The sequence below is a fragment of the Shewanella sp. BJSY2023SW001 genome, assembly GCF_047314685.1.
Classification (GTDB): Bacteria; Pseudomonadota; Gammaproteobacteria; order Enterobacterales; family Shewanellaceae; genus Shewanella; species Shewanella indica.
This window is the reverse complement of record NZ_JBKORF010000051.1, coordinates 1-91,442: the sequence shown is the minus strand read 5'-3', so window position 1 is coordinate 91,442 and position 91,442 is coordinate 1. Positions and strand designations below refer to the sequence as shown.

The 91,442-nt window shown below is 52.6% G+C and carries 77 protein-coding genes; 49 read left to right on the top strand and 28 right to left on the bottom strand.

Translation table 11 applies throughout. The annotated features are described in order from the left end of the window. Positions 1-494: 494 nt before the first annotated feature. The 4 genes from ACMHXH_RS11845 to ACMHXH_RS11830 form a co-directional block, all read right to left on the bottom strand. The gene (locus ACMHXH_RS11845) at positions 495-656 is read right to left on the bottom strand and encodes a small highly charged protein (RefSeq protein WP_100145030.1); all 162 of its coding nucleotides are present in this window, start codon (positions 654-656) and stop codon (positions 495-497) included. 163 nt (positions 657-819) lie between these two features. After that, positions 820-2,136 (bottom strand): RsmB/NOP family class I SAM-dependent RNA methyltransferase, encoded by a 1,317-nt coding sequence (locus tag ACMHXH_RS11840; protein ID WP_335911935.1) that lies wholly within the window; start codon positions 2,134-2,136, stop codon positions 820-822. 117 nt (positions 2,137-2,253) lie between these two features. Further along, a complete protein-coding gene (locus ACMHXH_RS11835) occupies positions 2,254-2,925 on the bottom strand; it encodes a glutathione S-transferase family protein (RefSeq protein ID WP_039034737.1) in 672 nt (223 codons plus the stop codon). Between the two features lie 28 nt (positions 2,926-2,953). Beyond that, positions 2,954-3,574 (bottom strand): glutathione S-transferase family protein, encoded by a 621-nt coding sequence (locus ACMHXH_RS11830; protein ID WP_093982547.1) that lies wholly within the window; start codon positions 3,572-3,574, stop codon positions 2,954-2,956. A gap of 197 nt (positions 3,575-3,771) precedes the next feature. Here ACMHXH_RS11830 and ACMHXH_RS11825 point away from each other — a divergent pair, with 197 nt between their 5' ends. Next, positions 3,772-4,344: a TetR/AcrR family transcriptional regulator gene (locus ACMHXH_RS11825; protein ID WP_071476619.1), complete on the top strand. Its 573-nt coding sequence runs from the start codon at positions 3,772-3,774 to the stop codon at positions 4,342-4,344. A gap of 61 nt (positions 4,345-4,405) precedes the next feature. On the opposite strand, the gene ACMHXH_RS11820 is transcribed toward ACMHXH_RS11825, so the two are convergent. Then, positions 4,406-5,080 carry a DUF2461 domain-containing protein gene (locus tag ACMHXH_RS11820; RefSeq protein ID WP_039034740.1) on the bottom strand — a complete coding sequence of 225 codons (675 nt, stop codon included), beginning with the start codon at positions 5,078-5,080 and terminating at the stop codon, positions 4,406-4,408. A gap of 180 nt (positions 5,081-5,260) precedes the next feature. On the opposite strand from ACMHXH_RS11820, the gene ACMHXH_RS11815 reads away from it, so the two are divergent. From ACMHXH_RS11815 to ACMHXH_RS11790, 6 genes are all read left to right on the top strand, one after another. Next, positions 5,261-7,504: a TonB-dependent receptor domain-containing protein gene (locus ACMHXH_RS11815; protein ID WP_335911933.1), complete on the top strand. Its 2,244-nt coding sequence runs from the start codon at positions 5,261-5,263 to the stop codon at positions 7,502-7,504. 99 nt (positions 7,505-7,603) lie between these two features. After that, positions 7,604-8,176, top strand: a complete 573-nt coding sequence (locus ACMHXH_RS11810) for a PhnA domain-containing protein (protein ID WP_071476616.1) — start codon at positions 7,604-7,606, stop codon at positions 8,174-8,176. A gap of 144 nt (positions 8,177-8,320) precedes the next feature. After that, entirely contained in the window at positions 8,321-8,875 is a 555-nt protein-coding gene (locus ACMHXH_RS11805) for a MarR family winged helix-turn-helix transcriptional regulator (RefSeq protein WP_071476615.1), read from the top strand. Between the two features lie 387 nt (positions 8,876-9,262). Then, on the top strand, positions 9,263-9,925 hold the full coding sequence (locus ACMHXH_RS11800; protein WP_071476614.1) for a hypothetical protein: 663 nt from the start codon (positions 9,263-9,265) through the stop codon (positions 9,923-9,925). 12 nt (positions 9,926-9,937) lie between these two features. Then, positions 9,938-10,528 carry a Crp/Fnr family transcriptional regulator gene (locus tag ACMHXH_RS11795; RefSeq protein ID WP_101096118.1) on the top strand — a complete coding sequence of 197 codons (591 nt, stop codon included), beginning with the start codon at positions 9,938-9,940 and terminating at the stop codon, positions 10,526-10,528. 60 nt (positions 10,529-10,588) lie between these two features. Next, a complete protein-coding gene (locus ACMHXH_RS11790; protein WP_143078410.1) occupies positions 10,589-11,107 on the top strand; it encodes a YgjV family protein in 519 nt (172 codons plus the stop codon). On the opposite strand, the gene ACMHXH_RS11785 is transcribed toward ACMHXH_RS11790, so the two are convergent. From ACMHXH_RS11785 to ACMHXH_RS11750, 8 genes are all read right to left on the bottom strand, one after another. Then, positions 11,104-11,355, bottom strand: coding sequence for a hypothetical protein (locus tag ACMHXH_RS11785; protein ID WP_028778989.1), 252 nt, complete (start codon positions 11,353-11,355; stop codon positions 11,104-11,106). The two genes, ACMHXH_RS11790 and ACMHXH_RS11785, sit on opposite strands and share 4 nt — an antisense overlap. Beyond that, positions 11,352-11,588, bottom strand: coding sequence for a hypothetical protein (locus ACMHXH_RS11780; protein ID WP_025011415.1), 237 nt, complete (start codon positions 11,586-11,588; stop codon positions 11,352-11,354). The genes ACMHXH_RS11785 and ACMHXH_RS11780 overlap by 4 nt, the downstream gene beginning before the upstream one ends. Positions 11,589-11,689: 101 nt before the next feature. Further along, complete coding sequence (locus tag ACMHXH_RS11775; RefSeq protein ID WP_025889419.1) at positions 11,690-12,991, bottom strand: NAD(P)/FAD-dependent oxidoreductase; 1,302 nt, start codon at positions 12,989-12,991, stop codon at positions 11,690-11,692. 433 nt (positions 12,992-13,424) lie between these two features. Beyond that, on the bottom strand, positions 13,425-13,790 hold the full coding sequence (locus tag ACMHXH_RS11770) for a hypothetical protein (protein ID WP_039034746.1): 366 nt from the start codon (positions 13,788-13,790) through the stop codon (positions 13,425-13,427). A 327-nt stretch (positions 13,791-14,117) separates the two neighbouring features. Continuing rightward, positions 14,118-15,266, bottom strand: coding sequence for an L-threonine dehydrogenase (gene yiaY, locus ACMHXH_RS11765; protein ID WP_039034747.1), 1,149 nt, complete (start codon positions 15,264-15,266; stop codon positions 14,118-14,120). Between the two features lie 350 nt (positions 15,267-15,616). Further along, positions 15,617-16,447: a putative beta-lysine N-acetyltransferase gene (gene ablB, locus ACMHXH_RS11760; RefSeq protein WP_071476612.1), complete on the bottom strand. Its 831-nt coding sequence runs from the start codon at positions 16,445-16,447 to the stop codon at positions 15,617-15,619. Then, complete coding sequence (locus ACMHXH_RS11755; RefSeq protein WP_071476611.1) at positions 16,444-17,898, bottom strand: sodium:solute symporter family protein; 1,455 nt, start codon at positions 17,896-17,898, stop codon at positions 16,444-16,446. Before ACMHXH_RS11755 ends, ablB begins: the two co-directional genes overlap by 4 nt. 3 nt (positions 17,899-17,901) lie before the next feature. Next, positions 17,902-19,089 carry a KamA family radical SAM protein gene (locus ACMHXH_RS11750; protein WP_071476610.1) on the bottom strand — a complete coding sequence of 396 codons (1,188 nt, stop codon included), beginning with the start codon at positions 19,087-19,089 and terminating at the stop codon, positions 17,902-17,904. A gap of 271 nt (positions 19,090-19,360) precedes the next feature. Between ACMHXH_RS11750 and ACMHXH_RS11745 the strand changes: the two genes are divergently transcribed. The 13 genes from ACMHXH_RS11745 to ACMHXH_RS11685 all read left to right on the top strand — a co-directional run bounded on the left by ACMHXH_RS11745 (position 19,361) and on the right by ACMHXH_RS11685 (position 41,633). Continuing rightward, on the top strand, positions 19,361-19,873 hold the full coding sequence (locus tag ACMHXH_RS11745) for a MarR family winged helix-turn-helix transcriptional regulator (RefSeq protein ID WP_039034750.1): 513 nt from the start codon (positions 19,361-19,363) through the stop codon (positions 19,871-19,873). Between the two features lie 340 nt (positions 19,874-20,213). After that, positions 20,214-22,478 carry a 4-alpha-glucanotransferase gene (gene malQ, locus ACMHXH_RS11740; protein WP_335908607.1) on the top strand — a complete coding sequence of 755 codons (2,265 nt, stop codon included), beginning with the start codon at positions 20,214-20,216 and terminating at the stop codon, positions 22,476-22,478. Further along, positions 22,453-24,723, top strand: a complete 2,271-nt coding sequence (glgB, locus tag ACMHXH_RS11735) for a 1,4-alpha-glucan branching protein GlgB (protein ID WP_083399824.1) — start codon at positions 22,453-22,455, stop codon at positions 24,721-24,723. Before malQ ends, glgB begins: the two co-directional genes overlap by 26 nt. Continuing rightward, the gene (glgX, locus tag ACMHXH_RS11730; RefSeq protein WP_335911932.1) at positions 24,723-27,068 is read left to right on the top strand and encodes a glycogen debranching protein GlgX; all 2,346 of its coding nucleotides are present in this window, start codon (positions 24,723-24,725) and stop codon (positions 27,066-27,068) included. The genes glgB and glgX overlap by 1 nt, the downstream gene beginning before the upstream one ends. Continuing rightward, positions 27,061-29,601: a glycogen/starch/alpha-glucan phosphorylase gene (locus ACMHXH_RS11725; RefSeq protein ID WP_233962727.1), complete on the top strand. Its 2,541-nt coding sequence runs from the start codon at positions 27,061-27,063 to the stop codon at positions 29,599-29,601. The genes glgX and ACMHXH_RS11725 overlap by 8 nt, the downstream gene beginning before the upstream one ends. A gap of 33 nt (positions 29,602-29,634) precedes the next feature. Next, entirely contained in the window at positions 29,635-30,903 is a 1,269-nt protein-coding gene (gene glgC, locus ACMHXH_RS11720; RefSeq protein ID WP_025889422.1) for a glucose-1-phosphate adenylyltransferase, read from the top strand. After that, positions 30,903-32,507 carry a glycogen synthase gene (locus ACMHXH_RS11715; protein ID WP_335911928.1) on the top strand — a complete coding sequence of 535 codons (1,605 nt, stop codon included), beginning with the start codon at positions 30,903-30,905 and terminating at the stop codon, positions 32,505-32,507. Before glgC ends, ACMHXH_RS11715 begins: the two co-directional genes overlap by 1 nt. 120 nt (positions 32,508-32,627) lie before the next feature. After that, entirely contained in the window at positions 32,628-35,684 is a 3,057-nt protein-coding gene (locus tag ACMHXH_RS11710) for an EAL domain-containing protein (protein ID WP_039034752.1), read from the top strand. A gap of 53 nt (positions 35,685-35,737) precedes the next feature. Then, entirely contained in the window at positions 35,738-37,006 is a 1,269-nt protein-coding gene (locus tag ACMHXH_RS11705) for a DEAD/DEAH box helicase (protein WP_144361684.1), read from the top strand. Between the two features lie 98 nt (positions 37,007-37,104). Further along, positions 37,105-37,452, top strand: a complete 348-nt coding sequence (locus tag ACMHXH_RS11700; protein WP_144361685.1) for a hypothetical protein — start codon at positions 37,105-37,107, stop codon at positions 37,450-37,452. Positions 37,453-37,571: 119 nt separating this feature from the next. Then, positions 37,572-38,669, top strand: coding sequence for a CobW family GTP-binding protein (locus tag ACMHXH_RS11695; RefSeq protein WP_335911922.1), 1,098 nt, complete (start codon positions 37,572-37,574; stop codon positions 38,667-38,669). Positions 38,670-38,844: 175 nt separating this feature from the next. Beyond that, a complete protein-coding gene (locus ACMHXH_RS11690; protein ID WP_039034754.1) occupies positions 38,845-40,206 on the top strand; it encodes an MATE family efflux transporter in 1,362 nt (453 codons plus the stop codon). A 137-nt stretch (positions 40,207-40,343) separates the two neighbouring features. Further along, on the top strand, positions 40,344-41,633 hold the full coding sequence (locus ACMHXH_RS11685; RefSeq protein WP_039034798.1) for an NAD(P)/FAD-dependent oxidoreductase: 1,290 nt from the start codon (positions 40,344-40,346) through the stop codon (positions 41,631-41,633). A gap of 63 nt (positions 41,634-41,696) precedes the next feature. Here the strand turns inward: ACMHXH_RS11685 and ACMHXH_RS11680 are convergent, their stop codons facing one another. After that, on the bottom strand, positions 41,697-42,713 hold the full coding sequence (locus ACMHXH_RS11680; protein WP_039034755.1) for a LacI family DNA-binding transcriptional regulator: 1,017 nt from the start codon (positions 42,711-42,713) through the stop codon (positions 41,697-41,699). A gap of 396 nt (positions 42,714-43,109) precedes the next feature. On the opposite strand from ACMHXH_RS11680, the gene ACMHXH_RS11675 reads away from it, so the two are divergent. Both ACMHXH_RS11675 and ACMHXH_RS11670 read left to right on the top strand, forming a co-directional pair. After that, positions 43,110-45,743, top strand: coding sequence for a TonB-dependent receptor (locus tag ACMHXH_RS11675; RefSeq protein ID WP_039034756.1), 2,634 nt, complete (start codon positions 43,110-43,112; stop codon positions 45,741-45,743). 404 nt (positions 45,744-46,147) lie between these two features. Beyond that, complete coding sequence (locus ACMHXH_RS11670; RefSeq protein ID WP_039034757.1) at positions 46,148-46,687, top strand: DUF962 domain-containing protein; 540 nt, start codon at positions 46,148-46,150, stop codon at positions 46,685-46,687. A 23-nt stretch (positions 46,688-46,710) separates the two neighbouring features. Here the strand turns inward: ACMHXH_RS11670 and ACMHXH_RS11665 are convergent, their stop codons facing one another. Together ACMHXH_RS11665 and ACMHXH_RS11660 are read right to left on the bottom strand one after the other, a co-directional pair. Further along, positions 46,711-47,979: an HlyC/CorC family transporter gene (locus tag ACMHXH_RS11665; protein WP_039034758.1), complete on the bottom strand. Its 1,269-nt coding sequence runs from the start codon at positions 47,977-47,979 to the stop codon at positions 46,711-46,713. Positions 47,980-48,078: 99 nt separating this feature from the next. Continuing rightward, positions 48,079-48,867 carry an inner membrane protein YpjD gene (locus tag ACMHXH_RS11660; protein WP_039034759.1) on the bottom strand — a complete coding sequence of 263 codons (789 nt, stop codon included), beginning with the start codon at positions 48,865-48,867 and terminating at the stop codon, positions 48,079-48,081. Between the two features lie 296 nt (positions 48,868-49,163). Between ACMHXH_RS11660 and ffh the strand changes: the two genes are divergently transcribed. The 5 genes from ffh to rplS all read left to right on the top strand — a co-directional run bounded on the left by ffh (position 49,164) and on the right by rplS (position 52,693). Continuing rightward, positions 49,164-50,537 (top strand): signal recognition particle protein, encoded by a 1,374-nt coding sequence (ffh, locus tag ACMHXH_RS11655; RefSeq protein WP_039034760.1) that lies wholly within the window; start codon positions 49,164-49,166, stop codon positions 50,535-50,537. A 204-nt stretch (positions 50,538-50,741) separates the two neighbouring features. Next, positions 50,742-50,993: a 30S ribosomal protein S16 gene (gene rpsP / locus ACMHXH_RS11650; protein ID WP_025010564.1), complete on the top strand. Its 252-nt coding sequence runs from the start codon at positions 50,742-50,744 to the stop codon at positions 50,991-50,993. A 21-nt stretch (positions 50,994-51,014) separates the two neighbouring features. After that, positions 51,015-51,545, top strand: a complete 531-nt coding sequence (gene rimM / locus ACMHXH_RS11645; RefSeq protein WP_025010565.1) for a ribosome maturation factor RimM — start codon at positions 51,015-51,017, stop codon at positions 51,543-51,545. Between the two features lie 16 nt (positions 51,546-51,561). After that, entirely contained in the window at positions 51,562-52,305 is a 744-nt protein-coding gene (gene trmD / locus ACMHXH_RS11640) for a tRNA (guanosine(37)-N1)-methyltransferase TrmD (protein WP_039034761.1), read from the top strand. 34 nt (positions 52,306-52,339) lie between these two features. Further along, positions 52,340-52,693 (top strand): 50S ribosomal protein L19, encoded by a 354-nt coding sequence (rplS, locus tag ACMHXH_RS11635; protein ID WP_039034762.1) that lies wholly within the window; start codon positions 52,340-52,342, stop codon positions 52,691-52,693. A 1,040-nt stretch (positions 52,694-53,733) separates the two neighbouring features. On the opposite strand, the gene ACMHXH_RS11630 is transcribed toward rplS, so the two are convergent. Together ACMHXH_RS11630 and ACMHXH_RS11625 are read right to left on the bottom strand one after the other, a co-directional pair. Then, entirely contained in the window at positions 53,734-54,123 is a 390-nt protein-coding gene (locus ACMHXH_RS11630) for a DUF3301 domain-containing protein (RefSeq protein ID WP_039034764.1), read from the bottom strand. Continuing rightward, positions 54,120-55,133: a DUF3549 family protein gene (locus ACMHXH_RS11625; protein ID WP_071477054.1), complete on the bottom strand. Its 1,014-nt coding sequence runs from the start codon at positions 55,131-55,133 to the stop codon at positions 54,120-54,122. The genes ACMHXH_RS11630 and ACMHXH_RS11625 overlap by 4 nt, the downstream gene beginning before the upstream one ends. A 104-nt stretch (positions 55,134-55,237) precedes the next feature. Between ACMHXH_RS11625 and ACMHXH_RS11620 the strand changes: the two genes are divergently transcribed. Both ACMHXH_RS11620 and truC read left to right on the top strand, forming a co-directional pair. Next, positions 55,238-55,561 (top strand): YqcC family protein, encoded by a 324-nt coding sequence (locus ACMHXH_RS11620; protein ID WP_411911915.1) that lies wholly within the window; start codon positions 55,238-55,240, stop codon positions 55,559-55,561. Beyond that, positions 55,533-56,375 carry a tRNA pseudouridine(65) synthase TruC gene (gene truC / locus ACMHXH_RS11615; RefSeq protein WP_162207047.1) on the top strand — a complete coding sequence of 281 codons (843 nt, stop codon included), beginning with the start codon at positions 55,533-55,535 and terminating at the stop codon, positions 56,373-56,375. The genes ACMHXH_RS11620 and truC overlap by 29 nt, the downstream gene beginning before the upstream one ends. Before the next feature lie 264 nt (positions 56,376-56,639). Here truC and ACMHXH_RS11610 read toward each other — a convergent pair whose 3' ends face one another. Then, positions 56,640-56,816: a hypothetical protein gene (locus tag ACMHXH_RS11610; RefSeq protein ID WP_099049524.1), complete on the bottom strand. Its 177-nt coding sequence runs from the start codon at positions 56,814-56,816 to the stop codon at positions 56,640-56,642. A gap of 127 nt (positions 56,817-56,943) precedes the next feature. Here ACMHXH_RS11610 and ACMHXH_RS11605 point away from each other — a divergent pair, with 127 nt between their 5' ends. The 3 genes from ACMHXH_RS11605 (at position 56,944) to purU (ending at position 59,761) form a co-directional block, all read left to right on the top strand. Continuing rightward, on the top strand, positions 56,944-57,408 hold the full coding sequence (locus ACMHXH_RS11605) for a flavodoxin (RefSeq protein ID WP_039034799.1): 465 nt from the start codon (positions 56,944-56,946) through the stop codon (positions 57,406-57,408). Beyond that, positions 57,360-58,841, top strand: a complete 1,482-nt coding sequence (locus tag ACMHXH_RS11600) for a PTS transporter subunit EIIC (protein WP_335911919.1) — start codon at positions 57,360-57,362, stop codon at positions 58,839-58,841. The genes ACMHXH_RS11605 and ACMHXH_RS11600 overlap by 49 nt, the downstream gene beginning before the upstream one ends. 86 nt (positions 58,842-58,927) lie before the next feature. Next, positions 58,928-59,761: a formyltetrahydrofolate deformylase gene (gene purU / locus ACMHXH_RS11595; protein ID WP_335911917.1), complete on the top strand. Its 834-nt coding sequence runs from the start codon at positions 58,928-58,930 to the stop codon at positions 59,759-59,761. Positions 59,762-59,786: 25 nt separating this feature from the next. Here purU and ACMHXH_RS11590 read toward each other — a convergent pair whose 3' ends face one another. The 4 genes from ACMHXH_RS11590 to map form a co-directional block, all read right to left on the bottom strand. Next, a complete protein-coding gene (locus ACMHXH_RS11590) occupies positions 59,787-60,152 on the bottom strand; it encodes a DUF3718 domain-containing protein (RefSeq protein WP_101096139.1) in 366 nt (121 codons plus the stop codon). 257 nt (positions 60,153-60,409) lie between these two features. Continuing rightward, positions 60,410-61,234 carry a 2,3,4,5-tetrahydropyridine-2,6-dicarboxylate N-succinyltransferase gene (dapD, locus tag ACMHXH_RS11585; protein ID WP_028779848.1) on the bottom strand — a complete coding sequence of 275 codons (825 nt, stop codon included), beginning with the start codon at positions 61,232-61,234 and terminating at the stop codon, positions 60,410-60,412. A gap of 17 nt (positions 61,235-61,251) precedes the next feature. After that, positions 61,252-63,831 carry a bifunctional uridylyltransferase/uridylyl-removing protein GlnD gene (gene glnD / locus ACMHXH_RS11580; protein ID WP_039034772.1) on the bottom strand — a complete coding sequence of 860 codons (2,580 nt, stop codon included), beginning with the start codon at positions 63,829-63,831 and terminating at the stop codon, positions 61,252-61,254. A gap of 20 nt (positions 63,832-63,851) precedes the next feature. Beyond that, positions 63,852-64,655, bottom strand: coding sequence for a type I methionyl aminopeptidase (map, locus tag ACMHXH_RS11575; RefSeq protein ID WP_039034773.1), 804 nt, complete (start codon positions 64,653-64,655; stop codon positions 63,852-63,854). A gap of 415 nt (positions 64,656-65,070) precedes the next feature. Between map and rpsB the strand changes: the two genes are divergently transcribed. The 17 genes from rpsB (at position 65,071) to tilS (ending at position 85,014) form a co-directional block, all read left to right on the top strand. Beyond that, positions 65,071-65,799: a 30S ribosomal protein S2 gene (rpsB, locus tag ACMHXH_RS11570; protein WP_025010979.1), complete on the top strand. Its 729-nt coding sequence runs from the start codon at positions 65,071-65,073 to the stop codon at positions 65,797-65,799. A 132-nt stretch (positions 65,800-65,931) separates the two neighbouring features. Continuing rightward, positions 65,932-66,783, top strand: a complete 852-nt coding sequence (gene tsf, locus ACMHXH_RS11565; RefSeq protein WP_028779851.1) for a translation elongation factor Ts — start codon at positions 65,932-65,934, stop codon at positions 66,781-66,783. A 69-nt stretch (positions 66,784-66,852) separates the two neighbouring features. Then, a complete protein-coding gene (gene pyrH / locus ACMHXH_RS11560; RefSeq protein WP_039034774.1) occupies positions 66,853-67,584 on the top strand; it encodes a UMP kinase in 732 nt (243 codons plus the stop codon). Positions 67,585-67,612: 28 nt separating this feature from the next. Beyond that, the gene (gene frr / locus ACMHXH_RS11555) at positions 67,613-68,170 is read left to right on the top strand and encodes a ribosome recycling factor (protein WP_039034775.1); all 558 of its coding nucleotides are present in this window, start codon (positions 67,613-67,615) and stop codon (positions 68,168-68,170) included. An 84-nt stretch (positions 68,171-68,254) separates the two neighbouring features. Then, positions 68,255-69,082 carry a polyprenyl diphosphate synthase gene (uppS, locus tag ACMHXH_RS11550; RefSeq protein ID WP_039034776.1) on the top strand — a complete coding sequence of 276 codons (828 nt, stop codon included), beginning with the start codon at positions 68,255-68,257 and terminating at the stop codon, positions 69,080-69,082. Between the two features lie 20 nt (positions 69,083-69,102). Beyond that, complete coding sequence (locus ACMHXH_RS11545) at positions 69,103-69,960, top strand: phosphatidate cytidylyltransferase (RefSeq protein ID WP_039034777.1); 858 nt, start codon at positions 69,103-69,105, stop codon at positions 69,958-69,960. A 4-nt stretch (positions 69,961-69,964) separates the two neighbouring features. After that, entirely contained in the window at positions 69,965-71,155 is a 1,191-nt protein-coding gene (ispC, locus tag ACMHXH_RS11540; protein ID WP_039034778.1) for a 1-deoxy-D-xylulose-5-phosphate reductoisomerase, read from the top strand. Positions 71,156-71,170: 15 nt separating this feature from the next. Further along, on the top strand, positions 71,171-72,553 hold the full coding sequence (rseP, locus tag ACMHXH_RS11535; RefSeq protein ID WP_233962733.1) for a sigma E protease regulator RseP: 1,383 nt from the start codon (positions 71,171-71,173) through the stop codon (positions 72,551-72,553). A 31-nt stretch (positions 72,554-72,584) separates the two neighbouring features. After that, positions 72,585-75,068: an outer membrane protein assembly factor BamA gene (bamA, locus tag ACMHXH_RS11530; RefSeq protein ID WP_039034780.1), complete on the top strand. Its 2,484-nt coding sequence runs from the start codon at positions 72,585-72,587 to the stop codon at positions 75,066-75,068. Between the two features lie 58 nt (positions 75,069-75,126). Next, complete coding sequence (locus ACMHXH_RS11525; RefSeq protein WP_039034800.1) at positions 75,127-75,624, top strand: OmpH family outer membrane protein; 498 nt, start codon at positions 75,127-75,129, stop codon at positions 75,622-75,624. Between the two features lie 4 nt (positions 75,625-75,628). Further along, the gene (gene lpxD / locus ACMHXH_RS11520; protein WP_071477061.1) at positions 75,629-76,642 is read left to right on the top strand and encodes a UDP-3-O-(3-hydroxymyristoyl)glucosamine N-acyltransferase; all 1,014 of its coding nucleotides are present in this window, start codon (positions 75,629-75,631) and stop codon (positions 76,640-76,642) included. 50 nt (positions 76,643-76,692) lie between these two features. Beyond that, entirely contained in the window at positions 76,693-77,154 is a 462-nt protein-coding gene (gene fabZ / locus ACMHXH_RS11515; RefSeq protein ID WP_025010987.1) for a 3-hydroxyacyl-ACP dehydratase FabZ, read from the top strand. Then, on the top strand, positions 77,151-77,921 hold the full coding sequence (lpxA, locus tag ACMHXH_RS11510) for an acyl-ACP--UDP-N-acetylglucosamine O-acyltransferase (protein ID WP_144361691.1): 771 nt from the start codon (positions 77,151-77,153) through the stop codon (positions 77,919-77,921). The genes fabZ and lpxA overlap by 4 nt, the downstream gene beginning before the upstream one ends. 14 nt (positions 77,922-77,935) lie before the next feature. Next, a complete protein-coding gene (lpxB, locus tag ACMHXH_RS11505; RefSeq protein WP_039034783.1) occupies positions 77,936-79,096 on the top strand; it encodes a lipid-A-disaccharide synthase in 1,161 nt (386 codons plus the stop codon). Next, positions 79,093-79,713 carry a ribonuclease HII gene (gene rnhB, locus ACMHXH_RS11500; RefSeq protein WP_039034784.1) on the top strand — a complete coding sequence of 207 codons (621 nt, stop codon included), beginning with the start codon at positions 79,093-79,095 and terminating at the stop codon, positions 79,711-79,713. Before lpxB ends, rnhB begins: the two co-directional genes overlap by 4 nt. 241 nt (positions 79,714-79,954) lie before the next feature. Continuing rightward, positions 79,955-83,428, top strand: coding sequence for a DNA polymerase III subunit alpha (dnaE, locus tag ACMHXH_RS11495; RefSeq protein ID WP_335911915.1), 3,474 nt, complete (start codon positions 79,955-79,957; stop codon positions 83,426-83,428). Continuing rightward, positions 83,428-85,014 (top strand): tRNA lysidine(34) synthetase TilS, encoded by a 1,587-nt coding sequence (gene tilS / locus ACMHXH_RS11490; protein ID WP_335911914.1) that lies wholly within the window; start codon positions 83,428-83,430, stop codon positions 85,012-85,014. Before dnaE ends, tilS begins: the two co-directional genes overlap by 1 nt. Positions 85,015-85,968: 954 nt before the next feature. Here tilS and ACMHXH_RS11485 read toward each other — a convergent pair. From ACMHXH_RS11485 to ACMHXH_RS11465, 5 genes are all read right to left on the bottom strand, one after another. After that, on the bottom strand, positions 85,969-86,454 hold the full coding sequence (locus tag ACMHXH_RS11485) for a hypothetical protein (protein ID WP_234501705.1): 486 nt from the start codon (positions 86,452-86,454) through the stop codon (positions 85,969-85,971). A 42-nt stretch (positions 86,455-86,496) separates the two neighbouring features. Further along, positions 86,497-86,850 (bottom strand): threonyl-tRNA synthetase, encoded by a 354-nt coding sequence (locus ACMHXH_RS11480; RefSeq protein WP_335911913.1) that lies wholly within the window; start codon positions 86,848-86,850, stop codon positions 86,497-86,499. After that, positions 86,843-87,301, bottom strand: coding sequence for a hypothetical protein (locus ACMHXH_RS11475; RefSeq protein ID WP_335911912.1), 459 nt, complete (start codon positions 87,299-87,301; stop codon positions 86,843-86,845). The genes ACMHXH_RS11480 and ACMHXH_RS11475 overlap by 8 nt, the downstream gene beginning before the upstream one ends. A 91-nt stretch (positions 87,302-87,392) precedes the next feature. Next, positions 87,393-89,075 carry a P-loop NTPase fold protein gene (locus ACMHXH_RS11470; RefSeq protein WP_335911911.1) on the bottom strand — a complete coding sequence of 561 codons (1,683 nt, stop codon included), beginning with the start codon at positions 89,073-89,075 and terminating at the stop codon, positions 87,393-87,395. Positions 89,076-89,219: 144 nt separating this feature from the next. Further along, positions 89,220-89,810: a hypothetical protein gene (locus tag ACMHXH_RS11465; protein ID WP_335911910.1), complete on the bottom strand. Its 591-nt coding sequence runs from the start codon at positions 89,808-89,810 to the stop codon at positions 89,220-89,222. Positions 89,811-91,442 lie beyond the last annotated feature (1,632 nt).

Here is a 91,442-nt window from a genome sequence, read left to right as displayed (position 1 = left end):
GCGACATGCTTACGAGCGAGAGCCAGGGATGGCGAACTGGCCCTTGTGCATGGATGCACTTGCTCCACGACTTTAGGCCGCTGGCACAGCGGCTATCATGGCTTTAAGTCAAAACTCATCAATAAACTAGGTCTTAGCTTCTGGCTAAGCAGCCGCCAATCACCTGCGGTGCGCCTTTCGCACAGGCGATCCTGTGACATGGCGTGAATACGTCCATGTAGCCTCGACGAAAACGTCCCTGTTTTCGACGGTCACAGTTCCGCCTGTGCCTGGAAATGAGGTGTATGTTTGTAGAAATATAAGCAATTTTAAGCAACGTTATTTTTGCAGAATTGCACCAATACCCCCTTCGGAGCCGCCGCTGGCGTTGTTGCAAATTGGCGTAGCCTAGACAGGTGAGTTGACGCAGTGCACAAATGGGGCTTATTCGCAGCTTATTCGCCCTTTCCTAAGCCCCTTTGTTGTTGATTGGTTTTCTTGAGATTAAGCCAAGATTATTTCCATTTATCTCTGAGGAACTCAGGCTCCATATATTCGTCCGGATAACGTCTCTTGCTGTCCCGGCGGCGTTGTTTGACCCGTTTGTTCTTTTGCTTGCCTCTGACATGATCTCCCCATGGAGTATCATCGTCGTCGAAATCATAGTGGTTTGACATGATCCATTTCCAATAACACAGTGCATATAGGTTGCACCGCTCCTTTTTACCTAAAGCGCCGGTCAAGCTAAAGTGAGAAATTTAGCGTCTCAAGGTAAAAATTATTGCATGTCTGTCCACGATTCCCTGTCTCGACTCCCTTCGGGTATTAACCTGACTCTTGCTAGCCTTGTTTACGAAAACGAACAACAAACATCCCATCGGCATTGGCTTCAAAGGGCCAAATCGTCAAATACTGCGTCTGTTCACCGCTGAATGGGTGGCTGAGCGTTTCCAGAGTAAACTCGGGCCGCTTGGCCAGGAAGGCATCGACCACCTGGCGGTTTTCGCTGTCCGCCAGTGAGCAGGTGGCGTAAACCAAAGTACCTCCTGGCTTGACTGCATCGCTGGCGCGGCTGAGTATGTCGAGCTGCAGCGCGGGTTTATCGCTGATGGCCTGGCTGTCATCCAGCCAGCGCATGTCCGGATTTCGGCGCCAGGTGCCGGTGCAGCTGCAGGGGGCATCGACCAGCACGCCGTCGAAGGTTTCTCTGGCAACCGGCAGGGCATCGCTGCGCCAAGGCGCAACCTTGATGTTGAAACCGGCGCGTTTGGCGCGTTTTTCCAGTTCATTGAGAGCAGCCGGGCGGATATCCGAGGCGGTAATAGTGCCCAAAACGCCTTTGGCGGCGCTATCTTGCTGCATCAGCGAGCTGAGTTGCAGGCTCTTGCCACCGGCGCCGGAGCAGGCGTCCCACCAGTTTTCATTGGCTCTAGGGGCGCAAACCTGGCCTATGACTTGGGAGGCCAGATCCTGCACTTCAATAAACCCTTCTTTATAGAGTTTGATTTCATTGAGGTTGATACTCTTGCTGCCAAGGCTGATGGCGTCATTGAAGACGGGGGCGGCGCTTGCATCGACTCCGGCGCTTCTGAGCTCGGCCAGGGCCTTGGACTGCGACATATTTTGCACCCTGGCCCAGATGGGGGGGCGGCTGCAAAGCGCGTCTATCAGCAGCTCTTCCCGGGCCGCTGGCAGCGGCGCCAAGGCATGCCAGAACCAGTCCGGCGCCAGGTCTCTTGCCAAGACATTTCGGCCAGAGACCTTGAATACCAATGCGGCGGCGGCTTTGGGGGCCAGAGCCTGCTCAGGCAGGGCGAATGACTTGTCAGCTTGTTGCTGCCAGGCACTGATAATGTCCGTCCAAGGGTGAGCTTCTATTGCCGCCGCCAATGCCAGGCGCTGGAACCACAGGGTTTGCTCATCGGTAGCTTCAAGTTGTTGTAACCAACCCCACCAACGAAACAGGGCAAACAGGGTTTCCCGAATGACCTTTCTGTCCTTGGAGCCGTGTTTCTTGTTGCTGCGGAAATAGTTCGCCAGCACCCGATCGGCACTCTGGCGACTGTCGAGGATTTCAGTAAACAGAGTGTTGATGGTGTTGGCATAACTGGCGGCACGTTTTTGGGCCGGAGTCAGTGAGGGGCTTGGCGCGGTCAAAGGTTTCTCTGCATCAAGTAGGAATAGCAATGGCGCCAATATTAACAGAAGTGCCGCGGCCTGTCCCCGGCACCTTGTTTTGCTACTGTTTGCTAATGGTTACCACACGACTCAGACTTAACGGGTAACCATTTGCGCTATCTGTTTGGCCCTGTCTTCATCGCTTAACTGGTCCCTGGACTCAGGGGTGACTATGCCTTTTTGACAGGCCGGGCGCTGGGCCAGCGTATCGAGCCAACGTTGCAGATGAGGCAGGCCTTGAATATCTATGCCGCTCCAGTCGTAAATCCGTACCCAGGGCCAGGTGGCCATATCGGCTATGCTGTACTCATCACCGGCCAGATAGGCATGTTTGGCCAACTGATTATCCATCACCTCAAACAGACGCCGGCCCTCTTTTTGATAACGCTCTATCGCGGCCGGGATCTTCTCCGGAAAATAACGGTAGAACACATTGGCTTGTCCCATCATGGGGCCTACGCCGCCCATCTGGAACATCAGCCATTGGATGACCTGGGAGCGCTTCTTGGCATCTACAGGTAAGAATTTCCCTGTTTTTTCAGCCAAGTAAAGCAAGATAGCACCGGATTCAAACACCACGAAATCATCGTTATCCCTGTCTATGATGGCCGGGATCCGGCCGTTTGGGTTAATGGCTAAAAACTCGGGTTGTTTCTGTTCATTGGCACTGAGATCCAGATGGTGTACCCGGTAGGGCAAGCCCATCTCTTCCAGGGCAATACTGATTTTAAAGCCGTTGGGGGTGGCGGCGGTATAGAGTTCAATCATGTGTGTCTCCTAGATTTTATCCTTGCTTTTATCCTTGTTTTGGCTGGCTCATTGCCGGGCGTTGTCCGGTTTGCTCATACCAGCTCTGCAGCACAGGGAATGGTTGCAGTGAAATCTGCAGATTTTTGATGAATCCCAATAAGATATAAGCGGTAATATCGGCAATGGAGTAGTTGTCACCGGCCAGATAGGGGGATTCACTCAGGCGCTGCTCCAGCAGAGGCAGGAAAGATTCCAGGCGCTTGCGGGATTCTTCGCCCCAATCTTGAATGCAGGTTTCCCGGTCGCTGTAGATGCCGCTGATATTGCGAAATGCCTGAAAGGCAGGTAACAACCCCTGCAGTTCAACGATGCGCTGCCACATCTCCACCTTTGCTCGCTCCAGCGGCGTGCTACCAAAGAGTTTAAGCTCGGTAGGGAACAACTCGTCGAGATAACGGCAGATGGCCACAGACTCGCACAGATAACTGCCATCATCCAGCTCCAGCAGCGGAATGCGGCCATTGAGACTCTTGGCCTTGAATTCGGCCGAGAGATTTTCTCCGCCGCGAAGATCGACGTTTATCCGCTCGATATCTATGCCTTTCTCCGCCATGAAAATACTGACTCTGCGGGCACTTGGGGTAGGTCCGAGTTCATACAGCTTCATCTATCTTTCTCCATCTGTCTTGGGCCGTTTTGCCCCTGGATTAGTTATTTTTCCTGGCTTGGCTGTCAGGAAAATGTATTCAAATCTTTTTCGGAACGATCGTTTAGGTTAGACTTTAGGGATATCAGAACGATCAGTCAAGAATTAATTTGGCTAAATATACGGCACGTCATTCTCTGAAAACGCTTGGGAGCAGTATGGCAAGAAGTTGCAATTTTGACCGGCAAGATAAGCTGAAATTGGCAATGGAGCTCTTTTGGCAAAAGGGCTATGCCGCCACCTCAGTGGCGGATCTGGTCGAGCATCTGGGGATCAACAGATTCAGTCTCTATAACACTTATGGCGACAAGCTGAATCTGTACCGGGAGGCGCTGCGTCTGTATCTGCAGCAAAACTCTTTGCCAGCGCTCGACAGCCTGCGCGCTGAAGGCGCAGGGTTACAGCAGGTAATTGATTACCTTGAACAGTTTGTGGCCCTGCAGCGAGAGCAAAAATACGGCTGTTTCCTGCAAAATGCGCTGCTGGAGATGAGCTTGGAGGATGCTGTCGTGCAGCAAGAGAGTCGGCACTTGTTTGACTCCATCAAGGAGGCGTTTGCCAAGGCGTTGACCCACGCCAGAGAACGCGGCGAGCTTAACAGTGACAATACCGAGGCGCTCGCGGCCTGGTTACTGTTGCAACTGCAGGGGATTCGGGTGCTCGGCAAGGCCGGTTTGCATCAGGAGTTGCAGCAGGCGTTGAGTGTGATGCGCGCTCAGCTTGGACGTTGAGCCAGATTCTACCTGGGCAGTTTAAGCTCGGGTACGGCAATCAATAATCCAGGAACAGACATCAATAATCCAAGTCCAGGGCAAAGCACAGATAGCGCATCAACGCCTGGGTGTGTTGGAACTCACTGGCACAGAAGTCGACAAAATCGCTGCGACAAACCTGCTCTTTTGTCAGCATCTTAAGCGCCACAAAGTCTTTGCGTTTCAATTCGTTTATCAATGGGTGGCTTTTATCGAACCCCTTGGGTGGTCGCACCAGGCTGTCACCGTCCATCGTAAACCCATGGCGCTGTAATTCCTCCAACGCCTTACTGTAGGCGCGTGGGTTGTCGTCGATACATTGTCTGATGGCGCCGAGCACCTTGGATTCGGGGCGCCAGATCCCGGCAGCGATAAAGCAGCCATCGTTGGCCAGATGCAGATACAACCCGGGAGCGTGGACATCCTTACCCTGAAAATGGCGAAACTGGATCCCGACATTGAGCTTGTAGGGCGACTTGTCGTGACCAAAGCGAGTGTCCCGCTGTGGCCGCATCAAACTGCCTCCGACCTTCTTGGCGATCGCTGTCAATCTGGGAGACAAGGCCTGAATAGGCTGCTGCATCTGTTCAATAAACGCCAGTGCCGGCCCCCTGAGCAGGGTTTCATACTCATCCTGATGTTGCTTGAACCAGGCCCTGTCGTTGTTGTTTTCCAGCCGGGTCAGAAAGGCAAAACCTTGTTCGCTGAAGCTCATTTTTGTTCTCCATTTTCTTCACGGCGATATCTCAGGTGAAAGCCTGTTGTGAGTCAAGTGGTTTTACATTTTTGAAACAAATATAACCAAATAGGATCCTGTGTAAATATCGGTGAGAATAATTCTCATTTGTCAGCTTGATTCTTATAATGCCGCCTTATTTTTAAGGGGAGATGATAGATGACAAGCGAACAATCCCGGCGAATGGCGCCGAGCGGCAAGCTGCCATTACTGCTGTGTGCCTTGGCGCCCTGGCCCTTGCTGGCCGCCACTTCTCAGCCGTCCAAGAGTGGTACCAGCGTGCTGGGTGAACCTAAGGTGGAAGCGATAGAGATCATAGAGGTGCGTGGCCAGCCTTTTCGTCGGGAACTGACGCTGACCCGTCCGGGCGAAGCCTTGGTGACATTGGAGGACATAGAGGAGCAACAGGCGGGAAACTTTGCCGAAGTGCTGGACACTGTGCCCGGCATCACTCTTGATGGCGGCCCCCGCAGCGGCGGTGAGAAAATCAATGTCTGGGGCTTTGGTGAGACAGAAGATCTCAATGTCTATGTCGACAACGCCCCGGTCGGGTTTGAACAGTATCGCTACGGCTCTTTCTTTATCGACCCGGATATGGTCAAGCGAATTGAGGTGATCAAGGGCGCCCACGATCCCCGCTCCGGCAATGGTGGTTTCGGTGGCTCCATGTATGTGGTGACCAAGAGTGCCGATGATTTTCTGGATTACGGCAAAAGCTTGGGCGCCAGAGTCAAGGCCAGCTATGCCGATAACAACGGCTTGGAGACTTACACTGGTGCGCTTTATGGCCGCTTGAACTCAGGGCTGTCGGCACTTGTTAACTACAGCTATAAAGATGCCGGCGATCTTGAGCTGGGCAACGGCCAGGTGTTTCGTTTCTCAGGTTATCGGCAAAACAACCTACTGGCCAAGCTGGATTATGAGCTGGGGGCGCACAAGTTGTCTTTGAGCTATACCTCCTACGATGATGAAGGCCGTAAACCCTGGGCCAACCGCCGCGGCGAAATGCCCACTGTATCTGAGTTCAATATCAAAAAGTACGGCTCTTTTGAGGCGGCAGAATACGCCAATACCGCCCTCAACAGTTATAAAGACAGCACAGTTTCACTCAACTACCGTTATACACCGGCCAGTCCGCTGTGGGATCTGCAATTGGCGCTGTCCAGCAGCAGTAACGACAGGCACTGGGTAAGGCCCCAGATAGCCTTCGATAAGATGTTTGTTTCTGTAGGTAACTTTGGCCACGAGTCCTGGCTCGAATACGACAGGGACTTTATCGATATCAACAACACCAGCCAGTTGGGTGACCACTTGCTGACTGTGGGGCTGCAGTATCGCTCGCTCGATCGCCGCTCATTGGTATTCAACAAGAGTTATCAGAACAAGGCGGAGAAAAACTTCGGCCTGTACACGCCTTACTACCAGCCTGGAGGTCGCCAGGATACCTACGCCTTTTATATCAGCGACAGCATTGCCCTGACGGATAACCTCATCCTAAAACCATCGTTGCGGTTCGACAGTATTTACAGCATAGGCCATGGCAATCTGGCGCCGGATTACAACGACCCCAGTGTCGGCCATGATTTTTCCTCTACCCGCCACAGCGGTTGGTCGCCAAGGCTTGGGCTGGAATACCGTCTCGGTGATGTCAGCTTCCTAACCCTGGATTATGCCTACAGCCTGCAGGCACCTGTGGTGGATGAGATTTACGCGGTGCAATATGCCAAGGCCAGTAGTGCTCAGGCGACCAGTCGCGGGATAGATGTCGAGCGGCTGCACGCCTATAAGCTTGGGCTGAGCAGCGCCTTTGATGGGGTCTTCGCCGGTGATGACAGGCTCTCGACCCAACTGACTCTGTATTGGAATCAGGGAAAACAGGATATCGCCCAGCGCAAAGGACTCTGGGTCGACAAGAGTCAGCCTTTTGAGAGCGGTTATGTGAATCTCGACGGCTACCATATCTACGGTGGCGATTTCGAGGCTCAATACCGTTGGCACGATTGGTTTGCCGACTATACGGCTTCCTATACCCGCGGCAAGCACAGCGGCAGCCTGCGTGACAGCAGTGGCAGGGATGAAAACCTGGCAGACATTCCTCCGCTCAATATGCGTCTGCACCTGGGGTACTACCTGACTCCCGAGCTGTCGCTCTCCTGGCGTGGCAGTTGGTATGATGCGCAGCAGAAGGTGCCGGAAGAGGGCCTGTTTGTCAGCGATAGACCCAGCCAGGCCTATTTTCTGCAAGACTTGTATCTTGCCTTCCAGCCGGAAGATATGTTGCAGGGGCTTGAGCTGAGGCTGGCGCTGCGTAACCTGACCAACCAGTATTACAGCCCGCATTTGGCTGACGGCATTGCGGCTCAGGGACGGGATATTCGCCTTAGTATGGCGTATCATTTCTGATAAAACCCCAGTTATTTTGTGCTTTTGTGAACTGCAAAACTGATCAAGCTCTGATTTTGCGGCATAATGTGCGTTTTGCCTGACCGAAGAATATTAGTGATGACTTCAGAAACTGAATTGCAAAGCCGCTGTGGCGGGAAATGTGAACTCTGTGGAGCCGAAGGCGCTCTGTCTGTCTATGATCTGCCTCACTCGGGTGATCGCACCGATAGTGACATTATGATCTGCGCTACCTGTGAAGGCCAGATTACCGCTCCGGACACCATGGATGTTAACCACTGGCGTTGCCTGAACGACAGTATGTGGAGTCAGGTTCCTGCCGTGCAGGTCATGGCTTATCGCATGCTCAAGCGCCTCAATGGCGAGAGTTGGGCTCAGGATCTGCTGGATATGCTTTATCTGGAAGACGATCTCAAAGCTTGGGGCGATGCCGAGTCTTTGTCGGCCGAGAGCGATGATTCGGCGCCGACACTGGACAGCAATGGCACTCAGTTGGCCGCTGGTGATAGCGTGGTGATCATTAAAGATCTCAACGTGAAAGGCACCAGCTTTGTGGCCAAGCGCGGTACCGCCGTGCGTAACATAGCTCTGACCAATAACCCTGAGCATATCGAAGGCCGGGTCAATGGCACCCGCATAGTTATCCTGAGCTGTTATGTGAAGAAATCATAAGGGGAGTTATTCGCCTCTTTACTGATTGATTCAGTTAAAAACGCCGCAGAAATCGATTTCTGCGGCGTTTTTGCTTTTCAGGCTTGGGAATAGCCGCTTGCTGGCATAATATTCCTTATAAAGAATCTTGCTATAGAGATAGTTATGTCGCAGGAAGAGCTAAAAACACAAACCCACAAGCCACAAGCCCACAAGCCGCAAGCCGCAGATATCAAGGATGGCGTAGATACCATAGTCAGCCAGTGGTTGGTCGCCGGGGTGACTGACGACCTGCAGCCGATGGAAGTCTTTGGCCGCCTGGCCAGGATCTACAAATATATAGATGCTGAAATCCTCCGTTGCCATAGCGAATTTGGCTTGCGTCAGGGAGAGTTTGATGTGTTGGCAACCTTACGCCGCAGCGGTGAGCCATACACTCTGACCCCGGGGCAATTGCACCAGAGCATGATGCTGACCTCAGGCGCCATGACCAGCCGTTTGGATAAGCTGGAGCAGAAAGGATTCATTTGTCGCAGCCACAGCACCGAAGATCGCCGGGCGGTGAATGTACGATTAACCGCCGAAGGCAAGGCCAAGGTTGAGGCCGCACTGCCTGCTCATATGGCGACTCAGCAGCAGTTACTCAAGGGTGTATCTGCCAAAGACAGGCAGAAACTGGCTGCGCTGCTCAAGGGCTGGCTGGCAGAGCTTGAGTCTTGAGCCATCTATCTTGAGCAAAGGTAACCTTCCGTCATTGGCGGAGCCGCGAGGCTCCATCAGTGCGCTTGTTTTGTTAATTAATGCACTGCGTGGGCCCTCAATAGCTGCATCTCCAGTTGCCGAACTTGAGTTCTCAACGACCAAGCTGTCTGCTACTGTATTTGATAAATTAATGATACTGAATCTGGTTGGCTGAAACTCATTGGCACGTACCTTTGATGGTTACCGCTTCAGTCATAGGTTGGCGTTTCAACGGATATTAAATGTTGCGCTCTTGACTGAACCCGGGCTGACAGGAATTCAGATCCCGGCTGCGGCCATTGGGCTTTGAGGTTAAGGTAGCTCAATGTGCCGATATGGTTGTTTTTGGTGTTAACAGGATGAATTATGAAGCTGTTTATTCGTGTGGCTGTAGTGTTGGGGCTGGTGTTTCTGGCGGTGATTGCGCTTGGGATCTACAGGTTCAACTTCACCCAAGATGACCTCTATGTCAGGGAAAACGATATGGTGCGTCCATTGGCTGAATTTGATGGTGGCGCTCAAGGTGTGATGCAGAGGTTGTTCAGCCTGGATACCCGAGAACAGTTCAGGATCCGTTTGCCGGACAGCAATAAGTTAGTCACTCTCACCGGCTTTAAAGAAGAGCAGCATCTGGCGTTTGGCGAATATCAGGATGAAGTGGTTCGTGGGGAGGTGTTGCTCGATTACCGTAAGTTGACTCCATTAAACTTGCCCGGCAATGCCGAATCGATGCAGTTTGTTGTTCCGTTCGCGGTGACAACCCAGGGCTCAGGTGTGTTCTGGTACCTGGGCATGTTCAGATTCGACTATCAAACCGGCGCCATTGCGCATCTGGCCAGCCAGTTTCTCGGCGACCGAATTGAGATAGAAGCCATTACCCCCAAAGAGCCGTTCGACCCGCCTTACAGCGTGACTTTGGCGCTGAAGACCCGCACCCAGGAGCAATCCATGGCCGAAGCGCCGGGCGAGTATGTGGAACGCACTTTCTTTGTGACCCTTAACTCGATTCTGCCGTCTTCTTCCCAATAGGCGCCCGACTGAATGAGCCATGAATCTATGTCTCATCAGGCCGCTTTCCGGGCGCTGACAGACTTTTTCCTTGAATTGGGGCTTGAACCCAGTGCTTTGGCGCCACTCTTGGATAAGGCTCAGCTGAAAAGTTGTCAGGCAGGTGAGGTGCTGCTGGCACAAGGTGGCAAACAGCAGTCGGGCTTTTTATTGCTCAATGGTCTGCTGCGGGCCAGCCACTATCTGAGTGATGGTCAGCAGCGCTGCAAAGAGTTCTATTTCCCTGGCGAATTTTGTCTGCTTTACAGCAGTTTTCTCAGTGCTGAGCCTGCCCGTTATCAGCTTGAGGCACTGGAAAACAGCACTCTGGTGGTCGTGCCCCTGAGCCTGTTTGAGCTTAGCGGGTTTCAGCGCGCCGAGCTTTCATTGCTGCGTGCCCAGCTGCGTTACAAGGAGCAGAAAGAAGCTTTTCTATTGCTCAAGTCGCCAGAGCAGCGCTACCTGTGGTTAAAAAATCATTGGCCACACTGGATAAGCGCCCTGAGCCAGGTGCAGTTGGCCAACTATATCGGCATCACCCCAGAGAGCCTCAGCCGTATTCGCCGGCGTCTTAACCTAAGTTAATGCCATCGCCTCAATGGCACAGCACAATAGCGGCCGGTTTCAATCTTCCGGGATATAGTGTTGTCCATTTTTGTTATTTCACAGCTGTTGGTCACTCTGGCGCTGTTTAGCGATCTTTTGTCATTCCAATTCAGGCACAGACGCGCCGTGCTCGCTTGTCTGGTGGTGTCGGGCCTGCTGATCGCGGCGCATTTTATCTTGCTTAACCACTGGAGCCCGGCCATTTTAATGTTGGTTGCCAGTGTCAGATTCTTTGTCAGTATCTTCACCGTTGACAGACGTCTGATGTGGCTGTTTATGGCCGCTTCGGTCACGGCCGTGGCCGTGAGTTTCAATCAATGGCTCGATCTTTTGAGTCTGGCCGGCAGTTTGTTGCAGACCAGGGCGGCCTTTTGCCGTGATGACAAAGGATTAAGGGAGCTGATGTTCGTCGGCAGCGGTTGCTGGCTGCTGAATAACATCCTGTTGGGTTCGCCGATGGCGGTATTGATGGAGTCTGTGTTTATCGGCAGCAATCTGTTGGGGTACTACCGTTTCTATCTGCGCCGCAAAGGCTCGGCGCCCGCACAAGGGGGCTAATTCATGCGCGCCTTGCCACCGATAATCTTGAATGCAGGCACGCCGCGGATCAGTGCCTGACGGGCGAAGACCTGGCCGCAGCCGGGGCAGGTACAGGGCGTTTGCGTATGATCTGTGAGGATCCGTTCGACAAAACATTTAACCAAGGCGCCTTTGCCGCCCTTTCGATATTTGAACAGTTTTGCTTTGCAGCCGCAGCAGATGATTTCCACCGTCTGTTGCGGTCCTTTTTTATTGGGCTTACTCACTTGCCCGGCAGTTCGGTTTCCAGCTCAATATCTGTGCAGCCCTTGGGGCAGCGGATGCTGGCAAGCTCTGAGGTGGATTTTGCCGGTGGCAAGGTGGCACTCAAGGCTTGTTGGCATTTAGGGCAGGGCACTTTTTTACCGGCCAGCAGTTGTTTGATCAGATTCTTCTGCGCCTTGAAGGACTGGGCGCTGCTTTGGTTGATATTGGAAAAGTCGGCGGATTGAGCTGTCATAGGCAGTATCTGAATTCGTCTGTTACGGGTAAATAAGTCTGCAGCGATTATAGCCTCGCTGGCGTGACAAATAAAAGAGGGGGCGCCTGGCGCCCCCTCTATCAATGCAGCTTGAGGTGGGGATGGATTATCCGGGTTATCCCCTTGGCAAACATCAGCAGGGTGCCCTTGACCACGCCGTGCAGCTCTATCAAATGGCGGCGATAGAGAGAGGTATAAACAAATCTGGCTATCTTGCCTTCGACCATGACGCCTCCGCCAATGAAAGACATCAGGTTGCCGACCGTGTGGAAGCGTGACAGGTTCACCAGTGAACCGAGATCCTTGTAAAGGTACTCTTTCGAGGGAGTCTTGCCGCTGAGCATGGCTATGATGTTATCCGCAGTCATCAAAGCCATCTGCCTGGCGGCCTGGCCCCTTGGCGGCACCCAGCTGCCGTCCGGCTGCGGACAAGCGGCACAGTCTCCAATGGCAAAGATATGCTCATCCAGCGTGGTTTGGGCATTGGGTTTGACCAGCAGCTGATGGATATGATTGCTTTCCAAGCCGCCAATACCGTGGAGAAACTCAGGCGCCTTGACCCCGGTGGACCAGATCACCATATCGCTCGGGATCTCTTCGCCCTCACTGGTAGTCAACGCCTTGGCTGTCACCTGGGTGATACGGGTATTGGTCATCACCCGGACTCCCAGAGTGCTCAGCTCTCTGGCGACTGCCGCCGAGATCTCTTCCTTTTCCACCTTGGGCAGTATTCGTTTGTCGGCCTCAATCAGGGTGACTTCCAACAGGCTGGTATCTATCTTGTAGCCAAAGCCTTTGAGCTGATCCACCGCGTGATGCATTTCGGCCGACATCTCCACTCCGGTGGCACCGGCGCCGACGACGGCGATTTTGATCTTCTCATCCAACTGTTGATGGCTGGCATAACGCATAAACTTGTTCAACAAACGCTGGCGGATGGCCATGGCTTGCTCTGTGTTGTCGAGGAAGACGCAGTGTTCCCGCACCCCGGGAATATTGAAGTCGTTGGCGATACTGCCGATGGCAACTACTAGATAGTCATAGTCGATGCGCCGTGATGGCAACAGCTCTTCACCTTTGTCATCACAAATGGGCGCCAGTATCACCTGCTTGGCTTTGCGGTCTATGTCCGTCATGGCGCCTTGCTGAAAGTGATAGCCGTGAGCGGCAGCGTGACTGCGGTAACTGATGGCATCAACCCCGACATCCAATGCGCCTGTGGCGACTTCATGGAGCAGGGGTTTCCAGACATGGCTGTCGGCGACATCGATAAGTGTGACTCTGGCTTTGGCTTTGCGGCCCAGTTTATGGCCCAGTTTGGTGGCGATCTCCATACCACCGGCGCCGCCGCCGACGATGACGATATTGGCTAACTCGTGCATTTAATGGCTTTCCTGTTGCAGATTTAAAAACAAATTCTGTTATTCCGGCGGGCGAACTCGGTCGCCCTGATTTGCATCAACCCCGCAAGGCCTGAATGATTGAGATCTTTAGACTTTGGCCCGCGCTGGAAAGTCTAGCAGTGGCAGGGTTTGCCAACAATTGGCCTAAAAATGGTTTATATCTGGGGTAAGTTTGAGTTTTCTTTTATTAGCTTTTGAAAAATAAGGAAATGATTTTCTCAAAAATGATATTGTCTATCGGATTTGTGCCAAAATGAATTGAATATCTGTGATCTATCGCCGTTGTCCGTGGTAAATTTGTGAGCTGGCGCTTGTTTGGCCGTATCTTTACCAGTAATGACAAGAATACGGCCAATTGAGAGTCTGCCTATGGCAGCTTGATTGACTCAGGGGTAATCAGCTCCAGGGCGGTTCAACCTAGGCTTTTCAGGCGAGTCTGGCAGTCCTGGTATATGTGCTCAACTATCTCCTCAACAGAGGTATCTTTGGTGCACTTGTCGATAAACACTTTGAGCGTGATCAGCGCATGGCCGGCGGATTTTAATCTCTCGCTGATCATGGCGAAGTAAGCCTCCTCCTTTTCCGCCTTACGCACCACTATGTTCTGAAAACAAAATACTCTGTTACCTGAGTGAGCATGCCACTTACTGAGTCGGTCGAGGGCGATTTCTGCCGAGTGATTGATTTCGATGTGATTGCGCCATGTGGCTTCGGCGCTCTGATCTTGGTAGTGGGGGCAACGAACTGTGTAATTGATTATCTGGGTAATGGCTGTCATAAGGGATCCTGCCTGGTTGATTCCTGAATTTATCATAGGGGCTGAACTAAAAATCGGCCACTGTGACAAGGGTTACAAACGCGGGGGTGTACTCCTTATTGCTTGCTGCTCTTAATCTCATTTAGCCTGTATTCGACAGAAATAAACCGGGGACAGATCTCAAAATTTAGCTGTTGCCGAATAACCGTCGAAATGCTGAGCTGATGGGCTTGGAAGCTTGAAGAGAGTGTTGACAGAAAGAGAAGAGGCCCGCTCGGTGAGCGGGCCTCTTGTACAGCTTTCTCATTGCAGGGAAAAAGCGGACGCTGAAATTATATTACAAATGTATCAAAGTGCGTTAGTGAAAATTTGGCAAATTTCCTCGTGAGTCGCCTGTTTGGGGTTGGTAAAGCCGCAGGCGTCTTTTAGAGCATTATCTGCAAGCACAGGAATATCTTCGGCTTTTACTCCGATTTTTGTCAGGTTTTCAGGGATTTTTACTGCCGCAGCCAATTCTTTAATCGCCTTGATTGCTGCCGCAGCACCCTGTTCATCACTCATGGCACTGACATCAACACCCATGGCTTTGGCAACATCTTTCAGTCTTGGTGCCGCCACTTGAGCATTGTATTCCTGCACATAAGGCAGCAAGAGTGCGTTACAAACGCCATGGGGCAGATCGTAGAAACCACCTAACTGGTGCGCCATCGCATGTACATAACCCAGGCTGGCGTTGTTGAATGCCATACCGGCGAGGAACTGGGCGTATGCCATCTGCTCACGGGCCTGGATATTGTCACCATGCTCTACCGCATTGACCAGGTTGGCGTGAATAAGCTCAATAGCCTTGATGGCACAGGCATCAGTGATGGGGTTAGCTGCTGTGGAAACATAGGCTTCTACCGCGTGCGTCAGGGCATCCATACCGGTTGCCGCGGTCAGGCTGGCAGGTTTTTTCAGCATCAGCTCTGGGTCGTTGACTGAGATGATGGGGGTAGTGTGCTTGTCGACAATGGCCATCTTAATATGGCGGCTTTCATCTGTGATGATGCAGAAGCGGGTCATTTCACTGGCGGTGCCGGCTGTTGTATTGATAGCCACTAAAGGCAACTGGGGTTTGGCCGACTGATCCAAGCCTTCATAGTCTTTGATGGAACCGCCATTGGCTGCAACCAGGGCAATACCCTTGGCGCAATCATGTGGTGAACCGCCACCCAGGGAGATTACGAAGTCACAGTTGTTGGCGCGCAACAACTCAAGGCCTGCTTCCACGTTGCTAACGGTTGGGTTGGGTTGAACGCCATCGAATACAGTGGCGCTAATGCCTGCCTGACCCAGCTTTTCGGCGATCTGTCCTACCAGACCTATGTTGACCAGAGGCTTGTCTGTCACTATCAGGGCTCGTTTGAATCCCAGAGTTTGGATATCACCGATAGCATCGTCTACAGCGCCCTGACCCAGGACGTTTACTGAAGGGATAAAGAATTTAGCAGCCATAAGTTCACCTGTATATGCTGTTGAAAATGAAATCTGTATCTCTCTTGATGTCAAATTACCAACTCATCTGACCAAAAAGCGTGAGGTAGCGCCAAGAATCGCGCCAAAAAGAAAGAAAATTAAGAGAGAACTGAAACTAAGTGACATAAAAGCTGTTTTTATGACACAGATGCGGATAACGCCTTTCCTTCCATGGTGGCTAGGGTTCCTACGGTCACCATATTATCCCTTAACAAGGGGAGGGCTATTAGTCGAAAGCATGGAATTCTCTCGACAAAGACCCGTATTTATATTGGGTAATCGAACCTTTCCGTGGTAGACCGACTCATTAAGTACCACATAAGTGGTAGCTAAACAAGTAATTTATGCCAGAGGTTCATGCTCTCTATCTGACCACCTATTTGGGTATTGAGGTGCAGACGGCCGCCATAGCGGTAATCTGCTGCGGCAAAGGTACGGTTCATACCAACGGAAACGGCTCTGGCTATGGTATAGGCGGTTCGGTAGCCCTGGTGGAGTATTGCTTGTTCCATATGTGCCAGCAAGGCTCTGGCGCAGCCCTGTCCGCGGGCCTGTGGCAAAGTGGCGAAATCTGTCATCTCTGCACTGAGACTCTTGGGATCTTTTTCGGCAGAAGCCAGGGCTATCAGCCGCCCTTGTTGGCGGATCCCAAAGTAGTCGACATTACTGGCCATGTTCTGCCGTAAAAATTCCGGATCTTCAATGGGGAAGGGGTAGCTGGGAAACACCTCGCTATAGAGCCTGGCCATCTGTGGTAGGTCCTCTGCCCGGCAGCGACTGACCTCGGCCGGTGAATGGAATTCAGGCTTGATATCCGCCCTGGCGCGCTCCAACAGGGTATCCAACTCCGGCATGGTGCGAAACTGCCTGGTTTTGTCCTGGTAACGGGCGAGAAATACGGCATCCCGGCCTTGATAAAATCCTGGGATCCTGGCTTCTTCGCTAAAACCATATGCCAAAAACAAACCGGCCTTGTGCTCAGGTAACTTGGCGATGATCTTGCCGTAACCATGTTGCAGCGCCATAGCATTCAGCGCATCCAGTAAAGGGCCGGGTTCGGCATTACCAAGGGAGATTAAATAAATGCGATCATTGGCCGGGCCATGCTGGATGTGGGCGCCGAGTAAGTTGAGTTGCTGATCAAATTGAACTTGGGTCATGAGTGTGAACTGTCCTGATGCGAGGTGAGCCGGGGCTTGGGAGCTGGTTGGTGAATGATGTTGACCAGCACCAACAAACCGGCGGAGACCAAAATGCCATAGATACTGGGATCTAGACCGAGTTTAGCCAAGCCATCCGGCAGCTTGAGCAGCTCTGTCAGTAGTGCCAGCGCCGTGAGGCCACCCCCTAACATGGCGCAAAGTGCCGCAGTGGAGCTGACTCTGGGCCAAAACAGCGCCGCCAGAGTCGGGACAAACAGTCCGGAAACCATAAAGGCATAAGCATAGAGAATGGCATCCAATACCTGCCTGGCCTGACTGGCGAGGTAGATGGCCGCCAGCCCCAGCAATAGAGTGGCAATCATCGACAGTCTCAGGGTGTTGTTCCCTCTGGGATCCAGCCCGAGCAGATCTTGGGTCAGATTGCCGGATGCCGCCATCAGGCAACTGTCTGCGGTGGACATGATGGCGGAAAAGTATGCCGCGATAATCAGCCCGGTAAAGCCCATTGGCAAGAGATCGCGGATCATCGCCGGCACCGCCATTTCACTGTCCATATGTGGCAACATGACTCTGGCGCACATCCCCAATAAAACACCGGATATCGCCATCAGGGGATATTCAAGCACCCCGGCCAGATACCAGGCGCGCTTGGCGGTGGCGCTATCTTTACAGGCAAACATTCGCTGATAGAGAGTCATGGCAATCAGCCACACAGGTGTGATGGTGAGTAGCCAATTGATGGCCGTGATGGGATCTATGGCGGTCAGTGACATATGGGACGGCGGCAGATTGCGGCTCAACCCCTGCCAGCCACCGACCTCTACCAGAGCGTAGGGCAGGGTAAAGCCAATCAAGCCCAGCAATAAAATGAGCCACTGAACGCTGTCGGTATAGATAACCGCCTTGAGGCCCCCAAATACAGTGTAAAGTATGGTGGTCCCGCCTATAACCCAGAGTGCCAATTGCAGCGGCGGCAAGGCATCGAAGCCCTTGGGCAACAGAGTGGCGGCCGCCAGTTTGGCGCCGGCGAGGATCTGCGCGCCGGTAAACCCCAGATAACCGATACAGGAGATCAAGGCGGCCAACATGGCGACTCTGGCCCCGAATCTGTGCTTGAGCAGATCCGGATAGGTATAAAAGCGCTCGCCCTGCTCCAGACGTTTGACCCTGGGAATAACAAACACAGCAGATAACCAGGCCCCCAACAAACCGGTAAACAGCAGCCAGCTGCCCGCCAGCCCCATACTGAAGCCGAGACCGGCAAGACCTATGGAAAATCCACCGCCCACATCCGTGGCGGCAATGGAAAAGCCCACGTGCCTGGCTTTGATGTTGCGGCCACCGAGATAGTAGTCATCGCCGTCACTGTGGCGTTTGAAATGGAAGTAACCAAACCCCAGTAAACCTACGAGATACGCCAGGAAAATTCCATAGTCCAATGCGTGCATGGATCACTCCTGTAGCAGGAATGATACGTCGGCGCTGCGCCCCTCAAAGTTGGTGGCTATCAGACGCTCGCCTTCCGGGCCTGTTTGCCTGCGGACATATTCCGGCTGCACCGGCATTTTGCCCAGGCCGCCGACGCCATCGACGATAAAGGTGGGGATTGCCGGGCCGGATACCCAGCCGCGGATGCCGTGATAGATTTTCAGCATTCGCTGATAACTGACCTGAAACTTGCTGTTGCCCGGCGCCGGATCCATGGCATAGACGTAATAGGGACGTATGCCTATGGATACCAACTCCATTACCAGTTCCTGCATAGTATCTATGCTGTCGTTGACGCCTTTGATCAGCACACTCTGGTTGCCGAGCATGATGCCGGTTTCCCTGAGCATGGCGATATGTTTGCTGAATAAGGGGGTGATTTCTCTGGGGTGGTTTACTTGGGTGTTGATCAGTGTGACTCGGTTACGCTTCAGTACCCGGCACAACTCGGGGGTGACCCGGGTAGGAAGCTGCGCCAATAAACGGCTGCCGATACGCAGAATTTTCAGATCCGGTCTGGCCTCTCGGATCATCGACAGAATCTCATCCAGCTTGTCATCTGTGAGCAGCAAAGGATCGCCGCCCGACAGGAGCACGTCCTGCACTTCTGTATGTTGGCGCAGATACTCCACCGAACGACGGATCCTGTCCATGGAGATCACGTTGAGCGGATCGGACACCATGCGCTTGCGAGTGCAGTGGCGGCAATAGGAACCACAGATGTTGTGCACCAGAAACAACACCCGGTTGGGATACCTGTGCACTATCGAGGTGCCTTCCGGCATCATGTCATCTTCCGCCAATTGATCGCCCATTTCATGGGGGGCGACCTCCAACTCATCCTGCTCTGGGACGTACTGCAACCGAATCGGGCAGTTGGGATCATCTTTGTCCATCAGCTGGGCTATATAGGGGGTGATCCTGGCGGCAATCACTTCATAAACTTGGTCATCGACCGCGCGAATATTGTTGAATACCTGGGACAGTTGTTTGTCATTCTTAAAGCTCAGCGACAGGGTTTCTCGCCAGGGGCGATTGGCAACATCAAACTGCATCAGCGCCTGATGGCTGGAAAATGGCCGCTTCTCTGTGATGACTTTCAGTGGAATAGGATTTTCTTCGCTCTTGTACTTCAGGCTGGTGGCCGACATGGGGATAGTCCTTTTCTGATAATTAATGCTCGATAATTGATTTGAGCTCTAATTGTTAGCTATCTAATGATTACACTATGAGGTTTTTGTATCAACAAAAGATGAATAATTTGTTGATCCAAAGTTGCATTTGGCGGTGCTGACATTTTGGGAAATTCAGCTATTGAGTCGATGGGCTATGAGTTTGCCGGGCTTTTCTGATAAGCTGGCGCCTTTCGGCTACCTGTGATTTCAGTAGCCCTTTTCGAACCAGTGTGAGTAGGAAGTATTCATGGAAAAGTATGAGCAGTTATTAATCTCGCTGCGCAAAGTGATCCGCGCCATCGACCTGCATTCCAGGCAGCTGAGCAAGCACTCGGGCCTCACCGGACCGCAGCTTATGGTGATGCAGAAAATCGCTTCCATGGGATCGCCGCTCGCTAAACAGGTGGCGACCGAGATCAATCTGAGCCCTGCTACAGTCACCACCATCATCGACCGTCTGGAAGCCAAGGACTTGGTCATACGTCAGCGCAGCCAAACCGATAAGCGCAAGATACACCTGTTGCTGAGTGAGTCCGGTGTTGCCTTGTTGGGACAGGCGCCCAAACCCTTGCAAGAGCACTTTATCAAGCGCTATCAGGCGCTGGAGGCCTGGGAGCAGAGCCAGCTCTTGTCTGCGGTGGAGCGGATTGCCACCATGATGGATGCCGAAGAGTTGGATGCCGCCCCCATGCTGCTGGTGGGACAAATTCAGCCGAGCGATGAGCCGGAAGCTGTGACCCCAAAGCAAACCAAGAGCTGAGTTTTCCTCTTTACAAGCGGGTCGCCGTCAGCGACCCCAAGATTGACTTCTGTTTGAACCCCCGTTTTCCCCCTGGTTGCCAATCCCGGCTTTTGTCGGCGATGTCTTGCACTCAATTGGTGAAAGATTGCACACTCTTGAGTCATTGGTGCAACTCATTTACCTTTGCTGCCTTTTGAGAGACGCTCGCCAAGCATCAGGGTTAATTTCATCAAGTTGCTGAATTGAATCATTAAATACTTGTCACTTGGCTGACACACCTCTGTCTTATTGCTGTTATTTTACCCTGGCATGCTATCTGCTCACAGGGAACTTAAGGTGATTGGCGTGGAGTGCTGAGATGGGACTGGAGAAGTTGCTGTATCTGCAAGGGATAGGGGACGGCTTCAGCGATAGCTATGGGCGTTTTTGCCCTACATCGGCCGACACACGCAAACAGATCCTCTGCGCCATGTGTGGCCCTATACCCGAAGATGCGAGCGAGCTTTGGATTGAGCAGCGGATCCATCAGCTCGATGCCGAACCCTGGCAGCAGCTGTTGCCTTCATTTCAGTGGTGTTATCTCGACAGTCTCAGTCTGAGGTTCAGACTCGAGGCGCAGTCTTTGCTATCCAAGGCGCTGCAGCTGACGCTGACGAGTGAGCTGGGTGAGGAGTTTGTTGTCAGCTTTTCAGCGGCAGACTGTCCGGTGCGTGGCGATTATCGTATCGGTGAGCGCTGCTATTTTGAGCACGAGCTTAAACTGGACGAGGTTTCCGGTAACTGTGGCATTGCCGCCGGACTTGGCTACCACAGGGTGTCTTTATCCATCATTGAACGTGATGGCGATGAGAAGCTACTTGCTGTTGGTACCTTGATGGTAGCGCCAAGGCAGGCTTTCCAAGGCGTATTGCAAAAAAATACGGCGCGGCAAACTGAGCCTCATCGCAGGCCCTGGGGTGTCAGTGTGCAGTTGTTTTCTCTGTGGCAGGAGGATACTCCCGGCCCTGAGGCAATGGGCGACTTTGGAGCCTTGCTGAAGCTGATAACCCAACTGGCCCCCAAGGGGCTGGACTTTATTCTGCTTAATCCCCTGCATGCGCTGGCGCTCACCGAGGATGCCTCCCCAAGTCCCTACAGCCCAATAGACAGACGCCGCCTGCACCCCTTGTATATCTCGCCGCTGCTTTGCGCCGAAGGGACGGCACCAATCCGTGATGCTGAATCTTTTGCCGAGCAAACGGCCTTCAGCCCCTGGCTGGACTATGCCCTTGTCAACCGTGATAAGTGTGCCCGCCTTAAAGCAATGTGGCAGCGTTTCAACGCTTTGCCCAAGGATGCTCCCAGGCGCCTGGGCTACGAAGGTTTTGTGCGTCGGGAGGGACTGGCGCTGCAGCACTATGCCCGGGAGCAGGCGAGTTTCGCCACCGGAGATTGGCCCGCAGATGCCAGCTTTTATCTCTATCTGCAGTTTGTTGCCGAAGAGCAGCTGGCTTTGTGTCAATCCCGCGCCATAGAAGCCGGCATGAGTATCGGCCTTATCCGGGATCTGGCTGTCGGCACTGTTGGCAGCGGCACTGAGGTGAGTCAGCATCAGAGTCAGTTTTGCCAAGGTGCCAGCATAGGGGCGCCGCCGGATGCCTTTGCGCCCCAGGGGCAGAACTGGGGGCTGACGCCTCTGGATCCCGTCGGTCTCAAGCAAGCGGATTTTAGCCATTTTATTGAGTTGCTGCGCACCAATATGCGCCACAGCGGTGCCATTCGGATAGATCACGTGATGTCGCTGTTTCGTCTCTGGTGGTGGCCGGCCGAGGCCGAAAACCAGATTGAAACTGCAGTCGAAACTGAGTCTGGCAAGCCTGAAGGCGCCTATGTCTATTACCCCTTCGATACCCTGCTGGCGATTTTATTGCTGGAGAGCCAGCGTGCCCGCTGCCTGGTGATTGGCGAAGACCTTGGTCTGGTGCCACCGCAAATCTTAGCGCCGCTTAAGCTTGGCGGGCTGTACTCCAATGAGCTGTTCTATTTTTGCCGTGAGCAGCAGGATTTCCCCGAGTTTGGTGGATTTCGGCCGCCAAATGACTACAAGCCAAACGCCATCATGATGCTGAGCAACCATGATGTAGCGCCGCTCAAAGCCTGGCTGGAAGAAGAAGATCTCAGGCTCAGGCGGGAACTTGGTTTGCTGGGTGCTGAACAATACGCAAGGGAAAGCGATGACCGCCGCAGGGATATTCAGGCTCTTGAAGTTTGGCTCTCGCAATTTTATCCCTTTGAAAACAAGATAAAAGTTGCACTTGAGCCGGACTCTGTCACCTATACCCAAAACGTGATCCATAACCTCGCCGTTACAGTCGCCTCGGGGCGCAGTGCGCTTTTCAGCCTGCCGCTGACAGATCTGCTCGGCGATAAGGTGGCGGTCAATATCCCGGGCACCAGCGCTGAGTATCCCAACTGGCGCCGACGTTATTCGTTGGCCGTGGAGCGCCTCAATGATTCTGAGCTGCTGCAAACCTTGCTCAGGGATATCCGCCGGGTGCGCGAGCAAAGTTGCTGCGCTGAGCCGGAGCGGCTTCGAGCTCAATCAACAGGAGATGCAGATGAAACAGCAAATCGCCGCCAATGAAACCGCGCCGCACTTTAGTGAGCCAAAGCAGGAAAGCCTGGTCCCGGAACTGGACTTTGCCGCCGCCTGCGCCTTGGCCGAAGGGCGCCATGGCGATCCCTTCGCCTGGCTCGGAATGCATCTGGTCGAGCAAAATGGCCGCAGCCGCTTGCTACTGCGCGCCGTGCTGCCCGGCGCCGCCGCTGTCGAGGTGCTGGATGCGAAAACCGGCCGTAAGGTAGCCGAGCTTAACCCTGTCGTTGGCGCCGAGCCCCTGTTCAGTGGTTTTATGGGGCGCAGGGTAAAACCCTTCGACTACAGGCTCCGCATCAGCTATCCCCAGGCCGAGCTGGTGCTGGACGACCCTTACCGCTTTGATGCTTCGCTCGATGAGCAGGCATGTTTTCTCTTCAATGAAGGCAGTCTGCTGAAGGGCTGGCAGTTGCTTGGAGCCAATTGGCTGGAGTGCCAGGGCGAAAAAGGTGTGCGTTTTTGTGTTTGGGCTCCCAATGCCAAAAGCGTGTCTTTGCTGGGGGATTTCAACCATTGGGACAGGCGTCGCCACAGTATGCGCCGCCACCCGGCCTCAGGTCTTTGGGAGCTGTTTTTGCCGCAAATCCAGGGCGGTGAGCACTATAAATTTTTGCTGCAAACCCAGGATGGCAGCTGGCTGGAAAAGGCCGACCCCTGCGCCAGACAGATGCAAGGTGCGCCCCACAACGCCTCGATAGTGCCGATGGCGGAAAGTGATTGGCAGTGGCAGGACAATGATTGGATGGCCGCCAGGGCGCAAAGCACCTGGCACCGACAGGCGGTCAGTATCTATGAGCTGCACCTGGGGTCCTGGCGGCGTAACGGCGAAGGTGGTTTTCTCAGCTACGCAGAGGTGGCGGAACTCTTGGTGCCTTACCTGCAATCTCACGGTTTTACCCATGTGGAATTTATGCCGCTGAGTGAATACCCCTTCGACGGTTCCTGGGGCTATCAACCCGTGGGGCTGTATGCTCCCAGTCACAGGTTTGGCGATCCCGAGGGGCTTAAACTGCTGGTTGATGCCTGCCACAGGGCGGGTATTGGTGTGCTGCTCGACTGGGTGGCGGCGCACTTTCCTTCCGATCCCCACGGCCTGGCGCATTTTGATGGCACTTGTCTGTATGAACATGAAGATCCCCGCCGTGGCCGTCATCCCGATTGGGACACCTTGATCTACAACTATGGCCGCAAAGAGGTGCAGAGTTTTCTGCTCAGCAATGCCTGTTATTGGCTGGAGGAGTTTCATTTCGATGGCCTGCGCCTCGATGCCGTGTCCTCCATGCTCTATCTGGATTACAGCCGCGAAGAGGGCCAGTGGCAGGCCAACGAATATGGCGGCCGTGAGAATTTGGAAGCGATAGCCTTTTTGCAGCAGCTCAATACGCGTCTCTACCATGAGTACCCGGGGATCATCATGATTGCCGAAGAGTCCACCGCCTGGGATGGTGTCAGCCGGGATGTCGCTGCCGGCGGCCTGGGGTTCGGCTTCAAATGGAATATGGGCTGGATGCACGACACCTTGGATTATCTCACCAAGGAGCCGGTACATCGCAGCTATCACCACGGGCAACTGACTTTTTCCCTCATCTATGCCTATACCGAGCAGTTTATTTTGTCGCTGAGTCACGATGAAGTGGTGCATGGCAAGCGCGCCTTGTTGGAGAAGATCCCCGGCGATGACTGGCAGAAGTTTGCCACACTGCGGGCTTTTTACGGTTTTATGTGGGCTCATCCGGGGAAAAAGCTGCTGTTTATGGGCGGCGAGTTTGGTCAGCGGCGCGAATGGCAACATGACTTTAGCCTCGACTGGCACCTGCTGCAGTATCCGTCTCATCAGGGACTCAGCGATTGGGTGCGGGACCTTAACCACTGTTATCGCCGGCAGCCGTCATTGTGGCAGTGTGACGGCGAGCCGCAAGGGTTTCGCTGGCTCGACTGTAACGACAGTCAGCACAGCCTGCTGGCGTTTGCGCGTATCGATTCTGACGGCAACATGGTGCTGGTTATCTGTAACTTTACCCCTTGTGTCAGGGAAGGCTATCGACTGGGATTGCCAGAGCCCGGACGTTACCGCGAGCTGCTCAACAGCGACAGCGCATTCTACGGCGGCAGTAATCAAGGCAACGCCGGCGGTATGGAAGCCGAGGAGATCCCCTGGCAGGGCATGCCATATAGCGCGCTGATCCGGGTGCCGCCCCTGGCGAGCGTCTATTTCGCCTTGGAGCGTGGCTGATGCAGATGCTTGCAGGCAAACCCTGGCCTCTGGGCTCAACTCTGGTACATGAAGCCAATGGCGAGCCGGAAGGGGTGAATTTTGCGCTGTTTTCGGCTCATGCAACCCGGGTAGAGCTGTGCCTGTTTGAATTCAAAAATGGCCAATGGCGGGAGTCGGGCCGTTTCGAGCTTATGCCGTCCTCGCAACAGGTGTTCCATGGTTTGCTGCTGGGGGCCGGTGAAGGACTCTGCTATGGCTATCGGGTGCATGGCCCTTATCAGCCTCAGGAAGGGCACAGATTCAATTCGGCCAAGCTGCTGCTGGACCCTTACGCCAGAGCCTTTTGTGGTCGCTGGCAGTATGGGCCCTGGCAACTTGGCTATGCCAGAGTCGATGAGCAGGGCCGGCCATTGGCCGCTGTGTGCCATCCGGGGGGGGCTGAATCCCCAGTACCAGGGACCCCAGAGCGGGAGTCCGGCAGCGGCGGAATAGGTGATGACTTATGGGCCGATCCCTGTGACAACGCCTGGGCCATGCCCAAATGCCAAGTGGTAGCCGATACCCGCTTTACCGGCAAGCGCTTACCGGGCGGCCAATGGCGTAATGAAGTGATCTACGAGATGCACCTCAAGGGCTTCACCGCCGCCATGGCCGGGATCCCCCCTGAGCTTCGCGGCACCTTTGCCGGTTTGGCGCACCCGGTGGCGATAGCTTATCTCAAGTCGCTCGGGATCACCTGTGTCGAACTGCTGCCGGTGCAGGCCTTTCTGTCCGAGCCTTTTCTGCTGGATAGCGGGCTCAGCAATTACTGGGGTTATAACAGCATAGGTTTCTTCGCTCCCCATGGGGCATATTCGGCCTCTGACGATGCCATTGGCGAATTCAAGCAGATGGTCTCAGCCCTGCATGATGCCGGTATCAAACTCGTGCTGGATGTGGTCTTCAATCACAGCGCCGAGGGTAATCGTCAGGGGCCGACCGTCAGTTTTCGCGGCTTGGACAATCTCAGCTACTACCGTTTGCATCCGGCAGATAAGCGTTTTTATATCAATGACTCTGGCTGTGGCAACTGCCTGGATATCAGTCATCCAAGAGTCGTACAGCTGCTGATGGACTCGCTGCGTTACTGGGTCGATATCATGGGGGTGGATGGCTTTCGTTTCGATCTGGCCACCAGCCTTGGCCGTGAGACGCAGGGGTTCAGCAATCGCGCCGGATTGTTCGATGCCTTGCTGCAAGACCCTGAACTGCAGCAATGTGTGCTGATAGCCGAGCCCTGGGACATAGGCCCGGGCGGTTATCAGTTGGGGCAGTTCCCCAATCGCTTTGCCGAATGGAACGACAGATATCGCGATACCCTGCGGCGTTTCTGGCGCGGTGATGCCGGGCTCTTGCCCGAGCTTGCCAGGCGCCTTTCCGGCTCCGGCGATCTGTTTGAACACTCGGGGCGCGGCCCACAAAGTTCAATCAACTTTATCTGCAGCCATGATGGTTTCACTCTGAGAGACCTGGTGAGCTATCGGGAGCGGCACAATCAGGCCAACGGCGAAAACAACCGCGATGGTCACCATGAAAACTTCAGTGCCAACCATGGCGTGGAAGGCGAGAGCAAGGATGCCGCCATATTGGCCTTGAGAGCGCGCCAAAGCCGTAATCTGCTGGCGAGTTTACTGCTCTCCCAGGGCACGCCCATGTTGCTGGCCGGCGATGAGTTCGGCAACTCCCAGAGCGGCAACAACAACGCCTATTGTCAGGACAACCCATTGGGTTGGCTCGATTGGCACAGGGAAGATACTGAGCTCGGCGCCTTTGTTCGCAAGCTTATCCATATCCGCCGGGATTGCGGTTTTTATGACAGCGATGACTATGTTCACACCGATGCCCTCCAGGCTCCCAGAGCCCTGGCTTGGTTTGCCGCCTCCGGCGAGGCCATGACACCCGGCCATTGGGGCGAAGTCCAGTGCCGCAGCTTACAGTTGATGCAGAGCCGTCAGCTCAATAAGAGCCTTCAGCGGGCAGAGAGCCGTCAGCGCAATAAGAGCCTTCAGCTGAGCAAGAGCCATCAGCTGAGCAAGAGCCATCAGCCCAATATGAGCCCTCAAGGAGAAAACAAACTTCAGACCGAAGCCCTGCTGATCCTGCTGCATGCCGGTGACAGCAACAGCCATTTTTGTCTGCCATCTCCGCCGCCCGGAGCCGGTGAGCAGTGGCAACTGCTGCTTTCCAGCGAAGCCGGACGGGATGAACAGCAATCCTGCTATCCCACAGCTTCATCTTTCGCCGTTGCCGCCTTCAGTTTTCAGCTGCTGGCCGCAGGTGGCCGTTATCTGTCGTCCTCAGCCAAAGGAGCCAGCCATGACTGACACTTCAAGGAATAGAGTCAAGAGCCGCAGTAAGAGCCAATCGACAACAGCATCAAAAGCCGCATCGCCAATCGCGCCCGCCACTCAACAAGCCCCAGGCCATCTGGCGCACCATGACTGCGAGCCCTGTGATTCACTGCCGGCGGCCTTTGCCAGACAGCTGAGATACGATCTTAACCGCAATGAGCGCAGGCCTCAGGAGCTCTATCAGGCGTTGGCCCTGAGCGTCAAAGAGCAGCTGTTGGACGATTGGTGCGCCAGTCGCAGCCAGGATGCTTTGTACCAGCGCAAACAGGTGGCCTATCTGTCGCTGGAGTTTTTGATGGGCCGAAGCCTGGGCAACGCCTTGCTCAATCTGGAGCTGACCGACGAGTGCCGGGAGATGCTGCAAGGCTATGCGGTAGCGCTTGAAACCCTGCAACAGCAAGAGCATGACGCCGGTCTGGGAAACGGCGGTCTCGGGCGGCTGGCGGCTTGCTTTATGGACAGCTGCGCCAGTCTCGGGCTGGCGGTCACTGGCTATGGCATTCGTTATGAGTACGGCATGTTTGCCCAGCAGATAGTTGATGGTTACCAGCAGGAGCAGCCGGACCGCTGGCTCAGGGATGGCAACCCCTGGGAAGTGCGGGCCTCACAGCACAATGTGACAGTGCCTTTCTTTGGTCATGTGCAGAGTCATGTTGACCGCGATGGCCGTCGGCACAGAGCCTGGGTGGATACCCAGGATGTACTGGCGGTTGCCTATGATATGCCGGTGCCGGGTTATCGCAACGGCCGGGTCAACACTCTGAGGCTTTGGAAGGCCGAGGCCACGGATGAGTTTGACCTTGCCGAGTTCAACCAGGGGGATTACACCGAAGCCGTGGCGGCCAAGAATCTGGCCGAGCAGATCACCATGGTGCTGTACCCCAATGACAGCAGTGAAAACGGTAAAGAGTTGCGGCTGCGGCAGCAGTATTTCCTGTCCTCTGCCAGTTTGCAGGATCTGTTGACGACCTGGGTTGCCAACAAAGGCCGGGACTTCAGTGAGTTTGCCAAGTTTCATGTGCTGCAGCTCAATGATACCCATCCGGCGATTGCGGTGCCCGAGTTGATGCGCCTGATTATCGACGAATATCAGCTGGAGTGGCAAGCCGCCTGGGACATAGTCAGCCACTGCATGGCCTACACCAACCATACCTTGTTGCCGGAGGCGCTGGAGCGCTGGCCGGTGCGTATGTTCGCCCAGATGCTGCCGCGTATTCTGGAGATCATCTATGAAATCAACGCCAGATACCTGGAGTTGGTGGCGCATCACTGGCCCGGCGACGTGTCACGTCTGCGGCAGATGTCCATCATAGAAGAGGGGGATGAGCCCCATATCCGTATGGCCTATCTGGCAATAGTGGCCAGCTTTTCGGTCAATGGTGTGGCGGCGCTGCACTCAAGGCTGTTGACCACAGGGCTGTTTCGGGACTTTTACGAACTCTGGCCGCATAAGTTCAACAACCGTACCAATGGCGTGACGCCCAGGCGCTGGCTGGCTCACTGTAACCCCCGTTTGACTGCGCTCATCAGCAGTCGCCTGGGGCAGGATTGGCTGAGCGACCTAAGATGCCTGACTGCCCTCAACGCCTTTACCTCGGACAAGCCATTTATTGCCGCCTGGCGTGAGGTGAAGCAGGCCAATAAACAGGCGCTGGCCGAGCTGGTGGCGCAGCGCTGCCAGGTGAACTTCGACCCCTCCATGATGTTTGATGTGCAGGTTAAGAGGATCCACGAATATAAGCGGCAACTGCTGAATATCATGCATGTGATCCATCTCTATCAGCGGATTGTCAGTGGCGATACCCAGGGGATGCAACCACGCTGCGTCTTGATTGGCGGCAAGGCGGCCCCCGGTTATGCCATGGCGAAACGGGTGATCAAATTGGCCAACAACGTGGCTCATATGGTCAATGAGGATCCCAGAGTCACTCCTTGGCTCAGGTTTGCCTTTTTGCCCGACTATAACGTCAGCGCCATGGAGGTGATCTGCCCGGGTACGGATTTGTCAGAGCAGATATCCACCGCCGGCAAGGAAGCCTCGGGCACAGGCAATATGAAATTCATGATGAATGGCGCCCTGACCATAGGCACTCTGGATGGCGCCAATATCGAGATGCTCGAAGAGGTAGGTGAAGACAACTTCTTTCTGTTTGGCCTCAATGCCCTGGCGGTGGAGGAGCTCAAGGCGCACTACTGCCCGGCGCAATATATAGCGTCCTCGGCGGCGCTCGGCGGCGTAATGGCGTTGCTCAAAAGTGGGCACTTTAATCTGCTGGAACCGGGGATCTTCGACCCCATCATAGCCGCCATTGAGTCGCCACAGGATCCCTGGATGCTGGCGGCCGATTTTGAAACCTACCGTCTGGCCCAGCTGCAAGCCGCCAAGGCTTATCAGGACCCTCAGCGCTGGACCGCCATGAGTATTCGCAACACCGCGGTCAGTGGCCGCTTCTCCAGCGATGTCACCATAGCCGGTTATCGCGACCATATCTGGGGCGCGCAGTGAGCGCCTTTTTCTGTTAATTGGGAGCACGCTTTTATGCCGAATCCGAGTCCGCGTTATATCAGTAACCTTACCCGTGAAACCTATGCCCTGATCCTGGCCGGAGGCCGGGGTTCCCGCCTCCATGAGCTGACCGATTGGCGGGCCAAGCCTGCGCTCTATTTCGGCGGCAAGTTCAGGATCATCGACTTTCCGCTGTCCAACTGCATCAACTCGGGGATCCGCCGGGTAGGGGTGGTGACCCAGTACAAGTCCCATTCGCTTATCCGCCACGTGACCCGCGGCTGGGGGCATTTCAAAAAGGAGTTGGGGGAGTCGGTGGAGATATTGCCGGCGTCTCAACGGTATTCGGACAACTGGTATCAGGGCACGGCCGATGCTGTGTTTCAGAATATAGACATCATACGTCACGAGCTGCCGCGCTATGTGATGGTGCTTTCGGGCGATCATATCTACCGCATGGATTACGCCGGTCTGCTGGCCGCTCATGCCGAGTCCGGCGCCGATATGACGGTTTCCTGTATGGAGGTGCCGGTGGCCGAAGCGGCCAACGCCTTCGGGGTGATGGAGGTGGATAGCAGCAACCGTATTTTGGGGTTTGAAGAGAAACCGGCCCAACCCAGGCCCTTGCCGGATAACCCCGAATCCTGCCTGGCATCTATGGGCAACTATGTGTTCAACACAGAGTTTCTGTTTGAACAGCTGAAAAAAGATGCCCAGAACGCCGATTCCAACCGGGATTTCGGCAAGGACATTATCCCGGCCATCATAGAAAAGCACCGGGTCTATGCCTATCCGTTTCGCAGCGCTTTTCCCAACGAGCAGGCCTACTGGCGCGATGTGGGAACTCTGGACTCTTTCTGGCAAGCCAATATGGAACTGTTGTCGCCGACTCCTGCGCTCAATCTCTATGACGCCAAATGGCCCATCTGGACCTATCAGGAGCAACTGCCGCCGGCCAAGTTTGTGTTTGACGATGATGACAGGCGCGGCATGGCGCTGGACTCTGTGGTTTCCAGTGGCTGCATTATCTCTGGTGCCACTGTGCGCCACTGCGTTCTCTTTAATGAGGTCAGGGTTTGTTCTTACTCAGAGGTGGAAGACTCGGTGATCCTGCCCGATGTGGTGGTGTTGCGTCATTGCCGGATTCGCAAGGCTATTATCGACCGGGGCTGCATTATCCCCGAGGGGATGGAGATAGGCTTCAACCATGACCACGACAGGGCCAAGGGTTTTCGGGTCTCGGAAAACGGTGTGGTGCTGGTGACCCGCGACATGTTGGGACTGCCTGTGGGGTACGAATAATGGTGGCGAAAGCAAAACTGCAGGTGTTGATGTTGGCGGCGGAAAATGCCGCCTTGGCCGGTGCCAAAGTCGGTGGTATGGCCGATGTGCTGGCCGAGTTGCCTTTGGCGCTGCAAAGCCAAGGCGTGGCGGCGCATATCATAATGCCGGACTATGGCTTTTTGGCCAAGGAGCAGGGGGCCGATTTTCTGTGCGAGTTTGAATTTGCTTTCGGCGCAGGCACCACCCGGGCTGGGCTGTATCGGATCGCTAATCCGGCGGTTCAGCCAGGTTCCCAGGGATTGTGGATCTATCTTCTGGCTCATGAAGGTTTTTGCGGCGTTAAGCGTGAAGTCTATAGCCTGGATGGCCCTGAGCGCCCCTTTGCCACAGATGCAGGCAAGTTTGCCCTCTTCGGCGCTGCTGTTGCGGCGGCGTTGAAACAGGGGTTATTGCCGCTGCCGGACAGGTTTCACCTGCACGACTGGCACTGCGGCGGCTTTGCCATGTTAAGAGCTCTGGATCCCGCCTACTGCGGCCTATCAAAAGTGCCCTGCATCCTCAGTATCCACAATCTGGCGATGCAGGGGGTGCGGCCGCTTGCCGGCGAGGCATCTTCCCTGGCGGCCTGGTATCCCTGGCTGTTGGCCGAAGGGGCAAATCCCAAGCTGCAGCTGGCGCTGGATACCCGCTACCCCGGATGTATCAATCCGCTGCGGGCGGCGATTCAGTTCAGCGATGTCATCCATCTGGTCTCGGCGACTTACGCCAAGGAAGTGCTGCGCCCGTCACAACCTGAACAGGGCTTCTTTGGCGGTGAGGGATTGGAGGCTGAGCTGCAGGCCAAAGCCAAGCTTGGCCAGGTGTTCGGCATTCTCAACGGCTGTGACTATCAAAAAGGATTACCGCTCGCTGCCGGCAAGCGGCGGCAACTCAAGCTGCAACTGCCCAAGATAGCCACAGAGGCATTATTGAGTAAACTCGGGCGCAGCGATGCAGTGACGCCGGCCGATATGATTACCCAAATCCGCTTGGGGCAGATATCTGAGTCACCGGGAATGCTGCTGACCTCGGTTGGCAGGCTCACTGAACAGAAGTTACTCTTGCTGTGTCATCCCTGGCAGGGCAAGACAGTGCTGGAAGAGCTGCTGCTAAGGCTGGCGCAGTTCAGCGACAGCGCCTGTTTTTGGCTGCTCGGCAGCGGCGATGAGCAGATAGCGGCACTCTTTGGTCGCATCGCCGCGAGTAACAGCAATTTTCGCTTTATCAATGGTTATCATCAGGAGCTGGCCGATGCCCTCTATCAATGTGGCGATCTGTTTGTGATGCCCAGTTCTTTTGAGCCTTGTGGTATCAGCCAGATGCTGGCTTTGAGAGCAGGCCAACCCTGTTTGGTGCATGCCACAGGTGGGCTGGCCGATACCATCAGTGACGGTGACAATGGCTTGGTATTCGCAGGGATTGGGCTGGATGAACAGGCCAAGGCGCTGCTTGACGCCCTGTCCCGGGCCTTGGAGCTCTATCCCACTGCCAACTGGAACGCCCTTAGAAAAAGGGCCTCCGCCAGTCGCTTCTTATGGCAAGACAGTGCCCAACTTTATTTGAAGTTGTTATATAACGCCTGAATTTTCGGCAGCAATGAATGCTGCGCCGAGGTAAGCGCATAAATTAGTCAGGTTTCCAAAGGTGCTCTGCTACACTAGACCTGTAGATTTCTTCTTTGTTATTCACAGGCTTGGGAATAGATGGAACAGAGCATTTTCCTTCCTTTGGCACAAAATGCCGCTTTTCTGCTGGCATTGGTATTTATTTATGATGCTATTCCCAGACAACAACAACGGGACTACTTCCTGCTGTGGCGCTTGTTAATAGGCGTCATTATCGGTGGTATCTGTATTGCTTTGATGCTCACTCCCTGGAGCTATGAGCCGGGGATTTTCTTCGATAGTCGCTCTGTACTTTTAAGTATTTCAGGCCTGTTTTTCGGCGGTTTGCCAACCCTGATAGCGTGCAGTATTGCAGCCGCTTTTCGTATTTATCAGGGGGGCGGCGAAGGTGTTTGGATTGGCGTGGGAGTGATTCTCTCTAGTGGTTTGCTTGGTCTACTTTGGCGCAGGCGACGCAAACAGTCCCTCGCCGATATCGGCTACCCGGAGCTGGCCGGCTTTTCCCTGCTGGTGCATCTGGTGATGCTGGCCTGGATGTTGCTGCTGCCCTGGGAAACCGCCAAAGGGGTGCTTGCCAGTATCAGTTTACCTGTACTGACTTTGTTCCCACTCACCAATGTGTTGCTTGGGCGCTTGCTGTCGCGGCGACTGGAGTTTGAGCGCGACAATCGCATTCGGCTGCAGGATGACTTTTTGTTTCGCTCCCAGTTCAATATCGGCAATATAGGGATTTCGATTACTGCGCCGGATCAACATTGGCTCAAGATAAACCCCCATATGAGCAAAATGTTGGGTTATACAGAGCAGGAACTGACGCAATTGACCTGGTCTGAAATGACCCATCCCGATGATTTGCCCGCTGATATGGCGCAATTCAGGCGGATGCTGGACGGTGAAATCGACGAATATGAGATGGAGAAACGTTTTATCTCCAAGGCTGGTCATTATGTTTATACCCATATGACTGTGGCCTGTCAGCGCCATCATCAACAGGTGCAGCTGGTGATTGCCGGTTATATCGATATCACCTCGGCCAAGTTGGCTGAGCAGGCGAGTGCCGCCAGTCGCGAACAGTTGGAACTGGTGTTGCAAAGCGGTCAACTCGGCTTCTGGGATTGGGATCCCATCAAGGATACAGTAGTGCGTAACAAACGCAGCGCCGAGATCCTTGGTTGCTCGCTTGATAACCTCAATGATAACAAACGTCTGTGGCTAGATGGTATTCATCCCAAAGACAGAGACTGGGTGCTGCGTTCTTTGGATGATCATCTGGCCGGAAAAACAAAGCAGCACCAGGTGCAATACCGGCTGATCCGCCCGGATGGAGAGTTGCGTTGGGTACAGGACACCGGCAAGGTGGTTAGCCGTGATGAAAAAGGACGGCCGCTTAGGGTTTGCGGTGTACATGTGGATATTACCGAGCAAAAACAGCAGGAAGCTTCCCTTAAACTGGCGGCGTCCGTCTATGAAAACTCCAGTGAGGCGATGAGTGTGCTGGATGAAGTCGGCACTATTATGACGGTTAACTCGGCATTCAGTGCCATCACGGGATATCAAGCGGAGGATATTCTTGGCAGCAACATAGACATGCTCAAATGTGACGATCATGGAGAAGTGTTCTATCGTGAACTAAGTCAGGCGCTCGGGCATAAGGGGCGTTGGCAGGGCGAAATGTGGCTTCGTTGTTACGATGGCCGCAAGATAATGATCTGGCTCAGCATCAACACTATTCATAGCACGGATGATACGCCGCTGAGAAGAGTGGCGCTGTTTTCCGACATTACCGACAAAAAGCAGAACGAGCGTCTCATCTGGCGTCAGGCCAACTATGATGCCCTCACGGGCTTGCCAAACCGACGTATGTTCACCGAGCACCTGGGCAATGAAATTCGCAAGGCTGTTCGTCATCAACAAAAATTTGCGCTGCTGTTTCTGGATCTGGATTTTTTCAAGGAAGTTAACGATACCCTGGGCCATGATATGGGCGACCTATTGCTGGTGGAAACCTCAGAGCGACTGCAGACCTGTGTCCGTGAATCCGATGTGGTGGCCAGGCTTGGTGGCGATGAGTTCACTCTATTGCTCTCGGATGTGCAGGATCATAACGGGGTTGAGCGGGTTGCCAATCATATCCTCAGTAGTCTGGCCGAGCCCTTCAAGTTGGGCGATGAGACCGCCTTTATCAGTGCCAGCATAGGTATTACCCTTTTCCCAGATGATGGACAAACGGCTGAATTGTTACTTAAACATGCGGATCAGGCCATGTACGCCGCCAAAGACCAAGGCCGTAACCGCTTCAACTATTTCACCGCCTCAATGCAGGAATACGCCAGATACAGGATGCGGCTTATTCAGGATTTACGTCAGGCTCTTGAACGAAATGAATTCGAACTCAGGTTCCAACCTATAGTCGAGCTGGGCAGCGGTCGGGTGTTCAAGGCCGAAGCCTTGCTGCGCTGGAATCACAGTGAGCGCGGCAGTGTCTCGCCGGCAGAGTTTATCCCTATTGCAGAAGACACTGGGTTGATTTTCGATATCGGCAACTGGGTGTTTGAACAGGCGGCGCGTCAGAGTGCCGCCTGGCGCAAGGCCTATGGCCGCGAGGTGCAGATTAGTATCAATAAGTCGCCAATCCAGTTTCGCGACGAGGGTAACCGTTTTGCCGAGTGGCTGGAGCTGTTGGCAAGTCTTGAGGTGTCCGGCTCCGGGATCTGTATAGAGATAACTGAAGGGTTGTTGCTGGATGCCAAAATGGGGGTCAGTGATAAGTTGTTGGCCTACCGGGATGCCGGCATTCAGGTGTCGTTGGATGACTTTGGTACCGGCTATTCTTCCTTGGCGTATCTGAAGCGGTTTGATATCGACTATCTCAAGATAGATCAATCATTTACACGTAATTTGGAAACAGATGAGAGCGATTTGACTCTCTGTGAAGCCATCATAGTGATGGCGCACAAACTGGGGATGAAGGTAATAGCCGAAGGGGTGGAGACTGCCGGTCAGGCCGAGATCTTGACTCGTATAGGTTGTGATTATGCTCAGGGGTATCTGTATTCCCAGGCATTGGATATCGAAGGCTTTGAGCAAAAATATCTTGGTAAGCATCAGGTCATCGGCAGTGGAAAAGTCAGCTGATAACTTGTGTTTGCGCTATACTCGCCGGCCTTTTTATGTTTCAGGTGTTGAAGATGCAGTTTTCTGAAACCCAGCTGCCGGGGCCGCTGCTCGAAGCCGTTGCCCAGTGCGGCTATCGTGAGCTGACGGCGGTGCAGCAGCAGGTGTTGCCGGCGGCATTGGCCGGGCGGGATATTATGGCTTCGGCCCAGACAGGTACAGGCAAAACAGCGGCCTTTGGTTTGCCGCTGTTGGCCGCCTTGATTGATGAGTGGCAGCAACTGGGGCTCGCTGAGCCTGAGTATGGCGCCGCGCCCAGAGTGCTTATCCTGACACCAACCCGCGAGCTGGCACAGCAGGTGGCAACTCAGTTGGATAAATATGCCGTCCATACGCCATTTCGCATTCTGGCCATTTTCGGCGGCGCCAACTTCAACCCTCAACGTAAGGCGATAGCGGCCGGTATTGAAGTGCTGGTGGCGACGCCGGGGCGGCTGTTCGACCACCTTAGCCAAGATCATCTCAGGCTGGATAAGGTTAAGACCCTGGTGTTGGATGAGGCGGACCGCATGTTGGACCTGGGGTTCTTACCGGATATTGAGCGTCTGGGGCGCTATCTGCCAGCCGGGCATCAGACCATGTTGTTTTCTGCGACCTTCCCCGAGGAGGTCAAGCGCCTCGGGCATAAGTTGCTTGATAAGCCAGAATGGTTTGAAGTGGATAAAGAGCGCCGAACTCAGGCGCAGATCCAGCAAAAGGTGTATCCGGTAGACTATCGCCGTAAAGCCGAGTTGCTTGCCGAGCTTATTGGCCGCAATAACTGGCAACAGGTGTTGGCTTTTGTCAGTACCAAGGAGAGCGCCGAGCAGTTGCAGCAAGAGCTGAAACTCGACGGCATCAAGAGCGCCTGCTTTCACGGTGACAAGACTCAGGGCGCCCGCAGCCGTGCTCTGGCGCAGTTCATCGATGGTGAGATTCGGGTATTGGTAGCAACCGATGTCGCGGCCCGAGGCCTGGATATTCCGGCCTTGCCAAGGGTTATCAATCTCGAGCTGCCATCCCAGGCTGATGACTATATTCATCGCATCGGCCGTACCGGCAGAGCCGGGCGCAGCGGCGAAGCCATCTCTTTGGTGAGCCCGGCCGAAGAGCAAAAATTGGCTGAAATAGAAGCCTTGCTCGGTTACAAGCTGCCAAGAGAAGTACTGCCGGGTTACGAGAAGGGAGCGCCGTTGCCGGAGCGTTATTTACAGCCTATAGAGAAGCCCCGACATGCCAAGACTCACAGGGGCCATAAACCCGGTCGCAAGGGCCAGGCTCCGAAAGGGCCAAGGCGCAGATAGATTAAAAAAGCCTGCTATACTCAATGCGTTGCCTCAATAAGCCGTCGGCAGCGCAGCCCCCTTAGCTTAAGGAATAGTAAAGGTATCAGGAGATGAGTATGTTGCGAAAATTAGTGATCTTGCTGTGGTTGAGTATGCTTGTGGCTTGCAGTTCTACCCCCAAAGATTGGTCCGGTATGAGTTCAACCGAGATAGCCTCCTGGAAAGAGGCTGGCTTTGACTCCCGAAGCGCCCAGCAGTGGCATGTTGCCGGTTTCGATGCCTCAAGCGCAGGCGCCTGGCAGGATGCAGGCTTTAAACTCCAAGATGCCAAAGAGTGGCACTTGCAGAGTTTCTCTGCGGCCGAGGCCAAGGGCTGGCGCGCCGGTGGCTTTGACTTGGACGATGCCATTGAGAACCGTGCCAAAGGGCTGACACCGATAGTGGATCACGAACTCAAGCCTTAAGGTTTACAGAAATGGGCGCTATTGGCGCCCATTTTGCATCTGTTTACAATTTCCAGCTAACTCTTTCCCTGCTTGGGTTACACTCTGTTGCCTCAATGCTGTAAGGAATGGAGTCACAGATGATCCTTAAACCCGTCGCCACCAATCTGATAACCGGCTTTCTCGGCTCAGGCAAAACTACCTTTATCAAAGCGCTGCTGGCCAATAAGCCCGCTGGTGAGACCTGGGCGGTATTGGTCAATGAGTTCGGTGAAATAGGAATAGATGCCGGCTTGATGGGGCAGAGTGACTCAGGCGTTGTGATACGAGAAGTACCCGGTGGCTGTTTGTGCTGCGCCGCCGGGGTGCCGACTCAAGTGGCAGTGACCCAGCTGCTGGCCCGGGCCAAACCCGACAGATTGCTGATAGAGCCTACCGGCCTTGGACATCCCAAAGAGATTTTGAAAACCCTAAGCTCGAAACAGTTTGCCGAAGTGCTCAGCCTCAAGGCCAGTATCTGTCTGTTTGACCCGCGCAAACTCAGTGACAGGCGTTATACCGAACATGAGAACTTTCTCTCCCAACTGCAGATAGCCGATATCCTGATGGCCGGCAAGCAGGACCTCTGGCAACACCAAGCGCCAATGGCTCTGCCTGGGGATAGGCCGCAAAGTGATCCGGGGAGTGATCAGCTAAGTGAACAGATAGCCGCCTTTATTGCCGCTCAGCAACTGGAAGGGGAGCTGTTTTACTGGTCCAAAGAGCAAAAGCTCAGCGATGAATTGTTGCGAGCGCTGGCTAAGCCGGCAAAGGCCAATTTGAACGTTAAAGCCACACCCATAGGCGCCGGGCTGCTGCGGCAAAATGCCGGTGTGTTTGCCATCAAGCCACTTGATGCCGACTCACAAAGCCCCGAAGCACCCGAGTGGGACGCTCGCGGCATAGTGTTCAAGAGTAATAAAGGCGAGGGCTGTTACAGCTATGGCTGGATCTTTGCTTCGGATTGGCTGTTCGATCTCGAGCGCCTCTATCGCTGGGCCAAGGCACTCGATGTGGTGCGGCTAAAAGCTGTGATGATCACCAAAGACGGCATAGCGGCACTCAATATGCTCGACGGTGAATTGAGTGTTGAAGAGCTCGATGATGCCATGGATTCCAGACTGGAAATCATCAGTCGCGCCCCCTTGCAGCCTGAGTCTTTGGAGCAGCAACTGCTTGCCATCAGAGTCGCCGAATAACTGCCTGTTCAAGGCGGTGGCATCCTGGCTGATAACTCGGGTACAATCCGCCATTCACTTTTCTAAGGTGATTAATTTCGGAGCGCTAATTTGAAAAGAGGCCGAGTAGGTGCCTCTTAATATGGCCTCTGATATCGAACTTATGGTTTAACACCTTCGATGTTGAGAAAGCGTCATGACCCAAAACAGCGTCTCCCAGACTGAGCAGGATCTCGCCTTACTGCAGCAGCCGGTCAGTAAACTCTTTTGGCGTTACACAGTCCCCACAGTGATGTCCATGTTGGTGACCGGAATTTACGTCACAGTAGATGGGATGTTTATCGGCCATTACCTGGGAGAAACAGGTCTTGCGGGTATTATGCTGGCTTACCCTGTGGGCGCCATTCTTTATGCGATCGGTGCGCTTTTGGGTATGGGGGGCGCCGCGCTTATCTCCATCAATCTTGGCCGCGGTGATGTCGCCAGGGCCAGAAAAATTCTCGGCAACACCTTTAGTCTTTGCCTGTTGAGTGCGCTGGTGGTGTCGCTTGCCGGAACCATGTTGACCGACGATATTCTACGCTGGCTGAAAGCCGAAGGTGAGGTCTATGAAGGTGCCTACCAATACCTGTTCTGGTACTTTGCCTTAGGTATTTTCCCCATTATCTCCATGGCCTTCTCGGCGCTTTTGCGTAATGACGGTCGCCCCAGTTTCGTCACCTGGATCCTGGTATTTGGAGGTGTGCTCAACACTCTGCTGGATTGGCTGTTTATTGTGGTCTTTCCCTTCGGATTGACCGGTGCCGCCATTGCTACCATGTTGTCCCAGGCGGTCACCGGCGGCCTGTGTCTGCAACATTTCTTTGGCAAGCGCACCCGGCTTAATATCGACTGGCAGCAGATGAAATTGAGCCTGGAGCTGGTTTGGGAAATCGTTAAGTTGGGGATGCCCAGTTTCCTGATGAATCTCTACCTGTCGATTGTCTTGACCATGCATAACATGGCGCTGCTCTGGACCGGCACTTCGCTGCATGTGGCCGCCTATGGCGTGGTGAGTTATACCGAGGCCCTGTTCTATTTTGTGTTTGAAGGCATAGCCCTCGGCACACAACCCATTCTCAGCTTCAATGCCGGTGCCGGTCAATATGACAGGGTCAAGCAGACTGCCAAAATGGCATTTTCCGTTACCTTAATCTGCGCCTTGCTGGGATTGGTGCTTATCTACAGCCGCCCGGAATGGATGGTGTATCTGTTTGCCGGTGACAACCCGACCCTGGCCCCGGTTGCCATTGAAGGCATGTATCTTTATTTCTGGGGCTTGCCGATGGAAGGTTTGATTTTGGTGGGCGCCAGTTTCTTCCAGGCCATCAATCGTCCGGCCGAGGCCTCGATACTCACGGGCAGCAAGTTGCTGCTGATAGGCCTGTTCCTCTGGGTATTTGCCTGGGCCTTTGGGGTGCCGGGCGTGTGGATCTCCTTGGCGTCCTGCAGCAGCCTATTGTGCCTGTGGATGTTCTACAGCTTAAAGCGCACCAAGGTGGCATTACACCAACCTTGAGGGACAGGAAATGATGGCAAATATTTACCTGCATCAGTGATATATAAAGAAATATTAATTTAGAACTCAGGTTATTTTTGAGCGGGATCATGTTATAAAAGACTATCTTGCATTAGTTCATACTCTTGGGGGAATTTGTGACCAGTAAGCGGATTTTAATTGTGGGCGGCGGCGCCGGAGGATTGGCGCTGGCATCCAAGCTGGGACGCAAATTGGGCCTGAAGGAAGAGGCTGAAATAACCCTGATAGATAAGAGTCCGGTACATATCTGGAAGCCCAAACTGCACGAAGTGGCCGTTGGGGTGATAGATCAATCAGTAGAAGGCTTGCTGTATCGCGACCATGGCCTGAAAAATGGCTATCGCTTTCTGCGCGGTGAAATGCTGCAATGCGATCCTGAGGCCAAGACTATCACTCTGGCGGGTGTCAGTAATGATGACGGCGAGCAGATTATCGCCGAGCGTGATTTACCCTATGATTATTTGGTGATCGCCATCGGCGGGGTGGCCAACAGCTTCAACACCCCGGGTGCCAAAGAGCACTGTATCTTCCTCGACAGCCTCGACAGCGCCAATCAATTTCACCACAAGTTGCTGGACAACCTGTTGCTGCTGGATGAAACCAGTGAAAAGCTCAGTATCGGCATAGTGGGCGCCGGCGCGACCGGAGTTGAGCTGGCCGCTGAGTTGCATCATGTGCTGGACTCGGTCAAAGAATACGGTTACCTCAATGTCGACAAGCATCATCTGGAAATTCACCTGATTGAGGCGGCGCCCAAGATATTGCCGGCATTGCCGGACAAGGTGAGTTCCAGAGCCCAGTCTGTGCTGGATCATATCGGGGTTCGCTTGCATATTGGGGTGCAGGTCAAAGAGGTGACCAAGCAGGGGTTTGTGACCCAGGAAGATGTGCTGATCCCTGCCGGACTCAAGGTGTGGGCGGCCGGCGTCAAGGGGCCGGATGTACTGCAACAGTTTGATAAGTTGCCGGTCAATAACCGTAATCTCATCGAGGTAGATGCCTGTATGCGGGTCAAGGGCCACAAGGATATCTACGCCTTGGGTGACTGCGCCTTTTTGGTGCAGGACAACGGCAAGCCTGTGCCTCCCCGGGCCCAAGCCGCATCGCAGATGGCGGAAACCCTGTATAAAAATATTCTCAACCGTTTGAAGGGCAAGGCAGAAAATCCTTTTGTTTACCGCGACTATGGTTCATTGGTGTCACTGAGCCGTTTCTCGGCGGTGGGCAATCTGATGGGTAACCTGAGATCCGGCTCCCTGTTTATTGAGGGTTATGTGGCGCGGATGATGTACATGTCCCTGTATCAACGCCATTTAGCGAGTTTGTACGGTTGGTTTTCGGCGTTGGTGTATCGTCTGGCGCAGCGGCTGCTGAAGTGGCACAGGCCCAAACTCAAGCTGCACTGATAAAGTGATTTTGAATCTTATCCTAAAGGCGCTCTGTAGAGCGCCTTTTTAGTGGCTGGAATTTCAGCTTGCTTGCACCCTGGCGCTCGAGTCTCTGATAACCGGCTCTGGGGTAAAGATTTCACTGCAAACGCTCTGTTCACGGCGATTGGCGATCAACAGCTCGGTAGCTATCTGGGCAATCTTGCCGTTGGGCTGATGCACTGTGGTCAACTTGGGCCAGGTTTGGCGTGAGAAGGGGCTGTCCTCAAAGCCGACAATCGAGAGCTCGGTGGGAATATCCACCCCTTCCAGCCTGGCGGCAAACAGGGCACCGGCGGCGATTTCGTCGTTACAGGCTACTATGGCGCTGGGCCGGTTAGCCTTTTTGAGCAGCTTTTTGGCACCCTCAACTCCGGATTCAAACGAGTATTCACCCTCGACAATCAGCTCGGGAGACTCGTCCAGGCCGTTATCTCTCAAGGCCTGACGATAACCTTCGAGACGCTCTTTGGTTGATTGGTGCTGATAGTCGCCGCTGAGAAAGGCGATTTGCCTATGCCCGAGATCGATAAGATGTTGGGTAATGGCCACGGCGCCGGATCTGTCATTAACCAGTACCGCCAGCCCGGTATCGGCCAGCACTCTGTCACCGGCCATGATACGAACATAGTTGGCGCCTATGGCATCCAGGGCGGAGAGTACCTTGGGATCTTCCGACAGCGGCGGCGTCAGTACCAGTCCGGCCAGGCGGGCATGTTTCACCATAGTGGTCAGCTGTTCACAAATACCATCGGCCTTGGCATCACAGGGGTGGATCAGCAGCTCATAGCCCTTGTCCCGACAGGCGGAGAGAATACCGTTCTGCATATCGATAATGTAGTAGGCGTTGGGGTTGTCATAGACGAAGCCTATGACATAGGAACTGGTGGCAGCCAGGTTGCGGGCAGCTAAATTGGGCTGGTAATTCAACGCTTTGATTGCAGCATTGACCTTGTCGATAGTGGCCTGTTTAACCGAAGGCTCATTATTGGTGACCCGGGATACTGTCTTGATGGAAACGCCGGCATATTTAGCCACGTCATTGATGGTTACTTTCATTCAACTTAGTCCGAGATATCAGGCGAATACTCACAGCCAGCAGGGGCCGGAAGCGGCATGGCCGCTGTCGAGCATCTTATACTGCTGACTTTTAATCAGTTTGGCAACGCAGAATTTAGCCATGATTTAGTCTGGGACTTAATTTGTTTCCCGCTACAGTTGACATGCTTGGTTGTATAAAACTCTACCTGAACAGTTTTTGACCAGCTTAAAAATCTGTTTTACCCCACTAACACAGCAATATGACAGTTTTTGTTTGCTTTGTGGTTATTTTGTTGTGGCAAGGCTGTTAATTATTGTGTAATGTTTGTTCCTGGACATGACAGCGTTGTCATTCCCTTGGAGGGAATGGTTATGGCAACAAAAAAGATAATAAAGTGATGGAAGGGAAACGAGATGAAAACATCTACCTTTAAGAAAACTGCCCTCGCTGCAAATATCGCTATCCTTCTTGGGGGAGCGGTATCTGTTGGCGCGCTGGCTGCCGAGGCAGCAGATAACAACAGCAACGAAACTGCCAATATTGAAAAAATTGAAGTCCGCGGCATGCGTGCCTCGATGAAGGCTTCGGTGAATACCAAGCGTTTTTCTGATGCCGTAGTCGATGCGGTAACTTCAGAAGATATTGGTAAATTCCCCGACAGTGATGTGGGTGAGTCTCTGGGACGTATTCCAGGGGTCGCCGTTAACCGCCAGTTCGGTCAGGGGCAACAGGTTTCTATCCGCGGCGCCTCGGCGCAGCTGACCAGTACCCAGCTTAATGGTCACTCTGTGGCTTCTACCGGTTGGTTCGATCAGCAGGCCATCGACCGCAGTTTCAATTACACCTTGCTGCCACCCGAGATGGTGGGCTCGATTGAAGTCTACAAATCGTCCCAGGCCGATATTGCCGAAGGGGGGATTGGCGGCACTGTTATCATCAACACCCGCAAACCGCTGGATTTGGATGCCAACTCGGTGTTCCTGAGTGCCAAAGGGGATTATGGTAGCGTCTCGGAAGAGATAGATCCTGAAGCCTCCGGCCTCTACAGCTGGAAAAATGAAGATGAGAACTTCGGTGTGTTGCTGGCAGGTTCCTGGAGCCAGACGGACTATCAGCGTAATGGTATCGAAACCCTGCTTGGCTGGGGGGAGATAGTGCCAACCACTTTCCAACAGGATCGTGAGCGCACCGCAATCAACCTGGTGTTGCAGTATCGTCCCACCGACAGACTGGAATTGGGGCTCAACTACATGAATCTGGAGTTGGACGCCAACAACGCCAACACCTCCATCTTCCTGTTCCCCACACAACGAGGCGACTACACCTGTGAACAGGTCAATGCCGCCGGTGTTTGTACCAAGATAAACCACAGCGATCAAGGCGGTTTTGCCTGGGCACAAACCTGGGCCCGTAAGGCGAGCATGAGCTCGGATACAGTGGATTTCAACTTCAACTATGAAGCGGATAATTTCACAATTGAAGGCCGCATTGGTCGCACCGAAGCCGAAGGTGGTACCGACTTGACTGCCAACTATGGTAACTCAATCGGTGTCCCGGCTGACTTTGCCGGTATTTATGATGCCACCGGCGATAAGATCAATATCGATATCGCCAACAAGTATTTTGAGGCCGGTGACTTTAACGACCCATTGGCCACTGCCGGCTGGGCGCTGAAGAAGCAGCCCAACACGGATGAAGAAACCTTCGCTCAGTTGGACTTCAACTTCCCGGTTGCCTGGGGCGCTATCAGTGCCATCAAGACAGGTGTGAGTTATGCCGATCATGAAGTCACCCAGATGACAGATAAGGCGATAGTCAATGATGCCAAGGTTCTGACCAAAGATGCTTCTGCCTACTACAATGGCACCATGTCATCCGGCGCCGGTTTCACTCTGCCTGAACCGATATTTGATGCCATGATTGCCGATGCCTATGCCGCCATCGATGGCTTTACTATCGACAAATCCGGTTATGGCACCATCCAGGAGGAGAACCTGGCCCTGTACGCCATGGCTACTTTTGCCGGGGAAGGATTCCGCGGTAACTTCGGTTTCCGTTATATCTCGACCGATATTGAGTCCGACTATTATGCGCTCAACAAACAGGGGCAGTTTGCCGATGACCTGAGCACAGACAAGTCCAGCTATAACGACGTATTGCCGAGCGTTAACATCGCCTTCGACTTGAGCGAGGATGTGATACTGCGCGCCTCTGCCGCTCAGGTGATCTCTCGCCCCAACTACGCCGAGCTGTTTGCCACCTCGACCCTGCCGGGTTACAACGATGGCACACCTTATAATGAAAAACTGGTGCGTGGCAGTGTGGCGCTGGATCCATTCAAGGCGACTCAGGCCGACTTGAGTCTGGAGTGGTATTTCAGTGATTCGGGCCTGTTTGCCGCCACTTACTTTATCAAGGATGTCAGCTCCTTTATCACCACCAAACAGAAGCTGAATCAGCAGATAGGTATTGAAGATCCCAACCTGGTAACCGAAGGTAAAAGTTCTTGTGGCGTAGGTATCTATGACTGTTGGACTGTGAGTGAGAAGTACAATGCCGACGGCGGCAGCATAGATGGTATCGAGCTGCAGCTGCAGGACTCCTTCGACAACGGTTTGGGTTACTCGGTGAACTATACCTTTGCCGATGCATCCTCTCCGGCAGAAAACTATCCTGACCGTGTGGGCGTGTTCTCTGACTCATCCAAGCATACCGTCAACCTGGTAGGTTACTATGAGATGGACGACTTCAGCGCTCGTCTGGCCTATAACTGGCGCTCTGAGTATATGATGCGCGAGCTGCCTGGCTTCTATGGTAACCGTCAGCACGAGTCTTACGGGACCTTGGACCTCAGTGCCAGCTACTCGGTAACCGACTATTTGGATATCACTTTTGAAGCGGTCAACATCACCGAAGAAGACAGCATACAGACGGGTGTTTCCCCAATTAGTGCAGAGGATGTGATCAGCGAATTCAAGGCCGATTACCCAGTGTGGAGCTTTGAAGGCGAAGCCAGATATAAAGTAGGCGTAGCCCTGCGCTTTTAAGTACAGCTCTTTATCTTCAATACCAAAGCCGACCTTAGGGTCGGCTTTTTACTCTTTATTGTTCAAGGTTTTCATCCTGCCATTTTGCGGCGTCAGGATGAGCTATCTCTGATGACAGAGGAGTGACTGATTTAGTTAATGATAGTGATGATGGATTATGGTTTCAGAGTTAAAGCAGACAAAGTTACTTGGATAGCTTTGTGCAAGTTGTTCAATGATGGGGAGTCATTGTCACCTAGGAGGTGTTGGGTTAATCTCAAACCATTAATTGGCCTTAATTGTCTTTGATAATTGGTGGCTCAAGCGTAAGTAAGCGTTTGCCATGAGCACTGTGGCACATTACCCAGGCACTCGAGGTCCCTGCTCGGCGGGAGGAGAATAATAACAAAACCAAGGAGAGCATTATGAAGTCGGCTGTTGAACAGTTGTCCACTTACAAGAGTGTGCATCTGAACCCCACCAATATCAAAAGCCATTTTATTGGTATCCCTTTGATTATCTGGTCAGTATTTTTAATGCTGTCACTGTGGCGTCTGCCTTTTGCTGACGGTACGTTCAGTATAGCCATGCTACTGGCTGTCCTGGTCATGGCCTATTACATCAAGTTGCATTGGCGTTTGGCGCTGGGACTGGCGCTGTTTATTCTGCCGGTTATTCTGACAACCGAATGGCTCTATACTCAAGGCTATGCCAGTATCTGGTTGGGCATAACAGTTTTTGTTTTAGGTTGGATATTCCAGTTTATAGGTCACAAGTATGAAAAGGCCAAACCTGCTTTTATTGATGATCTCAACCAACTGCTTATTGGCCCGTTTTTCCTGATGGCCGAAGTGTTTTTTATGCTGGGACTGGAAGATGAGTTGGATCGCACCATTACCGCGATCGCTCGGGACAAACGTCGGGCACTGGAAGCGGCCAAAAGGGCAGCCAAAACTGCCCAATGACTTAGTTCAAAGCAAGTTGAGTTTCAGGATGGACGATAAAATTGCGGCATGATCCGTACCGTTTTGATCATGTTGTCGGCCACTTCTACCACTTCCATAGGGTAACCTGCGAGTCTCAGGCTAGTGTTGGCCTGGGGGATCTCTTCCAGATATTCCAGGATCAAACCATTGAGGGTCTTGGGGCCGTCGGTTGGGAAGTCCCACTCCATCTCTTTGTTGAGGTCGCGGATGTTGATGGTGGCATCGATCAGGAAGCTGCCATCCTGCTGCGGGGTAATATCTTCGCTGGGAGTGGTGATCATGGAAGTGGTAAAGTCGCCGACGATTTCTTCAAGAATATCTTCCAGCGTCACCAATCCTTGAATATCCCCGTATTCATCTACCACCAGGCCGATGCGTTCCTTGTTGTGCTGGAAGTTGGCCAATTGCACGTTGAGCGGCGTGCCTTCGGGAATAAAGTACAGCTCTTTTACAGCCCTCAGCAGGGAAGATTTACTGAACTGTTCCTTGGATTGCAGTCTTAACGCATCACGCAGATGCACAAAACCTACGGCATCATCTATGTTGTCACGATACAGGAGTACCCGGGTATGCGGGCTCTGAATAACCTGTTTGTTGATGCTTTTGAAGTCATCATTGACATTGATGGCGTAGAGTTCAGAGCGGGGCACCATGATGTCTTCCACAGTGACCTTCTCCAGATCCAGAATTGACAACAACATTTCCTGGTGGCGTCTGGGGATAAGGGCTCCTGCTTCATGAACAACAGTGCGGAGTTCCTCCTGGCTCAGGGCATCATCGGCACGTATGGTGCGGATCCCCATTAGTCTGAGTATGAAAGACGTGATGATGTTGACGCTTTTGACCAGAGGCAAAAACAGCCATAACAACCACTTGAGTATCAGGCTTGATGGGAAGGCGATGCGTTCTGGATGCAGTGCAGCCACAGTCTTGGGCGTCACTTCGGCAAACACTAATACCACGAGTGTCAGTACCCCGGTGGCGATGGCTAATCCCAAGTCGCCCCAGAGTCGGATACCCAGAATCGTGGCGATTGAGGAGGCGAGAATATTAACCAGGTTATTGCCTATGAGGATCAGGCCTATGAGTTTGTCGGGACGGTCGAGTAGTTTGATGGCGCGTTTGGCACCTTTGTGGCCATTATTGGCCAGATGACGCAACCGGTAGCGGTTTAGGGTCATCATGGCGGTTTCCGAACCGGAAAAATACGCCGAAATCAGGATTAACAGCAGGAGAATTATCAGGAGTATGCCGGTCGATATATCGTCCAAAAAGGGGCCCCGTCAGGAATAGCGAAAGTTAGTAAATACTGGCAATTGGATGGAGTGTCAAGTCAGGCAAAGGTCTAGCCCTGCCTGACTTAATTCAGATTAGCTCAGGATAAGTTCTTTGACGATGCGGGCGCCAAAGTAAGCCAGAGAGAGCAGGCTGGCACCGGTCAGACTGTAGATCACTGCCGTGCGGATACGGCAACCCACGGTATATTGCTGCCACAGCATAGCGATATAGACGAACCAGGCCAGAATGGAAAGTACCGCCTTGTGGCCCTTGCCATCGGCAAACATATCATCAAGGAAAATAAAGCCGGTGGCCAGCGACAGACTCAGCAGAATCACCCCTATGATGATCAGATGATACAGCTGCTTCTCTACCGTCATCAGTGGCGGAAGCGCGGGGTTCAAAATCAGTTGCTTTTTCTTTAGCTTATTTTGGATTACAGCCAGTTGTATGGCGTAAAGCGCTGCTATCATCAAGGCACTGTAGGCCATCAGCGACAATACCACGTGGACCAATACTTCAGGGTGCACTTCAAAATGAGTGATGTACTTAGGTGGCAAAAGCCATAGCAGGGATACGGATATCACGGAGCAGGCGTACACCACAGGTACCAGCACAATGACCTTGATACGTGAAAGTACCAAGGTAAAGGCCAGGGCGATAATCCAGTTCACCATGGATATTACATTGGTCAGACTGAAATTCTGGCCATCGACAGTAAAGATTGCCTGGTACAAGGCTGCAGCGTGCAGTATCACACCCAAAGCGGCAAAACCGGCAACGGTGCGGCGGTTGGGCCCCTCGGCGTGAAACAAGCGGCTTGTCACTAATATCAGCGCTATGCTGTAGAAAAACATCGCGGCAGCAGAGAGAATGACCATCTGGGATTAACCTATCCTTATGTGTAATTGGCCTCTGTGGGCAGCTTTAGAAAACTTGCAGGTATTAGAATAACATGAGCCACAGGTAATTGGGCAGTGACCCAGACGACAAAATTACTCAGTGCCCAGTAGATTAGTGCGTAATAAAGGGTAATTGGTTCCCGTCAAAAACATTCATTTGTACCTTGATAAGCGTCTATTTAACCCCATGTTGAGAACAGGGCTGCATTAATACTCCGGCTATAGTTATAATATGCCCCATCATTTTACATTCATAAACGGTATAGAACTGGACGATGTTTGAGAATCTCACCGACAGATTGTCCCGCACCCTGAAAAATATCAGTGGTCGGGGTCGCTTGACTGAAGAGAACGTGAAGGACACCCTGCGCGAAGTTCGTATGGCACTGCTGGAGGCCGATGTGGCTCTGCCTGTGGTGCGGGAATTTGTCAGCAGCGTCAAAGAACGTGCCGTTGGCCAGGAAGTGGCTAAGAGCCTGACCCCTGGGCAGGTATTTGTCAAAATCGTTCAGAGTGAACTGGAAAAAGCCATGGGGGAGGCCAACGAGGCTCTCAATCTGGCCGCTCAGCCACCTGCTGTATTGATGATGGCAGGACTGCAGGGCGCGGGTAAAACCACCAGTGTTGCCAAGCTGGGTAAGTTCCTGCGAACCAGACAGAAGAAGTCTGTGCTTGTGGTCAGTGCCGACGTATACCGTCCGGCGGCGATCAAGCAGCTGGAAACCCTGGCCAATGAAGTCGAAGTCGAATTCTTCCCATCGGACGTCAGTCAAAAGCCGGTAGATATTGCCAATGCCGCCATCGCTTACGCCAAGCGTAAGTTTATTGATGTAGTCATTCTGGATACCGCCGGTCGCCTGCATGTGGACGAGGCGATGATGGATGAAATCAAGGCGCTGCACGCTGCGGTCAAGCCGGTTGAAACCCTGTTTGTGGTCGACGCCATGACAGGTCAGGATGCGGCCAATACTGCCAAGGCCTTTAATGAAGCGCTGCCGCTGACCGGGGTGATCCTCACCAAGGTGGATGGTGATGCCAGAGGCGGTGCCGCCCTGTCCATTCGTCACATCACAGGTAAACCGATTAAGTTCCTGGGTGTGGGTGAAAAAACTGATGCGCTCGAGCCTTTCCATCCAGACCGGGTAGCTTCCCGTATTCTGGGAATGGGGGACGTGTTGTCGCTCATCGAAGAAGTTGAGCGCGGTGTCGATAAGGAAAAAGCCCTTAAGCTGGCTTCTAAAGTGAAGTCCGGCGGCAGTTTTGACCTGGAAGACTTCCGTGAGCAGCTGCAGCAGATGAAGAATATGGGCGGCATGATGGGGATGCTGGAAAAACTACCCGGCGTTGGTCAACTGCCTCCCGATGCTTTGGCGCAGGTGCAAAACGGTAAGCTCACAGGTCAGATGGAAGCTATTATTAACTCCATGACGCCAAATGAACGTAAGCGTCCGGATATGATCAAAGGCTCACGAAAACGCCGCATCGCTGCCGGTTCAGGCACTCAAATTCAAGATGTAAACCGCTTGCTGAAGCAGTTTACCCAGATGCAGAAAATGATGAAGAAAATGTCTGCCAAAGGCGGCATGCATAAGATGATGCGCGGCCTGGGAGGCATGCTGCCTCCGGGAATGAAATTCCCCGGTCGCTGATACCAAATGACATTACCTGATGTTCTTAACTATTGTCCCGCTTGGGATAAGCTGTGAATGGGCGTTGTAAAATTAGCCGGGATCGGTTGCAATCGCCCGAAAGTCAGGTAAAATCTTCCGGCTTTCTATCTGGGACTCTTCGCGAACACGGGGTTCCAGTTTTTATTTTTGCTGAAAAGCAAATCATTAGAGGATAAAGAACGCATGGTTACCATTCGTTTAGCTCGTGGTGGCGCGAAAAAGCGTCCATTTTACAACATCGTTGTTGCTGATAGCCGCAATGCCCGTGACGGTCGTTTCATCGAGCGTGTAGGTTTCTTCAACCCTCTGGCCAAAGGTCAGGAAGAAACTCTGCGCCTGGATCTGGACCGTGTTGAGCACTGGGTTTCAAACGGTGCTGCAACTACAGAACGCGTAGCAAAACTGATCAAAGACGCTCGTAAAGCAGCTGCTTAATAGCGTTTAAGGTATAGATTGATGAGCAGTAACCCACAGCCAATCGTGTTGGGCAAACTTGGTTCCAGCTATGGCATTAAAGGTTGGCTGAAAATCACCGCCTATACCGATTCTGTTGAAGGTATTTTTGACTATTCACCTTGGCTCATTAAAGAGCAGGGCGAATGGCGTGAAGTGAAGGTCACCCAGTGGCGCTATCAGGGCAAGGCGGTTGTTGCCGCACTTGAAGGGGTAGAGACGCGGGAGCGGGCGCAGATGCTCACTAACTGTGAGATCGGCATACTGCCTGAGCAGATGAAAGACCTGCCGGAAGATGAATTCTACTGGCGCGATCTTATCGGCTGCGAAGTGATCAACACCAAGGGCTACAACATGGGCAAGGTCGATCAGATCGTGGAAACAGGATCCAACGACGTCTTGCTGGTGAAGGCCAACGCCAAAGATAGCTTTGGCAAAGCGGAACGTATGATCCCCTTTGTCACCGAACAGTTCATCAAAGAGGTGAACGTTTCGGCAAAACAGATTTTAGTGGATTGGGATCCGGACTTCTGAGTCGAGGAAACAGCTTATGTGGTTAGGGGTCATCACCCTGTTCCCGGAGATGTTTCGAGCAGTAACAGACTTTGGCGTGACGGGTCGGGCCGTGAAGAATGGCCTGCTGGAAGTACAGACGTGGAATCCCAGGGATTTCACCCATGATAGACACAACACTGTGGACGACAGACCTTATGGTGGTGGTCCCGGAATGTTGATGATGGTTCAGCCCCTTCGCGATGCCATTCATGCAGCCAAGGCTGCGGCAGGTGAGGGAGCCAAGGTGATATATCTGTCACCTCAGGGACGCAAGCTGACTCAGCAAGGCGTGTCTGAGTTGGCACTATCATCCAAGCTGATCCTGGTGTGCGGTCGCTACGAAGGTATCGATGAGCGCATCATTCAGACGGAAGTGGATGAGGAGTGGTCGGTTGGTGATTACGTGCTCTCGGGCGGTGAATTGCCGGCAATGACCCTGATAGATTCGGTTTCGAGACTGGTTCCCGGCGTGCTGGGCAAACAGGCCTCGGCAGAGCAGGATTCCTTCTCTGACGGATTATTGGATTGTCCTCACTATACCCGGCCTGAATGTCTTGATGGACTGGATGTTCCGGCGGTGTTGCTCAGCGGCAACCACGAACAAATTAGACGCTGGCGTCTACAGCAGAGTTTGATAAGAACACTGCAGCGACGGCCAGAATTATTTGAAAATCTAGCTCTGACTGACGAACAGACGACTCTATTAGCGCAGTTCGTTGACGCAATGGACTCAGCCTAGTCGCAGCTCAGTTAATTCTAGAACGGAGTAAGTTATGAACAACATCATTAAAATGCTCAACGATGAGCAAATGAAAAAAGACGTACCTGATTTCGGTGCCGGTGATACCGTAGTCGTTCAGGTTCGTGTTAAAGAAGGTGACAAAGAGCGTCTGCAGGCCTTTGAAGGCGTGGTTATCGCTAAGCGTAACCGCGGTCTGCACTCCGCATTTACCGTACGTAAGATCTCTAATGGTGAAGGTGTTGAGCGTGCTTTCCAAACGCACAGCCCAATGATTTCCAGCATCGAAGTTAAGCGTCGTGGTCGCGTTCGTCGTGCCAAGCTGTACTATCTGCGTGAGCGTTCAGGTAAGTCTGCACGTATCCGTGAGAAGCTGGCTACTAAATAAGCCGCTATATAAAGACGCAAGTGTTCGCACAGAGACCCGCCTATATGGCGGGTTTTTGTTTTCAGCCGTAAATCACCTCCATAGCAGAAGGTGGACATTCAGCTATGCCAGACGAAGGTTTCTATTAGAAATTTCCCCCCGCAGTAATCACTGCTCAGCTTTCATCTTGGAAATGTAAACCCTAAATATCGCATATGGGCATAAGCTCCTGGCAAGAGGCTTTTATAGAAAAGTGTTAATGTATTTTAGGGTGACACTATTATCTTCTATTGAGATTATTGATGTTTGGGTGATTCTGTTGCAGGTTTATAGGCGATATGTTTTTCACTACACATCGTTTTCCATTAAAGCCGGGGTTGGTGTGCGAGATATCTCACAAGGTTGTGAGACAAACAAGAGTTAAATAGTGGGTTTTGTCACTAAAAAATAATTAAACCATTTAAAATTAATTGCTTACCAACCTTGTTTTGATTGCTGCAAAAAAGTTACAAGAGTTATTGGGCGGTTTATGTACAACTCCTGGGCCGGGATTGTATTAGTATTTAAATCATCCAAGGACAAGGATGATTCAGGGAACAAGGTCAGGAAGGCCTCAACCGTGAGGAACACGGTCCAGGGATAACTCAAGGAAGATGCTTATCAGGATGATGGCAAACAGGGAAAGCTACTGACCCAAGGAATATGGTCAGCGTCAGGAAGACGAAACAGGATGTATTGAAAGGATGCACAAGGACGATACAGGACACGCTTAAGGACAGAGCAAGGCCCGATCAAGGGATAATCGGGACTAAGGGAACAGGTACGCAAGTACAGGGACTCACCAGGATGGTACAGGGAGCGCAGGACGCACGGCAGACGCATGGATGGTGCAGGGAAGCAACTTAATAGCTGGAAGGCTTAACAGAGAAACAGATGGGCGCGGCTTAATTGTCGCGCCCTTTCTTATTTCGGGGCTTTGAGAATAGATAAACTCAGTCGCTCCATACTCTGAATTTTAATGGCAGAACAACCCTAACTAGCTTTCATGGGTAGAGAAGGCCTCATCGACACCTGCCCGAATTGCACCCCCCTCCTGAGCCACAACCGCCACCGACACTGCCCCTGGCCGTTGGCGCTTCATGCCATTCGGGTTCGGGAAAGATGGGCCATTCGATTTTCTGGATCTGTTTGCCGTGCATCAGAATATGGCCGCGATATTGGTTGATGCCATCGGTACTGAACTCAAACATAAAGCGTGCCTTCCAGCACAGACCATTCCGGCCACCTATGCTGGGACGCGCCGACTCCATGGCGATGGCAAGCATCTGCACCTTTTGTCGCTGGCATTCCCTTTCGGCAAATACCCGGCTGAGTTCGGCCATTTGTCGCAGCTGCCAGAAAAACGCAGCAATCATAACCAGCGCTGCGATCAGTAGAAAATCTGTCATCATTCTGTGGTCGCCCTGAACAGACCGCCAATGGCGCCGGATAGGCGGTCACTGCGGTGAGGATTGCGAAGTTCGCTCAATACCTGGGTACGTATCCCGGGTATGGCCACAATATCAGCAAAGATTTGATTAAAGAAGCTTTGCTCCTGTAAAGCCAAAGCCTCGAGATAAATTTTGCGGCATCCATCCTGTTTCAGACTAAGCCAGCAGCGGGCGGCGATGGCAACCAAGGCATCAATATTTAGCGCTTGTTGCTTGTTCAGCTCAGTTATCGCCTGTTGGCAGAGTTCGGGGTGAGACGCCAAGGCGCGAAGGAAGTAAACCTTATGTTCGGGGGCCGCTTCTTTGAATGCCTGGAAGAGCGTTTCGGCAAGCGGCTCAGGCAGCAATATATGTTCCAATTGCTGGCAAAGGGCAATCTGTACCTCGGCGGCGCCTTTGTTCAATCCTTGTTGCAACAGGGCTGAGTGGTCCAGTTCATTGACCCTGGCACAGATATCCGCCAGCCCTTGCAGTCCCAGATGTTGCCAGTTTTCGGCTGCCACCTTGCCGCTCAGGTATTGGCAGGCATATTCATACTGTACAGAAGCGGCTTGTCCCAATTGTTTACGCACCAAGGCGTTGAACAGGGCCAATTTTTCCTGCGATGGCTTGAAACTGAAGGGATGATTGGCCATCTGTTGCTGCTGGGCTTCGCTCAGTTCACGGGTCAGGTTTTCCCCCATGGCTTCAAGCAGCATTTGAATAAACTGGCTACGCGCAGCTGGGACCAGGAGTCCGCGCTCATCCAAGGGTAATTTCAGGAACCAGATATATTGCTGATTGCTGCCATCCCAGAACACCAGGGCAAACTGGGCATGCCCTTGTATGGGAAAGGGGTAAGGGCTTTGAAGGGCTTCTATTTGATGAAAAGCCATGGGATCTATGTGCTGCACCCTGCGGCCGAGATCATAGACCTGATACTGGGTGTTGGCGGCGGTGAGAAGTTCGCTGAGGGTAGTGATACTGTCCATGCTCGTTTGACTCTTGTACAACAAATGCGGTGCATTATAGGGATAAGCTTGGCCCGATGGTATGATTGACGCCAATTTATTGTTTTGGATCTACGAGGTAACAGATGCCTTTTCTGGCGACTGAAAAACTCCTGTTGGCCATAGAGGTCGAATTGAAAGCGCAGGGAATGTGGAGCGCAACGGTTCCTGGCGCGACTGCCATGGCCAGCCAGGCGCCCTTTGCCTGTGACAGTATGGCGTTTGAAGCCTGGTTGCAGTTTATTCTGTTGCCGAAAATGCGCGCGCTGATAGAAGCACAAATGCCGCTGCCATCAGCTATAGCAACTGCGCCTATGGCCGAGCATGTATGGGGTGAAGCGCCCACATATCGTAATTTGATCACTTTGTTGAGAACCTTGGATGAACTCCTTACCAAACAAGCAAGATGAGACCCAGCTTCAAGCCGAGATTTCGGAGCAATCTTTGACACCAGTGGATGAAGAGTGCCCCGAGATCCGTATCCTCTATGAAGATGAACACCTGGTTGCCATTCATAAACCGGCGGGATTACTGGTGCACAGAACCTATCTGGCGCGAAAAGAGCGTTTTTTCGCCATGCAGCTGACTCGGGATCTGGTGGGTTGCCATGTGTTTCCGGTGCACAGGTTGGATAGGCCTACTTCGGGCGTCTTGTTGTTTGCCAAAAGCAGTGAAGTTGCTGCTCTTCTGTGTCAGCAGTTTGCCGGGCGCGAGACGCGCAAGGAGTATCTGGCCCTGGTGCGCGGTAATATGCACCAAGCCGGTACGCTGGACTATCCACTCAAAGAGGAATTGGATGCCGTGGCCGATAAAAATGCCGACCGCAACAAGGAAGCCCAGGATGCCATTACTCAATATGCGCCGCTGCTCAATGCCGAGATCCCTTTCCCGTCAGGGCGGTACCCCAGCAGTCGTTTTGCCTTGATGCGCCTCTCGCCGTTGACCGGACGTAAGCATCAGCTCAGAAGGCATATGGCTCATCTGCGTCACCCCATCATAGGTGACACCACCCACGGCGATGGCAAACAAAACCGTTTCTTTCGCGAACACTTCGGCCTCAACCGTTTATGGTTGCTGGCTCAGAGCTTGAGCTTCACTCACCCAAAGACAGGTGACCCCGTCACTATAGTGACAGAGCCGGAGGCTGAATGGCAGCAAGTGTTCGATGGCCTGGGCTGGGATGAGTCCCTGCTTGAGTCAGACAGCGGTTTGCTGCTGGCTTAGGGAAGGTGCGAATAAGTCCTCGTGGCACTCTGGCTTGCACAGCAATTGGCGTTCAAGGCATCTGGCTGAAGGCATGCCGGGGCCTGTCGAAGTCGGATAACGCAGAGAGCCGGTTGCTGTGAAAGCCCCGAAGGGCGTGGCTTACAGACCTGCCTGCTATGTTGTGCTTCTTGCAAAGGACTAGGGCCATTTGCTGCGAACCACGCCTTGCATCCAGGCCCGTAAGCCGACGCAGAGCACACATGGGACTTGTTCGCACTTTCCTTAGGTTTCGTCTTTATTGGTGCGCTGGTGCATCATGTCAAGCAAGGGACGGTAAGCGTCGAGTGGATAGTGGGCATGGTGTTGGTCTTGTTGAGCGGCTCTAAAGTAACACATACGGCGAACATGAGTTGCCCTTTGATGTTGCTTCTGAAGTTTCTGTCTGCTGCTCTGTCGCATCGCTGCGTTTCCTTATCGCCAATGGCGTGTCGGCTGGGTGTCTGTTGATGCTTATGCTTGCAGCATAAGCAGACGATACAGTATGGTGGAGAACAATGAGTATTGACTCCGAGGTGCAGAGTATAACATGAAAAAAGTGAACCTGGTGTTTGGAACTGTCTATGGTAATGCCCAGTTTGTTGCCGAGACGCTCCAGAAGCAGCTCCAGACTCATGGCTTGGAAGCTAAACTTTGGCAAAGTCATGAGCTTAAAGGATATATACCGGCGGCCGATGAGTATCTGTTGCTGGTTTCTTCCACTACCGGGCAAGGGGATCTTCCGGATGATATTTTGCCCTGGTTTTTGGAACTGAAAGACACGGCCCCCTACTTGCCTGAGCTCAGGTACGGAGTTATTGCCCTGGGAGACTCGAGTTATGAGACCTTCTGCGGCGCAGGTAAACAATTGGATGAACTGTTTGCGGAGCTTGGCGCCAAACGTATCGGTGAACGTTTGGAGATTGATGCCTGCGAAACCATGGAACCCGAGGTCGAGGCTCAAGCATGGCTCAACAACTGGCTACCCCTGCTGAAAACAGAACCGGGCGCCTGAAAGGCTTTTCACAACATTGGTTTAAGTTTGCTCAGCGCCTGAGTCAGGCGCTGCTTGTCCCCATAGCTATCCTGCCTGCTGCCGGAGTGATGAAAGGCCTGGCCAGCACGCCGACAGGTATTTTGTCTCCTTCGCTCAATGAGCTGTTTGCCACTACTGGCGATCTCATCTTCACTATGATGCCGTTGTTGTTTGCCATCGCGATTGCCATAGGCTTTTGCCGTGATCAGGGGATTGCCGCCTTCAGTGCTGCGTTCGGTTATGGGGTATTCAACTCAAGCTTATCGCTGCTGGCCTCGCAAAACCCCGTGCACACCTCGGTTTGGCTCGGAGTGGAAACCATAGATACAGGTATAGCCGGTGGCATGTTGCTTGGGGTAATGACCTGTTTGGCGATGGCCATGAGTCGTCATTTACGTTTGCCGGCTATCTTTTCCTTCTTTGAGGGACGCCGCAGCGCGCCATTGTTGATGCTGCCGTTGGCGGTGTTGCTGGCCTATTTGCTGGCGCTTATCTGGCCACCTTTGGCGCACTATATTGAGGTGTTCTCCAACTGGGCCGTGTATCAAAAGCCACAGCTGGCCTTTGCCATCTATGGCACAGTGGAACGCCTCTTGCTGCCGCTTGGACTGCACCATATCTGGAATGCGCCTTTCTATCTCGAGCTTGGGCAGTATTATCAGGATGGTCAATGGCTCAGAGGCGAAGTGGCGCGCTACCTCGCCGGCGATCCCCAGGCCGGCAACCTGGCCGGTGGCTATCTCATCAAAATGTGGGGCCTGCCAGCGGCGGCCCTGGCGATTTGGCGCTGTGCCGACAAGAGTGAACGCAATCGGCTGGCCGGCATTATGCTGTCGGCGGCGGCCACCAGTTGGCTCACCGGGGTAACTGAGCCGATTGAGTTTGCTTTCCTGTTTGTGGCGCCTTTGCTGTATCTGGTGCATGCACTGCTGACCGGGCTGGCTTATGCAGTCTGTATCTGGCTCGACATTCACTATGGGCTGGTGTTTTCCAACGGTTTGCTGGATTTTGCCCTTTTGTGGCATCAATCCGCCAACGCCGGTTGGTTTCTGATCCTGGGCCCCTTGACCGCAGTCATCTATTACCTGATTTTCCGGGCTTCCATCATGGCATTCAATCTTAAGACGCCGGGGCGGCTGGAGCCGGAAACCACTTCGGGCGGCAATCTGCTGGCCATGATAGGCGCGCTCGGCGGCGCCGCCAATATCCGCAACCTCAGCGCCTGTATGACCCGGTTGCGCCTGAGTGTTGAACGTCCTGAGCTGGTGGACAAGTCACGCTTGTTGGGATTGGGAGCCAAGGGCGTAATAGTGGTGGGGCAGGGCGTTCAGGTGGTGTTTGGCACCAAGGCCGAGACCTTGAGAGGGCTTTTGCAAAAGTATCTGGACAGCCGCCAGACAAGCCGGAGATAACGAGCTGCTTTTGATGAATAAATTTTAAGCGCGCCAGTGGCGAGACTGTGGCATATTCAAACTTTAATGCTGTAATCGGAGCCGATATGCCACGCAAAATACTGATGATTGATTGTGCCGATGAATATGGGCTTATCGCCAGAGTTACTGGGGTATGCTTTCAGCACAGACTGAATATCATCAAAAACAACGAGTTTGTCGATAATCAGCAGGGGCGCTTTTTCATGCGTACCGAGCTTGAAGGTGAGTTCGATGAAGCTAAGCTGTTAGAAGAATTGGCTGAAGTTCTGCCCAAGCAAAACCATATGAAACTGGTGGATGCCGGACGCAAGCGCATAGTGGTGTTGGCGACCAAGGAGGCCCATTGCCTTGGTGATCTCTTGATGAAAACCTACTATGGTGCCCTCGATGTGGAAATAGCCGCCATAGTGGCCAACTACGATACGCTGGCACCGCTGGCGGCCAAGTTTGAGGTGCCTTTTCATCATGTCAGCCATCAGGGGCTGGATCGCAACGCCCACGAGCGTGCCATGTTGGATATTATCGCCGGCTATCAGCCTGAATACCTGGTACTGGCCAAATATATGCGGGTGCTTACCCCTGAGTTTGTCGAGCAGTATCCCAATAAGATCATCAATATTCATCACTCCTTTCTGCCGGCCTTTATTGGCGCCAATCCCTATCGTCAGGCGTGGGAGCGCGGGGTGAAAATTATTGGGGCCACGGCGCACTTTGTGAATAACTGTTTGGATGAGGGGCCCATCATTAAGCAGGATGTTATCCCTGTGGATCACAGTTACAGCGCGGCAGATATGGCCAAAGCCGGCCGAGATGTGGAAAAAAGTGTTCTCAGCCGGGCTCTGGCGCTGGTACTCAATGAACAGGTCGTGGTGTACGGCAACAAAACCTTGGTATTTTAATCCGAGTGTTTTGGGCTCAGTGAGTTCAGCGGAAACTCACGTAGAGTTTTTCCTCCTCTGGGATCATGGCCATATCGGAAATGGTCACTTTGCCGGGCAGGAAGCGGCCAATCTTTTTGGCTGTGCGATCGGCGCCATGACTCATGGCAAATTGATGCAGTGACTCACCATTGCACACCAGTCGAGGGAATACTCGCTGTTCATTGATCCGGTACTCACGCAAGGTGGTGGAAAACTCTATCATGCTGTTGCTGGCACTGGATTTACAGACCTGGATCAACGCCTGCTCAATATAAGGATCCATTACGGCCTGGGCACTGAGAGAGCCGAAGCTCAGGCCGGCGACAGCCAGTAATACTGCGCCGGTGCGGGTACGTTGGCAAAGGTTCATGGCTTGCTCCTTTTCGGGATGCTTCAAGTACCATTTAAGTACAGTCGCAGCAGCGGCATTTGCCAGCGATTGAATAGAGGCTTTCTGTCAGCAGTTGTTGCTGTTTGGGCAGGGTGTGTCCCAAGGTGTGGAAGTTTGTCTCTTGGTAAGTAAATGTGTCTGCCTGTGCCCTTATGGGCAGAGCAGACAGACACATAGATGGGGATACTGACCTAATAAAGTGTTTATTGCTCTAGGTCAGTTCCCGAGGGCAAGGGTCAGTCGACCATCCGCAGCAGTTCGTTGATACCCACTTTTCCGCGGGTCTTCTCGTCTACCTTCTTGACTATGATGGCGGCATAAAGATTGTACTTGCCGCAGCTGGAGGGCAGAGTGCCTGACACCACCACAGAACCTGCTGGAACCCGGCCATAGTGAATTTCGCCGGTTTCGCGGTCATAGATGCGGGTGCTCTGGCCGATATAGACCCCCATGGAGATCACTGAGCCTTCCTCGACCACGACTCCTTCAACGATTTCAGAGCGGGCACCGATAAAGCAATTGTCTTCAATAATGGTCGGGCCGGCCTGCAGTGGCTCGAGTACGCCACCGATGCCGACACCGCCGGAGAGATGCACGTTTTTACCAATTTGCGCGCAGGAGCCAACCGTGGCCCAGGTGTCGACCATGGTGCCTTCATCCACATAGGCGCCCAGGTTAACGTAGGAGGGCATAAGCACAGTGTTTTTACCGATGAAAGAGCCTTTGCGCACCGCAGCCGGTGGCACAACACGTATGGCTTCGGCGCGAAAACGCGCTTCATCATAGTCGGCAAACTTCTGTGGTACCTTGTCGAAATACTTGGTTTCGGCCCCATCGATTACGCCATTGTCGAAGATGCGGAAAGACAGCAAAACGGCTTTCTTGAGCCATTGGTGCACATGCCATTGGCCGTCCAGTTTCTCGGCCACTCGGGCCTCGCCTCTGTCCAGCATGTCAATCACTCGTTCCACGTCGGCACGCAGCTCGGCGTCAACTGTGGTTGGGCTTATCTGTGCGCGAGCTTCAAAAGCCGCCTCAATACGTTGGCGTAAAGCCTCCATTGGTTTCTCCCGTTTACTTAGGTTGTTGGGGTCCCGAATTGGGACAGGGCACTGATCAGTGACTCTTTCAGCCTGTGTTGCTGGGCTTCATCCAGTGCCAGTCCCTGATTGGTTTGTAGAATAAAAAAGTCCTCGGCGCGCTCGCCTATCGTGGTGATCTTGGCCGCCAGCAGGGTGACATCACAGCGATAGAAGGTTTCACCTATCTTGGCCAGCAGACCTGGGCTATCCAAGGCTATCAGCTCCATCATACTTGTACCATGGCGGCGGGTAGGCAGAAAACTGACCTGAGTCGGAACTTTAAAAGGTTTCATCTTGCGCGACAACTTGCGAAAGCGCGGGATCTTGGGTTGTTCGCCACTGAGCGCTTTGCCAAGGGCCTTGCGGATACTTTGTATCCGCGATAACTGACTTACCGCCTTGCCGTCCTGCTCGAGGATCACAAAGGTATCCAAAGCGTAATTGTCCTTGGATGTCATGATGTTGGCATCATGAACATTGATATTCTTGTTGTCCAGCACCGCCATCACAGTGGCAAACAGCTTGGGTTTGTCCTGGCAGTAGACAAACAGCTCTGTGCCGCCACGGGTGGTGTGTTTGGATACCATTACCAGCGGTTCATCCTGCTTGTGCTTTAGAATGGCCTCAGCGTGCCAGGCGATTTGATTGGGTTGATGACGCAAAAAGTAATCGGCCTTGAATCTCTGCCACAACAGATCCAGCGCTTTTTCCTTGAAGCCGCGCCGCAGCAACTCTTTCTTGGCTTTAGCTTGATGCTCCCGTACCCGGGCACGAATATCCACCGGCTTTTCTTTACCGCGGGCAAGCACTCTCTGAGTGGCAAAATAGAGATCCCTGAGCAGGGAGCCCTTCCAGTTGTTCCAGGTTTTTTCATTGGTGGCACAGATATCGGCTACCGTCAGGCAGTAGAGGTAACTCAGGTGCACCGCATCGCGAACTTTATCGGCAAAGTCGGCGACCACTTCCGGATCGGAAATATCCCGCCGCTGGGCGACAATCGACATCAACAGATGATTTTCTACCAACCAGCTGACCAAGCGGCCGTCGTGGTCGTTGAGACCGTGCAGTTTGCAAAATTCCAGCGCATCGACTGCGCCGAGCTTACTGTGATCGCCGCCGCGGCCTTTGGCGATGTCGTGGAAAATGGCCGCCAATACCAGCAGCCCCTTTTTTGGCAATTGATTGATCAGCACAGAGCCGAGTGGGAATTCCTCTTTCTGTTCTGCCTGGGCAAATTTGTCGATATTGAGCAGCAGCCTGTGGGTGTGTTCATCTACCGTGTAGGCGTGGAAGAGGTCAAACTGCATCTGGCCTTCAATGGCGCGCCAGGCAGGTAAATAAGCCGACATCACTCCGTGTTTGTGCATTAGCGACAGGGCGGCAATACCGCGAGCATGACGGAGAATTTCCATAAATACTCTACGGCAGCCCTCCCGGGCCATCAGAGGTTGCGGCTGGGCGCGTCTGGCTCTTCTCAGCGCCCTCAGGGTTGGCGCGTAAATTCCCTGAATGTTGGAATTGCGGGCCACATGCAAAAACAGCCTGACGATCTCTTCCGGATCGTCAAACAGCGCCAAGTCCAGCGCCTCGATAAAGCGACCGCGGCGCTGATAGTGTTCATCTATAGGCTGGATTTCCAGCGCCTGAGTGTGTCCCAGGGTGGCGCGTTTGAACAGTTGCAGCAGCATCTCGTTGAGCTCCATCACCCGCCGCACTGTGCGGTAATAGTGCTTCATCATCTGCTCGACCGCCAGTTGGGTAGCGTCTTCGTAACCCATGAGGCCGGCTACCTGACGCTGCAAGTCAAACAGCAAACGGTTTTCGTCACGGCCCGATGCCAGGTGCAGGGCAAATCTCAGCTCCCAGAGGAAGTGCTGACACTCAAGCAGCTCTTCGAGTTCTACCTGCTCCAAAAAGCCGTGTCCGACCAGTTCTTCAAGTCTGGCGGCATCGAAGTGGCGCATAGCGACCCAGGCTATGGTCTGAATATCCCTCAGGCCACCGGGGCAGGTCTTGATATTGGGCTCAAGATCGAAGGCGTTGGCCCTGGCATGGCGGGCACGTTGTTCATCTCGCTTGGCATTGAAAAACGCGTTTGAGGGCCAGAATTGGTGCTCGCGAATCGCGTCGTAGAGAGTATCAAACAGGATTTCCGGGCCGGTAAGCAGTCTGGCTTCCAATAGGTTGGTGGCTATGGTGATGTCTTGTCGACCCTGTTGCAGGGTTTCTTTCAAGGTTCTGACACTGTGACCGATTTCAAGACCAGCGTCCCAGAGAAAGGCGATATAAGCACTGAGCCTGCTCTCGGCTGCTGGGTCCAGGTTGTCATCCACCAGAAACAGCAGATCTATGTCCGAGTAGGGATGCAGCTCACCGCGGCCATAGCCGCCGACGGCGATAAGAGCGATGGGATAAGCATCCAAGCCTTCGGCCTGCCATTGTTCAATCAGCTGCTTATCGACAAAGCGACAGCGGCTGGTAACCAGTTCGACTATCTTTTCTCGCGAGGTAAACCTGTCAAACAGGGCTTGATTCTGCTCACAAAGTGCCGTTTTGGCTGCCAGCGCTGTGCTCATTCTATTCCTTGGGTGACGCCTTATTTGGCGTGATTGATGATCCTCGGGAAATCTTCCTCGGCGCGCAGCGTCAGAACTTCTACGCCGGTTTCGGTGATTAACAGAGTATGTTCCCACTGAGCTGAATTTTTACCATCTGAGGTGGTGACAGTCCAGCCGTCATCCTTATTCAGTACAGAAGTGTGGCGACCGGCGTTGATCATCGGCTCAATGGTAAAGCACATGCCAGGGCGTAGTATGGTCTTGTCGTTGTTTCTGTAGTGCACCACTTGTGGCTCTTCATGGAAGCCGGCGCCGATACCGTGACCGCAGTAATCCTGCACGATTGAATATTTGTCCAGGCCTGACTTGCTGGCCTTGATAAACTTCTCAACTGTGGTACCAATCTCGCCCAGCTGCATGCCGGGGCGAACTTTACGGATGGCGGCGTAGAGGCTCTCCTGGGCGATACGGCACAGGCGGCGATCTTTCGGGCTGACATCACCGATCAGGAACATTTTGGAAGTGTCGCCGTGATAACCGTCCTTGATAACTGTGATATCAATGTTAAGGATATCGCCGTCCTTGAGCACGCGATCACTGGGAATACCGTGGCAGATCACCTCATTGATAGAGGTGCAGATGGACTTGGGAAAACCGTGGTAATTGAGCGGCGCGGAGATGGCGCCCTGTTCTTCGGTGTACTTGGCGCAGATATCGTTGAGTTCGTTGGTACTGACCCCGACCTTGACGTGTGGGGCTATCATTTCCAACACATTGGCGGCCAGCTTGCCGGCGGCGCGCATTTTCTCAATTTCTTCTGCTGTCTTGATGACTATACTCATGGGGCTTTCTCTTAATAACGAGTGCCTTGGCCAAGGCCAATTCACCTTGTTTGTGAAACGGTAAAATAACGCTACTGACGCGGCTTTGAACTGAGTTTAAGGCCGACATGAGAGCGGTAAAAAGTTTGTGTTTGCCGGCGATTTATGGTATAAAGCGCGCCGTTATGTTTGACTCTAAGTGACTTTGAGTTGACGACTCTATGAGTTCGAATTAGCTTCAAGTCGGCTGCCTTTGATGGGGGAACCCATTTTGTCGGCAGGTAAGAGTAAAGATGGCGGCCATTATACATGGCATTTAACTCAAATACTAAATCACACACGTATCGACACATTCTTCGGGGTGCCCGCGGCTTGACCAAAGGGTCGAAGACATGGGATGCGTGGAGGTCTAACCCCTTAAATTAAGGTATAGAAAATGACTACAGTTTCAATGCGCGATATGCTCCAGGCCGGTGTACACTTCGGTCACCAAACCCGTTACTGGAACCCTAAGATGAAGCCTTTCATCTTCGGTGCTCGCAACGGTGTACACATCATCAACCTCGAGCACACTGTGCCAATGTTCAATGAAGCTCTGGCTTTCATCAGCAACATTGCTTCCAAGAAAGGTAAAATCCTGTTCGTAGGCACCAAGCGCGCTGCCAGTGAAGCCATCAAAGAAGCTGCCGTATCTTGCGAGCAGTTCTACGTGGACAAGCGCTGGCTCGGCGGTATGCTGACCAACTGGAAAACCGTTCGTCAGTCAATCAAGCGCCTGAAAGATCTGGAAACCCAGTCTGTTGACGGTACTTTCGACAAGCTGACCAAGAAAGAAGCGCTGATGCGTACCCGTGAGCTGGAAAAGCTTGAGAAGTCTCTGGGTGGTATCAAGAACATGGGCGGTCTGCCAGACGCCATTTTCGTTATCGGTGCCGACCATGAACACATCGCTATCAAAGAAGCCAACAACCTGGGTATCCCAGTTGTTGCCGTAGTAGATACCAACTCTGCTCCAGATGGCGTTGACTACATCATTCCTGGTAACGACGACGCTATGCGTGCAATCCGTTTGTATGCTGAGTCTGTAGCTGCTGCTGCCAAAGCTGGCCGTGGTCAGGACCTGGCTGTTCAAGCTGAAGAAGACGGTTTCATCGAAGCTGAATAATAAGGTGCGATGCTAGTACATCACCCTTATTAACCAAGAGATATGATTGGTTAACAGGGGCCATATGGCCCCTGTTTTATACCTACTTATCAATAGGTTAAATTTGTCGAATTATCAATTGAGGATTTAACAATGGCAATTACTGCTGCCCTGGTTAAAGAACTGCGCGACCGTACTGGCGCAGGCATGATGGATTGTAAAAAAGCCCTGACCGAAACTAACGGTGATATCGAAGCTGCAATCGATAACATGCGTAAGAGCGGCGCGGCTAAAGCGGCCAAGAAAGCCGGTAACATCGCTGCCGAAGGTACTATCCTGATCAAAAACGGTGCTGGTTACACTGCTCTGGTTGAAGTTAACTGCCAGACTGACTTCGTAGCAAAAGACTCTAACTTCCTGGCTTTCGCCAACGAAGTTCTGGACGCTGCCGCTGCTGCCAAAGTGACTGTTGAAGATCTGAAAGCCCAGTTCGAAGAAGCACGTGTTGCCCTGGTTGCCAAAATCGGTGAAAACATCAATGTTCGTCGCGTTGAGTACATCGACGGTGACAAGATGGCTTTCTATCGTCACGGCGATCGCATCGGTGTTGTTGTTACCGGTGAAGCCGATGAAGAAACGCTGAAGCACATTGCAATGCACGTTGCTGCCTCTAAGCCTGAGTACGTTAACCCAGAAGACGTTCCAGCTGAAGTGGTTGAGAAAGAGCGTTCCGTTCAAGTTGAAATCGCTATGAACGAAGGCAAGCCTCAGGAAATCGCTGAGAAGATGGTTGCCGGCCGCATGAAGAAGTTCACCGGTGAGGTTTCTCTGACTGGTCAACCATTCATCATGGAGCCAAAGAAAACTGTTGGCGAAGTTCTGAAAGAGAAAGGCGCCACTGTGACTAACTTCATCCGCTTGGAAGTGGGTGAAGGTATCGAGAAGAAAGAAGAAGATTTTGCTTCTGAAGTAGCTGCCCAAATCGCTGCTTCCAAGAAGGCTTAATCGCCAATTCTTAACCCTCCCAAGACCGCAGCAGCCGCTGCGGTCTTGTTATGACCAGGACAGAAAAAGATGAGCACCAACCCAAAACCTGCATTTCGACGTATTCTGCTGAAACTGAGTGGCGAAGCCCTGATGGGCGAAGAAGGCTTCGGTATCGATCCCAAGGTACTGGATCGTATGGCCCAGGAGATTAAGGAGCTGGTTGAGCTCGGCATTCAGGTTGGCGTGGTCATCGGTGGCGGAAACCTGTTCCGTGGTGAAGGGCTGGCCAAGGCCGGTATGAACCGCGTGGTGGGCGATCACATGGGTATGCTGGCGACAGTGATGAATGGTCTGGCAATGCGTGATGCGCTGCACCGTGCCTATGTTAATGCCCGTCTGATGTCTGCTATTCCGCTCAATGGCGTGTGCGATAGATACAATTGGGCCGAAGCTATCAGCTTGCTCAAGTCCGGGCGCGTGGTGATTTTTGCTGCCGGTACCGGTAACCCATTCTGTACCACAGACTCTGCTGCTTGCCTGAGAGGGATTGAAATTGAAGCAGAAGTCGTGCTAAAAGGCACTAAAGTTGATGGCGTATATTCAGATGATCCTATGAAGAACCCTGAAGCCGTCAAATACGATGAACTGAGTTACAATGAAGTTCTGGATAAAGAATTGAAAGTCATGGATCTGGCTGCTTTCACCATGGCCCGTGACCACGACATGCCTATATTGGTCTTCAATATGAATAAGCCAGGTGCGCTGCGCCGGGTTATCATGGGTGAAGAAGCCGAAGGCACGCTGATCAAAACGAAATAACCGACTGATTGCAAAAAGGACATTTAACGTGATTGATGCGATTAAAGAAGATGCACAGGTTCGTATGGACAAGTGTGTGGAAGCCACCAAGGCACAAATGGCCAAGGTGCGTACCGGCCGTGCTCACCCCGCACTGCTGGATTCTATCCAGGTGTCTTACTACGGCACCATGACCCCGCTCAAGCAGGTGGGTAATATTTCAGTTGAAGACAGCCGCACTCTGGCGGTTAACGTGTTCGACCGTAGCATGATTCAGGCTGTAGAAAAGGCGATCATGAGCTCAGATTTGGGCCTGAACCCTATGTCTGCCGGTGCCACTATCCGTATCCCTCTGCCGGCTCTGACCGAAGAGCGCCGACGTGATCTGGTTAAAGTGGTGCGTGCCGAGGCTGAAAACGGTCGTATCGCCGTGCGTAACGTTCGTCGTGATGCCAACTCTGCGGTGAAGAACCTGGAGAAGGACAAAGAGTGTACCGAGGACGATGTACGCCGCAGCGAAGATGAAGTACAAAAGATAACTGACGTACATATCAAGAAGATAGACGAACTGTTGGCCGCGAAAGAAGCGGAATTGATGGAAGTCTGATATTGACTCGCTAAACTAGAGTTGATGCGCCGTGTAGGGGTATACTACGCGGCGTTTGTCTATTTATAAGGGTTGTTTATTCAGATGTCATCCAATATGGAAGCCGATCCTACGACTCCAACCAGCACAGGTGACTGCCAGACTTCAGAGTGCTTACCTGAGCAGCTTTCAGAGCTGGTAAAACAGTCTATCCCGCAGCATGTGGCTATCATTATGGATGGTAACGGCCGTTGGGCTCAGGCCCAGGGTAAAGCCAGGGTTTTTGGGCATAAGGCCGGAGTCAAAGCCGTGCGCCGGGCCGTGAGTACAGCAAGGCAGCTCGGGGTACGTTCATTGACCCTGTTCGCGTTTTCCAGTGAGAACTGGCGTCGTCCGGATCAGGAAGTCAGCCTGTTGATGGAGCTGTTTTTTACCGTGCTGCGTCGGGAAATCAAGCTGCTGCACCAAAATGGTGTCCGGTTGAATATTATTGGGGATACCAGTCGTTTTTCCGAGAGACTGCAAAAACAGATCCGTGCCGCCGAAGAGAAAACCGCTGCCAACTCAGAGCTGACCCTCAATGTCGCCGCTAATTATGGTGGCCGCTGGGACATAATGCAGGCCGCCCGCAAACTGGCAGAAAAAGTCGAATCCGGTGAAATGACCAGCAGTCAGTTCAGTGAAGAGGCCCTGGCAGCGCATTTGTGCATGCAAAATCAACATGAAGTTGATTTAATGATCCGTACGGGCGGGGATTACCGCATCAGTAATTTTATTCTCTGGCAGGCGGCTTATGCCGAGTTGGTCTTTACCGACACCCTTTGGCCGGATTTTGATGAGCAGGCATTTCGCCAGGCTGTGGCGACTTTTGCCAGCCGCCAGCGTCGTTTCGGTCTGACCGGAAGTCAGATAGAAGAAATACGCAGCGAATAACATCTTACGAGGGACATTTTTTGCTAAAACAACGAATAATAACAGCAATTTGGTTAATCCCACTGGTTATGGGGGCCATTTTTTTGCTCCCGGCGAGTTATTTTTCATGGGCCTTGGTGGCGGTATTTCTGATTGCGGCGAAAGAGTGGGGCCGTATTATCGACAGCCGTTGTGAGGTCACTCAATGGAGTTTTACCGCTACCCTGGCGATAGTATTGGTGGCGATTAACCTCCTGGTACCGACCGATGCCGTCTGGTCCAGAGGTCAGTTACACCCCATCATGCTGGCCATCATTCTTATCGGCGCCTGCTGGTGGCTATTCTCTTTGGTGCTGGTGATCTCCTATCCCCGCAGTGCCAAACTCTGGCAGGGCAGTCCCATGCTCAAGTCTATGTTTGGTCAGTTGACTTTGCTTCCTTGTTTCGCTTCCCTGATCGCGCTCAAGGCGCTCAGCAGTCCTGCTGACCCTTATTTTGGCGGTATCCTGGTGTTCTTGGTGATGCTGACCGTATGGGCCGCTGATTCGGGCGCCTACTTTGCCGGTAAGGCGCTGGGGCGGATTAAACTTATGCCCAACGTCAGCCCGGCCAAGACTCTGGAAGGTTTACTTGGTGGCCTGTTGACCACCATGGTGGTGGTGGCCGGTGTTTGCTATTTCTCTCCAGAGCAGGAGCTTGGACTGCTGATAGCCGTGACCCTATTTACCGCTTTGGCCTCGGCGCTCGGCGATCTGTCCGAGAGTATGTTCAAGCGCGCCGCCAAAATCAAAGACTCGGGCACTATATTGCCCGGTCACGGCGGTGTGCTGGATCGCATCGATAGCCTGACCGCAGCCTTGCCTGTATTTACCCTTATCTATATTGCATTCTGGATGTAGTGCTATGCAAAACATGGTGATTTTAGGAGCGACTGGTTCTATTGGTGCCAGTACCCTCAGTGTGATCCAACATAACCCGGCGGCATATCAGGTTTATGCGTTGGTGGCCAATACCAATGTCGACAAGATGGCCGAGTTGTGTACGATCCACCGACCTGAAGTTGCCCATATGGTTGACCCCAATGCTGCCAAGCTATTGGCCGAGCGTTTGGGGGCCACATCTGCTACCCGCGTGAGCAGCGGCGAGTCAGAACTACTTGAGCTGGTGGCTCACAGCCGGGTCGATACCGTGATGGCGGCCATAGTCGGCGCCGCCGGCATGTTGCCAACGCTGGCGGCAGTCAAGGCCGGTAAGCGGGTGCTGCTGGCCAATAAAGAGGCGCTGGTGATGTCCGGGCGCTTGTTTATGGAAGCCACCCGCCAGTCGGGCGCGACTCTGCTGCCGGTAGACAGCGAGCACAACGCTATTTTCCAATGCCTGCCGGAAGCTGTGCAGCAACAGCTGGGTTATTGCAACCTTCAAGGCGCAGGCATTTCATCGATTCTGCTCACCGGCTCTGGTGGGCCATTTTTGAGCGCCGATCTTGCCAGTTTGGCGAGTGTGACACCGGCCCAGGCTATCAAGCATCCCAACTGGTCTATGGGGCCTAAAATTTCTGTCGATTCGGCGACTATGATGAATAAAGGGCTTGAGTATGTAGAGGCGCGCTGGCTCTTCAACGCCAGTGCCGAGCAGCTTAAGGTGGTTATCCACCCCCAGAGTGTGATTCACTCCATGGTGCAGTATCAGGATGGTAGCGTGCTGGCGCAGCTCGGTAATCCGGATATGCGTACTCCGATTGCTCATTGTATGGCCTATCCGGAGAGAATTGTTTCAGGGGTTGAACCTTTGGACTTTTTCAAAGTCGGACAATTGAGCTTCTGTGAGCCGGATTTTGCCCGTTATCCATGCCTTGAGTTGGCAATGACTGCCAGTGCTTCGGGGCAGGAGGCGACCACAGTGATCAACGCGGCCAATGAAATGGCCGTTGCCAGCTTCCTTAAAGGGGAAATTGGCTTTACCGATATCGCCCGGGTCAATGAAGCCTGTTTGGCCCGTGTGCCGCAATCGCCTTTAAATTCCATAGCGGATATTCTGGCATTGGACGGCCAAAGTCGTCAGTATGCCAAGGAAGCTATCGCCGGATGCAAGTGAGGAAAATAAGGTCTGATGTTTGATTTTTTATGGAACCTGGGCGCTTTTATCGTCGCCTTGGGGATACTGATCACCGCCCATGAATATGGCCACTTTTGGGTAGCCAGGCGCTGTGGTGTCAAGGTGGAGCGTTTCTCTATCGGCTTTGGTAAGGCGATTTGGCGTCGCCTCGGCAAAGATGGCACCGAATATGTGATAGCCATGATCCCGCTTGGGGGCTATGTCAAAATGCTCGACGAGCGGGTCGAGGATGTACCCGAGGAGCTTAAACAGCAGGCCTTTAATCGCAAGAGTGTCTGGGCGCGTATCGCGATAGTCGCTGCCGGGCCGATAGCCAACTTTATCTTTGCCATTTTCGCGCTCTATATTATGTATCTCATCGGCGTGCCTTCACTCAAGCCGGTGATCAGCGATGTCAGACCTGGCTCGCCTGCGGCCGTGATGCAGATAGATGGCCCTCAGCAGATAGTGGCGGTTTCCGGGCAAAAGGTACGCACCTGGGAAGAAGTGAACCTGGCACTGGTCGGTCATATCGGCGATGACAGTATGAGCTTGACCCTGAGGCCGCTCGACCAGATATCTCAGCCTGACGATGGTCTTGAGCCTTCCGGGCGTACTTATCAGTTGGATATCCGCAACTGGCGTTTCGATCCGGAAAAAGAATCCCCCTTCAGTACGCTGGGGCTGGATATTTTCCGCCCGGATGTGATCCCTGAAGTGGAGACGGTTACCGAGGGCGGTGCGGCCGCCAAGGCCGGGGTCAAGGCCGGTGATATTCTGGTGGCCGTCAATGGTGAGGTATACAGCGACTGGCAAACCTTTGTCGGACAAATTAAAGTATCAGCCGGTAAGCCGTTGCAACTGACGGTTAAGCGCAGTGGTGAACAACAGACTTTCACTCTGATCCCGGACAGCCGCAAGGGTGCCAATGGCGAAATGGAAGGTGTCATCGGCCTGGCGCCCAAAGCCCCCAAGTGGCCAGACAATATGCTGCTGGATCTGCAGTATGGCCCGCTTGAATCCATTTCGGTGGCGGCAGATAAAACATGGCAACTTGTAGTCGTCAGCTTTAAGATGATCGCCAAGTTGTTTACCGGTGATGTTTCGGTTAAAAATTTGAGCGGCCCCATCTCCATCGCGCAGGGGGCCGGTAACAGCGCCAACATAGGGTTGGTATATTTTCTCGGGTTCCTCGCCCTGATAAGCGTAAACCTCGGCATTATTAATCTCTTGCCGTTGCCAGTGCTGGACGGGGGACACTTGATGTATTACTTGGTGGAAGTAATAACAGGTAAGCCTGTATCCGAACGGGTACAGGAAATTGGATTCAGATTTGGGGCGGCGTTGCTGCTGATGTTGATGAGTATTGCCCTTTTCAATGATTTTGCCCGACTCTGAGCAAGGACAGACAAATAATTAGAAGTGCGCTATGCGATTGAATAAACTTTTTGCCTCGATGTTATTAGTCGGCGCGTCGTTTTCAGGGAATGGTTGGGCAGAGTCTTTCCAGCCTTTTGAAGTGACCGACATCCAAGTTGAAGGTTTGCAACGAGTGGCACTCGGTGCGGCCTTGCTGAGTTTGCCTGTCAAAGTGGGTGACACAGTCGACCAACTCAAGCTGCAACAGGCGATAAAGAGCCTGTATGCCTCCAGTAACTTTGAAAATGTTCAGGTGTCCCGCGATGGTGGGGTGCTGATAGTGTCGGTACGTGAAAGACCGACCATCAGTGCCGTGACCTTCGACGGTAACAAGGACATCAAAGATGAGCAACTGCAGGAAAGCCTGGACGGCAGTGGTGTGAAGGTGGGCGAAGCCCTCGACCGCACCATGCTCTCGGGTATCGAGAAGGGCCTGCAGGACTTCTACTACGGCGTGGGTAAATACGGCGCCAAGGTAGAGGCCCAGGTGATCAACCTGCCTCGTAACCGGGTAGAACTTAAGTTTAAGTTTACCGAAGGTCTGGCGGCCGAAATCCGTCAGATTAACATAGTGGGTAACGAGCGCTTCAGCGATGCCGACCTTATCGGCATGCTGGAGCTCAAAGACTATGTAGCCTGGTGGGATCTGTTCGGCGAGCGCCGTTATCAGAAACAAAAACTGCAGGCCGACCTTGAGACCATCAAGACCCACTACCACAATAATGGTTATATCCGTTTCAAGGTGACCTCGACTCAGGTGGCGATGACGCCGGATCGTAAGGGCCTTTACATCACCATTAACGTCGATGAAGGCGAGCAGTACAAGGTCAAGGAAGTCAACCTGACCGGTGAACTCATGGGTCGTGAAGAGTTGCTCAAGGGTATCTTGCCTATCAAGGCCGGTGAGCAATACAACGGCGCAGATGTGACCTTTACCGAAGAGATGTACAGTAAGTATCTGGGCCGCTTCGGTTACGCCTATCCAGAGGTGAAGACTTTCCCTGAGATAGATGATGAAACCAAGGAAGTGACCCTGAATGTTAACGTTAAGCCCGGCAAGCGTGTTTATGTCCGCGCGATTAACTTCACCGGTAACACAGTAACCAAAGATGAAGTAATGCGCCGTGAGCTGAGACAGATGGAAGGAGCCTGGTTGAACTCGGCCTTGGTCGAGCAATCCAAGGCACGACTCAACCGTCTGGGTTACTTTGAAACTGTCGATACTGAAACCGTGCAGGTGCCGGGCACAGACGACTTGGTGGATGTGGCCTTCAAGGTGAAAGAGCAGCCATCAGGCTCCTTTAACGCTGGTATAGGTTATGGTACAGAGTCAGGCATGAGCCTGCAGTTCGGGGTTCAGCAGTCCAACTTCCTCGGTACGGGCAACCAGGCCGGGATTAACCTGAACACCAACAAGTACTCCAAGAACGTCAACCTGTCGTATACCGATCCTTATTTCACCAAAGATGGGGTCAGCCTGGGTGGCAGCATCTACTGGAACGAGTTCGATGCTAATGAGGCTAACCTTGAACGCTATAAGAACAGCTCCTATGGTGTTGCGCTTAACAGTGGTTTCCCCATCAACGAGTACAACAGACTCAACGGCGGCATAGGCTATCGTCATAACACCATTTCTGAGATTTCCAGTTATGAGCAGGCGATCCGCTTCTATAACATCTATCGTGACAACGAGGATCCCAACTCTGACTTGAGCTTCGATAACTTCGAACTTAGCCTGGGTTGGTATCGTAGCACCCTCAACCGCGGAACCTTCCCAACCGACGGTTCATCCCAGCGTTTGAGTGGTAAGATCACGGTTCCAGGTTCGGATCTGCAGTACTTCAAGACTGACTTTGATACCAACTTCTATTGGCCGCTCACCCGTAGCCATAAGTTTGTGCTCTTGACCCGTGCCCGTCTGGGTTATGGCAACGGTTATGGTGGTTTCAATGACAACGACCAGATCCTGCCGTTCTGGGAAAACTACTACTCAGGTGGCTCCAGCTCGCTGCGTGGCTTCAAGTCCAACTCAGTGGGGCCCAGAGCCTTCTATCTGTATCGTGGCAGCGAGCCTTGTGGACCCAATCCGGATGGTGAAGGCTGTAGCTTACCGGGCGATCCCAACCAAGTTTACATCAGCTCAGGTCGTTCTATCGGTGGTAACGCCATCGCTACGGCCAGTATGGAGCTGATTGTGCCGACTCCTTTCCTGGATGAGGCCTATAGCAACTCAGTACGTACCAGCTTCTTTATCGATGCGGGTAACGTCTGGGATACGGAGTTTGATTATGACTCCTATCGTTTCTTGCCGGCGGATGAGTTTTCCAAGTTGGCCGATTACAGTGATCCGAGCCGTATCCGTGCCTCCTGGGGCCTTAGCCTGCAATGGCTGTCGCCCATGGGGCCCATGGTGTTCAGCCTGGCCTGGCCCGTTAAGGAATACGACGATGACGAGACCGAGATCTTCTCGTTCAATATTGGCAAAACTTTCTAAATTACATAAACTCGGCAAGCATTGCTGAAGAAAAACAAGGAGTCTGACTTTGAAAAAAATGGTAAACGGCGCACTGATGACGCTGATGTTGATGGGGGCTCCTCTGGCTGCCCAAGCTGAGAAACTGGCGGTTGTCGATATGGGCGCTGTGTTTGAACAACTGCCACAACGTGAGCAGATCAGCAACGCACTCAAGACTGAGTTCGGTGATCGTATGGCCGAAGTTCAGAAATTGCAGGAAGACCTTCGTGGTTTGCTGGAAAAGCAGCAGCGTGATGCCGCGCTGATGAGCGAAGCGCAAAAGACCGAACTGGTTCGTAAAATGGAATCTCTGAAGGCTGACTATCAGCTCAAAGGTAAGGCGCTGGATGAAGATCTGCGTCGTCGTCAGGGCGAAGAGCAAAACAAGCTGCTGGTAAAGGTGCAGAAGGCTATTAACACCATAGCTGAAAAAGAGAAGTACGACATGGTACTGCAACGCGGTGCCGTGGTTTATGTTAAGCCAGCTGCCGACATCAGTTCCAAAGTGGTTGAAGCCTTGAGCAAAGGCCAGTAAATCGATGAAGTCTTTTTCGTTGAAAGAGCTTGGCCAGCTACTAGGGGCTGAAGTTCGCGGGGATGACAGTGTGACTGTCTCCTCGGTGGCGACACTTGAAAAGGCGCGGCCGGATCAGATCACCTTTCTGGCCAACACCAAATACCGTAGCCAGCTGGAGCAGACTCAGGCTGGTGCGGTATTGATCTCGCCTAAAGAGTTGGACGGTTTTGCCGGTAACGCCTTGGTACTCAATGATCCCTATGTCGGTTTCGCCAGAGTCGCGCAATTGCTGGACAGTACGCCGGCCGCCGCAGAGGATATCCATCCCTCGGCGCAAATTCATCCCAGTGCCAAACTGGGTGAGGGCGTTGCGGTTGGCGCTAATGCGGTAATAGGTGCCAACAGTATTTTGGGCGAAAATGTTCAGATAGGTGCCGGTACTGTGGTTGGTCAGGATGTCATCATAGGCTCAGGCAGTCGCCTGTGGGCCAATGTCACCGTCTATCACAATGTGCATATGGGGCAAAACTGTATCGTTCACTCGGGGGCGATTATCGGCTCCGATGGTTTCGGTTATGCCAACGAGCGCGGTCAGTGGATCAAAATCCCTCAAACCGGCGGCGTGCGCATAGGTGACAGAGTGGAGATTGGTGCCGGTACTACCATAGATCGCGGCGCAATCGACCATACTGAAATTCATGATGGCGTGATCCTCGACAACCAGGTGCAAGTGGCCCATAACGATATTATTGGAGCCAACACTGCGATTGCCGGCTGTACTGTGTTGGCAGGCAGCGTGACTATAGGTAAACATTGTATCATTGGTGGCAATTGCGCGATTTCCGGTCATCTGAGCATTACCGATGGGGTGCATGTCACTGGCAGCACCAACATTACTAACGATGTTCGTGAACCTGGGGTATACTCCTCCGCCACTGTGGCCATGCCCAACAGGCTGTGGCGTAAAAATACGGTTCGCTTCCGTCAATTGGACGAGCTGTTCCAGCGGGTCAAGACCCTGGAAAAAAACCGTTAAACCCCAAGATTAATACCGCTGTGTGTTAAGCGGCATGAGGAAACGAGTTCGTGTCTAATCAATTAAATACAATGGATATCAAAGAGATTTTGGCTTACCTGCCACACAGGTATCCATTTTTGTTGATCGATAGAGTACTGGATTTTACTCCGGGTGAAACTCTGCATGCGATCAAGAACGTCACCATCAATGAGCCTTTCTTTCAGGGACACTTCCCTGTGCAGCCGGTTATGCCTGGCGTGCTCATTCTGGAAGCCATGGCGCAGGCCACCGGCTTGTTGGCGTTCAAGACCATGAGCGACAAGCCGTCTCCGGACGTGTTGTATTATTTTGCCGGTATCGACAATGCTCGTTTCAAACGGGTTGTTGAGCCAGGTGATCAGCTGCACTTTGAAGTGAAGATGATCAAGGAACGCCGCGGGATTGGCGTTTTCTACGGCGAGGCCAAAGTGGATGGTGAGCTGGTGTGTTCAGCAGAAATCATGTGTGCCCGCAGAGAGATTAGCAAGTGATAGATAAATTAGCTTTCGTTCACCCCGACGCCAAGATAGGTAAGAATGTTACTATCGGTCCCTGGAGTTATATAGGACCGGATGTGGAGATCGGCGATGATTGCTGGATTAGTTCCCATGTGGTTATCAAGGGACCCAGCATCATTGGCAAGGGCAACCGGATTTTTCAGTTTGCCTCAGTTGGTGAAGATTGCCAGGACAAGAAATATGCCGGTGAACCTACCCGGCTTATCATGGGTGATAACAATATCATCCGTGAATCTGTCACCATTCACCGTGGCACAGTGCAGGACAACAGCGAGACCCGTATCGGCTCCAACAACCTGTTTATGGCCTATGTACATATCGCTCACGACTGCGTGGTGGGCGACAATGTGATCATGGCCAACAACGCCTCTATTGCCGGTCATTGCCATGTGGGTGACTGGGCTATTCTCGGCGGTATGACAGGAGTGCACCAGTTTGTGCACATTGGTGCCCATGCCTTTACTGCAGGTTGTTCTTTGGTGCTGCAGGATGTGCCTCCTTTCGTGATGGCCTCTGGCCAGGCGGCCATTCCCCGAGGTCTGAATATGGAAGGCATGAAGCGCCGCGGCTTTGCCAAAGAGACCCAGCAAGCGCTGCGCCGGGCTTACAAGACCCTGTACCGCAGCAGCCTGACTCTGGAAGAGGCCATCGCAGCTATGGCTGAAGACGCCGCAAAAGAGCCACAGGTACAAGCATTTGTTGATTTTGTGACCTCCTCAAATCGAGGAATTATTCGCTGACACAGTGAGAACGAATGACACAAAATAGAAAGTTAGTCTTTGCAATGGTCGCCGGAGAAATCTCCGGCGATATTTTAGGTGCCGGCCTGATGAGAGCATTGCAACAGCGCTATCCGGACGCCCGTTTTATCGGTATAGGAGGCCCTCGCATGGAGGCGCTCGGATTCGAGTCGCTGTTTGCCATGGAAGAGTTGGCCGTGATGGGAATTGCCGAGGTGCTTTCCCGTCTACCGAGATTGTTGAAGATACGCTCGAGTCTGGTCAAACAGATAACCGCGCTGCAGCCGGATTGCTTTATCGGCATAGATGCCCCGGACTTCAATATCGGCCTGGAGCTCAAGCTCAAGGCGCGTGGGATCAAGACGGTGCATTATGTCAGCCCGTCGGTTTGGGCCTGGCGTCCTAAGCGGATCTTCAAAATCGCCCGCGCCACCAATATGGTGCTGTCACTGCTGCCGTTTGAAAAAGCCTTCTACGACAAGCATCAGGTGCCTTGTACCTTTGTCGGCCACACTTTGGCCGATGAGATCCCGATGGAGAATGACAAGCGTCTTGCCAGAGAAGCACTCGGCTTGAAAGTCGAGGCTGAATATTTGGCCATCCTGCCGGGTTCTCGTGGTGGCGAGTTGAAGATGTTGGCCCAGCCCTTTGTGGAGGCGGCCAGGCTGCTGAAACAGCGCTATCCGGATCTCAAGTTTATTACCCCCTTGGTGAATGAAAAACGCCGCCAGCAGTTTCTTGCCGCGCTGGAAACCTATGCGCCGGATCTGGAAATTCATATGACGGAAGGGCGCTCGCGGGAAGTGATGGCCGCCAGCGATGCCATCTTGCTGGCATCGGGCACCGCCACGCTGGAAGCCATGTTGGTCAAGCGCCCTATGGTGGTCGGCTATCGGGTTAGCCCTATCACTTACCGTATTGCCAAGCGGATGATGCAGATAAACCACTTCTCTTTGCCCAATTTGTTGGCCGGAAGAGAGTTGGTGGCAGAGCTTATCCAAGATGATTGCACTGCCGAGCGGATAGCCGAAGAGGTGGGTAAATTGCTGGATAAAGATAACCGGCCGCTGCTGGCCGAGTTTACTAAGTTGCACAGCCTGCTGGCCTGCAACGCCAGTGAGAAGGCGGCCCAGGCGGTTGTGGCATTGCTGGATAAAAAAGCCGAGGAAAGATGACAGTCTATAAGCAACTCTCGGAGGCCGAAGCGCAGCTGTTGTGCCAGGGGCTGGTCGCCGGGGTAGATGAAGTGGGGCGTGGCCCCTTGGTCGGCGATGTGGTCACGGCAGCGGTGATCCTGGATCCCGCCAATCCCGTCACCGGCCTCAATGATTCCAAGAAGCTCAGCGAAAGGAAACGCGATGCCCTCTATGAAGAGATTCTGGCCAAGGCGCTGGCGGTCTCAGTCGGTCGAGCCAGCCCGGCGGAAATCGATGAGCTCAACATATTGCATGCCACCATGTTGGCGATGCAGCGCGCCGTTGCGGGCTTGAAGGTGCGTCCCGAAAAAGTCTTGGTAGACGGCAATCGGACCCCGGATTTTGGCCTGTCTTCGGCCGCAGTGGTTAAGGGCGATGGCTTGATCCCGGCCATCAGCGCCGCCTCTATCATAGCCAAGGTCACCCGCGACCGGGAGATGGCCGAGCTTGACCTCCGCCACCCTGAGTATGGTTTTGCCGCCCATAAGGGCTATCCCACCAAGGCGCATTTCGAAGCCTTGAGTCAACACGGTGTCTTGCCTGAACACAGACGCAGCTTCAGGCCGGTACGCGAATGGCTGGAGCAGCATTCATAAGCCGTTCTGAAACCTAAAGATGCAACCCAAAGGGCAGCCGCTGCTGCCCTGTCATTTTTTGCTGTTACATCTTTTTGTTGGTATGTCGGTGAAAAGCGAATCTGAGCCGAGCGTCATTTCTCGGTTAATTGGCGCTTCTATCAACAGCAAGGTTAAATGGCCGGTTTTAACTTTGGTGAACCTCTTCCGGCGTGTTATCTTTGCCTATTGATTTTCAGCTTGTCAGAGTAATCGGATTTTCATGTCACAGCCCCGTTTCGTCCATCTACGTGTTCACTCAGACTTTTCCATGACCGATGGTCTGGCCAAGGTCAAGCCCATTCTGGCCAAGGTGGCCGATGAGGGCATGGCGGCAGTGGCGCTGACGGATCAGAACAACCTCTGTGGTCTGGTGAAATTCTACGGTGGCTGCCATGGCGCCGGGATAAAACCCATCATAGGGGCCGACTTCTGGATGTTGGTGCCCGGCTTTGAAGATGAGTTTTGCGCGCTTACCGTGCTGGCTATGGATAACGATGGCTACCAGAACCTGACTCAACTGATCTCCAAGGCCTATCTGCGCGGTCAGGTGCGTGACCGGGTCGCTATCGATCAGCAGTGGCTGCTGGAGCACGGCGCCGGTATTTTGCTGCTCTCCGGCGCAAGGGAAGGGGACTTGGGCAAGGCGCTGCTCAAGGGCAACCAGAACCAGGCCCAGGAACTGACCGATTTCTATAAGCAGCACTTCAACGACCGTTACTTTATTGAACTGATCCGCACCGGGCGCCCGGATGAGGAGCGCTACCTGCACATGGCGGTGGAACATGCTGCCAACACAGGCCTGCCTGTGGTTGCCACCAACCAGGTGGTGTTCATGACCCCGGAAGAGTTCGAGGCCCATGAAATCCGGGTGGCTATCCACGATGGCTACACATTGGCTGACCCCCGTAGACCCAAGAAATACAGCGAGCAGCAGTATCTCAAGACTGAAGCTGAGATGTGCGAGCTGTTTGCCGACATTCCGGAAGCGCTGCAAAACACGGTGGAGATAGCCAAGCGCTGTAACGTTACCGTGCGGCTTGGTGAGTACTTCCTGCCCAACTTCCCCACGGGTGAGCTGTCCACCGCTGACTATCTGGTGATGCGCTCCAAAGAGGGGCTGGAAGAGCGTCTCGAGTTCCTGTTCCCGGACCCACAGGAGCGGGCGGAAAAGCGCGGCGAGTATGACGAGCGTCTGGATATTGAGCTCAAGGTTATCAACCAGATGGGCTTCCCCGGCTACTTCCTTATCGTGATGGAGTTTATCCAGTGGGGTAAGGACAACGGTATTCCCGTGGGCCCGGGGCGGGGTTCGGGTGCCGGCTCCCTGGTGGCCTATGCGCTTAAGATCACTGACCTGGACCCGCTGGAATTTGACCTGCTGTTCGAACGTTTTCTTAACCCCGAGCGGGTGTCGATGCCCGACTTTGACGTCGACTTCTGTATGGACAGGCGCGATGAGGTTATCGATCACGTGGCCGAACTCTATGGCCGGGACGCGGTATCGCAGATCATCACCTTCGGTACCATGGCCGCCAAGGCGGTAGTGCGTGACGTGGGCCGGGTGCTGGGGCACCCCTACGGTTTTGTCGACAGAATTTCCAAGATGATCCCGGCCGAGCCCGGGATGACGTTGGCCAAGGCGTTTGAGGTCGAGCCGGCGCTGCCTGAAGCCTATGAGGCCGATGAGGATGTCAAAGACCTTATCGACATGTGCCGCAAGCTTGAGGGGGTGACCCGTAACGCGGGTAAGCACGCCGGGGGCGTGGTGATTGCGCCGACCAAGATCACCGACTTCTCGCCGCTTTATTGCGACGCCGAAGGCAAAAACCCGGTGACCCAGTTCGACAAGAACGACGTGGAAACCGCCGGTCTGGTGAAATTTGACTTCCTGGGTCTCAGAACCCTGACCATTATCGACTGGGCGCTGGGGATGATTAACCCAAGGCTCGCCAAGCTCGGCAAGCCGCCGGTCGATATTGCCGCCATTCCGCTTGACGATGCCAAGTCCTTCGGGGTGCTTAAACGCTACGAAACCACAGCGGTATTCCAGCTGGAATCCCGCGGCATGAAAGATCTTATCAAACGTCTGCAGCCCGACTGTTTCGAAGATATGATCGCTCTGGTGGCCCTGTTCCGCCCAGGCCCGCTGCAGTCGGGGATGGTAGATAACTTTATCGAGCGTAAGCACGGCCACGAGGCCATCTCCTACCCGGATGAGAAGTGGCAACACGAGAGCCTTAAACCGATTTTGGATCCTACCTACGGCATCATCCTCTATCAGGAACAGGTGATGCAGATTGCCCAGACGCTGGCGGGTTATACCCTGGGCGGCGCGGACATGCTGCGCCGGGCCATGGGTAAGAAAAAACCGGAAGAGATGGCCAAGCAGCGTGCTGGTTTTGAAGCCGGGGCGATAAAAAACGGCGTTGATGGCGAACTGGCGATGAAGATCTTCGATCTGGTGGAGAAATTCGCCGGTTACGGCTTCAACAAATCGCACTCGGCCGCCTACGCACTGGTGTCTTATCAGACACTCTGGCTCAAGACCCACTACCCGTCTGAATTTATGGCGGCGGTAATGTCCGCCGATATGGACAACACAGACAAGATAGTGACCCTGGTGGATGAGTGTGAGCGCATGGGGCTCAAGCTTATTCCGCCGGATGTCAACAAGGGCCTGTTCAAGTTTACCGTCGATGAAGAGCTCAATATCGTCTACGGTATAGGCGCCATCAAGGGCGTGGGCGAAGGGCCGGTCGAATCGATTCTGGAAGCTCGCAAGGGTGGGCCGTTCAAAGACTTGTTCGATTTCTGCGCCCGGGTGGATTTGAAAAAACTCAACCGCCGGGTGATTGAGAAGCTGATCAATGCCGGCGCCATGGACAATCTGGGGCCGCACCGGGCTTCCATGATGGCTACCTTGCCGGAGGCGATACGCGCCGCCGATCAGCACGCCAAGGCCGAAGCCATAGGCCAGTGCGACATGTTCGGTCTGCTCAACGACGACCCCGAGGACAGCAAACAACAGTTTGTCGACTGCCCGCGTTGGCCGGACAAGGTCTGGTTGGAAGGGGAGCGTGAGACCCTGGGGCTTTACCTCACAGGTCACCCCATCAACCAATATCTCAAAGAGCTCAGGCACTACACCTCCGGGCGGCTCAAGGATATTCACCCCACAGACAGGGGCAAGACGGTCAAGGCCGCCGGATTGGTGGTCGCCACCCGGGTGATGCTGACCAAGCGAGGCTCAAAGATGGGGCTGCTGACGCTGGACGACAAGAGTGCCCGTCTGGAAGTGATGCTGTTTACCGAGGCCTTCGAGAAATTCAATCACCTGCTGGAGAAAGACAGGATCCTCATCTGTGAAGGTGAAGTGAGCTTCGATGACTTCTCCGGCGGCAACCGGATGACGGCGCGCAACATCATAGATATGGGCGAAGCCCGCAGCCACTTTGCGGCGGCGGTGGAGCTGGATCTCGACGCGGCAATATTGAGCCCGGAATGGCTGACACAGTTTTATGAGACCCTCTCACCCTGGCGCGGTGGCTCTGTGCCTGTGGCGATCAACTATCGTCAGGCCCAGGCCAAGGGACAGTTCCGTTTGAGTGACGACTGGCGGGTAAACCCCAGTGATGAACTCATGATGGCACTGGAAGCCATGCTCGGCACAGATAAGGTCAGGATCCTCTTCTAATGCCCCATACTCTGGTTGATACCCTGGTACTCAAGTTAACGGCGCTGCTGGATAAAATCGGCGCCACGGCTGACAACCACCTCTGGCTGGGTTACAGCGGCGGTATGGACTCAGAGCTGCTGGCCTACACCTTGGCGCGCTTTGGCGAGACTCACCCCAAGACGCCTTATCAAATCTCCCTGGTGCACGTACACCATGGCCTCAGCTGTAATGCCGATGCCTGGGCGGCTCATTGTCGCCAAAGAGCCGAGCATTATGGCCTGAATTTTGTTCTTCGGAAGGTCCAACTTGAGCTCGGCCCGCGCGTCAGTATCGAGGCCGAGGCGCGGCGCGCTCGCTATCAGGCGATTGCCGAGCTGCTCAATCCCGGCGATATTCTGCTGACGGCCCATCATCAGGACGATCAGTTGGAGACGCTGCTGCTGGCGCTCAAGCGCGGTCAGGGCCCCAAGGGACTGGCGGCCATGGGGCAAGCTCAGCACTTGGCTCTGATATCTAAGGCAGAAAGTTCCTTGGCTCAGACATCCAGGGCAGAAAGTGCACCATGCTGGCAATTACGGCCCATGCTGGACAGCAGCCGGGCTCAGATAGAGCAGGCGGTGGCGAGTCTCGAGCTGCCCTATATCAATGATGAGAGTAATCAGGACACCCAGTATGACCGCAACTTCCTGCGCGCCGAGGTGATCCCAGTACTCAAGCAGCGCTGGCCTTCGATTGCCACTACGGCCTCACGCAGCGCCGCCCTGTGCGCCGAGCAGCAGTTGCTGCTCGATGAAGTCAGCGCCGAAAAGTTGCAGCCCTTGCTCGGCCGTTGCCGCTTCAGCGGCGTTAGGGTGCTGGATAGCGCCGGGCTCAAAGTGTTGTCACCCCAGTGGCAGGCGCAGTTGCTGCGGCAGTTTATTCAGATGCAGCGCTTGCCCTTACCGGCGCAGGTGCAGTTGCAGCAAGCCTTGGCGCAGCTACTTGATGCCAGGGAGGATGCTCAGCTTGAGCTTAGCTTTAAAGGATTGCTCCTCAGGCGTTATGGGCAACAGATCTATGCCATGGCGCCTCTGCCAGGGGCAGCATTCCAATTACTTGATAGCGCAGGTGCGAACGAAGATGTGGCTGCAAGACTCTCGAAACTGACCCTGAGCCAAAAGCAGCTGCAAGCATTGAGCCAAGGGCAGAGTCTGAGTGTTGGGCTCACCTCCCCCTGGCAGCGCCTGGAGCTGACATTGGCTGACTCAGGGCCCAGGGTGGCGCTGGCTCAAGTAATGGCCCCACAACTGGCTTCGCTAATGGCGTCAATACCGGCGTCACAAAGGACAAAAGTTCAGCCATCAGATGTTGCTGCTGCGCCTGAATTGGTCATGGGACTCAAGGGTAGTTACCGCTGTCAGCCCCACAATAGAGACAAGGGGCGGGAGCTCAAGAAACTCTGGCATGAACTCGGAGTGCCGCCCTGGCTCAGAGACAGAGTGCCGCTGCTGATGCAAAATGGCCGACTGCTGGCGCTGGCCGGTGGTTTTGTCGAACGTAGCGCACTGGCATCTGGCGCAGAACCCGGAATCGTATTGAAGCTGGTTGCTGAAGCAACCCCTTAGCGCAAATAGTTGTGGGCACAGCGGCTAACATGGCTTTTGGCTAAAAGTTCCTAAGTGAGTATTGGCCGAGCTTCCGGCCACGATGTAGTCCATTACCTGCGGTGCACCTTTCGCACAGGCGATCCTGTGATTCGCTGTGAACCCATCCCTGGGCGCTCGACGAAAACGTCCCTGTTTTCGACGGTCACAGTTTCGCCTGTGCCTGGGAATTAGGTGTATGTCTGCAGACTCTTCAGATGTTTCAAGTTACTCCATTCTCACAGAATTGCACTAATTCCCCCCTCGGTGTCGCCGAGAGCCGCTGGCACTGCGGCTATTATGGCTTTGAGCCAAAACTCATCAATGAACTTGGTCCTAGCGGCTAGCTAAGTTGTAGCCCATTACCAGCGGTGCGGATGGGCAGGAAGCCCGAATGCCGTGAAGGACAGGACGTCCGAGAACGGCCCTTTAGCACAGGCGATCCTGTGACACGGCGAGAGTTGAGCAGCAACATGCTTTCGAGCGCGAGTCATGGATGACGAGCTGGCCGTTAAACAGGGAAGTTGTTATGAATACATCCTTGTAGCCTCGACGAAAACGTCCCTGTTTTCGACGGTCACAGTTCCGCCTGTGCCTGGAAATAGGTGTATGTCTGCAGACATCTTCAGATGTTTCAAGCTACTCCATTCTCACAGAATTGCACTAATTCCCCCCTTGGTGTCGCCGAAGAACATACAGGACATCCAAAACACTTTCTGAGCTGCAAGGAAGCACGTTGCAGGGGCCAGTCTCTGATAAATAACGACGGATTTTTGGAAGTAGGTTCTCTGAGACGAATAATCTGCGAGGTTCATGCAAAAACTCCAACCTCGACTGAGCTTTGATGGGTATTTCAAAGGCTCGTCAAGGCTGTGTGAAACATCAAAAAGATATGGCTGTCCTGTATTCTCTTGTCCTGTATTCTCTTATGCGGACCTACCACCTAAGGTTAAGACCCTTGAGATTACAATCGTCAGGTGCTGTAGCACGGACCTCTCTAACGTACTCGTTCCAATCGCTATTGCTTAACTTTTGCTTAATTTCCTGATCAATTTGAACTTGAATTTTGTCACATATCTTGGCTAATTCATCTCGTTTTTTCTTCCATTCATTTAGCTCTGGTTCACTTATTTTATCAGCTGTAATTCCTGCGAAATAGAGCTTGGATTGGTCTGATGAAAGTTTCAATAATTTTCCATTATAGACCAGACCGTCATCTTCAATACCCAGAGCCAAAATTTGTGAAGGTCTGTCTATATTTTCAACAAAAAAATAAGACTCACCATCTTTCTTTATTTCAGCCAAGATCTCCTTGCCCGTGCTAGCTTTCACATAACTGTAAGTCCCTATGTACTCATCCTTACTCTCACCACAACCAGTCAACGCTGCACTCGATAATAAAATCACTATCCATTTTTTCACTTCTATTGCTCCTTAATTTAAGTTTATAAATCGCATAACGCTTCAAGAAGCGGTGCGGCTTGCCGCATCCGACTTACTTGACTTGTTAGATGATTTTGAATCGCTTACTTTAGTGGATAGGAATATATCTGAATAGATTCCTTTTAGTGACGCGGCTAATACAACCATACCCGCAATGAAAATATACAGATCAATTTCTTTTAATAGTTTTCTGGCATCTTCATTGATCGTTCCTGCAACTAAAAGAATACCACAAACCACGCCACTTGCTTGAAGAATTGCATTAACCATAACAGCCTGATTGAATTCTTTTTTTGCCTTATGGCACCTGAATGCATAGATCGCAATCAATACAACACCAATCAAAGCGGAGGGAATAAATATGGCTTTATCCATTTCCTTTCCCTCCTTTTTTTACTGAGTCACCAATTAGACCACCAATAATACCGCCTAATATCGCACCAAGTGGTCCACCAACAGAAGCACCGAATATAGCACCTCCGGCTGCAGCGCCTAATACTCTTGAGTTATCATCTGGCTCTTCTTCTGGTGTCGGTGGTCGGTGATAAATGTTGAAATCAACATTCAATATTTCTGCGCCACTAGCTTCGTGATTAGTGTAATTAACAATTCCTGTAGGGTATTCCCAAACTTCAAACTTTAAATGGATCTCTTGATCGCAGTTATCACAATGAAGATCAACATATGCAGCGTAATGATTCTCTTCGCCCATACCTCTTTCGGAGCCTGACTCAGCTTCAAAAGTAATTTCATTTTGCTTCAAATTATGTTCATGGCCGCAACTTATACACACATAAGTTGCTTTAGCAATTATTCCATCACTCATAAATATCTCGATGCTTCCTTAAATCATCTAACGCCGCGCTCTGCGGAAATTTGGGAGCGCCAGCGAGTAAATTTTCCGTAGCAGCGCCTTGTTATGCATCTTCAACGTCTACTCCGAATTTCTTGACTCTTCTTTTGTTGATTTCACTTTCAGAAGCAATTCTCAGTAGTGCCTCTGTAGCTCTATTGGCAATTTCTTTCTGTTGATCACTTGCATTTCCAAACTGTCCAAATTTTAAACACGTCGTCACAAAGGATGAAAGATGCCGACCAGTCTCAGATTTAAATAAATTGTAGTATTCATCGATAGTTGTGTTTGCTAACACTACTTCGTCACTTTGGTTCCAGCCATTTTGGCCTGCTATCCTGTCTAAGACTTGTTTCGCTGTTTCGGTAGTAACAGACTGGTTGTAAACGTTGTTAAACTTATCAATGACCTCTGGGTCCCTAATATCACCAAAGACGTTATTTTCCTTCATATTGAAGAGTTCGGTCTCGTCTTTTCTGCTTTCTATGTAAATATCAATAATTTCGGTTGCTTTGTCGTCTTCACCTAATTCTCGGAACAAAGAAACAGTACCGTTTAAGTTAGAAGGTGTTATATATTTACAGTTTGCCTTGAAGCTTTCATACAAGCCATTAATAACTTCATCGCCGTTATCATTAAAAGTGTCATGATAGAGCCGCCAAGCTTCTGAGAAAGATCCTTGGGATTTAGATGCGATTATTTCCTGATTTTTATGGGATGCTTTTTCTTTGAAGTCTTCTTCAACGAAATAACCTGTTTTGACAGCCTCTGCCAATAACAAATCTAGTTCATCAGTAAGTTGATAACCATATGCTTGCAGAGCAGTTTGCCACTTCTTATGTTGTTCACTTACTTCTTCATCCCCAATACCAAGAAGTGTATAGCCCTTACTAGTTATAAACTCTAAAGTAGGTATATCTTCATTTGAATTTGAGCAGAAATAACTCCACGCATAAAGAACAAGCGAGTGTATGACTTGATCCGATATCTCCGGCTCAAACCCTTCTGTTAAAGGTAAAGATAAAGTAATCAATCGTTCGATTTTCTTTAGTATACGAATATTTCGAATACCAAGACTTGAAGTCAATTCTCTTAGTCTGGATTGATTGGGCGTATTGATAGAGTATGCTATCTCAGAGCACTCTTGTGGGTCTGGTGCAAAAGCAAGCTCAATATCAATGACCTTTTCACGGTATTTCTCATAATCTTCGAGACCATCTTCTCCGTCATTGAGTAACAACACTACCTTGCATTTCTTTTGCTCTTTTAGTAGTGACACCAACCCTAAGACATCCTTTATTTCTAGCCCTTTTCCTTTTCTTTCTAAGTCATCTATACAGATAAGCGTGCTGTTTAAAGACAAAAAAGAAATTGTCTCTATTGCAGGGCTGAATGATTTAACTATCGGAGCCCCCTTTAAGAAGTTGAAAGATTGCCTTCCAAAAGATTCGATTAGGCTTGCAGTGTTATTCTTGAAAGTATCAATACTAGCCTCAGTACCTATAATCTCTCTCTTGATAACATTTTCAAAAATTGAATATTTAAAAGCTTCTAGTGAGTTAATACCAAAGAGGGAAACATAAGAGTAGCGTTCAAGGCTTATTCTATTTTCAGAGCTGGCGTCCTTCAGGAACTTCTTCCAGCTAAAAGTTTTCCCAACGCCCCATTCACCTTTAATGGCCATAACCTCAGGCTCATCTGACGATAAGAACTGAAAGATTTGCTCTTTGATTACTTCTACAGACATTGATGCTCCTTCAAAAATGCATAACGCCATGTTAAGGTGTGAGCAACGCAATACCGAAGCCCTTGCATACCACCTTAATCACTGAATTCAACGCATAGTAAAAATGCCACGCGTTGCGAATCACTCTTAAACATTTTGTTAGGGCTACGACTTAGGAATTTCGTATATTTTTGACACCAAATCATAAACATAGCTCTCAACTCCTGGTAACAAACGCTCATAGGCTTTTTCTAAATCTTTTAACTCATCTTCTTCTTTCCAATCGGGATAACTAGTTGCCAACTCAGATGAAACATAGCCACCATGTTTTATTGAGTTATTAATAAGCCTCAGTTCATTAAAAGATTCATATCCATTGACGAACTTAATATCAAACGGGAGTACATCGCACAAGTTATTAAAATAGGACAAGTTTTTTGCCTTAGGATTTGGAACTCTTGCTTCTATTATTTTCTTTGTTTTTATTTCTACTTTTTTATAGAGAGCTATAATACTAAGCTCGTAACCTAAAACCTTTGCAGAATACACAGACATCATCACGTCATTTAAGTGTTCTTTATAAGGGATTAAATCATCAGGGTCGGCGAAATTTTCCTGAGTAACAGTGTCATATTCAGCTTCTAATTTTTTAATTTTGTGATCAACTGCATTATTTAAATGTGATTGAAATTCATTGATGTCATCAAGATCTAGCCGTTTATCATAATTTTCGAACATTTTCTCCCATGAAACCACTTTTAAACTCCTATGTTAATTTAGTAGCCCTAACAGCTGTATAGTGCGCATGCGCGTTTTAGTCCTCGGATGAGTGTAAACGCGCATCGCTATCTGTTTGTATTGGCTGGATATAATAAAGTTTAGTCCAAATATCCCTTGCAGCTAAACGCGCATGCGCGGTTTCCAAACCTATTATCTACCAGCTGCATTTTTTTAACTTTATGAATTTAATGTTATTTTCTAAAATGTTACAGAAATAACGCGCAAACTTAGCTGCAAATTTCCGGTATTTTTCCTAGAACGGCAATAATACTGTATAGAAAATCAGTTCTTAGGCACTTACCATGAGCGCTTCAAGCCCTGCAAATAGGGGCCTTAAAACCAAGCGCCCTAAAACCCAGATCTTACAAAAAACGCTAAGTAAAGCCATGGCTACCGCACGGGTCCAAACTCTGTTCGTCCCTGCATTTCGCTGAAAACAGAAAAGTGTTGCTGTTTCTGACCTTAATTAAGCTTAAGGAAGCGCTAAAGCCAAGCTATTGAATTAGCTTTACAATAGCCAGTACTGAATGTGAAAACAATTAGCCAAAGGTCAAGTTTTGACAAAGGCAACAACACACTGATTTGGTTTGTTTTTGAAGCGGAATTGACTGGGGGTTTGCATTCTTCCCTTTTTCGACAGTCATAGTCCCACCAGAACTAGAACCAGAGCCTGAAAATGAGCTGCATTTCTGCAAGCACTTCAGATATTTCAAGCTACTCCATTCTCACAGAATTTCAGCAACTCCCGCTCGAAGCGGCCGCAGGGCGTTGATGACAATCGCGTAGCGAGGCATGGCCGTTCACGGGCGTCCTGCCCTTCACGGCATTGGGACTCCTGTCCGGCAGATGCCCATTCTGCGCCAGTTAATCAGGGGCGAGTGTCGCTTAGCGACGAGCTAACGAGCGCGAAACAGGATGTTGAGCTGGGCCAGAGTCACATGGATGTGACTCTGAGCGTCTGGCGCGATAGCGAATTGGCATCATAAGCACAAGGGGTTTTCCGCTGCGTCGCGGGTCGCTGGGGGTTTGGAAAGGGGGCGAGTCGATACAGCCCCCTTTCCTCGAGTGTGGGGCGGCGAGTGTCGCATAGCGACATGCTTACGAGCGAGAGCCAGGGATGGCGAACTGGCCCTTGTGCATGGATGCACTTGCTCCACGACTTTAGGCCGCTGGCACAGCGGCTAATATAGCTTCCAGCTAAAAGTTCCTAAGTTAGTATTGGCCGAGCTTCCGGCCACGGTGTAGTCAATCACCTGCGGTGCGCTCTCGCACAGGCGATCCTGTGACTCGCTGCGAGTACGTCCCTGTAAGCTCTGCCTCGCCATCCCTGGCTCGGAAGGTCACAGTTCCGCCTGTGCCTGGAAATGAGGTGTATGTCTGAAGACACTTCAGATGTTTCCAGCTACTCAGCGCTAACAGAATTGCACCAGCTCCCCTTCGGAGCCGCCGCTGGCGTTGTTGCAAATCGGCGTAGCCGAGACAGGGATGTCGAGGCTCGAAGGTCGAGCAAGGTGAATGTTGCGAAGCAACAAGCTTATGAGCGCGAGCCAAGGAAGGCGAGCTGGCCGTTATGCATGGATGCATTTGGCGAGTCCTGAGTGTAGCCAA

Excerpts from the sequence above, each read along its gene's own strand:
- ACMHXH_RS11845 (WP_100145030.1), bottom strand. The coding sequence starts at position 656 with ATGTCAAACCACTATGATTTCGACGACGATGATACTCCATGGGGAGAT.
- ACMHXH_RS11835 (WP_039034737.1), bottom strand. The coding sequence starts at position 2,925 with ATGATTGAACTCTATACCGCCGCCACCCCCAACGGCTTTAAAATCAGT.
- ACMHXH_RS11830 (WP_093982547.1), bottom strand. The coding sequence starts at position 3,574 with ATGAAGCTGTATGAACTCGGACCTACCCCAAGTGCCCGCAGAGTCAGT.
- ACMHXH_RS11825 (WP_071476619.1), top strand. The coding sequence starts at position 3,772 with ATGGCAAGAAGTTGCAATTTTGACCGGCAAGATAAGCTGAAATTGGCA.
- ACMHXH_RS11820 (WP_039034740.1), bottom strand. The coding sequence starts at position 5,080 with ATGAGCTTCAGCGAACAAGGTTTTGCCTTTCTGACCCGGCTGGAAAAC.
- ACMHXH_RS11815 (WP_335911933.1), top strand. The coding sequence starts at position 5,261 with ATGACAAGCGAACAATCCCGGCGAATGGCGCCGAGCGGCAAGCTGCCA.
- ACMHXH_RS11810 (WP_071476616.1), top strand. The coding sequence starts at position 7,604 with ATGACTTCAGAAACTGAATTGCAAAGCCGCTGTGGCGGGAAATGTGAA.
- ACMHXH_RS11805 (WP_071476615.1), top strand. The coding sequence starts at position 8,321 with ATGTCGCAGGAAGAGCTAAAAACACAAACCCACAAGCCACAAGCCCAC.
- ACMHXH_RS11800 (WP_071476614.1), top strand. The coding sequence starts at position 9,263 with ATGAAGCTGTTTATTCGTGTGGCTGTAGTGTTGGGGCTGGTGTTTCTG.
- ACMHXH_RS11795 (WP_101096118.1), top strand. The coding sequence starts at position 9,938 with ATGAGCCATGAATCTATGTCTCATCAGGCCGCTTTCCGGGCGCTGACA.
- ACMHXH_RS11780 (WP_025011415.1), bottom strand. The coding sequence starts at position 11,588 with ATGACAGCTCAATCCGCCGACTTTTCCAATATCAACCAAAGCAGCGCC.
- ACMHXH_RS11775 (WP_025889419.1), bottom strand. The coding sequence starts at position 12,991 with ATGCACGAGTTAGCCAATATCGTCATCGTCGGCGGCGGCGCCGGTGGT.
- ACMHXH_RS11770 (WP_039034746.1), bottom strand. The coding sequence starts at position 13,790 with ATGACAGCCATTACCCAGATAATCAATTACACAGTTCGTTGCCCCCAC.
- yiaY (WP_039034747.1), bottom strand. The coding sequence starts at position 15,266 with ATGGCTGCTAAATTCTTTATCCCTTCAGTAAACGTCCTGGGTCAGGGC.
- ablB (WP_071476612.1), bottom strand. The coding sequence starts at position 16,447 with ATGACCCAAGTTCAATTTGATCAGCAACTCAACTTACTCGGCGCCCAC.
- ACMHXH_RS11755 (WP_071476611.1), bottom strand. The coding sequence starts at position 17,898 with ATGCACGCATTGGACTATGGAATTTTCCTGGCGTATCTCGTAGGTTTA.
- ACMHXH_RS11750 (WP_071476610.1), bottom strand. The coding sequence starts at position 19,089 with ATGTCGGCCACCAGCCTGAAGTACAAGAGCGAAGAAAATCCTATTCCA.
- ACMHXH_RS11745 (WP_039034750.1), top strand. The coding sequence starts at position 19,361 with ATGGAAAAGTATGAGCAGTTATTAATCTCGCTGCGCAAAGTGATCCGC.
- malQ (WP_335908607.1), top strand. The coding sequence starts at position 20,214 with ATGGGACTGGAGAAGTTGCTGTATCTGCAAGGGATAGGGGACGGCTTC.
- glgB (WP_083399824.1), top strand. The coding sequence starts at position 22,453 with ATGAAACAGCAAATCGCCGCCAATGAAACCGCGCCGCACTTTAGTGAG.
- glgX (WP_335911932.1), top strand. The coding sequence starts at position 24,723 with ATGCAGATGCTTGCAGGCAAACCCTGGCCTCTGGGCTCAACTCTGGTA.
- ACMHXH_RS11725 (WP_233962727.1), top strand. The coding sequence starts at position 27,061 with ATGACTGACACTTCAAGGAATAGAGTCAAGAGCCGCAGTAAGAGCCAA.
- glgC (WP_025889422.1), top strand. The coding sequence starts at position 29,635 with ATGCCGAATCCGAGTCCGCGTTATATCAGTAACCTTACCCGTGAAACC.
- ACMHXH_RS11715 (WP_335911928.1), top strand. The coding sequence starts at position 30,903 with ATGGTGGCGAAAGCAAAACTGCAGGTGTTGATGTTGGCGGCGGAAAAT.
- ACMHXH_RS11710 (WP_039034752.1), top strand. The coding sequence starts at position 32,628 with ATGGAACAGAGCATTTTCCTTCCTTTGGCACAAAATGCCGCTTTTCTG.
- ACMHXH_RS11705 (WP_144361684.1), top strand. The coding sequence starts at position 35,738 with ATGCAGTTTTCTGAAACCCAGCTGCCGGGGCCGCTGCTCGAAGCCGTT.
- ACMHXH_RS11700 (WP_144361685.1), top strand. The coding sequence starts at position 37,105 with ATGTTGCGAAAATTAGTGATCTTGCTGTGGTTGAGTATGCTTGTGGCT.
- ACMHXH_RS11695 (WP_335911922.1), top strand. The coding sequence starts at position 37,572 with ATGATCCTTAAACCCGTCGCCACCAATCTGATAACCGGCTTTCTCGGC.
- ACMHXH_RS11690 (WP_039034754.1), top strand. The coding sequence starts at position 38,845 with ATGACCCAAAACAGCGTCTCCCAGACTGAGCAGGATCTCGCCTTACTG.
- ACMHXH_RS11680 (WP_039034755.1), bottom strand. The coding sequence starts at position 42,713 with ATGAAAGTAACCATCAATGACGTGGCTAAATATGCCGGCGTTTCCATC.
- ACMHXH_RS11675 (WP_039034756.1), top strand. The coding sequence starts at position 43,110 with ATGAAAACATCTACCTTTAAGAAAACTGCCCTCGCTGCAAATATCGCT.
- ACMHXH_RS11670 (WP_039034757.1), top strand. The coding sequence starts at position 46,148 with ATGAAGTCGGCTGTTGAACAGTTGTCCACTTACAAGAGTGTGCATCTG.
- ACMHXH_RS11660 (WP_039034759.1), bottom strand. The coding sequence starts at position 48,867 with ATGGTCATTCTCTCTGCTGCCGCGATGTTTTTCTACAGCATAGCGCTG.
- ffh (WP_039034760.1), top strand. The coding sequence starts at position 49,164 with ATGTTTGAGAATCTCACCGACAGATTGTCCCGCACCCTGAAAAATATC.
- rpsP (WP_025010564.1), top strand. The coding sequence starts at position 50,742 with ATGGTTACCATTCGTTTAGCTCGTGGTGGCGCGAAAAAGCGTCCATTT.
- rimM (WP_025010565.1), top strand. The coding sequence starts at position 51,015 with ATGAGCAGTAACCCACAGCCAATCGTGTTGGGCAAACTTGGTTCCAGC.
- trmD (WP_039034761.1), top strand. The coding sequence starts at position 51,562 with ATGTGGTTAGGGGTCATCACCCTGTTCCCGGAGATGTTTCGAGCAGTA.
- rplS (WP_039034762.1), top strand. The coding sequence starts at position 52,340 with ATGAACAACATCATTAAAATGCTCAACGATGAGCAAATGAAAAAAGAC.
- ACMHXH_RS11630 (WP_039034764.1), bottom strand. The coding sequence starts at position 54,123 with ATGATGACAGATTTTCTACTGATCGCAGCGCTGGTTATGATTGCTGCG.
- ACMHXH_RS11625 (WP_071477054.1), bottom strand. The coding sequence starts at position 55,133 with ATGGACAGTATCACTACCCTCAGCGAACTTCTCACCGCCGCCAACACC.
- ACMHXH_RS11620 (WP_411911915.1), top strand. The coding sequence starts at position 55,238 with ATGCCTTTTCTGGCGACTGAAAAACTCCTGTTGGCCATAGAGGTCGAA.
- truC (WP_162207047.1), top strand. The coding sequence starts at position 55,533 with ATGAACTCCTTACCAAACAAGCAAGATGAGACCCAGCTTCAAGCCGAG.
- ACMHXH_RS11610 (WP_099049524.1), bottom strand. The coding sequence starts at position 56,816 with ATGCGACAGAGCAGCAGACAGAAACTTCAGAAGCAACATCAAAGGGCA.
- ACMHXH_RS11605 (WP_039034799.1), top strand. The coding sequence starts at position 56,944 with ATGAAAAAAGTGAACCTGGTGTTTGGAACTGTCTATGGTAATGCCCAG.
- ACMHXH_RS11600 (WP_335911919.1), top strand. The coding sequence starts at position 57,360 with ATGGCTCAACAACTGGCTACCCCTGCTGAAAACAGAACCGGGCGCCTG.
- purU (WP_335911917.1), top strand. The coding sequence starts at position 58,928 with ATGCCACGCAAAATACTGATGATTGATTGTGCCGATGAATATGGGCTT.
- ACMHXH_RS11590 (WP_101096139.1), bottom strand. The coding sequence starts at position 60,152 with ATGAACCTTTGCCAACGTACCCGCACCGGCGCAGTATTACTGGCTGTC.
- dapD (WP_028779848.1), bottom strand. The coding sequence starts at position 61,234 with ATGGAGGCTTTACGCCAACGTATTGAGGCGGCTTTTGAAGCTCGCGCA.
- glnD (WP_039034772.1), bottom strand. The coding sequence starts at position 63,831 with ATGAGCACAGCGCTGGCAGCCAAAACGGCACTTTGTGAGCAGAATCAA.
- map (WP_039034773.1), bottom strand. The coding sequence starts at position 64,655 with ATGAGTATAGTCATCAAGACAGCAGAAGAAATTGAGAAAATGCGCGCC.
- rpsB (WP_025010979.1), top strand. The coding sequence starts at position 65,071 with ATGACTACAGTTTCAATGCGCGATATGCTCCAGGCCGGTGTACACTTC.
- tsf (WP_028779851.1), top strand. The coding sequence starts at position 65,932 with ATGGCAATTACTGCTGCCCTGGTTAAAGAACTGCGCGACCGTACTGGC.
- pyrH (WP_039034774.1), top strand. The coding sequence starts at position 66,853 with ATGAGCACCAACCCAAAACCTGCATTTCGACGTATTCTGCTGAAACTG.
- uppS (WP_039034776.1), top strand. The coding sequence starts at position 68,255 with ATGTCATCCAATATGGAAGCCGATCCTACGACTCCAACCAGCACAGGT.
- ispC (WP_039034778.1), top strand. The coding sequence starts at position 69,965 with ATGCAAAACATGGTGATTTTAGGAGCGACTGGTTCTATTGGTGCCAGT.
- rseP (WP_233962733.1), top strand. The coding sequence starts at position 71,171 with ATGTTTGATTTTTTATGGAACCTGGGCGCTTTTATCGTCGCCTTGGGG.
- bamA (WP_039034780.1), top strand. The coding sequence starts at position 72,585 with ATGCGATTGAATAAACTTTTTGCCTCGATGTTATTAGTCGGCGCGTCG.
- ACMHXH_RS11525 (WP_039034800.1), top strand. The coding sequence starts at position 75,127 with ATGGTAAACGGCGCACTGATGACGCTGATGTTGATGGGGGCTCCTCTG.
- lpxD (WP_071477061.1), top strand. The coding sequence starts at position 75,629 with ATGAAGTCTTTTTCGTTGAAAGAGCTTGGCCAGCTACTAGGGGCTGAA.
- lpxB (WP_039034783.1), top strand. The coding sequence starts at position 77,936 with ATGACACAAAATAGAAAGTTAGTCTTTGCAATGGTCGCCGGAGAAATC.
- rnhB (WP_039034784.1), top strand. The coding sequence starts at position 79,093 with ATGACAGTCTATAAGCAACTCTCGGAGGCCGAAGCGCAGCTGTTGTGC.
- dnaE (WP_335911915.1), top strand. The coding sequence starts at position 79,955 with ATGTCACAGCCCCGTTTCGTCCATCTACGTGTTCACTCAGACTTTTCC.
- tilS (WP_335911914.1), top strand. The coding sequence starts at position 83,428 with ATGCCCCATACTCTGGTTGATACCCTGGTACTCAAGTTAACGGCGCTG.
- ACMHXH_RS11480 (WP_335911913.1), bottom strand. The coding sequence starts at position 86,850 with ATGGATAAAGCCATATTTATTCCCTCCGCTTTGATTGGTGTTGTATTG.
- ACMHXH_RS11475 (WP_335911912.1), bottom strand. The coding sequence starts at position 87,301 with ATGAGTGATGGAATAATTGCTAAAGCAACTTATGTGTGTATAAGTTGC.
- ACMHXH_RS11470 (WP_335911911.1), bottom strand. The coding sequence starts at position 89,075 with ATGTCTGTAGAAGTAATCAAAGAGCAAATCTTTCAGTTCTTATCGTCA.